This window comes from Novosphingobium sp. SG720, from assembly GCF_012275365.1.
Classification (GTDB): Bacteria; Pseudomonadota; Alphaproteobacteria; order Sphingomonadales; family Sphingomonadaceae; genus Novosphingobium; species Novosphingobium rhizosphaerae.
The window spans coordinates 223,559-335,962 of the sequence record NZ_JAAZQN010000001.1; the positions used below are offsets into that span (position 1 = coordinate 223,559).

Sequence of the window (112,404 nt, forward strand, 5' to 3'; positions counted from 1 at the left end):
CGCTGCTGTTCATGCGCGGCAGCAAGCACGATCTCAACTTGCGCGGCGCCTATCTGCATATGGCCGCCGATGCGGCGGTTTCGGCTGGCGTGGTGCTGGCGGGCCTGGCGATCGCCTTGACCGGCTGGGCCTGGATCGACCCGGCCACCAGCCTGGTCATCGTGGCGGTCATTGCCGTGGGCACCTGGGGGCTCGCGCGCGATTCGCTGAAACTGGGGCTGCAAGCCGTGCCTGAGGGGATCGACCCGGCGCGGGTGAGCGCCGCGCTTGGCGCCTTGCCCGGCGTGGCGCGGGTGCACGATCTGCATATCTGGCCGATGAGCACCACCGAAACGGCGCTGACCGCGCATCTGATCATGCCGGGCGGCCATCCGGGCGACGCGTTCCTGGCCGGCCTGGCGCACGACCTGGAGCACGATTTCGGCATCGGCCACACCACCATCCAGGTGGAAACCGATGACTGCGGGGGCTGTTCGCTGGGCGCTTAAGGCGCGGCGGGGGCGCTTGCTTCGACCGGTACGGTCGCATCGACCAGCGGCGGCGGAGCCGGGCGGCTGTCGAGCATGGCCGCCGCTTCGTCCAGCGCGCGGGCTTCCCCGCGGGTTACGCCCCCGGGGCCGGGGTCGCTGTCTTGCTGGCAGGCGGCCAGCAAAAGCGGCAAGGCAAGGATCAGGATAGGACGCATGAATGGCAGGGCGCGAGGGGCGATCGTGCCCCCCGCGCCATGGGCCTTACATCTTGGGATTGCTGGTGGTTGCGCCGTTGGCGCCATCGGCCGATTCGGCCGCAGCAGCGGCGGCCTTGGCGGCATCGGCGGCGGCAGCGGCGTTGTCGGCAGCGCTGCGCGCTGCGTCTTCGGGTGTCTGCGCAGCGGCGCTGGTGTCGGCAGCCGGGGCATCGACCGGGGCCGGGGCCGCAGCCGAAACATCGGTGGCGGGCAGTTCGTCGGCCGGCATTTCCACGTTGTCGGGCGTCGCATCGCTCGAAGCGTCGTCCGAATGGCCGCAAGCGGCAAGCGAAAGCGTGGCGGCGCCCAGAACGGCGCCAAAAACGGCCTTCGAGAGGAGCTTCTTCATCGTGGGGGCTTCCTTGTTCATCCTGTCGGCCTTGGGGCCGATCCGTACGCCATGGGTATTATCGGCGCGTCTGCGTCAAGCCAATGGCAAACTTGGTGCGGCATGCCGCCGTGCGACAGGCCGATCGGCCGGTTCGTAAGGGTTGCTTACGGATATAAAGAACTCTTTATATGGATTGACCGATATAAAGGTTGCTTTATATGGCTCATCTCATGAACCTGCTCGAATCCTTTCGCGCCCTGGCAGACCCCACGCGGCTGCGCATCATGCGGCTTTTGGCCAGCATGGAGCTGGCCGTGGGCGAATTGGCGCAGGTTCTGGGGCAAAGCCAGCCACGCGTTTCGCGCCATGTGAAGATCCTGTGCGATGCCGGCCTGGCCCAGCGCCGCCGCGAAGGTGGCTGGGTGTTCCTGCGCGCGGCCATTGCCGAAGCCAGCGCACGCCGCAACGCGCCATCCGAACTGGGCAATGCCCTGGCCCGTGCCCTGGCCGCGGCCGAGGCCGAAGATGCCGAGTTTGCCGCCCAGGTGCGCGAAGACCGCCAGCATCTTGATGCCATCCGCGCCACGCGCGAAGCGAGCGCGGCTGAATACTTTGCCCGCCACGCGGCCGATTGGGACGATCTGCGCAGCCTGCACATCGCCGATGGCCCGGTGGAAGCAGCGCTGATCGCCCTGCTGGACGCGGCCGACGCCGGCACGCCGCTGGGCCACATGCTCGATGTGGGCACGGGCACCGGGCGCATGGCAGAACTGTTTGCCGCGCGCGCCACGCACGTGACGGCACTGGACAAGAGCCCGGAAATGCTGCGCCTGGCGCGCACGCGGTTGCAGGGGCTGCCGGCGGGCCAGGTCGATCTGGTGCAGGGCGATTTCCTGTCCTTGCCGTTTGCCGATGGCACGTTCGAAACCGTGCTGTTCCACCAGGTGCTGCACTATGCCCTGGCGCCCGAGGCGGTGCTGGCCGAAGCCGCGCGCGTCTGCGCGTCGGGCGGGCGCATCGCCGTGGTCGATTTCGCCGCACACGATCGCGAAGACCTGCGCCTGGCCCATGCCCACGCCCGCCTGGGTTTTTCCGATGCCCAGATGGCCAAGCTGTTGAGCGATGCCGGGTTCGAGCCTCTGGCCGAACGCGCGCTCGCCGGGCACGAACTCATCGTCAAGCTGTGGACCGCCCGCCGCCGCGATGCCGGCGCACTCGCCACTCCTGCTTCCGCCTTTACCAAGAGCTGAGACCCATGACTCGTTACGACCAGCTGCGCGAGGCGCGCACCGCGCTCGACACACCGCTTTTCGCCGGCTTGCCTGGCGATATCCGGGTGAGCTTTGAATTCTTTCCGCCCAAGACCGATGCCCTGATGGCGCAATTGTGGGACGTGGTGCAGACGCTGGCCCCGCTGGCGCCCGAATTCGTCTCGGTGACTTATGGCGCGGGCGGCTCCACCCGCGATCGCACGCATGACACCGTGGCGCGCATCATCCGCGAGGCGCGCCTGCCCGCTGCCGCGCACCTGACCTGCGTGGATGCCAGCAAGGCCGAAATCCGCGCTGTCGCCGAAGCATACTGGGACGCGGGCGTGCGCCATATCGTCGCCCTGCGCGGCGACATGGGCGCGCCGGGCGTGCCGTTCACCCCGCACCCCGATGGCTATGCCAACGCGGCCGAACTGGTGGCGGGGCTCAAGACCATTGCCCCGTTCGACATTTCGGTGGCCGCCTATCCCGAAAGCCACCCGGATTCGCCCAGCCAGGACGCCGATATCGACAACCTGAAGCGCAAGCTGGACGCGGGCGCGAGCCGCGCGATCAGCCAGTTCTTCTTCGAGCCGGAAACCTTCTTCCGCTTTCAGGACAAGCTGGCCGCCGCCGGGATCACCGCCCCGGTGCTGCCGGGCATCCTGCCGGTGTCGAACTTTGCCCAGACGCGCAAGTTTGCCCAGGCTTGCGGCGCAGCGCTGCCCGAATGGCTGGAAAGCCTGTTTGCCGGGCTCGATACCCATCCTGCCTCGCGCCAGCTGGTGGCGGCCACGGTTTCGGCCGAATTCTGCCGCCGCCTCTATGCCGGCGGGGTGCGCGATTTTCACTTCTATACGCTCAACCGGGCCGAGTTGAGCTATGCCATCTGCCACCTGCTGGGCCGCCGCCCGCAGGGCGGCGCGGCTTTGGAGACTGCCGCATGAGCAATCTGACCCCCAGCGCCGCGCGCGCCGCCCTGCTGGCGCAGGCCGCCCAGCGCATCCTGATCACCGACGGCGCTTTCGGCACCGAGATCCAAAACCGCAAGCTGACCGAGGCCGACTATGCCGGCAACCTGGGCCTTGGCCACGACCAGAAGGGCAACAACGACATCCTGGCCCTGACCCGGCCCGACGTGCCCGAGGCGATCCACCGCGCCTATTTCCAGGCCGGGGCCGACATTGCCGAAACCAACACGTTCTCGGCCAACCGCATCAGCCAGGCCGATTATGGCGCCGAGCACCTGGTGCGCGACATCAACGTGGAATCGGCCCGCCTGGCGCGCCGCGTGGCCGATGAATTCGCTGCCGCCGATGGCCGCCCCCGCTTTGTGGCCGGTGCCATCGGCCCCACCAACAAGACGCTGTCGCTTTCGCCCGACGTGAACGATCCGGGTTATCGCGAGATCGACTGGGATTTCCTGGTGGAAGTCTATCGCGAGCAGGCCGAGGCCCTGGTGGAGGGCGGCGCCGATTTCATCCTGGTGGAAACGGTGTTCGACACGCTGAACTGCAAGGCCGCGATCATGGCGGTGAAAAAGCTGGAGCAGCAATTGGGCCGCGAAGTGCCGATCATGCTGTCGATGACGCTGACCGACCTTTCGGGCCGCAACCTCTCGGGCCACACGGTGGAAGCGTTCTGGTATGCCGTGCGCCATGCCAGGCCGGTGACGGTGGGCCTCAATTGCTCGTTCGGCGCCACCCAGCTGCGCCCGCATGTCAAGGCGCTGGCCGAAATCGCCGATACCCTGATCATGATCTATCCCAACGCCGGCCTGCCCAACGAACTGGGCCAGTATGACGAGGAACCCGAAACCACGGCGGGCCTGGTTGGCGAATGGGCGGTGGCCGGCCAGGTCAACGTGCTGGGCGGCTGCTGCGGCTCCACCCCGGCGCACATCGCCGCCATGGCGCAAAAGGTCTCCGGCCTCTCGCCGCGCCGGGTCGCCAGCCCCGAACCGCTGACCCGCCTTGCCGGCCTCGAACCCTTTGTGATGATCAAGTGATGACTCAACAGACCAATTCCGGCTCGCGTTTCGTCAATGTGGGCGAGCGTACCAATGTCACCGGCTCGGCCGCGTTCAAGAAGCTGATCCTGGCGGGCGACTATGCCAAGGCCGTGGAAGTCGCGCGCCAGCAGGTGGAAAACGGCGCCCAGGTCATCGACGTCAACATGGACGAGGGCCTGCTCGACGCGGTCGAGGCGATGACCACCTACCTCAAGCTGATCGCGGCAGAGCCGGACATCGCCCGCGTGCCGGTGATGATCGACAGCTCCAAGTGGGAGGTGATCGAGGCGGGCCTGAAATGCGTTTCGGGCAAGCCGATCGTCAATTCGATCTCGATGAAGGAAGGCGAAGAGGCGTTCCTGCACCATGCCCGGCTGTGCATGGCCTATGGCGCTGCCGTGGTGGTCATGGCCTTTGACGAGAAGGGCCAGGCCGACACGCGCGAGCGCAAGGTGGAAATCTGCTGCCGCGCCTATGACCTCTTGATGGGCATCGGTTTTCCGCCCGAAGACGTGATTTTCGATCCCAACGTGTTTGCCGTGGCCACGGGGATCGAGGAGCACGATCGCTACGCGCTCGATTTCATTGAGGCGACGCAGGAGATCAAGGCGCGCTGCCCGCACGTGCATATCTCGGGCGGGCTTTCCAACCTCTCGTTCAGCTTCCGTGGCAACGAGACGGTGCGCCGCGCGATGCACTCGGTGTTCCTCTATCACGCCATTCCGGCGGGCATGGACATGGCCATCGTCAATGCCGGGCAGCTTGACATCTACGACCAGATCGACCCGGTCCTGCGCGAGGCGTGCGAAGACGTGCTGCTGATGCGGCATCCCGATGCCACCGAACGGCTGATCGCCCTGGCCGAAAGCTACAAGGGCAAGGACAAGGCGGCGGAAAAGGCCGCCGAGGAATGGCGCGGCTGGGACGTGGTGCGCCGCCTGGAACATGCCCTGGTCAAGGGGCTGGACCAGTTCATCGTGAAAGACACCGAGGAAGCCCGCGCAGCCATTGCCGCGCGCGGCGGGCGCCCGATCGAAGTGATCGAAGGCCCGCTGATGGAGGGCATGAACACGGTGGGCGACCTGTTCGGCTCAGGGAAAATGTTCCTGCCGCAGGTGGTGAAATCGGCCCGCGTGATGAAGAAGGCCGTGGCCCACCTCATCCCCTATATCGAGGCGGAAAAGCAGGCCGGCGCGCGCCCCAAGGGCCGTATCGTCATGGCCACCGTCAAGGGCGACGTGCACGATATCGGCAAGAACATCGTGGGCGTCGTGCTTCAGTGCAACGGCTATGAAGTGATCGACTTGGGCGTGATGGTGCCCTGGTCCAAGATCCTCGACACCGCGCGCGAGCACGATGCCGATATCATCGGCCTGTCCGGCCTGATCACCCCCTCGCTGGACGAGATGGTGACCGTGGCCGAAGAAATGCAGCGCGCCGGGATGACCATTCCGCTGCTGATCGGCGGGGCCACCACCAGCAAGGTGCACACCGCGCTGCGCATCGATCCGGCCTATGACGGCCCGGTGGTCCACGTGCTCGATGCCAGCCGCGCCGTGGGCGTGGCCAGCCAGTTGCTGTCTGACACGCAGGCCGAAGGTTTCATCAAGGCGACGGCGGACGAATACCAGCACGTGCGCGAGGCGCGGGCCGGCAAGGGCGGGTCCAAGCTGCTGCCCCTCGAAGATGTGCGGGCCAATGCCTTCGTCGCCGATTTCGCGCACAAGCCGGCGCCGCCCGCGCAGCCGGGGCTGCACGTGTTTCCCGAATGGGACCTGGCCGATCTGGTCGAATGCTTCGACTGGACGCCGTTCTTCCGCGCCTGGGAACTGGCCGGCACTTATCCCGCGATCCTGGAAGACGCGGTGGTGGGCGAAAGCGCGCGCAGCCTTCATGCCGATGCCTTGGCGATGCTCGACAAGATCGTCAGCGAAAAGTGGCTGACCGCCAAGGGTGTCTGCGGCTTCTGGCCCGCCGCGCGCCATGGCGACGATGTGGTGCTGCACCCGGACGATGACGAGCGCATGGTGCGCCTGCCGTTCCTGCGCCAGCAGTTCGGCAAGAGCCGGGGCCGCGCCAATTTCTGCCTCGCTGACTTCATCGATCCGGCGGGCGATTGGCTGGGCGGCTTTGCCGTGGGCATCCACGGCATCGAGCCGCACCTGGCGCGCTTCCAGGCCGGGCACGACGACTATTCCGACATCCTCCTCAAGGCCTTGGCCGACCGCTTTGCGGAAAGCTTTGCCGAGCGGTTGCATCAGTATGTGCGCACCACGCTGTGGGCCTATGCGCCGGGCGAGCAATTGACCAACCAGGCGCTGATCCGCGAGGAATATCGCGGCATCCGTCCTGCACCTGGCTATCCGGCTTGCCCCGATCACAGCCTCAAGCCAGTGCTGTTCGACTTGCTCGATGCGCCGGGCAATGCCGGGATCGTGTTGACCGAAAGCCAGGCCATGCTGCCTACGGCGGCGGTTTCGGGCTTTTACTTCGCCCATCCCGACAGCCAGTATTTCGGCGTGGCCACCATCGGGCGGGACCAGTTGACGGACTATGCCGCGCGGCGCGGGGTTGATGTGGCCGTGGCCGAACGCTGGCTGCGGCCCAATCTGGACTGAGGCCAGCAACCTTTTGCCACAACAGGCGTTTTCACAGGCAGATGGCAACCATGCGGATGCCGCCCTTCCTGTGGAGACGCCTGATGGACCCCCGTCCCTTCCGGCCGCGGCTGACGATCGGCGGCGTGCCGGTCCATGCCATGCTGGTGCCCTTTCCCATCGCCTGTTTTACCGGGGCGATGCTGTGCGACATTGTCTATAGCCTGAGCCCGCAGGTGCAGTGGGCCAATTTCGCGCAGTGGCTGCTGGTGTTCGGCATGCTGTTCGGCGTGCCGGCGGCGGTGTTCGGGCTGGTCGATTTCCTGGGCAATCGTGCGGTCACGCGGCCGGGCACGGGCTGGCTGCACCTGGGCGGCAATGCCGTGGTCCTGGTCCTGGCGCTGATCAACAATTTCATCCACGCGCGTGACGGGTGGACCGGGGTTGTCCCCACTGGGATCACCCTTTCGGTGCTGACCGTGGTTGTGATGGTTGGCACCGGCTTCCTGGGGCACCGGCTGGCCTATGTCCACCAGCGGGGGGTGCGGCCATGACTGTCCGTCACACACTGCCCCGCGCCCTTGGCGCGCTCGCTCTGGCTTTGGCCGCAACGGCTTGCTCCAAGCCTGAGTTTCCCGCGCAGGAACAGTTCGGCAATACGCCGCGCCTGCCCGGGCCCAAGCAGTTCCTGTTTCCGCCCATGGGCCTGGCCACGCCGATCGGCTGGAAGGCCAGCGAGGCGCCCAGCGTGCCGCAGGGCTTTGCCATCCAGGCTTTTGCCCGCGACCTGGCCAATCCCCGTTCGGTACTGGGCCTGCCCAATGGCGATGTGATCGTGGTGGAAAGCGGCGATCCCGGCCTTGCTCCCACGCTGCGGCCCAAGGACATCGTCTTTGCGCTGACCATCGGCGCGGTCCACGGCAAGACCAAGCCGGGCAACCGCGTGCTCCTGCTGCGTGACAGCAACGGCGATGGCGTGGCGGACCAGCGCTATGTGCTGGCGGACAAGCTGTTTTCCCCGTTCGGCGTGGCCGTGGTGGACAACACGCTCTACGTTGCGGCCACCGATGCGATCCTTGCCTATCCGTTCACGCCGGGCCAGACCCGCGTGAGCGGCCCCGCCCGCGTGCTGGCAGAATTGCCCGGCGGCCCGATCGACCACCATTGGACCAAGAGCCTGGTCGCCAGCCCCGATGGCACCAAGCTCTACGTGGGCGTGGGATCGAACAGCAATATCGTGGAAAACGGGCTGGAAGCCGAAAAGGACCGCGCCCGCATTTTCGAGGTGGACCGCGCGACCGGCGCGATGCGCCCGTTCGCCACCGGCCTGCGCAATCCCAACGGCCTGACGTTCCGCCCCGGCACCAACGACTTGTGGGCCGTGGTCAACGAGCGCGACGAAATCGGCAACAACCTGGTGCCCGATTACATGACGCACGTGAAACCGGGCGCTTTCTATGGCTGGCCGTGGAGCTGGTATGGCCAGCATGTGGACATCCGCGTGCAGCCGCAGCGCCCCGATATGGTGGCCCGCGCCACGCCGCCTGATTATGCCCTGGGGCCGCATGTCGCGGCACTCGGCCTGGCTTTTGCCGACGGCCCGGGATTCCCGGCGCCATGGCGCGGCGGCGCGTTCGTGGGCGAACATGGCAGCTGGGACCGGACGCAGCTCAATGGCTATCAGGTGGCCTTCGTGCGCTTTGCCGATGGCAAGCCGGTGGGCCGGCCCGAGCCGTTCGTCACCGGCTTCCTCACCCCCGACCAGAAAAGCACCCATGGGCGCCCGGTGGGCTTGGGCTTTGATGCCAAGGGCGCGCTGCTGGTGGCCGATGACGTGGGCAACGCGGTGTGGCGCATCCGGCCGCGCTGACGGGGTGCGCGCCTCCCCCGCGTGGGGGAGGCGCGCGCCATTTTACGGATGCTTGGGCGTCTCGTCGGCGTAGATTGCCACTTCGGGCGCCTGCGTGCTGCTGATCGAGCCGCGGAACATGCCGGCGGTGTTGAGGGCAAAGCCCACGTGGCCGTCGCGGTCCATCGCGATCAGGCCGCCGTCGCCGCCGATCTCGGCAATCTCGTCGATCGTGTCCTGCGCGGCTTCGCCCACCTTTTCACCGCGCCAGGCAATGCGGTCGCAAACCTGGCGGCCGGCCGATTGGCGGATGAAGTATTCGCCAGTGCCGGTGGCGGAAACGGCGCAAGTGCCGTCGCTTGCATACGTGCCCGCGCCGATCAGCGGGGTATCGCCGATGCGGCCCCAGCGCTTGCCGGTGAGCCCGCCGGTGGACGTGGCGGCGGCCAGGTGCCCGTGCACGTCGCGCGCGACGGCGCCCACCGTGCCATAGCGATGTTCGGGCCGGGGCGTGGCATAGAGCACGCGGGGCGAGAGCGCGCTGATCTTTTCCTTCTTCCACTCGAGATATTCGTCCCAGCGCTTCTGCGTGAAGAAGTACTTGGGATCGACCTGCTCGATGCCCTGTTCGCGGGCGAACTGGTCTGCGCCGGCCCCGGCCAGAAGCACGTGGCGCGAATGCTCCATCACCGCGCGCGCGGCCATGATCGGGTTTCTGGTGGTGGTCAGCTGCGCCACGGCGCCGGCTTCCCCGGTGCTGCCGTCCATGATTGCGGCATCAAGCTGGTTCTTGCCCTCGGCATCGAACACCGCGCCGCGCCCGGCGTTGAACTGCGGATCGTCTTCCAGCACGCGCACCGCGGCTTCTACTGCATCGAGGCTGGATCCACCGGCCTTGAGCACCGCCGATCCCGCGGCCAGCGCGGCTTGCAACCCGGCGCGATAGGCGGCGTCTTGCGCCGGGGTGGTTTCTCCGCGCGGCGCCGCGCCTGCCCCGCCGTGAATGGCGAGCGACCAGCCGGCATCGGCGGGATAAGGCACGTTGGCCAGCTTGCCGGCCTTGACGCTGGCAGTGCCGGCAAAGGCAGGCGCCGCCACCTTGAACGTGTTGAGGTCCAGCGTGCTGGCCGGGCCAATCCCGGTCACCTGCACCGCGGGCCAGTCAAGCGGCTGGCCGGGCTTGGCGGCGGGCGCATCGGTGGGTTGCACCAGCCAGGCATAGGTGCCCGCCGGGCCCTTGAGCCGCGCGATCCCCGCGCCATCGACGATCAGCGAAGCGCCTTCGTCCACGCCCAGGCCCACGGCGGCCTTGTCCGCCGTTGTCGCGCGCGTCTTGGCAACGAAGGCGATCAGCCGGCCCAGCCGATCGCGGCGGGTGAAATGGGTGTCGGTCACCACGTGGGCCATGCGCGGCAGGTGGAGGAAATCTTCCACCATGGTCACACCCGGCCCCAGCGGATCGCGCAGCGATGGCCCTGACGTGGCACTGCCGCCATCCATTGCGCCATAGACATGGCCGCCCAGCATGGCGAGGCCGGCGCTGGTGCCACCGATCGGCCGGCCATTGGCGACCAGCTTGTCGAGCGCGGTGGCCAGCGGCGTGCCCTGCCAATAGCGCACGTAGCGCGCCTGGTCGCCCCCGGCGATATAGACGCCATCGGCCTTTGCCACGGCGGCAAGCACGGCCGGATCGCTGGCGGCCTTGCGATCATCGAACACGAAGGTTTCCACCGAGGTGACGCCGCCGATGCTGTGCATGAACTCTTCGCCGGCGTCTCCGGCGCCAGAGGCGCGCAGCACCACGATGTGCCCGTGCCCGGCCTGAGCCACGAACCAGCGGAAGGCATCTGTATCCCATTCGCCACCGCCAGCCAGCAGTAGGCCGGGCGAAACCTTGGCGGGGGTGGGGGCGGCAAGATCGCCGATGACATAGCGGGTATAGCCCGCTTCCGACGCGTGCGCCGCGCCACTGGCCAAGGCCAGCACCCCGGCCACTGTGATCACCCCCTTGCGCCAGAACTGCATTCCCGATGCCCTCATCTTGCCATGTGCCGCTGTGGTTAGCGTGTAACAGTTGCGATTGATACTGAATAAATTGGCGATTTGACGTTGCACCTGTGTGTCACTTGCAACCATAAGCAACATATAGAGGCGCGATCACAGGGGGCTGTCAATCATGCGCAAATCAAAAGCTGTGTTGGTTCTGGGCGGCGCGTGGAGCGCCTTGGCATTGGCGGGTGCGGGCTATGCCCAGGAAGCGCCTGCGGGCACGCCGGCGATCACCCAGTTGCCACCCACGGCCCGCGCGGACGATGTGCCCGCGCCCGAAAGTGCCATCGTGGTGCTCGGCAGCCGCATTCCGCGCGTGGAGCTGGAAGGGCCGGCGCCGGTCACCGCGGTGACGTCGCAGGACATCCTGCGCAACGGCTATCAATCGGTGCCCGACCTGTTGCGCGCCTTGACGCAGAACGGCGGCGAAACGCAAAGCCAGCAATCGGGCAACGGCGCGGCCTTCACCCCCGGCGCCCAGCAGGTGGACTTGCGCGGCCTTGGCCCCAACCATACGCTGGTGCTGGTCAACGGCCGGCGGATTGCCGACTTTCCCCTGCCGTTCAACGGGCAGAGCAATTTCACCGACATTTCCAACATCCCGGTCGGCCTGATCGAGCGGGTGGAAGTGCTCAGCGGCAGCGCTTCGGCCATCTATGGCTCAGACGCGATTTCCGGCGTGGTCAATTTCCAGCTCAAGAAAAGCGTCGATGGTACGCGGATCGACTATCGCTATGGCGATACGCAGCATGGCGGCGGCGCCTCGCATCGCCTGACGCTGACCACCGGGTGGGAGGCAGGCGCGTTCCACGGCGTTATCGGGGTGGAAGGGCTCTATCAAAAGCCGTTGTGGCAATACCAGCGCGCGCGGCAGGATTCCGTGCTCGACGATCCCACCGGCGGCCTGGCGCGGCGCACGTTCCTGCGCACCGATGAATACACCGACTATCTCGATCCCGGCGCGGCCACTTGCGCGGGCCTGTCCAACCTCAACGGCGGCAGCACGATCTATACCAGCCGCCCGCGCTATGGCGCCGATGGCGGGCCGGGGTATTACTGCGGATCGAACAGCTCGATCGCCTATGGCACGATGATTTCCGAGCGGAAATCGGTGAACGCGTTCGGCGCGATCGGGCTCGACCTGCCCAATGGCATGGAACTGTTCACCGATTTCCAGGCCAGCTACAGCAAAGTGGCGCTGCTGCCCGATGTGCTGACGTGGTACTACGAAACCGCCGACGGCAACCAGGAGGGCACGTTCTACAACACGCAGATGCCCACCAGCCTCAATTCGACCAAGCTAGACAACTGGTATCGCCAGTTCACGCCCGAGGAAATGGGCGGGCTGCAGAACGGGATGACGCGCAACCGCTCGATCAGCTTTACCGTCACCCCCGGCTTGCGCGGCAAGTTCGGCAAGAACCAGGCCTGGGCCTATGAACTCTCGCTCAACCACTCGGAATACCGCAGCAAGGTTTCCTTCCCGCAAGTGGTGATCTCCAAGGCCAATGCCTTTTTCCTGGGCGCCCAGCAGGGCGTGGACGAAGACAGCGGCTATGCGATCTTTTCGGCCGATCCCACGCGGCTGTACACCCCGCTGACCACGGCCGAATACAATTCGATCACTGCCAACGCGATCTACAAGCCCCGTTCATACACGGACAACCTGGCGTTCAGCCTGACCAACGGCGAAGTGCTGCGCCTGCCGGCCGGGCCGGTGGGCGTGGCCCTGGTGGGCGAATATGGCGGGCAGGGCTATGACCTGCGCCCCGATCCCAAGGCGCTGGAGCACTATTACGTTGGCCTGACCGACAGCGACGGCAAGGGCAGCCGCCGCCACTGGGCGCTGGGCGGCGAACTGCGCGTGCCGGTCACCAGCTTCCTCCAGCTGTCGGGCGCGGCGCGCTATGACCATTTCCACGTGGTCGACAACAGCTTTGGCAAGGCCACCTGGAACCTGGGCGCCGAACTGCGCCCCACCAGCCAGCTCTTGCTGCGTGGCGCAATGGGCACCGGCTTCCGCGCGCCAGACCTGCACTATGTGTTTTCCGGCAATGGCGACACCCATCCCGATGGCACCGATTACCTGACCTGCCGCCGCGAAAACGCTGGCGCGAACTACAGCGATTGCGACGATTACGAAGTGGGCATCACCAGCCACCGCAGCGGCAATCGCAAGTTGAAGCCGGAAACCAGCAAGTCGATCAACGCCGGGGTGTTCTGGCAGCCGGATCGCGCGATCGACCTGTCGGTGGATTACTTCAAGGTCACTCTGTCGAACCAGGTGCTGGACCTGAGCAAGGATGAACTGCTGCGCCGCGAATCCGATTGCGTGCTGGGGGAAACCACTTCGGGCGCGGCGGTGAATGCCAATTCGCCCACATGCCTCGATGCCATCGCGCGGGTGCAGCGCTATGCCTCGGGCGCCTTTGCCGGGCAGCTCCAGGGGGTTTACGTCAACCCGATCAACGTGGCGCGCGAGCAGACCGACGGGATCGACGTGGCGCTGCACTGGCGCGCGTCAGAGATCAAGGGGCTCGGTTTCCTGACCTTCGGCCTGGGCTATACTTATGTGTTCAACCACACGTTCCGCCAGTATGAAGGCGACGCGCTGATCAACAAGCTGGCCTACGACAGCGGCTATGACATCCCGCGCGACAAGGGCACGGCCAGCCTGACGCTGGTGAGCGGCAAGCTTACCACCACGCTGCAGGGCCAGCGCCTGGGCCGACTGCCGAACTATGACGAGACCGCCTATATCGACGCGACGACCACGTTCAACCTGTCGGCCCAGTACAAGATCACCGACTATGTGCAGCTTTCCGGCACGGTGACCAACCTGTTCGACACCAGCCCGAACGTTGATCCCACTTATGGCAGCTATCCCTATTACGACATCTCGTGGTTCGATGGCGTGGGCCGCAGCTTCTATGTGCAGCTGACCTGGAAGCTGGGCGGCAAGGGGCTGTAACACCGCCAGTCCATCATGTGGCAGGGTGCGGCGCGCGCACCCTGCCATGGGCCTTAGCGGCAGATCCGCACGCGTTCGTGATGGCGCCACACGATACGGCAATTACGATGGTAATTGCGGCGTTCCCAGCGGCGATGCTCCCAAGCGCGGCGTTGCCAGCCGTGGCGGTCGCCCCGGTCCCAGCCGCGATGGTCGCGGTTGTCCCAGCGCTGCGCATGTTGCCACCTGTCCGGGTGGGCCTGCGCGGCAGCGGGGGTGAGCAGCGCGGCGGCCAGGGCCACGCCTGCGATCTTGGTCAGTTTGGCAAACATTGCTCTTCCTCCGTTAGGTCCTCAACGTTGGAAGAAATGTCTGCGCCTTTCGGAATGTTCCCTGTCTGAACAGGTTTGTGAGCCAACGTTCATCGTCGTGGGCGTGCGCGTCTGGCCCGGTTTACCCGCACTGTCCGCGATGCAGCAGCTTCTGGTCGGCCAGGACCAGCGCCATCATCGCTTCCACCACCGGCACGCCGCGAATGCCCACGCAAGGGTCGTGGCGGCCCTTGGTGAACAGTTCGGTCGCCTCGCCCTCGCGCGTGATCGTGGGCATGGGGGTGAGGATCGAGGACGTGGGCTTGAACGCCACGCGCACGGTCACCGGCTGGCCGGTGGAAATGCCCCCGGCAATGCCGCCGGCATGGTTGGCCAGGAATTGCGGGCCGTGGTTGCCGCCATCGTCGCGCGGGCGCATCGGATCGGCATTGCCTTCACCGGTGTTGGCCGCCGCGGCAAAGCCATCGCCGATTTCCACGCCCTTGACCGCGTTGATGCCCATCATCGCATGGGCGAGTTCGGCATCGAGCTTGGCATAGAGCGGCGCCCCCCAGCCGGCGGGCACGCCCGTGGCCACGCATTCCACCACGGCACCGAGCGAAGACCCGGCCTTGCGCGCCTTGTCGACCAGCACTTCCCAGCGCACGGCAGCTGCCGCATCGGGGCAGAAGAACGGGTTCTGGCCGATCTGTGCGGCATCGAAATTGGCCATGTCGATGGCGTCGCCGCCGATCGCGCTGACCCAGGCCAGGATCGTCACTTCGGGGATCACCAGTCGCGCCACGCCGCCCGCCGCCACCCGCGCGGCGGTTTCGCGCGCGGAGGAACGCCCGCCGCCGCGATAGTCGCGAAAGCCGTACTTGGCGTCATAGGCATAGTCGGCATGGCCGGGGCGATAGGCCTTGGCCACTTCGGAATAGTCTTTCGAGCGCTGGTCGGTGTTCTCGATCATCAGGCTGATCGGGGTGCCGGTGGTGCGCCCTTCGAACACGCCCGACAGGATCCTGACCTGATCGGGTTCCTGCCGCTGCGTGGTAAAGCGCGATTGGCCCGGGCGGCGCGCATCCAGATAGGGCTGGATCATGCCTTCATCGATCGCCAGTCCCGGCGGGCAGCCATCGACCACCGCGCCCAGCGCGGGCCCATGGCTTTCCCCCCAGGTGGTGAAGCGGAACAGGTGTCCGAAGGAATTGATGCTCATGGCGCCCGGCTCTGTCCCAAGCCGCGCGAAAAGTCCACCGCTTCAGAATTCGTCCCAGTTTTCCCCACCCACGGCCTTTGCCACGGTCGGGGGCGGCGGCGCTGGCGGCGCTGGCGGCGGGGGCAGGGCTGGCGTGGCGGCCACCGGCGTTGCCGCCTCGGCACTGGAAACGCGCACCAGGCGGGGGCCTCCCACGGGGCGCGCGGTGCCCTGGATGACCACGCCGCTCAACGAATCGCGGCGGTCTTCGGGCCGCCCCTGGGCGCGGGTTTCCACGTTGCGGGTGCGGAAACTGCCGACGAGTTCGGACAGCTTGCCCGCCTCGGCTGCCAGGGCGCGGGTGGCGGCGCTGGTTTCTTCCACCATCGCTGCGTTCTGCTGGGTGGCGCGATCCATTTCGCCCACGGCATCGTTGACCTGGCCGATGATGTGGGCCTGGCCATCGACGGTGCCCGAAATGTCGGCCACCACGCGGTTGATGTCGCCCACCCGCTCCAGGATCTGGCCCAGGATCTCGCCGGTTTCGCGCACCAGCGCCACGCCATCGGCCACATGTGCGCCCGACTTGGCGATCAGTTCCTTGATGTCCTTGGCAGCATCGGCGCTGCGCTGGGCCAGCGCGCGCACTTCGGTGGCGACCACGGCAAAGCCCTTGCCCGCGTCGCCGGCGCGCGCGGCTTCCACCCCGGCGTTCAGCGCCAGCAGGTTGGTCTGGAACGCGATACCATCGATCACGCCGATGATCTGGCTGATTTCCTGCGATGATCCTTCGATCGCGGCCATCGCACCCACGGCGCGCGTCACCACTTCGCCGCCTTCGCTGGCCTGCTTGTGGGCTTGCTCCACCTGGCGGCTGACGTCGCCAGCGCGGGCGGCGGTGTCGCGCACCCCGGTGGTCACCTGCTGCACGGCGGCGGCGGTTTCTTCCAGGGTTGCGGCCTGGCGCACGTTGCGCTGGGCCAGATCCTCGGCGGCGCCGCTGATCTCGCGCACGGTCCGGGCAAGCGAGGATGCCCCCACGCGCACCGATCCCAGTGCCCCGGCCAGCGTGGCCTGGGTCTGGTTGAACGTGGCACGCAAGGGTTCGAAATCGGGCGCAAAGGGTTCGCTGATGCGGTATTCCAGGTCCCGCGCGGCCATGCGGTCCAACCCCTTGGCCAGGGCACCGACCACCTGCTCCTGCGCTGCATCGGTGGCGCGCTTGGACAGGGCGGTCTGGCGGAATACGGCTGCGGCAGCCTCGATCTGCGCCACTTCGCTGCCCATGGGATCGCCGGCGATGTCTTGCGAATAATCGCCGCTGGCCATGGCGCGCAGCATGGTGGTCACCCCGGAAAGCGGCTGCACCACATCGTGGCGCACGTGGCGGACAACCCACACCACGGTGGCGCCCAGCAGCACCACCAGCAGCCCGGTCAGCGCCAGGCCCACTTCCATCAGCCATTGCGATGCCTCGCCATCGGCGGCGATATCAACCTGCATCTGCGCACCCAGCTTGTCCTGCACCGCCTGGAACGCGTCGAACGCGTCGGTAAAGGTCTGTTGCGCGGTGCGCAGGTCGGTGTTGGCGCTGTCGATCTGCTCGACCAGCGCGCGCGCCGCGGCGGCATAGGCCTTTTGCCGGGTCTCGGTTTCGGTGAACAGCGCCTGTTCGTCCCGGCCATGCGCGGCCGCGAACACTTGCGCATAGGACTTTTCCAGCGCGGCGATATCGTTGGCGAAATTGGCCAGTTCGACCTTGTGCGCGGCAGGGTCGTTGCGGGCGACCGCGTCCTTGATGCGGAACACGTCGCTCTCGCTCGCATCGTGCTTCATGTCGCCATACATCTGCATGCGCAGCACCCAGGCCGAGGTGGCCAGGTGTCGGGCATGGGCCTGCATCAGCACTTGCAGCGTGGTGGAAGCGATGATCTGCACCAGGCAGATCCCCACCAGTGCCGTCACGCACATCATCACACTTTGCCGGATCGAGGCTGGCTTGGCAAAAGACATGCAGATTTCTCCCGAGACACAGGACACGCGAGGACAAGACACGGAGCGCGACACGGGTTTTGGTATTTGGCTTGTTGGCAGCGTGAACTAGCCGGAGTTGGCGAATTTCAGGCAAATGCCCGATCAGGATTTCATGCTATCATGCCAAGGTGATGTGTCCGATCCGGCGGTATCGTTACGGCTGGATATGGCGGCCCAATCTGGCTATGCGCGCAACCCATGTACCTGGTCGTCTTTCGCAACCGCAAGCAGGCGGGCATCGATGCTGCCGCCTATTCCGCCGATGCCCAGGCGATGGAGGACCTGGCCCGCGTCCAGCCCGGCTTCCGCAGCTTCAAGTCCTACGTGGCCGATGATGGCGAAGTGATCGCCCTGTCGGAATGGGACAGCGAGGATGCCGCCCTGGCCTGGCGCAAGCAGGCTGATCACGCCCGGGTCCAGAGCCGCGGCCGCGCCGATTACTATCAAAGCTATACCCTGTTTGCCGGCACCCCCAGCCGCATCCACCATTTCGAGCGGAGCGAAGCATGAGCATGACCCTCTACGGCATTCCCAATTGCGACACCGTGAAAAAGGCGCGCACCTGGCTTGACGGGCAGGGGCTGGCCTACGCGTTTCACGACTACAAGAAGCAGGGCGCCGATGCGGCCCAGGTTGCCGGCTGGGTGGACCAGGCCGGGCTCGACAAAGTGCTGAACAAGGCCGGGACCACGTTTCGCAAGCTGCCCGATGCCGACAAGACGGACCTGACCACCGACAAGGCCGTGGCCCTGATGGTGGCGCAGCCTTCGCTGATCAAGCGGCCGATCGTGGAGCATGACGGCGGCCTGCTCGTGGGGTTCAAGCAGGCCGAATGGGAAGCCGCGCTCAGCCGCGCGTGACCGTCACGATATAGTTCAGCGCCAGGTCGTCAGACAGGTGCAGGCCCTTGGCCGGGCCCCAGGCAATGCCTTGCGGGTTGCCCATCTTGAGGCCGGCCGCGTCCAGCAGGTCGTGCAGTTCGATCGGTGTGATGAAATCGTCCCAATGGTGGGTGCCGCGCGGCACCATGCCGAGCCGCTCGGCCGCTTCCACCATCAGCAGGCGCGAGGCCGGCGTGCGGTTGGGGGTGGATAGCACCATCAGCCCGCCCTGGCCCAGCGTCGCCTCCAGCGCGGCAACGAACGCGGCCTTGTCGGCCACGTGCTCGATCACTTCCATCGACGTGACGAGGTCAAAGCCGGCGAGGCCAAGCTCTGACAGTTCCCCGTGGCGATAGTCGATCGCCAGGCCCGCGCCATCGGCATGCGCGCGCGCCGCCGCGATGTTTTCCGCCGCCGCATCCACCGCCGTCACGGCTGCCCCCATGCGGCACAACGGCTCTGCCAGCAGCCCCGCGCCACAGCCCACGTCCAGCGCGCGCTTGCCGATGAGCGGCCGCAGCCCGCGCGGATCGGCGCCGAAATGGGCATCGATCGCGGCGCGGATGAAAGCGAGGCGCACCGGATTGAGCCGGTGGAGCATGGCCGATTGGCCCTTCGGGTCCCACCAGCCGGCCGCCAACTTGCCGAAATGGGCGGCTTCCTCGGGCCGGATGGTCTGCGCGTTCAAGGATGTTGCATTGCTCATGCCACCTCCCTAAAGCGCCGCTTTCGCATGGTCCATGGGCCATGCGTGCAAGATTCTTTCTTTTGGCAGGTGGACAGGAGCACAAGCGTTGGCCCGGATCGTGATGAAATTCGGCGGCACCTCGATGGCCGGAACCGAGCGAATCCGCCGCGTCGCGCGGATCGTGCAGCGCCAGCAGGCCGCTGGCCATGAAGTGGCGGTGGTGGTTTCGGCCATGGCCGGGGAAACCGACCGCCTCGTGAACTTCTGCCGCGAAGCCAGCGCGCTCTATGATCCGGCGGAATACGATGTGGTGGTGGCCAGCGGCGAGCAGGTGACGTCGGGCCTCCTGGCCATGCATCTCCAGGCGCTGGGCTGCAAGGCGCGCTCTTGGCTGGGCTGGCAATTGCCGGTGCGCACCGACGACGCGTTTTCCAAGGCGCGCATCGAAGGTATCGATTCGCCCGAACTGCTGACCAGCATGGCGGCCGGCGAAATCGCCGTGATCCCGGGCTTCCAGGGCCTCACCGCCGAAAACCGCATCACCACGCTGGGGCGTGGCGGATCGGATACCTCGGCGGTGGCCGTGGCCGCCGCGATCGGCGCCGACCGGTGCGACATCTATACCGACGTGGACGGCGTCTATACCACCGATCCGCGCATCGTGGCCAAGGCGCGCAAGCTCAAGGCCGTGACTTACGAAGAAATGCTGGAACTGGCCTCGGTCGGTTCCAAGGTCCTGCAAACCCGTTCGGTCTCGCTTGCGATGAAGGAGAACGTGCGGGTGCAGGTGTTGTCATCCTTCATCGACGACGATGCCCCGGCGGCGGACACGATCCCCGGCACGATGATCGTTGCGGACGAGGAACTGGAAGGGTACGAAATGGAACGCCAGCTGATCACCGGCATCGCTGCCGACAAGAACGAGGCCAAGGTCACTCTCACGCGGATCGCCGATCGCCCCGGCGCGGTTGCCTCGATCTTTGCGCCGCTGGCCGAAGCCAATATCAACGTGGACATGATCATCCAGAACATCGCCAAGGACAAGGGCGAGACGGATGTGACCTTCACCTGCCCCCAGTCCGACCTGGCGCGCACGCAGGCCCTGCTCGAAGAGCGCAAGGACCAGATCGGCTGGTATCGCCTGATCGCCGACAGCAAGGTGGCCAAGGTTTCGGTAGTGGGCGTGGGCATGCGCAGCCACGCTGGCGTTGCCAGCACGATGTTCAAGGCGCTGGCCGATCGCGGCATCAATATCCAGGCGATCTCCACCAGCGAAATCAAGGTTTCGGTGCTGATCGATGCCGATGAAGTGGAACTCGCCGTGCGCGTGCTCCACACCGCCTACGGCCTCGACGCCCAGTAAAAACGGCAAAAAATAACCCCCTCCTCTCCAGAGGAGAGGGTTGGTGTCAGGCAAGGCGCGCCGGGCGCCGGCCTTATGCCTTCACTTTGGCCGCAAAGCTCTTGCGCAGCTTCATCAGCTTGGGCGGGATCACTGCCAGGCAATAGGGATTGCGCTGGCCTTCGCCTTCCCAATATTCCTGATGGTAATCCTCGGCCGGATACCAGGTTGCCACGGGTTCGATGCTCGTCACGATCGGCGCATCGCGTTCGGCCTGCGCGCGCGCAATCGCCGCCTTGGCTTCCGCGTCCTGCGCTTCATCCAGCGGGAACAGCGCAGAGCGATACTGCGTGCCCACGTCGTTGCCTTGGCGGTTGAGCTGCGTCGGATCGTGCGTGGCGAAAAAGATGTCGAGCAACTGGCCATAGTCGATTACGGCGGGATCGAACGTCACCCGGATCGCTTCGGCATGGCCAGTCGCGCCGCTGCACACCTGCTTGTACGTGGGGTTCTCGGTGGTGCCGCCGATATAGCCGCTTTCCACGTTCGACACGCCGATCACGTCGCGGAACACCGCTTCGGTGCACCAGAAGCAGCCACCGGCAAGGATGGCCTGATTGGCGGAAGTTGGCGCCATGGTTGGGGGATCCCTTTCTCAAAGATTTGCTCCCCAGATAGGAACGGGCAGGGCGCCTGTCATCCTCCCCAGGGGGAATCGCCTGCTGTCGATGACCGCTGTCGTTGAATTGACACGCCCGACGGCATAGATGCTGCGCCATGACCCAGCTTTCCGTGGCCGCGCTCCAGCTTGCGCTCAATTCGTCCGATGCGGCAGACAACATCGCCGCCGTCTCCGCCCTCGTGGAGCAAGCCGCCGCGCAAGGCGCGCAAGTGGTGCTGCCGCCCGAACTCTTTGCCGGCCCCTATTTCTGCGTGACCGAGGACGAAGTGCGCTTTGCCCTGGCCCACACGCTGGACAGCGATCCTTCGGTCAAGGCCATGCAGAAGCTGGCCAAGGGACTGGGCATCGCCATCCCGACCAGCTTTTTCGAGCGCGAAGGCCCGCATTACTACAACACCCTGGCGATGATCGACGCGCAGGGAGAGATCTTGGGCACCTATCGCAAGAGCCACATTCCCGATGGCCCGGGGTACGAGGAAAAGTATTATTTCCGCCCCGGCAACACCGGGTTCAAGGTGTGGGACGTGTTCGGCACGCGCATCGGCGTGGGCGTGTGCTGGGATCAGTGGTATCCCGAATGCGCGCGCGCCATGGCGCTGATGGGCGCGCAAGTGCTGTTCTATCCCACCGCCATCGGCAGCGAACCCTATGACGCGGATCTCGATACCAGCCGGGTGTGGCGCCGCGCCATGCTGGGCCACGCCGCGTCCAACTGCATGCCGGTGATCGCCGCCAACCGCATCGGGGTGGAGGAAAACGACCAGGCATTCTACGGGCACAGCTTCATCGCCAACGAATGGGGCGATTTCCTGGCCGAATATGGCGCGCAGGAAACCGGCGTGCTGGTCGCCACGCTCGATCTCGATGCCGCCGCGCGGCATCGCGCCGGGATGGGCTTCTTCCGCGATCGCCGCCCGCAGCTTTACACCCGCCTGGCGCAGGACATCTGAACCGGCCATGCCCGCCGCCACCGCTGCGCCGCACCGATACCTGATCGCGCTGGGCTCCAACGTGCGCCACGCGCGCCACGGGGCCCCGGCGCAGGTGCTGCGCGCGGCGGCGCGCGCGCTCGACGATGCCGGCCTCGTGCTCCAGGCGCTGTCTCCGATCATCGCCAGCGCGCCGGTGGGCCCTTCGCGCCGGCGCTATGCCAATGCCTGCGCGGTGATCACCACACCGCTGGAACCGGCGCAGGTGCTGGCCCGGCTCCAGGCGCTCGAACACAGCTTCGGCCGCGTGCGACGCGGCGCCCCCTGGCGCGCCCGCACGCTCGATCTCGATATCGTGCTGTGGTCAGGAGGCGCATTGGCCGATATCCATGCCAACCTGGTGATTCCCCACCCGGCCTGCCGCCAGCGGCCCTTCGTGATGGGCCCGGCCGTGCACGTCGCCGCCGATTGGCGCGATCCACTCACAGGTTTGGCGACAAAACACCTGGCTTCCCGCTTGACCCGCCGCCGCCCCGCCCCTAGGTGAGCGCACCAACCGCGCGCCACACGGCGCCCCGGGGGCCCTTAGCTCAGTCGGTAGAGCAACTGACTTTTAATCAGTAGGTCGCTGGTTCGAATCCAGCAGGGCTCACCACCACCAACATCGCAATTCGTTGAAAAATAAGTCATTTTATTGGCTTTCTTTGCCGGTTTTGGCGAACTTTTCGTGCACGTTCGCCATCGCTTTGGTCGCCAACGCGCGTTTGTTGGCGCTTTCGGCGTAGCGGGCGAACTCGCGATCGCTCTTGTGGCCGGTCACTGCGCGGCCCTCGAGAATGGTGGCGCCGGCTTCCGCCAGGCGGCGGCTCGTGGCCTTGCGCAGGCCGTGGGGTGAGCAGTGCGGGATGCCCGCTTTCACGCAGGCGCGCTTGAACCAGTTATAGAAACCGGTCGACGTGAAGGTCTTGCCGAACTGCGTTTCGAGGTAGGCTGCTTGGCCGCCTGGAAAGGTGCGCAACGCCTCCAGCAGATCGGGGCCCATGGGCACCACGGTGTCACTTTCGTTCTTGCTGTGGTGCAAGACCAGTTCATCGCCCACGCGGTTGGCCGGGCCGACCGTCAGGATGTCGGACTTGCGCTGTGCGGTGGCGAGCAGCAGTTCCTTGGCCAGGCGCTCGCGCGTGCCGAACGGCCACCGCGCGTCGAAGGCGTCGATTTCCGTCTCGCTCCAGGGGTGGAAGCCTTTGCCCAGGCGGAAACTGTCGGTGGCCTCCACCGGGTTGTCCTGGCGCCAGCCCAGCTTGATCGCATGGCGATGCAGACGCGACAGCACCTTGCGCAGGTTGTTGGCCGCTGCCGGGGTGGCGCGCATGGTCGAAAGTTTTCGTTCGATATTCGCGGTGGTCACCCGGCGTACGTCCTTGGTGCCATTCTTGGTGCGGAACCGCTCAATGATGTTGCGGAACGTGCGCTGCGTGCTGGGCTTGCATTCCAGCCAGCGCGGGCTTTGGTAGTAGCTCACGATCAGCGCGTCATACGTGTAGGGCGGAAACCGCTCTTCGGGCGGCGGCTTGGTGGCGGTCAGCGCGGCCTGGTATTCCGCCATGAATTCGGGCGTGCCGGGCGCCGCGCGCAGGTGGCACGAAGGCAGGCCCTTCTTGCGAAAGCGGTAACGGCGCTTGCCGTGCCGGTCCTTGTAGGACGTGACATAATCGGGAAGCCAGCGGCGGGCCATCAGTCGAGTTCCTCTCCCAGCGTGTCGTCCAGAGCGTTGCGCCGCACGGTAACCTCGAGGCTCCCGTCGAGCCGGATTGCCACGCGCACTTCTTCAAAGCCCATGCCCGCCACCGCGCCGATCGCGCGGCGGATGTCGGACTGGCGGAACTTGATGGGGGCAGGGGCTTGCAGCATCAGTCGATCCCCAGGGCGTTCTTGTAGACGTCCAGAATGGCTTCCATCTCGCGCCGGTCGTCGGGCTTCATCTTGCGCAGGCGGATGATCTGGCGGGCGCACTTGGCGTCGTATCCGGCGGCTTTCATCTCGCCGAAGACGTCGCGGATGTCGTCGCTGATGCCCTTCTTTTCCTCTTCCAGGCGCTCGACGCGCTCGATCAGCAGCTTGAGCCGCTCATCGGCCGCGCGGTGTTCGTCGGGCAGCGGCACCGGTATGGAGAGTTGGTCTTTCATGTCGCGCCCTCAGAACAGGTTGGGGAACAGCGTGGGGCCGCAGCGCGCGGCCATCCACAGCAGGGCGACCACGCCGATCACCACGCCCGCCACGCCCCAGGCATCGGATGCCTGCAGCAGGTCGTCCTGGTGCTGGTCCAGGCGCCGCGTGGCGTGCTGGTGGCGGATCGCGGCGCGTGCCTTGCGCTCTTGGGCCCGCTTGGTGCCACGCGCCGTCATGCCGCGTCCTCGCGGATGAAGTAGAGCCAGCCATAGAACACCAGGTCGAGCAGGGCGACCGGCGCCAGCAGGGCCTGGATATCGGCGCTCAGCGTGGCGCGCGGGGCGTTGGACGTGGCGCACCAATAGACGACCAGGCCCAAGGCAAAGGTGTTGAGCGCGGCCACGAACAGTTCGGCGTGAAAAGTGCGGGGGCGGATCATGCTGGTGTCTCCGGGCCATAGAGGGCGTCGAAATGGGGCTTCATGTCGATGCGCCACTGGCGCGCGGCGGCGAGGCGGGTGGCGCGGCTTTCGCGGCGGCGACGCGGGGCGGGCACTGGCTCGGGCGCGCTATCGGGGCCGTAGAGCGCATCGAAGCGAGCCTTGTTGGCCAGGTGCCAGGCGCGGGGATCGCGGGTGTCGTTCAGGGCAAGCGAGCCGTGATCGTAGGGGAAGTGGGCTGGGGCGGCGCGCGCGGTCATCAGGCGGCCCTCCGGCGGGCTGCACGGCTGCCGCCGTGGAGCAAATGGCGCACGGGCACGCCGGCCTTGGTGCAATCGGGGCACCAGGCCTGGCCGTGGCGCGTGGTCCAGCCTGCCGGGGCGATGCCATCGGCAGAGTGGTGTGCGACGTTGCATGAGCACTGAAAAACGGCAGGTGGGCGAAGGCGCATCGGGCGTTCCTTTCGGGCAATGATCGGTCGTCGCCGGAAACGAGGCCCGGCGGCGGGGAAGCGGGAATGTGGCGGCAGTCAGGAAATGGGGCGGCTCAGCCGGGAAGCTCCGGCGGGCTGGCGCTGTCGAACAGTTCGGGCTGCGCCTCGTCGCGCGGGCGCATGATCTCGATGGCCTGCTGCCGGGTGACGGGCCGCATGGGCAGCGTCACGCGCGGGTTGGGGATGGCGCTGGGCGCGATGCCATAGTCATAGGTCTCGCTGGCCTTCCAACTGTGCCCGCAAAACAGGTTGGCGCACTGGTAATAGATGTCGCGGTGCGTGGGCGTGATCTCGCGGCTCGTGCGGCGCTGGCCCACGGTGTTGCAGTGGGGGCAGCGCAGCCGGTCGGAGCGGGCCGGGGCGGGGCCATTGTGGCCGGGATCGGGCAGGGGCTGGGCGGCCATGCTCAGTGCACCTCCCGTTCCTGGCGATCAAGCGCGGCCAGGCCATCGGTGATCGCGGCTAGCGCCTCTTCCCCTTCCTTGCGCGCGCGGCGGAGGGCCCCTGGGTCTTGCGGGTGGAGCGCGGCATCGAGCAGCGCCGCCACCGCCTCGCCGCTTTCCTTGGCGGCAGCCGCGGCGGCGCGCGTCATGTCTGTGGCGCCCTCGCTGGCGGCAATGTCCAACTGAAAGCTGTAGACCCGCAGGATCGGCGCATGATCGCCCCCGGCCTCGATAAACGCGCGGTCGAGCCGCATGGCGTCGAGAATCGAAATCTCGCTATCGGCATCGGGATCGGACCACATACGCACCAGGCGTCCGCTGCGGCCCACCAGCATGCCGCACTTGTCCCACCCGATGCGCGCGGCGATCACGGTGAGGGCCTGGTGTACAGTGAGAGGATCGCGCCGCTTGGTCATGCCGCACGCCCCTGCAAACTGTTGTTCCGATTGAAAGAGACGCGCGGCGTGCACTGGTCTACGCCCTTCCAGGCAGGCGAAGGGCCAAGATCGGCCGGGTAGATATCGGGGCGCAGCAGATGACGCGGAATGCCGGTCGCGGCTTCGACGGTCAGGACATACTCGGCGGGCAGGCGCTTGGCGGTTTGAAGCCATTTCCACACCGCCGCCTGGGAGACGTGGCAAAGAGCGGCAAAAGCCGTCTGCGAGCCAGTTCGCTCAATCGCTTGCACCAGCGCATCGCGGGGAGTGATGTCTAAACTCATATCTGTCGATTACAGCCAAGGTTGTAACTACGTCAACAGAAAAACGTTTAGTGCGCATTACAGCGAAAGTTGTAGGATCGGGCGCGTGTTTCGTGGTGACCGCCTAGCCGAGCTGCTGAAAGCTCAGGGAATCTCTCAAAGCCACCTCGCGCGGCTTGTCGGGGTCTCGCAAGCGACCATATGGAAGCTGCTCAAGGAGCCTGCACAGGGTTCAAAGCACACCCATCGAATTGCAAGGGAGCTCGGCACTAGCCCTGCTTACCTTATGGGCGAAACCGATGACCCAGCTTCTAGCGGGGAAGTCACTCTCGTCGCTCCTGCTGCCCCTGACATGCTGCCACCCGACACTGTCGAGATCGCAGAGTTCAACGTTGCCTATGGTTTGGGTGGCGCGTTCATCCATGACGAGCCGGCCCGCCAAACGATGCGGACATTCTCACTCGCCTGGGTGCGCCAATTCACCACCGCACCGATCGACAAGCTGTTCTGGGCCACGAGCTCCGGCACTTCGATGATGCCCGCGATTCTCGACAGCGACATTCTGCTGATCGACACCACACAGCAATCGCCCCGAATGTGGGACCAATTCTGGGCCATCGAAATGCACGGCCTCGGCATGATCAAATCCCTGCGCCCGGCCAAGGACGGCGGTATGCGCTTGGTCTCGGTCAACCCCGATTTCCGCGACGAATTGGCCTATGACGGCGAAATGAACGTGATCGGCCGCGTCGTCGCTATCGTGCGCAAGGTGTAGGGGGCTGCCGGTGGCTATTGGTGGCGCGATAGCGCTAGCTGTGCTGGTGTGCCTCGTGATTGGCGTCGGGGGTTTGATTAAACCAGCTGCATTTGGTCTTCGCTCGAGATGGTATGCCGGTTTGGTGTTGGCTGGAGCGATCGGGTTGGTCGGCTTTGGGCAAATTGCCTCACCTGACCCCGAAATCGCAGATCCTGCGGTTATTCGACGCAGGGGTTACTTCACATTCGCTATATGGTTGATCTCGAGCGCTTTCCTGTATTGGAAGGCAAAGACTTCAGCGTCGGCCATTACGCGGCCCACCAAACCCGAACTCAACACGGAGCAATCGCTCCGCCTCCCGCGGGAATGGGCGCAGGCCAGAAAGTCTGGCGGTTCGCCGTTGCCCGAGCAACCCATTCCTGACCGCAGCGCCGACGAGGTTGACGCGCGGACGCGTGCAGCGCGTAGAGCAAAGATCGCTGCCGGCGCAGAGCATGCCGCCCCTCCCAATCTGGTCAGGGCCAAGGTAGGAAGTGAGCAAGCCCTCGAGCGCGTGGCGAAGGCGGTTGCCGGCAAGTCCGTTCCTGTGCCGATGCCGGAATGGTGCAAGCCAAAGTCAGCAGAGATCGAGGAACTGATCGAACTGCGCGGCCGGGGCAAAAGCTCAGGCTGGGCCGGTTTCATGCACTATACCGATGCCAACGGCGACACCAGTTCCCGCCGGATCGTGTGCCGCTCGATATCCGGCAATGGGCGGCCTGAAACAGTGACGGCCTATTGCTGCGAACGCAAAGCGCATCGCACCTTCCGCATCGACAGGATCGATGAATTGATCTGCGTCGAAACCGGCGAAGTGTTGGACCCGGCCACCCACTTCGCGGAGTTGTGGAGCAAGGGTGCACTGAAAGTGGCCGACAAGACGCTGACCGATTTTGCCCGCGTTCTGGTGTTCATGGCGCGCTGCGATGGCGAATTCCATCCATTGGAATTGCAAGAAGTGGAAGCGGCACTTTGGCGGTACGGCGCGGAATTTGGGTTAGACGACAAGACGATCAAGACTGCGGTGCGCGGCGTGGGCAGGATTGCGCCCGACAGCGAAGACTTCGTGGATAGCCTCAAGCGGATCAGCCATCACTGCGAAGCGCGGCTGCTGTCCCTCATGCTGCTGGATAGCGTTGACCAGGTGGCGGCGGCGGATGGTAGAATTGATGAGCAAGAGGTCGAGTGGGCCTCGGTGGTCAGCGACACGCTGAAGGTGATGGCTACAGCCTGAAAGAGATCGGCTATGCGAGAATATCTAGGCCCCGTTTCGCCACACGAAAAGCTCGAGCGGAACAAACAAATCTTCGCCGAACGGCAGGCGGGGGTCTCTGTTAAGGAGATCGCTGAAAAGCATCAGATCGGCGTAGTGCGTGTGCGGCAGATTTATCACCGCCAGCGGGCATTAGCCGCCGTAGCCGCAGCAAAGGCGCGTAAGGAAACGGCATGCTGAAGATCATTGTCGCGAATGAAGATTCTCAGGTGCGAGTGGGCGAGTTCGATTTGCCGATCGCACCAACCATCGGCGTGAGCATCGCCATTCCATCTCCGGACGATGAAGTTGGAATGGCTTTCTACAATATATCTGACGTGGTTATAGTATCGGTCGGTTCTTTCTGCCTTCTCTATGGAGATGACAGAGTGGAAGGGCCTGCAATCATCGCATTTGGTGCGAAGGTATAAGTGAGGCCACGCTGGTGGCAGGGCCTTGGCTAAGGCACAATACCTATATGCCAACGCTCTCCACCTTTGTCGCCATGACGGCGCTTATCACTTGCCCCAAGCCGATCGTGCACGATGGCGATACCATCCGCTGCGGGATCGAGCGGGTGCGCTTGGTCAACATCGACGCGCCCGAGCTCGCAGGGAGCGAACGATGCAGCGCCACTTCGCGCCGGCGCCTGGCGGGGAGCCGCAATCCGGCCTGGTGCGATACCGCGCTGGGCGAGCGATCGAGGGATGCGCTTGCCGCGCTGGTCGCACGCGGGCAAACCTCGATCGCGCCGGTTGGCCGGGATCGCTATGGTCGTTTGCTGGCGCGTGTTATGGTCAATGGACAAGATGCCGGGGCGTTTCTGATAAGCAGAGGCTTGGCGCGACAATGGCGCTGACGTTGCGATCTCTAAGCGCAGTGGCAGCGTGGGACTGCTTCATTAAGAACGGTAACAGGTGCATATGCAGGCAACGGTTCGGGAAATCATGGAATCTCAAGGGTTCCCAGACCCAGCAGACACCCTGGCCCAAATCTATGGGCAGGATCTCCAAGCTGCGCACGAAGCCGAACTTTCCGGCGCTCATGCCGATGCGCTGAAATTGCGAAAAGCAGCCGCCAAGATCAAAAAGACCTTGGCGGCTTATGGTCGGCGGGTTTGATCTGCGCTATTTGCGGAGCGCGTTTGTGTATGGTGTCCGGCTCTGCTTTGCGAACAGGGCCGGACTGCAATCGGTTACTCGTCCACGAGGATCGGGAACGCGCGCAAGCCATACTGGCTGGCGAACACGCGCTTCCCATTCTTCGTGATCCAAGGACGCCAGATCACACGCTTGCCATCCGGCACACGCGAACGTGACATACATCACCTCAAATCGAGGCGGCCCGATGATCTTTGCGTCCAACTTGCGCCCGTGCTATGCAACGGGTTCTCACCGCTCGTCTGGATCGCGCACCTGCACAGGGGCCGCGGTTCTGCAGCAGGTTCAAGGGGAGTTGTTCATCAGAACAGCTCCCCTTGAATTCCTTCGATCATCACTTCCTGCCAGCGGCGTTGCGCCAGCTCATCCGTGACATTGTATTTGGCGGCCACGTGCCGCGCGCTGCGGCACTTCCTCACTCCCTCGGTTGGCACAAGCCACACATCCGCAAAACGATCTGCTTGCCATTCTGGATCCACGCGATTGTCGTTCCGCGTCCGCTTGGCCAACATGGGTGTTTGTTGCGAGTGCAAAACAAGATGGCCAAATTCGTGTGCGGCGACGTAACGCGCCTCACGATCATTGTTGCAGAGCGCGATGTATGTGGATTCTGACAGGATGATCATTTCTTCGCCGCTGGTTCCGGTGATGCCGGCAAGGCCGGGCATATCTTCATCCGGCAGGACAAAAAAATCATAATCGGCCAAACCTTCCGGCAGGATACGTTCGACAAGGTTAACCATCTGAACGTTCTTTGTACCCATGCCAAAGAATTCACGGATATCCCACGCAATGCGCTCAATTTCGGCGCTTGTCATCGGCTCTACTGCCTGGAAGGTTCCACCCATCTGCCTTAAACCTCTTCGAGAAGCTTAAGAATTTTTGCCTTTTTCTTCGTCGTCATTTTCGCAAAGCCGGTCTGCAGGGCGAGTGCGACTTTACGATCGAATTGATTTGCGGTGGGGCCGAGATGGATCTTGTAATCCTTGGCCGACAACCGCGCGGCCTCATGAAGTTCGGCCGTCTTTTTGGGTCCGAGGTCGAAACCCGCCGCGATTGCGGGGATGATGCGCTCGGGAATCGGCTTCTTGCCGGTCTCCATAAGGCTGAGAAAACCAGGGGAAACCCCGGCCTTCTGCGCCATGTCAATCAAAAGGACACCCTTTTCGCGCCGAATTGCGCGCAATTTCTCACCGAACGGCGTCCACTTGCTTGGACTTCCATGCTGCGGTGAAGTGTCAGCCTTGTCGTTTGCCACGGTCATTCTCCTCGGCTTGATCCCAGGCTTCGTTTTGCCTGAAGAGGAAAAAGACCGCAAGAATTTGTTTACCTTGTCCGGTAAAACTTTGGCAACCCTCTCCAAGGCGAAAAACGGGGGAATTGCGTCGGCCGGTCAATTCGACAGTCTATGCGATCTCCAGCGTCAGCTTCGTGCTGAAACCGTTGGCGCCGTGGTCATGATCGGCGCTGGTCACTTTCCAGCTTTCCTTGTCGATGTGGGGGCGAAAGTCTGACAGCGTCACCCGCGTGCCCGGCACGATGCGCGCATCGCCATAGGGCAGGGTGATATGGACCGTGGCCGAGGCGCGGCCCAGGCGCCCGGTCTCCGCCTGCACGGCGGCCTTGGCGGCGGCCTCGTTGGGATAGACGCGCTTGAGCCGGCGCCGATTGCTGCCGCCGGCCGTCACCGTCTTGCGGGTGCCGGCATCCTGGTCATGCCACTTGGCTTCGGCACCATCGTGGCCCTTGTCGCGCGCGGCACGGCGCCAGGTCACGCTGCTGCATTGCTGGCGCGTGATCGTCATGGTGGACAGTTCCTTGCCGCTGGGCGTGGTGGCGGCGCCGCGCGGGGCGAAAATCAGGGTGCTAGACTTGACGGTGGCGACGGCATCGAAATGGCGTCCGAGATCGCGGACGAACTGCATGTCGCTCTTGTTGTGCTGCTCTGTGGCCGGAATGGCCTGGCTGGCCAGATCGGGGTGGCAGGCGGGGGTGAGGGCGTTGTCGGCGGCGATCCTCGCGATGATCGCGCCCAGGGTCTGGCCCACCCAGCTGCGCGTCTTGCGGGTGCGGTAGATGCCTTTGAAGTCTGCGCTATGGGCGACGATCGTCACGCGGTCGGGCGGGCCGCTCCAGGTGAGCTCGTCCACCACGAAGCTGCCCTTGTCGACCAGGCCGAGCGGCACGCCGGTGCCGCGCGACCAGCCTAGCGCCACGGTGAGGCGCGCGCCCTGGCGCGGCGGGACGAAAGCGCCATCGGTATCGTGCACCACGATTTCCAGGCTGTCGGCCTCTTCGCCCAGCTTTTCGGAGAGGCGCAGGGAGATCAGGCGCGGGGCGAGGGTGGCGGTCAGGTCTTCCCCGTCGAGCGTGACGCGCCAGGCGGCGCGGGGCTGGCTGTAGGGCGATTGCGCCCCGGTGGCGGCGAGGTTTGGGGTGCTGGCCATCACGCCACCCGCGTCAGTTCGATGGTGAAGTCGATCTTGCGGGCCTGGCCGGTGTCGATCAGGTTCGATCCGCCGTTGGCCAAGCGATCGATGGTATAAGTGCCCAGGATAGTGCCGGTGCCGTCCATCAGTGGCCAGGCCTCGCCCTCGCTGGCCATTTCCGCCAGGGTTTCGATGGCCGAAGCACTGCCGGCGAGCTCGGGCACCAGGGTGCCGGTAAGCGTCACCTTGTCATCGCCCACGCCCACGAACTGGCTGGCGGCGGCGGCAAGAAAGCGATCGTCGCGCGCGTGGCGGAAGGCGCGGTCGCGCTCGATGCGGTCGGGCAGCATGGTCTGGCTGTCGAACACGAAGAGGCCAAGGGCAAAGAGCATGCAGGTCTCGCTTAGAAGTCGTCGCCGAAGCTGCCACCGTGGCCGCCACCGCCGCTGCGCCGCTCGATCTCGCGGATCAGGCGATCCACCAGCATGTCCGTGTTTTCGCCGGGCTGTTGATGGATGACGATCTGGTCGATCTTTACCCCGCCGCCCAGGGTTTGCGCGGAACGCGGGGCAAAGCCTGGCCCTGCAGATGGTGCAGCGAGACTAGGCCCGGCGAGGGACAATGCGCCTGCGCTGGCCACGCCCGCAGCCATCTTGCCCATGGCGCGCAAGGGGTGGCGTGCACCGCCATCGATGCCGTGCCCGAGCCCTGCGGTCAGGTGTCCGCCCATTTGCATCATCAGGCGAGAGGGGCTCTTGATCCCGAAGAAATCCTTGAACGCCTTGATGCCGTTACGGGCCACTTCGAGCAGACGGTTGCGCAGGCCGAATGGGTCGATCATCGCCAGGAGGCCCTGCATCATCATGCCGCCGATGTTCTTGAGCCATTCGCCAGCGCCGGACATGGTGTCTTTAACCCACTGCCAGCCCGCCGAAAACGCGGCCTTGATCTTGTCCCAGTTGGTATAGACCAGGTACGCCACGACACCGATGGCCACGCCAATCGCGACGATCAGCAAGATCATCGGATTGGCGAGCATCATGGCGCCCGCGCGCATGAAGCCTTGGCCCAGGAATATCGCGGCGTTGCGCAGCATGCCGAATGCGCTGGCAACCCTGGGGAATGCCGCAGCGATCGAACCGGCCTCTTTGAACTTGGAGTAGATTTCCCACCCTTTGGCCAAGGGGCCCAGCACGGTGCCGGCGGCATATTGGACGACGCCGAAGCCCACGCGCATCGCAGTGAGGCCCACAGCGGCTTTGATCATGAACGACACCAGCTCGGGGTGTGCCGCAGCGAAATCGCGCAGCGAGTTGGCCATTCCCACCAGGCTGCCCGATCCTTCGGTCAGAGCAGGCAGGAGATGCTTGCCCATTTCGATATTCAGGGCCTTCAGCGCGTTCGCCGCGAGCCCGGTCGCGCCTTCAGTGGTGGCGATGCGCGCCAGATATTCCTTGTTCATGGAACCGGCATATTGCGCGCTATCGCCAACCAGGTTGAGATTGGCCTTCAGTTTTTCGAGGTTGGTCAGCATTGGTGCGATGGCGCCGACCGATTCCGAACCGAACAGGCTGGTGAGGATACCGGCCTGGGCCGCCTTGGGCATCTTGGCCACGCGGGCCAGGACATCGTTGATGGCGCCGGCAGAATCGGTCTGCATACGCTGCGAGACTTTCGACGCATCGAGGCCGAGCGAGGCGAAGGCTGACTTCTGGCTTTTGGTTGCCGACGCGCCGGCCGACATGGCGAGCATCATGTTCTTGATGCCGGTGGCGGCGATTTCCTCTTCCACGCCCACGCTGTTGAGCAACTGGCCCATAGCGGCCAGTTGGCTGGTAGAGACACCAGCCACCTTGCCCAGTGAACCGATGCGCGTGACGATGTTCGACACTGCGCCGGCATTGCCGCCATAGGCGTTGGTTAGGGCATTGATCTGGTTGGACAGCGCGACAACACCCGACTGTGAGAGGTTGAACGCCGTCCGCCACTTGGCCATCATGGCGCCGGCATCGTCGCCGGTCATGTCGAACGCCACGCCCATCTTTGCCGCATCTTCGGCAAAACGGAGCAATTCCTGGCGCGGGATGTTGGCGCGTCCGGCGGCGGCAACGATGGCGGCAATGCCTTCCGATGCCATCGGGATACGGGTGCTGAGGTTGAGGACATCGCGCCCCATCCGATCGAACGCTTGCGGCGTAGGAAAATCGACCACCTTGCGGACATCGGCCATGGCCGATTCAAAATCCATCGCCTGTTTCGTCGCGACGACGAGCGGCGCGGCCATGGCCACGCCGCCGATGATGCTGGACACGCCTGCGCCTTTGTAGGCTTCTCCCTGGGCACGCATGGCGTTTGCCTGCGCGCCCGCAGCATTCAAGCGCCGCTGGCGCTCGATCTGGCCATTCACCCGTTCGAGTTCGTCGCTCAATTCCCGCTGGCGATTGATGAGCGGAGTGACGTTGCCGGACGCATTCGCGATTTCGCGCTCTACGTCCTTCATCGCGCCGCGCAGGCGGCCCGCTTCGCGTGTCATGCCTTTCAGGGCCTGGTCGCCGCTCTTGCCCAGGCCGATCAGGTTCTTGAGGGCGCCGGACAGCTTGTCCTGGCCCATGAAGGACACGATCAGCGACAGGCGGTTGTTGGCCACGGGGTTACTCCGGTTTGTTCATGCGGTTCCACACCGCCACGGCGCGTGTGCGCCACGCGAGCAGGTCGGCAAGGTCCATTTGGGAAAGCTCCGAGAGCGGCCAGTGAAACACCGCCGCGATATCCGCCATCAGCGTCTCGACCGTCAGTGCCCCATCATTTCCTGGATCAACGCCTTTTGCGCTGAGCTCATAAAAAAACCGACCACCACGCCGACCACTTCGGCAAGATCGTCCGCTTCCAGAGAGAAGTATTCGTGCGCGGCAATCGCGGGCGTGGTGATGCGCGGGATCACGATCGCGACTGCGGTGACATCGCCATTGACGATTTCCGTCAGCTTGGTGCCGCGCATGTCACCGCCCTTGGGCTTGCGGATGGTAAGGCTGGTGATCGGGCCGCCTTCGCGCATGAGGGGCTGGGCGAGGGTGACGACAACAGACGTGCTGGCGGGTGCCGGGGCAGGCGTGGTGGTGGTATCGGTCATAGCGGGCGATCCTTGGGGATGTGCGGTCTGGTGGTGTCCCCTGCCGGCAGGACCGCCTTACTGCCGGCAGGGGGACCGGGCGCGAGAGGGCCGCCCGGATCTGGAGAGGAGATCAGCGGCCGAGCGCGGCGCGGATCTCGGCGTAGCGATCGACGCCCATGACGATGAAAATCATGTTGATCAGGTCGATCTCGATCCAGTCGACGCCATCGACGATCAGGCGGTAATAGCTGCACGCCACCTTGTACTTGTGGGTGCTGTTGTCGCCGGGCTTGGCATTGCCGAAGTCGATTTCGGTATAGCGGCCCAGGCACACCACTTCGGCGGTCTTGACCGCGCCGGTCAGATCATCCTGATAGGCACCGACGAAGCGCACCAGGCTGGCGGCGAGCGAGGTGGCGCCGAACTGGGCCAGCGCTGCCTGGATCAGGCCGCCCATGGAAAACTCGAACTCGAGCTTGTCGAGGCCCATGTCGATCGGCACCGGGCCGATCATGCCGCCGCCGCGCCAGTCCTCGGTCTTGATCACCAGCTTGGGAATGGTGACTTCCTCGGTTTCGGCGAGGTGACCCACGCCATCGAGCAGCATGTCCATCTGCTTCAGCTTGAAGGGGAAACCCATGGTAATGCTCCTTTAGGCGGCCAGCTGGCTGGCGAAGTCGGCGTAATACTGGTCGGTCACGCGCTGGTTGAGGCTGAGGCCCTCGAGCGGGGCGACGCCGGTGAAGTCGTAATCGATCACCGCCTGGCCATTGGCGAGGTTGGCCGCTTCGTTGAGGGCGGGATCGTACCAGGCCTTGCCGCCGATCAGTCGTCCGGCGGTGACGTAGCTGCGCAGCCTGGCGTTGATCGTGTCGATCGTGTCCTTGACCAGCATGACGGTCATCGGCTTATCGGCCGCCCAGGCGAGGCCCTGCTCGATCTCGTCGGCGATCACCTGCGAGGTGCGCACCACGCTTTCGAAGGCGTAGAGCGGCTCGTCCGAACAAGTGCGGTTGCCCCAGTAGCAATAGCCGCCGCCGAAGCGCACCAGCGTGGTAATGCCCGCCGCATTGAGCAGGGCGGCATCGGTTTCCGTGCTGTTGAGGGCAAAGCTGACATCCTGCGATATCCCGGTCACCCCGGTGACGGTGACGTTGGAGATGGTCTTGTGCCAGCCCGTGTCGGCATCGATCTGCGCGCGCAGGCCCATGGCGCGGGCCACGGCATCGCCGGCAAAGGCGCTCGACCAGTTGGGCCAGATCATCATCATCTCGCGCTCGCCGAAGTTGGCGCGATAGGTCAGCGCCTCGGCCACCGTCTCGCCTTCGCCTGCGAAATAGAGGAAGCCGCGCAGCTTCCTGGCCACGCCTGCAAAGTGGGCGGTGACTGCCTCGCTATCGAGCGCCGGGGCGCCGAGGATGCGCGGGCGCACCTGCAGTTCGGCCTCGGCCGTGATCAGCCGATCGATGCCGGCCATGGTCAGCGCGTCTTGCGCCTGGGCATCGACGCCCACGCCGACGCGCACCAGGACGATCACCGGGCTGGAGACGTCGGCGATGGCAGAAAGCGCCTGGGGCAGGGTGCCGGTGGCGCCGATCGTCGCCAGGGCCTTGCGCACATCGGTGATCAGCACCCGGCCATCGAGCGGGAAGGTATCGGCGGGCGCGTCGGGCGCGGTGCCGACAATGCCGATCACGGCGGTGGACTGGGAAGCAATCGCGCGACTGCCCTGGGTGAGAAAATTGGTCTTGATGCCGTGCATGGCTGGCTCCTGATCAGGCGACGAGACGGGTGAGGGGGATGGTCAGGCGGGTGAGGCTGTTGGCCACGGCGCCGGCCTTGGTGCCGGTGATTTCGGCCACGGCCTGGCCGGTGGCGAGCTCGCCCGAGATCGTCACCTGGCGCACGACGATGCGCGGCTCCCACTTGGCCAGGGCCAGGGCGATACCCATCGAGGCGAGCAGCGTGGTGGCGCGGTTGATCGGCCGGTCGACCAGATCGGCCAGGATGCAGCCATAGTCGCGGCGCATCGTGCGGGTGCCGAGCGGGGTGGACACGATATCCTCGCACGACTGCGCCAGGTGATCGTCGCCCGCGAGCGGCGCGCCTGTTGCGCGGTTCATGCCGGTGAGGCTGGTCATAGCGGTTCCCCGCTCTGTGCGGCGCCGGCTTGCACCTGGCCATGCTTGTGGGACTTGAGGCTGATGCCGGCGGCTTTCACATCGTCGCTGGCGGTGATTGTGCCGGTCACTTCGAAATCACCGGCCAGCATCAGTTTGCCGCCATCGGGCAGGCTGAACGCCAAGGTGTGGCTGTCGGGATCGTAGGACAGCACGGCGCCATCCTTGAAGCGGATCAGGTCGGCCATGCCGTTGGCCGGCACGGGGAAAGCGTTGCAGGTGATCCCGCCGATCGCGACGGCCGCGCCGATCTCGCCGGCCGGGCACAGCACCAGGACTTGCTCGCCCACGGTGGGCGGGCACCACACACGGGTGTCGCCCATGCGCGGCGCGGCCCAGCGGATCGGGCCGGTGCGCAAATCTTCGTCGATCTCCACCACGCATTTGCCAGCGGCTTGATCGACCGAGACCACGCGGCCGAAGCGGATCAGTTCGTCGGGATCGGTCAGGGTGCTTTCGGGCGTTCGCATGGATTGCATCAGCCACGCCGCGCGGCCGGGAGCCATGGGGGCCGATTGTAAGGCCCGGTTTCACAACGCGCGCGGGTGGCAGGAAGGCCGGGCCGGCGCCAAGCCCAGGGACATGGCCGACAGCACCACCGCAATCGATCTATCGCAATTGCCCGCGCCCACCGTGGTCGAGCAGATGTCCTACGAGGACATCCGTGCCGCTGCCGTGGCGAAGCTGGTCGAGGATTTGCCTATCTTCGACGCGACCGTGTTGAGCGATCCTGCGGTCAAAGTGCTCGAGGTGTTCAGCTATCGCGAGATGCTGATCCGGCAGACGTTCAACGAACGCGCGCGCCAGGTGATGCTGGCCTATGCCACCGGCAGCAATCTCGACCAGCTGGGCGCGCTGCTCAATGTCGAGCGCCTGACCGGCGAGCAGGACGATGCCTACAAGGCGCGTATCCAGCTGGCGCCCGAGGCGTTCAGCGTGGCCGGGCCGGCCAGTGCCTATCGCTATTATGCGCTCTCCGCCGCCGGCACTGTGGCCGATGCCAGCGTGACCAGCCCCAAGCCCGACGACATCCGTGCGCTGGTGCTGGGGGTGCTGGCCGACCATGGCGCCGATGCCGGGCTGGTGGCGGCAATGACCGCCGCGCTCGATGGCGCGACCTGGCCGGGCACGGTGGTTGTCGCGCTGCTCTCTGCCCAAGGCGACGGATCGGCCAGCGACGACGAGATCGAGGCAGTGGAACTGGCCATTGCCGAAGACGAGGACGTGCGGCCCGTCACCGATCTACCCCAGGTGCGCTCGGCCGAGATTGTCGAATACGAGATCGATATCGATCTGACGCTGTTCAGCGGCCCGGACGAGACGGTGGTGCTCGCCGCCGCGCAGGCCGGGGTGGAAGCCTACAAGGCCGCCTCGCGCAAGCTGGGCCGCTCGATCACGCGCGCCGGGCTCTATGCTGCTGCGGTGGTGGCGGGGGTGCAGAATGCCCTGGTCAACAAGCCGGCGGCCGATGTGGCGGTGGGCAAGCTGCAATGCGCCAATTGCGTGGGCACTGCCGTGAGGATCGCCGGCCGTGTCGAGTGACAGCCTGCTCCCGCCCAATTCCACGCCGCTGGAGGTGGCCCTGGCGCGCCTGGGCTTGCGCATCGACGACATCGACCTGCCGATCGAGCAACTGTGGGATCCGGCGACGTGCCCCATCGCCGTGTTGCCGTGGCTGGCCTGGTCGCTGTCGGTCGACAAGTGGGATGCCGAATGGTCTGAGGCCGAAAAGCGTGCGGTTACCGCCCGCGCCATTGCCGACCAGCGCCGCAAGGGCAGCGTTACCGCGGTGAAGGCCGCGCTAGGCGAGATCGACAGCCTGTTGACGTTGGTGGAATGGCACCAGACTGCCCCGCGCGGCGTGCCGCACACCTTTACCGTGCACTTGCCCGCGATCGGCGCCGATGGCGTGGCCGGCGGCGCGCGGGTTTCAGCCGCCACCACGGCGCAGATCATTGCCGATGTTGTGCGCGTTTCGCCCGCGCGCAGCCACTTCGACGTGGTGATCGATCTGGCCCTGGCCGGCGCCACCGCCGCCACCGGGGCCGCCCACGCTGCGCTCTATCGCCGCGTGGCCGCCGGGCCAGACACCAGCGGCACCGACTGGGCCGCGCTGATCACCGACGAGATCGGCGAGCCGCTGACCGACGACACCGGACAATTTCTCGATGGGAGTGCCGCAGAATGACCGCGCTTGTCCTGCAAATCACCGACGCGGGCCGCGCGGCCATGGTCGATCCGGCGGGCGGCACGCGCACCGTGCGCATCGCGGCGGCCGGGCTGACCGCCGCCACCTTCATCGCCGCGCCCACGCTCGAAGCGTTGCCGGGCGAGCTCAAGCGTATCGCCACCGTCTCGGGCCTGGCCGTGGCGCCCGATACCGTGCACCTGACGCTGCGCGACAGCGGCACCGATGCCTATGCGGTGCGCGGCTTTGGCCTCTACCTCGAGGACGATACCCTGTTTGCGGTATACGGCCAGGCCGATCCGATCCTGGAGAAAGCGGCGGCGGCCACGTTCTATCTGGCCATCGACTGGACGCTTGCCGCTGCCGACGTGGCCGCGATCACGTTCGGCGACACCACGTTCTTGAACCCACCCGCCACCGAAGAGGTTGCGGGCGTCGCCCAGCTGGCGACCATTGCCGAAGCGCTGGGCGGCCTGGTGGCCGACAAGATGATCACGCCCGCCACGATGGCCCAGGTGCTGGCCGGCTATGTCAACGCCGCGCAGCTGGGCGTGGCCGGCGGGGTGGCGACGCTGGGCGAAGATGGCAAGCTGGCGGTGGAGCAGCGCCCCGCCATCGACCTGATCGACGTGTGGCCGGTGGCCGACCAGGCCGCGATGCTGGCCAAGGCCGATGCGACGGTGGGCGACTTTGCGGTGCGGGCGGACGGCCTGGTCTATGTGCTGCAGGCCCTGCCGCCCAGCACGCTGGCCAACTGGCTGGAGATCACCACGCCATCCCCGGTCGGCTCGGTCAATGGCAAGGTCGGCGCCGTGGTGCTCAATCCGGGCGACGTCGGCGCGGTGCCTACGGGGCGCAAGGTCCAGACCAGTGGAGGCCTGCTGACCGGTGGCGGCACGCTGGCGGGCGATCTCACCCTGGCACTGGCGGCGGCAAGTGCGGCCGAGGCGGCCGATGGCGCAATCGGCAACAAGGTGCTCACCCCGGCCAGCTTGGCCACGATCCTCGCTACCCTGGCGGCCAAGGCCAATGGCGCGGCCACCGTCTCGGCGGGCGGGTTGCTCACCGGCGGCGGCGCGCTCTCGGGCAATCCCACCATCGCCCTGGCAGCGGCCAGCGCGGCCGAGATCCTGGCCGGCACCGAAGCGGGCAAGGCCGTGACCCCGGCGGGCCTGGCCGGTCTGCCCAAGAGCCTCACGCCCAACGGCCTGTGGACCTTCCCCGGCGGCCTCAAGCTGATGTGGGTGCAGGTGCGTCAGCTGATCAACACCGAGCGGGTTATCACCGTCGCCTATCCCGACAGCTTCACCACGTTCGTGGCGCCGATCGCGCTCGCCGGGTGGAACACCGCCTTCTCGATCTCGCGCGATCTCTGGCTCCAGTTCGTGGGCGATCCTGGCCTCTCGTCCTGCACGATCCAGACCCAGTCCGACGACGGCCAGGACATGCGCCTCGACGGCTTCAACGCGTTTTTCCTGGGGGTGTGACGATGTCCCACATCTACTACAGCGCCGCACGTGGCGGCTTCTTCCACGCCGCCAACCACCAGCAGTTGCCCGACGATGCCGTGCGCGTCTCCCGCCTGCGCCACCGGCACCTGATGGAGGCACAGGCCCAGGGCCGCCAGATCGTGGCGAACGACAAGGGCCGCCCGGTACTCGCACCCGTGGTGCCGCCCAGCCTTGAGCAGCTGCGCACCCAGGCAAGCGCCGCCGTCAACCTCGAAGCCGCGCGCCGCATCAAGGCCGTGGCCACGATCGAGCGCCAGACCAACGACAACGCCCTGATTGCCCAGGCCGCGCTTGCCGCCGCCACCGGCGCCGCGCCTCCCGCCGGCCTGGCCGAAGCGCTCGCCCGCCGCGCGGCGATCGACGCCATCCGCGCCGCGTCCAACCGCATCGCCGCGCTGATCGCGCAGATGCCGGCGGTCAACCTCACCGACTTTGACGCCACGGCCGAGCGCTTGTGGGTGGAGGGCTGATCCATGGCCAAGATTTCCGACCTGCCTTTGGTCGCGGAGCCCAGCGGCACAGAAACCGCCGTCATCCTCAAGGACGGCGCAGCCAAGCGCGCGCCGCTCGATCAAGTGGTGATGGCCGCTTCCGCGCCCGCGCTGGCGGCGATGCAATTGCTGCGCAGCCAGGCGGCCGACCAGGCTGCGGCGGCAGCGGCAAGCGCGGCGGTGGCCAGCGCAGCGGTCGATGCCCGGCTCGGTCTGCTCAATCCCGTCGAGTTCGAGGCTTGTGGCTGGCTCGATGTGCTGGTCGATGCCGACTTCCGCATCATCGCGGGCGTCGATGATACCGGCGCGATCTACATCGAGGGCGTGCGCGTCGCCGCGCCCACGCAATACAACTACGGCGGCCAGGTCGTGGTCTATCTCGACGCGGTCGAATATGAGGCTTGCGGCTATCTCGATGTCGAAGTCGATGCCGATTTTCGCATTCTGTCCGCCACCGAATTGCCGGGCACAGCCACACCGCCGCCGGTCGATCCCGCCACGCTTTACGACCTGATCGACCTGTCCGACGGGGTGAACACCGCCACCTATTCGCTTGCCCGCACCGATGGCGCGCTGGTCAAGCTGGCGCCGGCCGGATCGGATCACACGGCGCTGGCGATCCGCCCCGATGGCTTTGCCGTCTACCGCTCCACCCGCGCCAATGGACCGCCTGGCGGGCTTTTCGCGCGCGATCTGGCGGGGCTCGGCCCGGAAAGACCGCTGGTGCCCTATCGCCGCATCGTTGCCGTGGGCGACAGCCTCACCTACGTCGCGGGCATTGCGGCCAATTCCTATTGGTACAAGCTGGGCCAACGCCTGGGGTGGCCCGCCGTCGGCTTCGGCGTCAACGGCCAGACCGCGCGCCAAGCCGCCGCACGCTATGGCGCCAGGCCGGTTTATGTGTCGCTTACCGGCGACCAGATTCCCGCAACCGGCAGCGTCGCGCTGACCGCGATCAGCGAAAGCCCGATCACCGCCGGCCTGCCGAACCTGGTTATTGCCGGAACTTTGGCCAACGTCGCGGGCAAGCTGTCGTGGGACCAGAACACGGGTATCTTCACCTTCACCCGCAGCACGGCCGGCGCCGCAGTGGCCGTTGCACCTGGCACTCGCTTCTATCCCACCGGTGCGGGCATCGGTTCCGGCACCATCGTCCCCTATCAGTGGGACGGGCTGTTGATCGCCTGGGCGGCGCGCAATTCGTACTACGAGGCCGAGAGCATCATCGAGAACCTCGAGTTGATCGTCGCCGCGCAGATGCCGCTGTCGAAGCGCTTCTTCGTGCCGCTGTGCCTCTATTCCAACGAGGACGGCATCGGCACCAGCAACCGCCAGGTGGTCGACCGCACCAATGCCATGATCAAGTCGCGCTGGCCCAAGAACTGGATCGACTTCAACGGCCCCCTGCAGAATGCCGGCAACGGCAGTGCGCAGGATCTCGCCGATATCGCCGCCGGCTACACCCCCACGTCCCTGCGCATCAAGGACAGCGACGGCACCACCGTCGATTTCCTGCACACCAATGCCGCCGGGAACACCGTCCAGTCGGACACCCTCTACAACGCAACCGTCGCGAAAGGCTGGAACCTGTGAACACCGCCGTCAACGCCCGGCAATATGCCGACCTCCACACCAACAACCCTGCCTACAAGATCCTGCAGCGCGACAAGATCATCGACGAAGGCACGATCGGCCTGTTCGATTTCGGGTACAAGTGGGGCTACGCTGCAAGGGTTTCGCCCGTGGTTGGCGGAACCAGCTTTGCCAACTTCGTGAAGGGCGGTGCGGCTGCAGTGAACGGCTCGCTCGCCAAGGCATGGGCTGGCAACCAGATCGCTTTTCCCATGGGCCACGCCAGCGCGAATGTCGCGCTTCCCGCCGCGTGGAAAATGCCGGCCGGCGCCAGCCATTTTGCCATCGGCTTTCTGGGCAAGGTGGCAACCTCTGGCTATCCCACCGGGGCGGCGGGCACGCAGAACGCATTGATCCTGGGCTGTCGCTCGGGCGGGAACTCGCAGTATCAGTTCTATTTTCAGTACGACAAGACGACCGGGACGATGACCAGGGCGTTTCTCGGATTCAACCTGCAGCTGTTCGACATCACGGCGTTCATGCCCACCGATGGCCTGGAGCATCACTTCGCCATCGAGTTCGAAGTGATCACCGCAAACACCTGGCAAGCGCGGTTCTGGGTCGACAATGCGATCAAGTATACCAGCCCCCCGCAGGCTTGGTCGGGAGCGCTCAACCAGGCCGGCGCCGCCGTCCCGGCAATCGGCGCCTATTACCAGGCCAGCACCTATGAAACCGCCGCGTTCTCGATCGGGCGCATCTGGTTGCAGGATCCTACGATTGCCGGCGCCAAGAGCATCGCGGCCATGAACGCGGCCGATTTCGCCAAGAACTTCGCGCGGTTCGGATGATCGTCCTGGGTTTGTAGGCAGCGACGGCACAACGCGCCGCCGATTCAATCGCGCGCGCGCAGTGGCATGGCGGGCACTCTCCTTTCCGCGAGGTGCCTGCCATGATCGACGTTCGCAAAACCCAGGCCGCGCTGGCCCAGGCCGACTATGCCCCTGGTCCGCTTGATGGCGCCTGGGGGCCATCGACCTGCACCGCGCTGCTGGCGCATCAGGCGCAGCGCCAGCCCGACGCCATGCTGCGCGCGCTGGGGCGTGCCGCTGCGGCCGAACTCCCGCGCTATGGCATCGTCAACAGCCCCGCGCGCCTGGCCGAATGGCTGGCGCAGACCGGCAACGAGACCGGGGGCTTCACGCGGTTCGAGGAGAACCTGCGCTATTCCGCGCGGCGGCTGCTCGAGATCTGGCCGTCGCGTTTCAAGACCCTGGCCCAGGCGCTGCCCTATGCCTGGGATGCTTCCGATCCCGATCGGGAAGACGTGGCCCTGGCCAACAAGGTCTATTACGACCGCATGGGCAACCGGGCCGGCACCAACGATGGCTGGGATACGCGCGGCGGTGGTCTGATCCAGCACACCGGCAAGGCGGAATACGATGCCCTGTTCGTGCGCCTGGGCGTGACCGCTGCGCAGATCCACGGCGGCGATCCTGTGGCCATGGTGCGGGCATGCTGCGATTACTGGGATCGCGTCGGCGCCAATGCCTATTGCGACCGGGGTGACTTCCGGGGGTTGCGCAAGCGCGTCAATGGCGGGCTGATCGGCGTGGACGAAGTCGCCGCCCGCCGCGCGCGCAGCCTGGCCGTGCTGGCAGGTGCCGCATGAGCGGCCTGCGCGCAATCCTGGCCCGCTGGGCGGCGGCGCTGGCTGTGGTCGGTGCGCTGGCCTTGGCCGCGATGACGGCGGCGGCCGTCCACTATCGCGGTGCGGCGCGCACCGAAGCCGCCGGGCGGGCCGCCGATCGCGCCGGCTATGTTGCCGCCCAGGCCGAAGCGACCCGCTTCGCGGCCGAGGCAATCCACCACCAGGAAGCGGTCTATCGCATGAAAGCCGCGCAACAGGACCAGACCCATGAAACCGAACTTGCCCAAGCTCGCGCTGCTGGCGCTGCCTATGCTGCCGCTCACCGCGTGCAGCCCAAAGCCGCTCAAGGTGGAGGCGGCACGGCCCTTGCCGCCGCCCCGGGTGACGGTACCGGCCTTCGCACGCCAGTGCCCGCCGCTGGTGTCGTGGTATCCGAACAGGACCTGCAAGCCTGCAGCGAAGTGACCGCCTATGCGATGAGCCTGCGGGACTGGGCGCTCGGAATGGAGGCGCAATAGCTTTAAAATGGCCGTTTGCCCATAGTAGAACCGGCGTTCTACTGCTGTGGTAGTTTGAAATATTCCTGAAATCATCGAAATATTATTAAAAAAATCTGTCAGAACAAAATTGGCTCAGCACTTTTTTATGTTAAAAAAGAAGTAAGCGTTATTATCTTCCGTATTGTATATGACAAAACTGCCTTGATATTCAGGCATTTTGTATCTAATCTTTCCTCGGGCCGGCACTGTTCCAATGTCAAAATTTCCGGCATCAGACTCATATTCACCAATCGTGAGAGGGATATCCGAACCGGTCGAGTTTTCTAGCGAGGAAATCGATCCAGGGCAATATTCTGAAATGGCAGGAGCCTCAGCTAAAGAATCTACATCATTTTTCGATTCACTCAAAGTCCGGGTAATGATCAAGCTTTGATCTGGGAGTTTCTCTTGAGGCAATATATTCAAGTCACGCCCAATGTTTATGTCATGACCGGCCACAACAGATGGCGCCTGATTATTCCCAGAAAATGCGCTAGGACTGTTAAAATTGCTAACTGTGCTTGGATAGGGCTTAGGATCATCTTTGGAGTGCAGGGTGATTCCCGCAATGGTGACGCCTATAGTTGTTACGCCTAGTGCAAGAATCGCTGTGCGCGTCGAACGCGGGCGACCACTGGAATCTGTCATCTCCACCCCTGGGTAAGTCGTTTCAGTCGATTCGACTCTGAACTTTAATAGATTTTTACCTACGCCGGAATAGCTCGATATTCTTTGTTGTGCGGGTTCTCTCGATAAGAAATTCCATGCAGCTGCCGTTGACAGCTGTTCCAAATGTTCTGACATTTGAGGGCAGCTTAACAGGACGTGCGCTCGGGTTTCCTCGGAAAATTCGATAGGCTTTCTAGCGATCTAATAATTCCAAGGTTTCGTCTTCAATCGCGCTCATATCTTCCTCGCTTAAGCCCAGCAGCCGTCGCGCGGCGTAACGCACGCGAATGGAATTGCGGATGCGGGGATCGACCGGGGCTTCCTCGCCGAAGTGGTGCACTTCGGCTGTGCGCTGGATCAGGGGACGGAAGCTGACCACCACTTCATCGGTGCGGGCGACACCGCGCAGGTTGCGCGCCAGCGCGGCCTTGGGGAACATGCGGGCCTTGCGCTTTCGCAGGCGGCCGCGCCTGTCGCGCTGGCTCTTGCGCGGCTCCATCGGCGTGCCGTCGGGCTGCATATTGTCGCGGATGCGCTTGGCGTTGCGGTCGCGCAGGGCCTTGGCGAGCTTGCGCGTGAGCTTGCGGCGCTCGGCCGGCTTGAGGCGCTGGAGGTAGCCCTCGAGCCAGGGCGCCAGGTGATCTAGGCCGGCATCCGCCATTGTTGTCAATCCAGAGGGCGGGGCGCGACCTGCTGGCCATCGGCCCAGATCGAGGTGAGGCCGGGGCCGATCTGGCTGATATCGGGGATCATCGGCATCGCTTCGGCAACGGTCGCCAAGTTCCAGCGGCCTGCCTCACCTGCTGTGGCGGTGACCGCTTCCGTGAGTGACAGCGTGATCTGCACATCGACCGTGCCGACATCGAGTATGTCGACTTCGAACGGGATGCCCTCGGCGCCGCTGGTGAGCAGGTTAGGCTGCTGCTGGCCAAGCGCCTGGTCGAGCGGATCAACGCCACCCCGCATACCGTCTATGCAGAGCCATTTGTGGGCATGGGCGGCGTGTTCTTCCGCCGCGACCAGCGCCCCAAGTGCGAAGTGATCAACGACTGGAGCGAGGACGTTGCCACCTTCTTCCGCGTGATCCAGCGCCACTACGTCGCCTTCATGGACATGCTGCGCTGGCAGATCACGAGTCGGTCTGGCTTCGAACGCCTGCGTCGCCAGGATCCGACCACGCTGACCGACCTGGAACGCGCGGCGCGGTTTCTTTACCTACAGCGCCTGGCGTTCGGCGGGAAAGTGGCTGGCCGCAACTTCGGCGTGAAACTTGATGGCGGAGCACGGTTCGACGTCGCCAAAGTCGGCCCCCTGATCGAAGCCGCGCACGAACGGCTTTCGGGCGTGGTGATCGAGCGCCTGCCCTGGTCCGACTTCCTTACCCGCTATGATCGGCCGGGCACGCTGTTCTACCTCGACCCGCCTTACTATGGCTGCGAAACGGACTATGGTCGCGACCTGTTCGACCGCGACCAGTTCACCGCCATGGCCGACCAACTGCGCGGCCTCAAAGGCGGCTTCCTCCTCTCCCTCAACGACCACCCCGACGTGCGCCGCATCTTCGCCGGCTTCACGATCGAGGCCGTGCCGGTGAGATACACCGTGGGGCGGCATGGCGCAGAGCAAGGTGGTGGGCGAGGTGATTATCAGGGGGTGAATTTGACCATCAGTGCCGGGCGATAGAACCGGCACTGATGGTCACTAGGTCGCTTCGGATGCGGCACGGAAAAGCTGTTGAGATCTGTAAAGGACAGTGGCAGATCGCGACCAACTCACGTCGTTCCGGTGCAGCCGCTTGAACATCCGGTGACACGGAAACCGGACCTTCGCGTGTTGAACGGCTGCCGGTCGGCGGCACGCCCAATGTCGCCGCCCAAACAAATGTTTCGTACCCTCAGAGGCGGACATTTTTACTCTTTGACCGCATCCGAAGGCGGATTGGATTCATCTGTCTTGACTTCCGCCACTTCAGCGGTGGGCATAAAGGCGCTGCCTTTCTGCGCGCGCCCGCGCGCGACCTCGACGATGCGGTCGGCGATTCGGTCAGCGTCACGCCACTTCATCACGAGCTTGCCCGGATCCATACCGTAGTCTGCGACCACATCGCGCAGTTGCTCAATGTCGAGCTTCGCAAGCGCTTCGCGCAGCGCGGGCTCGCCGTCGCGGGCGAGCTGCACCGGATCGAGAACAGCAGGGGTCCGTCTGTTGCTCGGCCGCTTGTGCTCGGTCGGCTTTGAATGCCGCTTTCGCTCGATGGGAGCTTTAAGCAACTTTTCGTCAAGGCCGAGCACCTGCGCCAAGCGTTCTTGGAAAGCTGGATTGGCCTCCGCCTCTGCGATCACTTCGCGCAAGAGCGCGGTCAGTTTCTTCTTGATCGTCACAGCCCATCCTCCAAGTCGGACCAGATTTCCTGCGCCAAGCTGTAGAAGTCATCGCCGAGGTCACCCGGATATTTCTGCTTGATCGTGCGGGAATGCGCCTGAAACTCCGCTGCGGCGGCCACGGCGTTGCCCTGTCGAATCACGGTATTCATCACCACCGGCAGGTTCTTGTCGTTCTTGAGTTGCTTGAGGACGTTGTTGTGCACCGTGGAATTCGCCTGGAACTTTGTCGCGACGATGCCGAGCGGCTCAATCTCCTCTCCAATCGCTTCCGAGAAGCCGGCGACGCGGCCGACGATCTGGGGGATGCCGTAGGTCGACAGATGGTCTGGGATCGTCGGGATGATGTAGTGGTCGGAAATCCGTAGGCCGTTAAGCGTGATGATTCCGAGGTTCGGCGGACAGTCGATGATCACTAGGTCGTACTCGTCGATGCGCGATTTCACCGCGCGATTGAGGAGTTCGATCGGGTTTGCCGAGAAAAACTTGCCAGCTGGGGCGGAAGCCAACTTATCCTGCACGTCGATCAGGTCGAGGCTAGAAGGCAGCAGGTCGATGGTTGTAGCAGCCCGGACATCCGACACGCCCTTCTGCAGCGTGGCGTTGATGTCGAACTTCCGGTTGTCGGGGTCCATCGCGTCCTGAAACAGGCGGGCTAGGGTGTGTCCCTTTGTGTTGAGGTCAAACCAGCGTTCTTCCCCGATGAGCATCAGCGTCGCGTTGGTCTGCGGGTCGAGGTCAATAACGAGGACGCGCTTACCCATCAAGGCGGAGAACGTCTCGGCGAGAGCGACCGTGGTGGTCGTCTTGCCCACGCCGCCCTTCAGATTGATAGTCGAGATTACGTGGGTCATCGGCATTCCACTTCGTTTGTTTCGGCGCAGCCAGGCGCGGATGTTGGCTTGAAGGAAGATCGGACCAGAGGCCAATTCAGCAACGGCTCTAGGAAAATCTGACGCACGCACCCGCCAGTTGGAGACGGCCTGCCTGGACACGCCCGCCATTTGCGCAATCTCGTTGATCCCTACCAGTTCTTCGCCGCTGTCCTTAGTCACACTTCCCCCGTGAACGTTGGTCACAGATTCTGTGTACAATGCTCACAATCGCGTTTCAAGGGGCGCTTTTATCCAAAAGCGCGATTTTCTCAGCCTACACGATCGTAATCTATGCATAGCTGTTGGCACGTGTAGGCCACGCTCGCGCGGAAATGCTAAGTTACCTCGAGAGCCGTATCAATAAAGGGGAGCTAATCCGCTCCCGCCGGCGAGCTCGCGCGCAGCGTCCCCGCGCAGGGTGGGGAAGAGGCCGTAATGCCGACGCGCGCCCGGCATGGGGCCTCGAGGATCGCGTCCGTCATAATGTCGAGGTCGATTCCTTCCATGGCAATGATGGGAACATATGTGCAAAGCCAGTCCGCGATTTGACTCTGCGTGGCGGGCGGCAGACACTTCGGCGATGAGCAATCTCTACCGCCTGCGCAGCAACCAGTCCGAAGCCGTTCAAATCTTCGCGGCCGAAGGGAGAGTTGCGGTCGAAGCGATTTCTGTGCGAAATAATAGGACGACCAATCATGCGGCTTGGCAGCGGGGGATAGATGCCGATCGAAATAAGAGTGGAAGACGCTGACTTGGTTGGGTTCAGTGACCCAGCCAAACAAAGCGTCAAAAAAGCCGGTGAAGAATTCATCAAGCGTGTCATCGACGAAGCCAATCGGCTCGAATCAGCGCATAATACGAATGGTGGGCTGGCCGAAGTCACTGCGCCAATGGTTCAGAATGCGGCAGTGATCCAGCGGCACGCTATAGGAACGAAAAAGTTACCTTGGTATGTCAAGGTCCTTCGTGTCACGTCGGGCGTTGTCTCGATGGTGGTTGGCTTCATGTATGATGATGTGAAGTTACAGAACGGCATCTACATGGCTGTTTTTGTCGGCTTGATGACGGTCGCTATTGGGACCATCATCGCTTCTGCGATTAAGGAATAGTCGATGGCTGACCCTTTGCTTGAAGAACGATCGCGAGAGATCGAGGTAATAATGAAGGAATCCGCCATCCGTAACAGAAGTGCACCGCAGGTTGAGCTTTTGCTTCATGCCTACATGGTGCTCGGGGGGATGATGACCATTGGCGCGATAGGTTATTTTGGCTTCAGCTTACTCAAAATCGATCTAACACTCGAACAGCGGATGTCTGTCATGACAGCCGGGGCGGGAGTTCTAGTGGCCGCAATGTCGTGGCTGCTTCTACTTAATCGCAGGAAGCTAGAGGCGCTTAGAGCAGAGACGCTGCGTGTTGCCGAGCGAGACTATGACCTCGTCAGAGAGTGGGCTAAGTTCGAGGCAGCAGGCCGCCGCGTGCTTCAAGAAAAGGGGGTGGAGTTCAACTCTCGCTCCCCCCGTTCGATCCTATCGGCGCTTGAACGCTGTGCGGTCATCCCGTCCGAACTCGCGCGCGAAATAAGTATGGCTTTGGATGTACGGAATAAAGTGGTCCATGATGTTGATCCCGTACCCCCTATTATGGTCCAAGCGGCAGGCCGAATTCTGGCCGATTCTAATAAAAAGTTAAATTCTGTGCTTCAGCCTTCCTCCGAGACTCAGGGATATGGAGCGACAGGCTCAAGCGTCATCCTAAGTGCTACCGGCACTCAGAAGTTTTACGGTGGTGGTGAAGCTATTCCCGCTGACAGTCCTGCCGCAGAAACTTCGAGAAAAGGTACGCGCAAGATCAATCTGGATGATGAATGACAGTGAGGCTGACGGCTTATGCTGAAAGCCGTCAGCCAAGCGAATAGCCGGCAACGGCGGTTGTGTCCCAACACACCGCATTTGGCGATTGGCCTGACCTAGCCGTCAGCGCTTATTCGACTCAGCCTAGAGCCATTCGGCGGTGTTCGGCGCGATGGCAATTGGCGCAGAGGCAAAGCAGTTCCTCAATCCGCGTCTCGTGGTCTTCGCCCATGTCTTTGAGTGGTACGGTGTGGTGGATGTCAAAGATCGCTTCGGCGATGCCGTGGGGGTAAACGGCATACCAGTCGGTGGAGCAGTGTTCGCAGACGAGGTGGCCCTCGTTAGCAGCGCGGATTGCGGCGCGCTTTGAGATCGCTGCTTTCGGGCTGCGGGTGCGCTCGATTCGCAGGTGGGTGGCCATTCGCGGGTTGCCTTCGATCCATCGGCGTTCCTCTGGTTCGACTGGAACCGATGCAACTGCCTTGTCAGTCTCGGCCTCTGAACGGGCTACCCGACGCTTGCGCCGTTGGGCCTCGGCAGCGGAAGCGCTCTTGGTGATGATTGTGTAGCCCGCTTCCTCGAGCATAGGGAAGCATGGCTGCGACCAACCGGCGCTAAAATGGACCGGCCGTGCTTTGGCAACAATACCGGCGATCTCTAGCGCGCGGCCAAACACATGCTTGGGAGCGAGCAGGTCGCCCTGCTCAGTGAGAAGATCGTAGTCGGTCGACGGGCCGAAGTTCGACATGACGTGGCCAGCGAGAATGTCGGCGACGGCGGCCTTAATGTCGGCCGGTCTCACCCGGCGCTGTAGAACGCTGGGAAGGCGCTCCTCACCGGGGCTGGTTGAGGCACCGTTAAATGAGTCGGCTAAAATGGCCCGTAATTCGCTCTCAGATTTTGAATCTGCGATTAACCTAACTTTGCTCCAAGCGCCGTTGCTGGCTCTTCCAGCGTTCATAGCACGAATAAGCTGAGAGAACTGTTCAGATACGGTTCCCGTCAACTGGGCTCCTTGCAAGATGCGGCGCTGCAAAAGAGGAAGATGTTCGACTCGATTGCTATCAAGATAGATATCCGGCTTTACTCCGTTGTCAGCTAGCCGGGCCAGTATCATTTCGAGCGTAGGACGGTAGTCGCGATTGCGCGACGTGCCACTGCGGCTGTGCAGTATGACAGCATTACCCTCGATTTCGACACGGGCGTCGAACGCTTTTCCATCGTTGTTGCGGATCGTAACCATCGATCAGGACTTCAATGAAAAGCGATGATAGTGTCAACGGGTTATCGCTGCGTGGCGGGTGAAATGCGCAGTGCTTTGTCAATCGCTCGCATGCATGTCGATGCGCATCCTACACCGGTCAGCAAACTTGCAATTTAGCCCAGGGCTGACTGTCGGATTTCGGGCGAAGGGGCCGTTCGTCCAGTTTTCCCGAACGTTGGGTATGTCCCGAAAATGGATGCCATGTGGAACGACGATGAATGCCTACCCCTTTGAGCCCGTGTCCGCGGCTGGTGCGAGAGTCCTGTTGAGCACCTGGGCCAGGCGCCAGCCAGCCTTGGCCAACTGCTTCGCCGCAACGCGGCGCGCCTGGGCGTCATAGCCGGCCGGTAGCGCGATCGGCGCGCGCGTGTCGTCGCAACCGGGCTGGGACTGAACCGTGTAGACACCCTGCTTGGCGAGGCCGAACGACTCGCGCGCCCAATCTTCCGGTGTGCCGGCCGACCAGGCCGCCTTCTCCTGCCGCGTGATCCGCTTGCCCAGCTGCTTGGCCAGGACTTTCGCGTCGGGATCGATCTCGCGGACGATCACGGTGTCCCAATAGCCATGAAGGTTGACCGTGCGCGGGCCGCCCAGGGCCAGGGCCACGCAATTGCCGCCCCGGTCGTGGTTGTCCGATGCATGCAGGGGCTGGTGCAGATCGCCCACGAAATGCAGCACGAACTTGAGCGCCAGCAGGCGCTCCTGCGGGCTGGTGGCCGGCGCGGCCAGTTCGCGGGTGAACTGCTCGAGCTTGGTCACGATGCACTCGGTGGCCCGGCCGGCGCTGGCCGGCGCGTCGCTGGGCGGGCTTTCGGGGCACGCCTTGGCAAGGTCGCCGTCGTCCAGCTCGATGTCGGCGAAGTGCCAGTTCTCGGTGTCCTTGTGCTCGCGGCGCCAGGCATCGGCCCAGGTGGCGCGCGCGGCCATGTCCGAGGCGGTCAGCGTGTCCTGGTCGGTGGCGAGGATCGCATCGACGCGGCGCCGCGCCTCGGGCTTGAGGTACTGGCGGGCGATTAGGGCCACGACCTGGTGCCCCTCGCTGCCCCAGGCAAGCGCCGGGGCGGGGGACAGGGCGAGGGCGGCAAGGCACGAGGCGAGCAGGGGGATGCGCATGGCGCCGCCCTGCCACAGCCCCGGCCGGGCCGCCTAGGGCCTTGCGGCAAGTTGCGCGTCAGACCCCGCGCGCCGCACTTGCCCCCACGCCCCGCCTCCACGCTTCTGGTGTGGTTTTGACGCATTCGGCTGAGATCGCGTGCAACGCGGGAAGGGCCGCAAACCGGGCATTTTCCGGCCTGTCGGCCGATCACATTGCGATGTGCGCGCAAACGCACTTCGACGCACCTGCCGCGACCTGTCAGAAAGCGCTTCGTCAGCAGTCTGGCGCGGCTTTTGCTCCTGGCGCCCCTGCCGAGCCCCGGAGCGGCGCAAGCCGCTCCGTTCGACGGTGCCACAAGGCACGCCGGTGCGTTCGATCGCTGTCGATTGGGCCTGTCCGCGCCATCAAACTGCGTATCGCGAAGCGATTCCTTTTCCCTTTAGATACCTGAGGCGGGGTACTCCCCAGCCGCTGAACTCGCACTTGGGGCACAGGAAGGCTTGGCGTCGAAGTGCGCCCCCAAGGCGTCGAGGACGCGGGCGAGCTTGGGATCGTCTGGGTGCAGAGCGCTGCCCAGGCCTGAGAGCGGCTTGGCAAGCAGCGCCTGGCGCTCGGCCGCCTCGGCCTTCTTGCGCGCCTGGATCGCCTCGGCGCGCTTCCGGCCGCCGACCAGTTGGGCAAAGCGCTGCTGCACCGTCGCAGCCAACTTGGTGGCAAACGCATATGCGTTCGTTATTTGTTCTCTCTGCGGTCCCTCGCAAGCCGAACGGCCTGTGCGCCGCGTGCGCCGGACCTTGTCGATGAAGCCGTGCGCCTTGAGCGCCTCGATCGCTCTCACCACCGTTGCGCGGGCCAGGCGGGCCTTCGCGCAGATCGTGTCGATCGCCGGATCGCAGCGGCCGGTGGTGAAATCGACAAAGCCGAGCAGCACCTCGAGCACCCAAAGCCCATTGCTGCCCAGCGGCCCCTCGCGCTCGCCCTTCTTCTTGTGGAGCGTGTTGTATTCGCGCGCCACCTGCAGGAGCTTGTCGCGCCATCGCAGCGCCTCGGCCGTGCGACCGCCGCAGACCGGGCGAAAGATCTGCGCGCGCGGATCATGCTCGTCGTAGCTGTGCTTGCGCGGGGTGCGTTCGAATCGCTTGCCCTCTTGCAGGGCCTTCACCCGCCAGCCGACGAGATCGCCGATGGAGGCCGTCGTCATGCCGCAAACCGGTTAGACATTGGGCCCGCAAACCCGCAGAAATCCGTGGGTCCGAAATTTTGGTTAGACGCGCCAAGGCATTGACAGAAATGCAAAAAATGCTGGCAGCAGGGCTCACCACGGTTGCATTCAATCGCGTGGCGGTTTTTCCATCCATAGGCCCTGCATATGGGCCCCGACGAATACCTGCGGCACCGACGGCGTGACTTGGTCGCCAGCTTCGCGCCTGGCGATGGCTTTACGGGCCGCCTCGAAGCTTTGCTGCAGCGAGGCACCTTGCGCGAAGGGGCCGTTGAGGAAAGCCTCGCCAAAATAGGTAAGATCGTTGCCGGGCCCGCAGCCGAACGACGTGCGGTCGTGTCGGGCCGCGGCGATGACGATCGTGTCGGGATTGGCGAGCGCCTTGATCCAGCTGCCGGCGTAGCAGGCCGAAATCACGATCACGCGGCGGCGGATGCCGGCCTGGCTCAGGGCTTGGTTGACTGCGTTCGCATCGATCGGAGTGAGATCGTCATATTCGCTCGTCTGGGTCAGCAACGCGGCGTCGCGCCCGCCATGCGAGACGAGGTACACGAACGTCCAATCGCGCGCCGGGTCGCTGTGTGCTGCCACGGCCTGCACTGAGGCGACGAAGTTGGCGCGGGTGGCCAGTGGCTGACTCTCCAGCATCTGGGCGTTGTTGGATAGCAGAATGGCGCCGCCGAGCGCCTTGCCATAGCGCTGGCCCATCACGCCAAGTGCGCGGTTCGCCTCGTTCAGGAATTGATCCTGGGTCCCATCGGCGGCGATCGCCACGGCCCTTACGCGCGGCGCGGCGCCTTGTGGCGAAGGCTGCAGCCCTGCAATGGCCTTGGTCAGCAGAGCGGGCTGCATGCCCCACATAACATCGGCCAAGGGCGTTGGCGTGGCATGGTCATCGCCCTCATCCGGCGCGCCGCCGGTCAGATAGGGTTGCAGCGCGCGAGACAGGTAATAGGTGCTCGACTGCGCTTGTGGCATCAAGGCGACGCAGGCCAGCGTGCCCAGGCCCACCGCGATGGCGGCAAGACGCCGCCAGGCTGGCCGACCCACGTGATCGCCCCATATCCACAGTGCCAGCCCGGTAACGATCATGCCAACCAGCCACAATCCCGGGTTCTCGGTGTTGCCCTGCAATGCCGCCACTATCGTGCCGATTTCCGCGACGATGGCCGCGCCGAGGAAGGCGAGCGCCAACCGCAAGGTATCGGTGCGCCGCCCCAGCAACAGGCCGCCCAGCATCGCGGCAAGCACCGGGGCACCGGTGGCAGCGATGGCGTAAAACAGGCCGCCGGGCGACGGAAATATCACGCATCGCGCAGACACGACCACGGCCAGAGCCAGCCACATCAGCGGGACCAGTGTCTCGCGTCGACGCCAGGAATGCGGCTGCCATGGTGCCGCCTGGGCCAGCCGCGTTGCAGTGCTGCTGCCGTCGCGCGGAATGCCAGCCGCATGCAGGGTGGCAATCAGATCTTCGCGCTGGCCTTGGGCAAAGGCGCGTGCCGGCAGCAACGCGGTGTCCACGTTGGTGGCGATGAGCACGATCCCATGGCGGGTATCGCGCCACCCGGCATAGTGGGACCAGGGCGATTGCGCGTGGACCATGTCGGTGCGCACGCTGATGCCCTGGTCGGTCCAGTTGATGTCCTGTGGACCCTGCCAGGGTCGCCGCTCTGTAAAGACGCGCCGGATCTGGTTGCGCGAAATCGCAAAGCACAAGGGCAGCACTGTCAATATGACAACGACCATGCCGATCGCGGCCAGCGACGCAGCCCGCGCCGCAGGGCCCAGGCCGTCATCGCGGCACGTGAAGAACGTGATAAGCCAGATAAGGCCCAACACCACCGTGTCCGTCAGCAGCGCACGGCGTGACAGCACCTGGCGAAAGAACCGGATGCGCTGCAAGGCCAGCGAATCGCGCAACTGCGGTGTGAATGTGATTGTGCCGGCCATGTGCCCCCCTGATGTGCAGGGGTGCGCTATCCGTGCTTACCAAATCATGGATTCAGATGGAAAAATCTGGTCCGATGCGGGCGCTTTCAAGCGTGCCGAGCAATTCGGACTGCTTCTGCGCTTCGTTGGCGGCCTTGGCCGCGGCGGTCTTGCCGGCGCGATCGGCCAGGACCTGCCACGCGGCCTGCGAGCGCAAGTGTTTGTCGCGCTGGTTGGCCAGATCGGATTCGTCGGCCGCCTTGGCGCTAAGGGCAACCTGCCGGAGGTAGAAGTCCTGAGCTTCGGACATGGTCGTCTCCTTCGGGCAAGGTTGCCGGCCAAAATGGCCTGATTGCGATCAGCCCACCATCTGGGCGACGATCTCGCGCAGTTCCTGCCGGCTCAGCCCGCACGGGGCAGCAGCGGCGCGCATGGCGCGACGCGGGGCGGGCAGGGGATAGGTGGTATGCAGCTTGGATGTAGTGAACGTGTATTGCATAATCATGTAGGTTGTATTCTTGTCTTTTTATGGTCTTGGGCGGGTCTAGCGCCGTTTGCGCAGGGCAGCCGGGCCGCCCCCGATTTTTTCGCGATAGACGATACGCCCCTTGGTGAGGTCGTAAGGGGTCATCTCGACCCGGACCCGGTCGCCCACGATCGAGCGGATGCGAAACTTGCGCATCTTGCCCGCGGTGTAGGCGATGATCCGGTGATCGTTTTCCAGAAGGACGCCGAAGCGCCCATCTGGAAGGATCTCGTCGATTTGGCCTTCAAGGGTCAGCAGATCCTCTTTGGCCATGGAATCAAACCGACTGGAGGTTGACGGCAGCTTCCTTGCCGCGACGGTCGGTTTCCAGTTCGAAGCGCACGCGCTGGTCCTTGGTCAGCGTGGCCATGCCCGAACGCTCGACCGCGCTGATGTGCACGAAGCTGTCTGCGCCGCCATTGTCGGGCGCGATAAAGCCATAGCCCTTGTCGGAATTGAAGAATTTCACGGTGCCGGTAATCATGGGTGTTTCCTTTTCACGAAACAGGGGAACCCACCGGCAACAGCGCCGGCGGAGCTTGTAGCGAGAGAAGGGAAGTATCGGCGCGCAGACGTGGAAAAGCGCATGGGCTTTTCCTGGTCATAGGCTTCAAAATCCGTCGCAGGCGACGTTAGCAGAGCCTGATATGGACCATGGCGGTGAATTTGTCAATGTTATCCACCGACCATCCCGGCCAGGCGCTGGGCGATGATCGTCTCGGCATCGGCCACGATGCGGCCCACCAGTTGCGCCACGGTGGGGACGTCGTGGATCAGGCCCTGCACCATGCCGGCCGTCCAGATGCCGTGTTCAGGATCGCCCGAAAGCAGGCCTTCGCGGCCGCGCGCGCCTTTTACAAGATGGGCGATGGCTTCGAACGGCTGGCCTTCCCGCTCGATTCGCACCGCTTCCTCTGCCACGCTGTTGCGCGCCACGCGGGCGGTGTTGCGGTAGCTGCGAAACAGCAGCGCGGTGGCGCGTTCGTCGTTCGCCACGATCGCCTGCTTGATGCCGTCGTGGATGGGCGCTTCCTGGGTGGCGCAAAAGCGCGTGCCCATGTTGATGCCTTCGGCGCCCAGCGCCAGCGCGGCAACCAGCCCGCGTCCATCGCCGAACCCGCCCGAGGCAATGATCGGGATCGTCACCTTGTCGGCCGTGGCGGGAATCAGCACCAGGCCCGGGATGTCATCCTCACCCGGGTGGCCGGCGCATTCGAACCCGTCGATCGAAATGGCGTCCACCCCCATGCGTTGGGCGGAAAGCGCGTGGCGCACGGCGGTGCATTTGTGGATCACTTTCACCCCGGCGGCCTTGAACGCGGCCACGTGCTCGTCCGGGCGATAGCCGGCGGTTTCCACCGCGGTGATGCCGCTTTCGATGATTGCCTGGCGATATTCGGCGTAGGGCGGCGGGGTGATCGCGGGCAGGATCGTCAGGTTCACGCCAAACGGCTTGTCGGTCATGCTGCGGCAACGTGCGATCTCGCGCACCAGCGCTTCGGGCGTGGGCTGGGTCAGTGCCGTCAGGAAACCCAGCGCCCCGGCATTGGCCACGGCTGCCACCAGATCGGCCGTGCCCACCCATTGCATGCCGCCCTGGGCAATCGGGTGTTCCACGCCAAACAATTGCGTGAAGCGGGTCGTGATCATGGCGGTGGGCAATCCTTTTTTCGGGTGTTTGCGCTTGCACGCAGCCTGCCAGCGCGGGCCGGCGCTTGTCAATTAACCAATCAACTAAACCGCACGACCGATCCGGCCAATAGTCCAATATCGGCGCGGCCGGCGCCGTGGCAGTGGCGTGACGAAACAGACACGTGGAGTGGAGAAGTTATGTCGAAACGCCTGATTGCACCGGTTCTGGCCATGACGTTCGCGATGGCGGGCATGCCGCAGGCCGCTCATGCTGCGCCGCCGCCCGCGCCATCCACCTGGGCGCGCTGTGCCGTCTGCCACGACAACACCAAGGGCGGCCCCAACAAGATCGGCCCCAATCTTTATGGCGTGGTGGGCAAGAAGGCCGGCACGCACGCGCCCACGTTCAAGTATTCCGACGGCCTCAAGAAATCGGGCCTCACCTGGAATGCCGCCACGCTCGACAAGTGGATCGAAAACCCGCGCGCGCTGGTGCCCGGCACGATGATGGCGTTCCCCGGCCTGAAAGATCCGGCCAAGCGGGCCGAACTGGTCGGTTATCTCACCAGCCTGAAGTAAGCGTTCTTTTCGGGTCGCGATACCGGACGGGGCCGGGTGGCACGATGCCGCCCGGCCCTTTTTTGTGTTCGGCCATGGCCGTGCTTCAGGTGTACTGAATTGCCTTGTAGCGGCGCAGCCCGCGGCGACGAAATGGGCAACTGCGATGGATGTCAGTGACGTGATCGATGCGGCCGGGTTCCTTGTTCGGCCGTTCGGCTGGTTGGCCTTGCGCGGCGCCGAACTGTTCGCCCGTCTCAGACGCAGGCCTTACCGCCGGGAAACGCGGGCCGATCGATTGCCCAGCCTGCGCCGTGGCAAGCCGGACTGACAAAAAAGGCCGGACAACCCGGGGAATTGGGTTGTCCGGCCAATGCCCGGCGCCTGGAGAGCCATGCGCCGGGGCGTGGATGATCGGTGCCGGGTAAAGGTCCGATCAGAAGAAGAGGATGCCGCCCAGCGCCAGCGTATCGGACTTGGCGCTGTTGCCGTTGTGGGCCTGCGCCTTGGCCGAGACATATTCGCCGATCAGCGTGACCCAACTGGTCAGGCCATAGCGCACCTGGCCGACATAGCTGCTGTTCTTGGCCACCAGCGTGGGCGTGGTGGCGGCATCGAGGGCGTTGGCAAAGTTCAGGCGGCTTTCGCCATAGCTGCCGCCCACCGAGATCTTGCCGAAAGTGGCCATGGCCTGCGCATAGAAGCCATGGCTGTCCCGCGCATGGCCCAGGCCATCGCTGTCGAACAGGTTGAGCACCGTGGTGCCCAGGCCCGAGGCGGTGTAGTAATAGCCCACGGCCGTGACCGGGCCGGCGGTCAGCTTGGCGCCCACGTCCAGCCCCTTGCCGGTATAGGCCAGCGCGCGGTTGAGCGTATCGTGCTTTTGCGTGATGCCCGAGGCCCACAGGTGCGCCGTCACGGGGCCCAGCTTGCCATCATAGGAAAGCTTGGCCTGGAAGCCGGGGCTGCCGTTCTGCTCGGCCGGGCCGGTCAGCGAACTCAGGGGCTGGAACACCCCGAACGCGGCCTTGAAGCCCGAAAGCGATGGCGTGGTATAGGTGATCTGCGGCTGGAAATCGGTGTAGATATAGCCCGATCCGATGCGGCCCAGCGTGGTGTTGGCCGGCGCCACATTGCCGCCCGGCGCGCCGGAAGACAGCAGCGTGATATCGTTCAGGATGGCGTCGGAGCCGAACAGGCCGATGTCGCGCCCGATCTTCACTTCGCCAAAACCGGCGCGGCCGAACGTCAGGTAGGTCTGGCGGAAATCGATGCCGGCGGTGGCAAGGGCGGTGGGCTGCCCGCCGTTGTTGGCGCCCAGCGCGCCCCAGGCCGCGCTGTTGATGCCCGGATACATGCCGAAGTGCGCGCCCACGTCCCAGCCACCCTGGTGCGTGGTCGCTTCCACTTTCAGGAAGCCGGGCAGCAAGCCGTTGCGCACCGAGGACGTGCTGTTGCCACCCACATTGGCAATGCCGCCCGTCACCGCCGTGCGCGCCGATGCGGCTTGCGGATTGTCATGCACATAGAACCCGTTGACCGAGCCCGAGAACGTCAGCGCCACATCGCCGATTTCCACCCCCACGCCGCTGGCCGTGCGGCGCACCAGGCGGTCGCTGTCCGCCACCGGCGCTGCGGCAGGCGTGGCGGCCGGTGCCGGCGCCGCGCTCTCGGCTTCGTCCTCGCGCAGCAATTGCTGGTATTCGTCGTCGGACAGGATGCCCTTTTCATGCAGCCGCTTGAGCAGCGCGGCCGAAGTCCCGGCCATGGCGGGCGTGGCGCCCAGCGTGATTCCCAGTGCAATCGTCGTGGCGAGCATCGTGCCCGCCAGCCCCTTGTGAGCCTTCATTGGTCCATCCCCTGCCATCGTTTTCTTGCCCCAAAGGGCAGGGCAGAACGATGCGCTCGGGCGGTCACGAGCGAAATTGGACTATGGTTCTCGTTCCAAGGAACTAAGTAAGTTCGCAGCATAGGATCCTCCCCCACATCGTGGGGGAGGTGGCAGCCCGCAGGGCTGTCGGAGGGGGCATGTCGGCTTCCTGCGCCGAGCAATCACTCACGCAAAAGCGCAAGGATTGGTCGTCAATCCCTCAGCGCCTCCGCGTGCCAAATGATTCACGCGGAGGCGCGGAGTCGCGGAGAAGGTTCAGCTATGCCACTTGCGTGGGAACGCTGCGGCGCAAAAATTAGAAAAATAGTACCCCGCGCAGAGGCGCATAGGCGCAGAGATTCTATGTTCTCTGCGCCTATGCGCGAAATCAATCATGCTGTCCCGACCACCGCAACGGGATTTTCTATCTAAGGCCCAAACCGCCGGGAAAGGCAGGAAACAGGCCTTCTGTATGATCAAATCTGACGACGTTGTTGTTCAAACCAAGTCTCGGCGACTTCCGTCACAAAAAGCTCCAGTTCGTCCAGGCATCTTTCATATGTGCTGTTTGTCTTCGCATTGAAGCGGTGATGGTAGCAATATCCTGTCGATCTTCTGATCAATCCAGACTCATGATGACTTAGGTCAGTTCTTTGCTCATCTCTCAACCGAATGGAAGTCAACGACAGTTGCAGCGAAATGCTGGGCGAATGAGGAGCGCCATATGTTGCTCCACTTCGAGAAATCCAGATAATCTCTTCAAAAGGTTCACTCTCTCGAACCCATTTTCGGCCTTTTTGAGGCTTGAATCCGTAAGGCATCACAATTTGGCTAAAGGCAGCGCAGACACGCCTCATGCCTGTGGCCACAACGTTAGAAAAGCTCTCCATCCGGTGATGATTAGTCTGCCTCTCTATGTCTGCAATGAAAACGTGGTTGGAATCATCGAATGAAATTCCTCCAACCCAGCTCAAGCCACCTCAATCCCCCACCACAGCCCCCCAGGGCGCCACACCCGCCGGCACCGTGGCGATCGTCTGCCCCGCCACCAGGTCCACTACCGAAACATCGTTCGACAGTCCGTTGGCGGTGTAGGCCCGCGTGCCATCGGCGTTGAGCGCAAGATGCCACACCCGCTTGCCCACCGGGATCGTCGCTTTCACCGTGCGGCTGGCCACGTCGATCACGGCGATCCGGTCGGCGCGGCCCAGCGCGACAACGGCGGCCTTGCCATCGGGGGTGAAGCGGATGCCGCAGGGCATGATCTTGTAATCGGCCACGCCGGGAATCGCGAAATGGATCGTGGCCGTGATCGCGCGGGTCTTGGGATCGGCAATCTGCACCACGCCGCCCACTTCGGCCGCGATCCACAGTTCCTTGCCATCGGCGGTGAATTCCACGTGGCGCGGGCGCTTTTCGGTTTCCGTGGTGGAAACCACCGCCTGCGTGGCCAGGTCGATCCAGCTCACCGCATCGTCTTCTTCCGAAGTGACGACCAGCCATTGGCCGTCCGGGCTTTGCGCGATGCCTTCCGGTTCCTTGCCCACGGAAACCTGGAACGCCACGCGCCCGCTGGCGAGGTCGATCGCGCTCACCGCCGCGTCGTTTTCGTTCGCCACGAACACTGTCTTGCCATCCTGGCTCAAAAAGAACTGCTCAGGGTCCTGCCCCGCGCCGATCTCGCGCAGGATCTTGCCGGTCTGGCGGTCGATCACTTTCACCGCGTTGTCGTTGCTCACGCAGACCAGCACAAAGCGGCCGTCCTTGCTCAAGGTGATCCCGCGCGGGCGCTCGCCCACCGGCCAGGTGGCAACGGGTTTGCCCGTAGCGCCGTCGATCACGCTGATCGAATTGCCGCGCTCGTTGCTGACATAGACGGTCTGTGCCTGCGCGGCGGCCAGGGGCACCATCGCGGCGAATGCGGCCAGGGCCGCGCATGCAATCAAGCGCATCGCTATCATCCTCTTCCTGGACAACACGTTATCCGCCCCGTGCCCGCATGGGCATTCGACCAAAGGTCAATTTCTCACAGGCCCTGCATGGTCCACACCATGGCCAGACTATAAACACGAGGGAAAGGGATTGACGCGATGAAGTTCACCGGACGACTGGCGCTGAGCGCGGCAGCCGGGGTTTTTGCCCTCGCCGGCGCAACGCATCTCCTGGCCCATGGCGATGTGACGCCGCAGCCGGTCGATACTTCCGCGCTGCCCGATATCCAGCCCGACAACGATACCTGGGCACAGCACAATCCCTATCGTGGCAATGCCAAGGCGATCGAGATCGGCGAGCATGCCTATGCCCAGAACTGCGCGCGCTGCCATGGGATCGAGGCCATTTCCGGCGGCATCGCGCCCGATCTGCGCTATCTTGAACTGGGCGATTCGGGCGACGAGTGGTTCGTCCAGCGCTATCATCACGGTTCGGTGCGCGATGGAAAGGTCTATATGCCGCCGATGGGCGAAATCCTGGGGCAGAAAGCCGGCTGGGCGATCCGCGCCTGGCTTGAAACCGTGCACGAGGAATAAGCCGTGGGGCTGACCCGCCGTGCCATGCTGGCAGGCCTTGCCACCGCGGCCACGCTGCCCCGCCTGGCCCGGGCCGCGCCGCTGGCCAAGGTCAAGGCCAACGGCGTGCTGCGCGTGGCGATCTACCAGGACAATGCGCCCTGGTCGTGGGAGGAAGGCGGCCAGATCAAGGGCATTGATGCCGATCTTGGCCGTGCCCTGGCTGCCGCGCTGGGCGTGAAGGTTGACCTGGCGATCTTTCCTGCCGACGAAAGCGTGGAGGACGACCTGCGCAACGCGGTGTGGCGTGGCGGGCTCCTGGGCTTCCAGGCGGCCGACGTGATGCTGCATGTGCCGTTCGATCCGGCCTTTGCCGCGGCGCAAGACCAGGTGGCGATCGTGGCGCCCTATGCGCGCGAGCGCTTTGGCCTGGCCTGCGCCACCGGAACGGGCCTGGAATGCGAAGGCATGCCGGTGGCTTTCAAGGGGCACAAGCTCGCCGTGGAAGTGGCCACTATCCCCGATTACTATCTGATGGGGCAGTTCGGCGGCGCTCTGGCCAAGGACGTGGCGCACTATCCCAACGGCGCATCGGCGGTTTCGGCGCTGGTCAAGGGCGAAGCGGACGCTGCCATGGCCACCAATGCGCAACTGGAATACGGCCTGAAGGATGCGGGGCACGGCTTTGCCCGCCGCAAGGGCCCCCTGCCGATGATGACCAGCCCCGGCTGGGACGTGGGCATGGCGGTGAAGGAAACCAGTCGCACGCTGGGCGATGCGCTGGAAGAGATCGTGGGCCAGATGCACAAGGATGGCCGCCTAGCCGCGCTGTGCCAACCCTATGGCGTGACGTGGCAGGCGCCGCTGGCGGGTTAGCAACCTTCCCCCCTTCCTCTTTAGAGGAGGGGGTTGGGGGGTGGTGGATGCGCCGCGCTAGGCTTCGCACCACCTCCAACCCCTCCTCTAAAGAGGAGGGGAGAAAGTCGCGCATCTTCCGTTCGCCCTGAGCCCGTCGAAGGGCCGCCAGCGCAATCTTATGCTGCGCTAGCCCATCCGCAGCAAACCTAGTGCCAAGGTCCAATTGCCCGGCCCGCGCGAAGGAATAGGGTCTCACTTGCAAGGTGGGCGGGGCAGGGGGCACCGGCCGCAGCAAACCCACCATCTGCCCCCAAGACCAGATCAACGTGACCGGCCCGCGCGAGAGGCCGCAACGATCAACCGGAGGTGTGATGATGAAGGGATTTTTCAAGGCGAGCGCAGCCTGTGCGCTGGCTCTTGCCATGGCGGCGCCGGCGCTGGCCGATGGTGCTCCAGCTGGTCCCGGCGATGCCGACCTGATGGCCGACGCCACCACCACGGGCGACGTGCTGACGTATGGCATGGGCCCGCAGGCGCACCGTTTCAGCCCGCTTGCCCAGATCAACACCGCCAACGTGGCCAAGATGGTCCCGGCCTTTGCCGCCTCGCTCGGCGGGGAAAAGCAGCGCGGGCAGGAATCGCAGCCGATCGTCTATGACGGCATGATCTATGTCACCGGATCTTACTCGCGCGTGTTCGCGTTCGACGCGCGCACCGGCGAAAAGCAGTGGGAATACGATGCCCGCCTGCCCGACGGCATCATGCCCTGCTGCGACGTGGTCAACCGCGGCGCGGCGATCTATGGCGACAAGATCATCTTCGGCACGCTCGACGCGCATGTCGTGGCGCTCAACCGCAAGACCGGCAAGGTCATCTGGAACAAGACCGTGGCCGATTACCAGGCCGGCTACAGCCAGACCGCCGCGCCCCTGATCGTCAAGGGCTTGGTCATCACCGGGGTATCGGGCGGCGAATTCGGCGCCGTGGGCGTGGTCGAGGCGCGTGACGTGAACACCGGTGAACTGGTGTGGTCCCGCCCGGTCATCGAAGGCCACATGGGCACGCTGCGCGGCCAGCCCAACGGCATGACCGGCAAGCTCAACGCCACTTGGCCCGGTGACTTGTGGAAGACCGGCGGCGGCGCCACCTGGCTTGGCGGCACCTATGATCCTGACACCAACCTGGTCTACTTCGGCACCGGCAACCCGGCGCCGTGGAACAGCCACCTGCGCCAGGGCGATAACCTCTACACCGCCTCCACGCTCGCCATCAATCCCGACAACGGCCAGATCGTCTGGCACTACCAGACCACGCCGCACGATGGCTGGGACTTCGACGGGGTGAACGAATTCATTCCCTTCGATGCCACGATCAACGGCAAGGCGATGAAGCTGGGCGCCAAGGCCGACCGCAACGGCTATTTCTTCGTGCTCGATCGCACCAACGGCAAGTTCGTCAGCGCCAGCAAGTTCGTCATGCAGACGACCTGGGCCAACGGCTTCAATCCCAAGACCGGCCGGCCCAACTACATCGACGAAAATCGTCCCGGCGCGCCCGACATCGCTGGCGGCAGCGAAGCCAAGGGCAAGACCGTGTTTGCCAGCCCCTCGTTCCTGGGTGGCAAGAACTGGATGCCGATGGCCTATTCCGACCAGACCGGGCTGTTCTATATCCCGTCCAACGACTGGGGGATGGACATCTGGAACACGCCGATCGCCTACAAGAAGGGCGCGGCCTATCTGGGCGCCAGCTTCACGATCAAGCCGATCGTCGAGGATCACATCGGCGCGCTGCGCGCCATGGACCCCAAGACCGGCAAGATCGTGTGGGAATACAAGAACAAGGCCCCACTGTGGGGCGGCGTGATGACCACCGCCGGCGGCCTCGTGTTCACCGGCACGCCCGAAGGCTATCTCAAGGCATTCGATGCCAAGACCGGCCAGGAACTGTGGAAGTTCAACACCGGTTCGGGCGTGGTCGGCTCGCCCGTCACCTGGGAACAGGATGGCGAGCAGTATGTCGCGGTCATGTCCGGCTGGGGTGGCGCGGTGCCGCTGTGGGGCGGTGAAGTGGCCAAGACCTTCAAGGAAATCAGCCAGGGCGGCGCGCTCTGGGTGTTCAAGCTGCCCAAGTCGTGATGGGCCGGGGCGGAAGCTGGGGGGCTTCCTGCCCCCTGCCCTTGGTCGGGGGGCTGGTACCAGCCTCTCGCCCGGTTGCGGGGCCTGCCGGGGAAGGCGGCGGGCCTCGTACGCCCCTGCCGGTGCGCAGCATGGCTGCGGCCCCTTGCTTTTCGCGCGGGGCGGCCGATAGTGCGGCCATGGCCAATGCCACGCCCGAACGCATCCTGGTTGTCGACGATCACCCGCTGGTGCGCGACGGGTTGCGCAGCCTTCTGGCCATAACGTTCGAATCCTGTGACATTCTCGAAGCCGCCGGGGTGGAAGAGGCTTGCGCCGTGCTGGCCAGCCACGGCGATTGCGATCTCGTCCTGCTCGACCTCAACATGCCCGATGCCACGCGGCTTTCAGGCCTGGTGCAGTTGCGCCAGGCATTTCCGATGGTGCCGGTGCTGATGGTTTCGGGCAGTTTCGACCGCGCCCTGGTGCAGGAAGCCCTATCGGCCGGGGCCGCCGGTTTCCTGCCCAAATCGATGAAGCGCGATGGCATCGTCGATGCGCTGCACATGGTCATGGCGGGCGAAATCTATATCCCCGATACCGGCCTGGAAGAAACCCCCGCCACGCGCGAGGAAGCGCAGATCCGCAGCCGGATCGACAGCCTCACGCCGCAGCAAAAGGTCGTGCTGCACCATCTGGTACACGGCCGGCTGAACAAGCAGATCGCTCACGATCTCGATGTTTCGCTCACCACGGTCAAGGCCCACGTTTCGGCCATCCTGCAAAAGCTGGGCGTGTTCAGCCGCACCCAGGCGGTGATCCTGGCCAACCGCGTGCATTTCGATTGAGTTTTGCGGCGGGTATGGTGCGAAGCCTGACACCACGGTCCCGCGCAATGGGCTTCGACAGGCTCAGCCCGAACGGGAATTCAGGCGAAAATCCACCCTTCCGCCGTTCGCCCTGAGCCTGTCGAAGGGCGCCAAGCGCTGCCCGATCAGTGCATCATGGTCTGCAACAAGGCCCGCAGTTGCGCCGGCTTTACCGGCTTGCCCAGCAAGGGCAATTTCTGCCCGGCCAGGCGCTCTTTCAATTCCTCGCTGCGATCGGCGGAAATGATGATCGCCGGCACGCTGCGGCCCAGATGGCTACGCACATCGTGCACCGCCTGGTCGCCGGTTTCCGCATGGTCGAGGTGAAAGTCGGCGATAATCACGTCGGGCGTTTCGGCGCCCAGCCGGTCGATCGCGGCCGGTCCGCTGCCCGCCACCAGGACCTGGCAGCCCCAGCCGGTGAGCAGCGTTTCCATGCCCAGCTGGATCTGCGTCTCGTTGTCGATCACCAGGATGCGCCGGCCCTGGATGGCGCGGTCGCGCACCGGCTTGGCCAGGGCGGGGGCGCTGTCCGCCTGGCTTTCGCCCAGCGGTACCGTGACGGCAAAACAGGCGCCCGCGCCCGCGTCCGACGTCAATTCCAGCGGATGCTGCAACATTGCCGTGGCGCGGCGCACGATCGCCAGGCCCAGCCCCTTGCCGGGAATGCGGTGGCTGTGGTCCAGCCGGCGGAACTCCTCGAAAATCCGCTCCTGCTGGTCCTTGGGAATGCCCGGGCCAGTGTCCGACACGCTGATCCGCACCTGGCCCGGCGTGGGGCAATCGGTGGAAACGCGCACTGTGCCGCTGCCGGTATAGCGGATCGCGTTGGACACCAGGTTCTGCAAAATGCGGCGCAGCAGGCGCGCATCGCTGCGCACCCACACGGGCGCTGCTTCCACCGTGAACGTCAGCCCGGCCGCGCGGGCGGTCGGGGCAAATTCGGTCTGCAAGGTGCCGAGCAACCCGGCCAGATTCACGTCGGTAAGGTTGGGCGTGATCGCGCCGGCATCCAGCCGCGAGATCTCGAACAGCGTTTCCAGCAGATCCTCGACCGAATTGAGCGAGGTGGAGGCCTGGTTGACCAGCGCCCGGGTGGGCAGCGCGAGGCGCCGTTCGGTGAGCGCGGCAATGAACAGGCGCGCGGCGTTGAGCGGCTGGAGCAGATCATGGCTGGCCGCCGCGAGGAAGCTGGTCTTGGATCGGTTGGCCATTTCGGCCGCCGTCTTGGCTTCCAGCAACTGCCCCTCGATCGCGCGGCGCTCGGCCACTTCGGATGCCAGGCGGCGGTTCAGCGCGGTCAGTTCGGTCGTGCGCTCGGCCACCCGGCGTTCGAGCGTTTCGGCGGTGTTCTGCAGGATCTGGCGGGCCGTGGTCGGCTCGGTCACGTCAAGGAAGCCCACCACCATGCCGCCCAGCGCCGTGGCCGTGGTGCGCACTTCCCAGATGCGATCGCCCACCTGGCACAGCCGGTTGCGCACGGTGCCTTCGGCTTCGGTGCGCCAGGCCAGCACGTCGGCCCCGTCCATCGCCAGGGTCTGCGTGCAGAAGCGCACCAGGTCTTCGTGCTGGTTGAGCGCGCCGCTGGCATCACCGGCCAGGCCGAGCAGGCGTTGCAAGGCGCCGTTCCAGGCGGTCAGACGGCGCTCGGCATCGAACATGCACACGCCTTCGACCAGGTTGTCGAGCAGCGCCTGAAGCGCCAGGTTCTGCTGGGCCAGATCACGCGCGCGGGCACGGGCATCCTCGGCCTTGGCCTCGGTGATATCGGTATAGATGCCAACGATGCCGCCCTCGCTGGTGCGCAGCTCGTTGATCTGGATCCACCGCCCGTCCGACAGCGCCTGCACATGCCCGCCCGATGCCACGGCGTGGCGCGCCAGTCGGTCGGACACCCAGCGATCGGGCGCGGACAGCGCGCCGGCCGGCCTGCGCTGCTGCGCCACCAGGTTGATGATCTGGTGGAACGTGGGGTTTTCCGGCAGCAGTTCCGACACTTCGGGCCAGAAGCCGGTATAGGCCTCGTTATACAGCACCAGGCGGTCTTCGGCGTCGAACAGGGCAAAGCCTTCGTTGATCGATTCGATCGCATCGCGCAGGCGGGTTTCGGCGGCTTCGGCCGTGGCGTGGGCCTGGGCCAGCTTGGCATTGACGGTGGCCAGTTCGCCCATCGCCTGTTCCAGCGCGCGGGTGCGGTCGCGGACCAGCTGTTCCAGGGTGATGGCCCGCTCGAACATCGAGAACGCCGAATGCGACAGGTCGCTCGATCGCTCCACCCGGTCGACCAATGCGGCGTTGATCTTGCGCAGCTTGCGCAGCTCGTTTTCCAGCCGCGCGATGGTGCCGGCCTCGTCCTGCCCGGTTTGCGCAGCGGGCGGATCAGGAAGGGGCGGCCCGGAAAGAGGGGATGGGGCTGCCGTCATCGCCCGATGGCCAGCCCGCTGAAGGTCTGGTTCACATGCAGCGCGTGAAACTGCTCGCCATAGGTATTGAAGCCCATCACCCCGTGGCGGCGATAGATTTCCGAAATCGGCCGGCCCAATTGGCGCCGTTCGGCATTGATGCGGTTGAGCACGCAATCGAACGCGATGATGTGGTCTATCTCGCCCACTGCCGCGCGGATTTCGGCCATCGTGGCGTTGAGGCTTTCCAGCTGGTCCACCGGTTCGCCCAGAGTCAGCACGATGCCTTCGTCGATCGCGCAATAGAACGTCAGGCTGCCATCGGCATTGGCGCTTTGCACCGCGCGCACGTGATAATCGCCCCCGGCGCGCACCATCGGCGGGCAGGCGGCAAACAGCGCCATGTCGAGGCGGGTCGGATCGATGCCGCCGTGGATCGAGCTGGCCAGGCGCAGATATTCGCGGGCAGCGGGCTCGGCGTTGATTTCGGTCACGCGGCGCGCGCCGGCATCGGCTTCTGTCACCACCATCTTGACCGCGCCGGGCTTGTAATGCTGCCGCCGGAACACATGCAGCGGCCGCGTGGTGGAAAGGATCGCCACCACCGCGCCGGCGGCGTGAAACGCGCCATCGGAATAGATCCCGGTTTCCTTGAACATCAGTCCGTCGCCCGAAGATCCACCCACCAGGGGGATCTCGCCCAGCGCGTCCTGCACGGTCATCGCCAGCAGTTCCTCGCTGTGCGACAGGCCATCGACCAGGAACAGCGCGGCGTGGTTGACCCTTTTGCCTGGGTCGGGGCTGCCCAGTGAAGCACTGCCCACTTCGGCCCGCGCCACCAGATCGCGCACCGCGGCGCGCGCGGCGCCGGCATCGAAATGGGCCAGGTCGTCAAAGCGGTGGCTGACCATGTGGAAACTGTCGGCCGGAAAGCCGATCAGGCTGATCGAATCCTCGTCATAGCCCGCCTCGGTCAGCTCGCCCGAACTGGTGCAGCCGATCATCGCAAAACGTTCCATCGCCCAGCCGCGCGCCGCCCGTGCCAGGGCTTCGCGGTCATAGCGGTGCGAGCAGAACATCACGGCGCCGGCCAGGTGATCGGGATCGATGCGCCGGGTGATCTGGGCAAAGGCCTCGACAGGATCGGATGCATGGGATGATGCCACGCCAACCTCGCAGGTGCGAATATCCACGGCCCCTCTCCAATCGCCAATATTGTCTTGTTCTTGTGCCCATGTGTCTATCAAGGCGCAGGTACAATGCAATGCTTGGGCCACCGGCTGATGGGGCAGTGATACAAAAAGATGAGCAGGTCCTCAGGATTGTCCGCAGGGCGGCTCTCCTGCGGCGGCAAGGGCGGCCGCCTCGGCATCGCTGAACAGCCGCGAATGGGCAAGGAAGCGCACGCCTTCGGGTGTTTCGAGCGACATGCCGGCGCCGCGCCCCGGTGCCACGTCGATGGTCACCTGGGTGTGGCGCCAGTATTCGAACTGTGCCGCCCCGATCCACACCGGCACGTCGCCGGCAATATGGCCCAGCAGCACGTCCTGCCCGCCCACCTTGAACTCGCCGCGCGGATAGCACATCGGCACCGACCCGTCGCAACACCCGCCCGATTGGTGAAACATCAGCGGGCCGTGCGTGGCACCAAGCCGGGCGATCCACGCATCGGCCTGCGGTGTGGAAAGCACACGGGGGGGAAGGTCGGGCATCGCTGCTCCTTCAAAGGCCAAGCGGGGCGAGTGCCGGATGACACCCGCCCCGGAAACGACGCCCCTGTTGTCCGCCGGGGGCGCCTTTCGCGTGCCAGCCGCTCAGAAGAAGCCGAGCGCCTTGGTGCTGTAGCTGACCAGCAGGTTCTTGGTCTGCTGATAGTGATCGAGCATCATCTTGTGGGTTTCGCGCCCGATGCCCGACTGCTTGTAGCCTCCGAACGCGGCGTGCGCGGGATAGAGGTGATAGCAGTTGGTCCACACGCGCCCGGCCTGGATTTCCCGGCCAAAGCGATAGGCGCGGTTGCCGTTGCGGGTCCACACGCCCGCGCCCAGCCCGAACTGGGTGTCGTTGGCGATGGCGAGCGCCTCGGCCTCGTCCTTGAAAGTGGTCACGGCCAGGACCGGGCCAAAGATTTCCTCCTGGAACACGCGCATCTTGTTGTGCCCTTCCAGGATCGTGGGCGTCACGTAATAGCCATCGGCCAGGTCGCCGCCCAGCGTGGCGCGGCTGCCGCCGGTCAGCACCTTGGCGCCTTCGTTGCGGCCGATGTCGATATACGAGAGGATCTTTTCGAGCTGTTCGTTCGAAGCCTGCGCGCCGATCATCGTGGTCGGATCGAGCGGGCTGCCCTGGCGGATCTTCTCCACGCGGGCCACGGCGCGTTCCATGAACTTTTCATAGATCGATTCCTGCACCAGCGCGCGCGACGGGCAGGTGCACACTTCGCCCTGGTTCAGGCCGAACATGGCAAAGCCTTCGAGCACCTTGTCGAAATAGTCGTCGTCGGCGTCCATCACGTCGGCAAAGAAGATGTTGGGGCTCTTGCCGCCCAGTTCCAGCGTGACCGGAATGAGGTTTTCGCTGGCATATTGCATGATCAGGCGGCCGGTGGAGGTTTCCCCGGTGAACGCGATCTTGGCGATGCGCTTGCTGGTGGCGAGCGGCTTGCCGGCTTCGATGCCAAAGCCGTTGACGATGTTGAGCGTGCCTTCGGGCAGGATGTCGGCGATCAGTTCGGCCAGCACCAGGATCGACATCGGCGTCTGTTCGGCGGGCTTGAGCACCACGCAGTTGCCGGCGGCAAGGGCCGGGGCCAGCTTCCATGCGGCCATCAGCAGCGGGAAATTCCACGGGATGATCTGGCCGACCACGCCCAGCGGCTCGTGATAGTGATAGGCCACGGTATCGTGGTCGATTTCGCCCAGGGTGCCTTCCTGGCTGCGCACGCAGGCGGCGAAATAGCGGAAGTGGTCGATCGCCAGCGGCACGTCGGCGGCGGTGGTTTCGCGGATCGGCTTGCCGTTGTCGATGGTTTCCACCATCGCCAGCAGGTCAAGGTTGTCTTCCATCCGCTGCGCCACCTTGAGCAGCACGTTGGCGCGGTCGGCGGGCGAGGTGCGGCCCCAGGCTTCGCGGGCCTTGTGCGCGGCGTCGAGTGCCAGCTCGATATCTTCGGCGGTGCCGCGCGCCACCTGGCATACCGGCTTGCCGGTTACGGGCGAGACATTGTCGAAATACTGGCCCCGAACCGGAGCAACCCACTTGCCCCCGATGAAGTTGTCAAACTTGGCCTTGATCGGGCTCTGGGCCGAAAACTTGGTCATGGCTTCCTGCAACATGGGGCCTCTCCTCGGTATGCTTTAAGGCGAAAACGACTGGACGAATGCATGCTGCGCGGTGCCGTGCCGGCCTGGCGGCATGCCCGCGTTCTGGCCAAGGATGCGCAAATGCACCCTGATCAAGCAATTGTACCTTGGGTCGAAGCGGCCGATTGCGCCGGCGTGCCTGTCCGATTTCGGCGTTTTTGTGCGGGTTTCGTCATTGACCGGCGCTACGCGGGCGCTAGGGGGCGGATATGGGCGGAAACCATTTGCAAAACGACCGCACGCTGCACGGCTTCCTGGCCGCGTCGGCGGCGCGCAGCCCGCAGGCTTGCGCGATCTTCGTGCCCGCCGGCAAGGGCCGCGACATCGATCAGGCGATCACCTATGCCGATCTTGCTGCGCAAAGCGATGCCCTGGCGCGCGCGATCCTGGCGCGTATTCCGGCCACCGCGGTGCGGGCCGGGGTGGGGGCGGCCGAGCCTGTCGTGGCGCTGCATCTGCCGCGCACGTCGCCGCTGCTCTATCTGGCGCAATTGGCCGCGCTCAAGGCCGGTGCCGCGTTCACCTGCCTCGATCCCGCCTTTCCCGATGGCCGCGTGGTCGATATTCTCGCCGATGCCCGGCCGGTGCTCGTCCTGGCCGAAGACGCGCAGCGCACGCGTCTTGGGCAGCTGGTGGATGGCGCCTGCCCGGTGGAAAATCCGGCCCAATTGCTGGCCGCCGCGCCTGCGCCCGAAACCCCGCTGCCCCATGTCGCACCCGAAGCGCTGGCCTATCTGATCTACACCTCGGGCACCACGGGCAAGCCCAAGGGCGTGATGATCGAGCATCGCCACATCGCCAACCTGGTCGCCTCGGACCTGGCCGAATTCGCGCTGGGGCCGGGCGATCGCGTGGTCCAGGGCTCGTCGGTTGCCTATGACAGCTCGATCGAGGAAATCTGGCTGGCGCTGGCCAGCGGCGCCACGCTGCTGGTGATGGACGATGCCGCGGCCCGCCTGGGGCCCGATATCGTGGCCTGGCTGGCCGATCATCGCGCCAGCGTGTTCTGCCCGCCGCCAACCCTGCTGCGCAGCAGCGGGTGCAGCAATCCGCATGAGGCGTTGCCCGATCTCAAGCTGCTCTATGTGGGTGGTGAGGCGCTGCCGGCCGATATTGCCGCGCTGTGGGCCAAGGGCCGGCGGCTGGTCAACGGCTATGGCCCCACCGAATGCGCGGTCACCTGCCTGCGCGGGGATATCGTGCCGGGCGGGCCAATCACCATCGGTCGCCCGGTGCCTGGCATATATGCCTTCGTGCTCGACGAGGCGCTGGATGATGTGCCCGAAGGCAGCCAGGGCGAATTGTGCATCGGTGGCGCCGGCGTGGCGCGCGGCTATCTCGGCCGGCCCGATCTGACCGCGGAAAAGTTCATTCACCACCCGCGCCATGGCCGTCTCTATCGCACCGGTGACCTGGTGCATCGCGACGAGACCGGCAACCTGTTCTACCACGGGCGCATCGATGCCCAGGTCAAGATCCGCGGATACCGCGTGGAACTGGGCGAGATCGAAGCGCAACTGGCCGCTCTTGCCGGCGTGCGCGCGGCCGGTGCCACGATCCAGGATCGCGGCGGCGTGCCCGAACTGGTGGCCTATGTCGTGCCCACCGATCCGGCTGCGCCCCCGCTGGGCGAAGCCTTGCGCCAGGCGCTGGCCGCCAGCCTGCCGGGTTATATGGTGCCGCGCCAGGTTGGCCTGATCGCGGCGCTGCCCACTACGGTGGGCGGCAAGCTCGATCGCAAGGCCTTGCCGCCGATGCACTTTGCCCCCCGGCGCGAGGACGAGGCGCTGGTTCCGCCCGAGGGCGAACTGGAAGCGCTGATCGCGCAAGCCATGGCCGACGTGCTCAAGCGGCCGGGCGGGGTTTCGGTCACGGCGGATTTCTTCGAAGGGTTGGGCGGCGATTCGCTGACCGCAGCGATGCTGGTTACCCTGCTGCGCGAAGATTGGCGCACCGACTGGGTGACGGTGAGCGACATCTATGACGCGCGCACCGTGCGCGCGCTGGCTGCCCGTGCGCCGGAACCGACGGAGACCACGGCTGACGCTGCCATGCCCCTGTTGCGCCAGGGCGTGGCGCGGCCGGCCCTGGCCAACCTGGTGCAGGTCACCTGGCTTGCCTTGAGCGTGCTGGTGGCCGGCTGGGGTTCCTGGCTCGTCGCGTTCCGCGTGGCGCCGCTGGCTTTTGCCCATCTGGGCCTCGCCACGCTGGTGCTGGTGGCGCCGCTGGTGGGCCTGGCCGGCTTTCTTTTGTACATGCCGCTGTCGGTGGCCTTTGCCGTGGCGGTGAAATGGCTGGCGATCGGCCGCTATCGCCCGCTGCGCGCACCGGTGTGGAGCCCTTATTACCTGCGCCACTGGATGGTGATGCAGGCGGTGCGGTTGATCCCCTGGCCGTTGCTGGCCGGGACGGAGCTGAACAATGCCGTGCTGCGCCTGCTGGGCGCGCGGATCGGGCGGCGGGTCCATATCCACCGCAATGTCGATCTGCGGCGCGGCGGGTGGGACTTGCTGGACCTGGGCGACGACGTTTCGCTGGGCCAGGGCGCGCACCTGGGGCTGGTGGAACTGGACCGCGGCGATATCGTCGTGGCGCCGATCACACTGGAAGCCGGCGCCGCGCTGATGGTGCGGGCTGGCTTGGAAGGCCCGGCGCGGATGGGGGCGGGCAGCGTGCTTACCGCGCTCTCGGTGCTCAATGCCGGGGGTGTGGTGCCGGCGGGGGAAATGTGGGACGGCGTGCCCGCGCAACGCGTGGGGCCAGCCCCTGCCGTGCCGGTGATCACCCGCGCGGCAACCCGCCATGGGCCGTGGCGCCATGCGCTGTTGATGCTGTTGGGCCAGGGGCTGTTCGCCGCGCTGGCCGCGCTGCCGGGTGAACTGCTGCTGCTCGGCCTGTGCCTGGCGGGCGAAGTGGATGCCCTTGCGATCTGGCGCTGGATGGCCGCGCCCAGCCTCGATCTGCGGGTGATTGCCGCTGTCCTGGCCACCACGGTGCTGGCCGTGCCGCTCAATGTGTTCTGGTCGGCCCTGCTGCTGCGCGCCCTGGGCCGGGTGCGGCCGGGCGTGATCGACCGCTGGAGCCTGGGCTACATCCGCGTGTGGATCAAGGCCGGCGCCGTGTTCGCCGCGGGCGAATGGCTTTCGGGCACCTTGATGTTCAAGCACTGGCTGCGCCTGGCCGGCATGAACGTGGGCGACAAGTGCGAGATCAGCACGATCTTTGACGTGACGCCCGAACTCGTCACGATCGGGGCGGAAACCTTCTTTGCAGACGGCATCTATCTGGGTGGGCCGGAACTGCGCCAGGGCACGGTGCGCGTGGCGCCGATCCGGCTGGGGCGCAACACGTTCCTGGGCAACCATGCGGTGATCCCGGCGGGCGAAACCCTGCCCGACGATATCCTCATCGGTATTTCGACCGTTGCCGATGCCACGCTGATCGCGCGGGGCCAATCGCGCTTCGGCCATCCCAGCTTCGATCTGCCGCGCCGCCAGGTGGTGGGGGCCGATCGCAGCCTGACGCACGATCCCGCGCTGATCCGGCAGGTCAACCGCTGGGTGTGGGAACTGGCGCGCTTTGCCCTGCCGGTGGTGCCGCTGGTGCTGGGCGCGCTGTGGTTTGCCGCCATCGGTGCTGCCGCGGCGCACGGGGCCGGGGTGGGGCTGATGGCCTGGGTGGTGGTGCCCGCTGCCACGCTGGGCACCATGGTGGCGCTGTGCCTTGTCGTCATGGCGCTCAAGTGGGGCCTGATCGGGCGGGTCAAGCCGGGGCAGCACGCGCTGTGGTCCTGCTGGTGCAGCCGCTGGGACTTCGTCTATGTCGCCTGGGCGCGCTATGCCAATTTCATCCTCCAGCAGTTGGAAGGCACGTTCCTGCTGCTGGCCTATCTGCGGCTCATGGGCCTCAGGATCGGGCGCCGCGCGGTGCTGGGGCCGCTGTTTGCCCAGGTCGTCGATCCCGACATGATCGAGATCGGCGATGGCGCCACAGTCCACGCCAATTTCCAGGCGCACACGTTCGAGGATCGCGTGCTCAAGGTGGACAAGGTGCGCATCGGCAGGGGGGCGACGGTCCATGCCGGCACCGTGCCGCTCTATGGCGCGGTGGTCGACGCGGGCACTCGCGTGCTGGGCGGCAGCGTGATCATGAAGCACGAACACCTGCGGCCCGGCCTGGCCTACCAAGGCGTGCCCGTGCGCGTGGTGGGATAGGCTGAATCGACGATAGCTATCAGACCGGACCAAAAATCATGCCCGAAACAGGCGATTCTCGGTCTGAAATTGCTTCCCGATCAGATCGATAGCGGCAAAATTTACCAATTGGAAATTGGCCACCCGTAACCTTCCTCAGGCGGAGGGTCAGAATGCACGGGGGTCTTACCGGTAATACCAGGGCGATTGCCTGCCGCGCCACGGCTGGCTTGCGCCACGCTGGCGCGCCGGCCCGGCCGCGCCGTGTATGGGTTGCCGCGATGCCGGCCGTGGGCCTGATGCTGGCCGGCGTCGGCGCACTCGCCTGGGCTTCGCTGCCGCCGGTGCGCGCGGGTGAACAACTCGTGGTCATCGCTGCCCCCGGAACCTCCCGGATCGAAACCGTGGCCATGGTTGCCGGTGCGCAAGGCGCGCTGGTGGCGCCGGGCCGCTTTGCCAATATCGCCATCGCCACGTCCCCCCGTGTGGATTTTCCTGCCGCACTGCGCCGAGAAGGGGTCTGGTTCGTCTTTGCTTCGCCACGTCTGGCGGGCTGCCTCGGCGCTGCCAAGGATGATCCCGCCTTATGACGACCTCCCTATCCAGCCGCGCCCCATCGCTGCCGGCGAGCGAGCTTGACGATGTCCGTCGGCGTTTCGGCCGCTTCCTGGTCTTTCTGTTGTGGGCGCACGTGCCGCTGCTGGCCCTGGTCGGCGGGTTGAACGGACGATCGCCGCTGGCCGCCGCCGGGGCAGGGGCGCTGCTGGCGCTGGCCTATCACCTGATGTGGTGGCGCAACGGCATCGCCCCGGCCACGCGCTATCTTTCCGCGGTCGCGCTGGTGGGCGAGCCCGCACTCCTCCTGTTCCTGCTGCAGGGCCATCCCTGGCAGATGGACATGCACATGTACTTCTTCGCCATGCTCGCACTCACCATCGCGTGGTGCGATCGCGGGGCGATCCTGATGGCGGCGGGTGCCACCGTGCTGCACCACCTCGTGCTGCTTTATGCCTTGCCCTATGCGGTGTTTCCCGGCGAGGGCAACCTGGTGCGCGTGTTGATCCACGCGGTCATCGTGGCGTTCCAGACGGCGGTACTGGTCTGGCTCAGCGCGCATCTGGTCGAAGCGGTGCAGCGCATCACGGCGATGGGCGAAGATATCCGCGCCAAGAATCTGGCACTTGAAGAACGCACCCGCGAGGCCGAGCACGCCACCCGCGCCAAAGCCATGTTCCTGGCCAACATGAGCCACGAAATCCGCACCCCGATGAATGCCATTCTCGGCTTTTGCCATTTGGCGCAGCGCACCGCGCTCGATGCGCGGCAACAGGTCTATGTCACGCGCATTGCCGATGCCGGCGCATCGCTGCTGCGGCTGATCAACGACATTCTCGATTATTCCAAGAACGAGGCGGGTAAGCTCACCTTGGAAGCGCGGCCGTTCGAAGTGCGCGCCTGCGTGGAAAACCAGGTGCAGATGCTCGCCGTCGATGCGCAGGCCAAGGGCGTCGCGCTGCGCGTCACCATCGCGCCGCGTGTGCCGCAGATGGTGGTGGGCGATGAACTGCGCTTTGGCCAGGTCCTGCTCAACCTGCTCAGCAATGCGGTCAAGTTCACCGAAAAGGGCGTGGTCATGGTCGCCATGGACCTTGTCGCCACGGGCGAGGGCACGGTCACGCTGGAATGCAGCGTGCGCGACACCGGCATCGGCATGACCGCGCAGCACCGCGAAGCGCTGTTTTCCTCGTTCACCCAGGTGGACAGTTCGATGACCCGCCGGTTCGGCGGCTCGGGCCTGGGCCTGGCGATCTCGCGCCAGATCGTGGAGCAGATGGGCGGTGGCATCACCGTGGAAAGCACCCCTGGCCTGGGCAGCGTGTTCACCTTCCGCGTGGTGCTGGGCGATGCCGGCAGCCTGGCCCGTGCCGGCCTGATCATGCCACGGGGCCTGGCGGGCCTGCGCATCCTGGCGGCGGACGACAACGCTGCCTCGCGTGACATCCTGCGCGCGTTGTTCAACAGTTGGGGCATGACGATCGACCTGGCCGCTTCGGGCGATGAAGCGCTGGCCGCGATCGAGGCTGCTGCCGTTGCCGGGCGTCCGTTCGACCTGGTCCTGCTCGATTGGAAAATGCCGCGTCTTTCGGGAATGGATACGATCAAGGCGATGCGCAACCGGGTGCCGCGCGAAAACCTGCCGGTCACGCTGCTGGTCACGGCCTATGGCAACGACGAGTTCCTGAGCGAAGTGGAACGCGCCGATGTCGATGCCTTTCTGACCAAGCCGGTGCAACCGCGCGCGCTGATCGAAACGATCTGCCATCTCTTCCCCGAACGGGTGGATCGCGCGCCCGATGCCGCCGCGCCAACCCCGCCTGCCTTGGCCGAAACCGTGCGCCTCGCCCCGCGGTTCCAGGGTGCGCGGGTGCTGCTGGTGGAAGACAATGCGATCAACCGCGAGATCGCCATGGAATTGCTCGATGATGCCGGGCTTGATGTGGACTGCGCGGAAAATGGCCGCATCGCCTGCGCCATGGTGGCGGCACAAAGCGGCGCTTACGCTGCTGTGCTGATGGACGTGCAGATGCCCGAGATGGACGGGATCGAGGCGACCACGCGGATCCGCCGCACCTGGGGCGCCGATGTCCTGCCGATCATTGCCATGACCGCGCACGCCTATGAGGATGAGCGTCAACGCTGCCTGGCCGCTGGCATGAACGACCACATCACCAAGCCGGTCGATCCCGCGCTGCTGGTCCGTACGCTGGAACAGTGGCTGCAGGTGCCTGGCGCCGATGGCGCGGCAAAGCCCTGGCACGCGCCCGTCGCCAATGGCGCAGCCGCGCCCGATGCCATCCCCTTGCCCGATCACCTGCCGCCGTTCGGCATTCCCGCCGCGCTGGCCCGCGTGAACGGCAAGCGCGCCCTGCTGGCCAAGCTGATCGGCGACTTTGCCGATATCTATGCCGCCACCCCCGGTGCTCTTGCCAACCTGGTTGACGAAGGGCGCCTGGCCGAGGCGCGGCGCCTGGCCCATTCGCTCAAGGGCGTGGCTGCGTCGCTGGAACTGCCGCAAGTAACGGCCGTGGCCGGCCGGATCGAGCGCCTGCTGGCGGCCGAGCAGACGTTCGGCCTCGATCGCGAGATCGCGTTGCTGGGCCGCGAACTGGAACCTGCCATCGAAGCCGCGCGCTCCCTCACGCCGCCAATCGCACCGGGCACGCTGCCGTCGCCCACGCCGGCCAACTCTGCGTTCGATCTTGCGGCGCAAGCCCAGGCGCGCGAAGGGCTGGTCGATCTGGTGCAGCGGCGCAGCCTCGCGGCACGGGCGGCCTTCGTCGTCTATGCCGAGGCACTTGGCCTGCCCGAAGCGGCACGCGAGGCGCATCCGGTGCGCCAGGCCTTGGCCCGGCTCGACTATGGCCGGGCTCTGGCCTTGCTCGAGGCCGAGCGTGGCCCGCACCACGCCGTGGCCGGCACCGGCGCGGCAACGCCTGGCGGGCAGGGTGCCGTGGCCTGAAGCTGCGCCGGGTCGCGGCGTTGCCGGCAGGGCCGGCACGCCGGCGGCCCATTGCCCGCATCGCGCCACATAAGGCCGATCGTCAGCGGCGCGTGCGGCGCGCCCATTCCCCCACTATTGCCCTTTGTCACGGATGATGACGGCAGGCGCTTGACAAAGTGAACGTTCACGCGCATTCGTTGCGCAAGTTGAGAACGTTCACAAACCGTGCGCCAAAGCGACGGGGTGAAAACGGGGAGAGGGATCTGATGAGCACAAGCTGCCATTCTTTGCGCGCGCGCCTGGTCTGGGGGGCTTCGGTCATGGCAATGGGCCTGGCCGCTGCGCCTGCCCTGGCGCAGGAAGCCGCGCCCAGCACGCCGGCCGCAGCACCGCAGGGCGCCACCACGCCCGAAGCGCCGGCCGAAAGCGCGATCGTCGTCACCGGCATCCGCGCCAGCCTTTCGGCCGCCGCCGATATCAAGCGCAGCGCGCAAGGCGTGGTCGATGCGATCTCGGCCGAAGACATGGGCAAGTTCCCCGATACGAACCTGGCCGAATCGCTTCAGCGCATCACCGGCGTGTCGATCGATCGTTCCAACGGCGAAGGCTCCACCGTCACGGTTCGCGGCTTCGGCCCGGAATTCAACCTGGTGCTGCTCAATGGCCGCCAGATGCCCACGTCCAGCCTGGGCGATGGCGCCAGCGCGCCGTCCACCCGCAGCTTCGACTTTGCCAACCTCGCGTCCGAAGGCGTCGCCGGGGTGGAAGTCTACAAGTCGGGCCGGGCCACGCTGCCGACCGGCGGTATCGGCTCGACCATCAATATCAAGACCCCGCGCCCGCTCGATCGGCCCGGCCTGCACGGCAGCCTGGCGATCAAGGGCATGATCGACACGTCGCGCAACCAGGGCAGCCCCATCACGCCCGAAGTGTCGGGGATTCTCAGCGACACCTTTGCCGACGGCAAGATCGGCGTGCTGGTCACCGGCGTGTGGCAAAAGCGCAAGGCGAGCAACAACCAGGCCAATGTCGGCTGGCGGGACGGCTATCTCGGCTCGGAAAACAACTGGGGTTCGCTGCCGCAGGAAGGCGATCCGCGCTATGCCAATATCGTCAACCGGCCCGGTCCCAACGATGTCTACCAGGTGCCGCAGAACGCCAGCTATGACATCACCGACATCGACCGTGAGCGCATCAATGGCCAGCTCGTGCTCCAGCTGCGCCCCACCGACACGCTGACCGCCACGTTCGATTACACCTATTCGCAGAACACCGTCCGCGCGCGCACCAACAGCGTGGGCATCTGGTTCAATTTCAACGACGTTTCCAGCCAGTGGACCGATGGTCCGGTTGCCGGCCCGGTGTTCTATGCCGAACACTTCGGCGCCAGCGAGGGCAAGGACTTGTCCTACAGCGCGGCGCTGACCGAAAACCGCACGGTCAACCGCTCGATCGGCGGCAATCTCAAGTGGGACGGCATCGATCGCCTCACGCTGGAGCTGGACGCCCACCATTCGACGGCCGAATCCAAGCCCAACAATCCTTATGGCACCAGCGTCTCGGTGGGGACGGCGGTGTTCGGCGTGGCCGACCAGAAGATCGATTTCACCCATGATCTGCCGGTCATTTCGGTCGGGATGAACTCTGGCATCGACGCGCTCGATCCGGCGAACATCACGCCCACGGGCAATGCCTTCCGCAACGCCTATTTCCGCGACGAGATCAACGAAGCGCGCCTTTCCGGCCACTTCCAGTTCGACAGCGGCGTGATCGACAGCCTCGATTTTGGCGCCAACTATACCGAGAACAAGGTGCGGTCGGCCTATGGCTATATCCAGCACGATACCTGGGGCGGCTCGCTGCCGGCCAGCCAGACGCCCGACGACCTGTTCAGCCGCGTTTCCGTGCCCGACAAGTTCAGCGGCGTTTCCGGTGCCAACGATCCCAACATCATCAAGCAGTTCTATACCTTCAATTTCGAAAAGATGGTGAGCCTGCTCGACAGCAAGAACCAGATCTGCGGCGGCACCGGCAATTGCCTGGCGCCCTACACGGTCGATCGCCGCATCAAGGAACGCACCATCGCGCCCTTTGTGCAGGTGAATACCAAGTTCGACCTGCTGGGCCGCGAGGCGCATTTCCGCGCCGGCCTGCGCTATGAAAACACCCGCGTGACCTCCTCGGCGCTGGTGCCGATCCCCACCGGCACGCAGTGGGTTTCTGCCAACGAATTCGGCCTGATCTATGGCGGCAGCAGCGATTTCACCACGTTTGCCGGCAGCTATGACAATTTCCTGCCCGCGTTCGATTTCGACATGCAGCCGGCGCGCAACGTCAAGTTCCGCGCGTCCTACAGCCAGACGATCACCCGTGCCGACTATGCCAGCCTCCAGGGTGGCCGCACGCTCGACCAGCTGTTCCGCATCGGTGGCGGCACCGGCAGCCAGGGCAATCCCGGCCTGCTGCCCTACAAGTCCAAGAACATCGACCTCAGCCTGGAGTGGTACTACGCGCCGACGAGCTATGTCTCGGTGGGCTTCTTCAACAAGAACGTGTCGAACTTCATTTCCTCGGCCCGCGTCGATACCGGCGCCTTCGGCCTGACCAACCCGGCCAGCGGCCCGCGCTACCAGGCGGCCATCGCCGCGCTCGGTGCCGATGCCAGCACGGCTGCGATCCGCAACTACATCTTCCAGCACTACCCGGAATCCTCGCAGATTACCGGCACCGACGCGAGCGGCAACCTCACCGGCAACATCTTCGGCACGCCCCAGGATGCGGCGGTCAATTTCCAGATCACCACGCCGGTCAACTCGTCGCAGACCGCGCGGCTCTATGGCTGGGAATTCGCCATCCAGCACACGTTCTGGAACACCGGCTTCGGCACGATCCTGAACTACACGATCGTGCGCGGCGATGCGACGTACGACAACACCAAGCCGTCCAGCGTCACCCAGTTCGCGCTCACCGGCCTGTCCGACAGCGCCAACGCGGTGCTGTTCTATGACAAGCACGGCTTGCAGGCCCGCGTTGCCTACAACTGGCGCGCGCAGTTCCTCTCGGGCACGGGGCCCAACCCCTATTACGTGGAGCCCTATGGCCAGGTCGATGCCAGCGCCAGCTGGGAATTCCGCAAGGGCTTCACGGTCTTTGCCGATGCCATCAACCTGACCAACCAGGGCCGGCGGGGCCACTTGCGGTCGGACAACAACGTGTTCTTCGCGTCGAGCGGCTATGCCCGCTATTCCGCCGGTTTCCGCGTCAACTTCTGACGCGGCCCTCCCCGCCCGGCCGGCTTGCGCTGCCCTGCAAGCCGGCCGGGTGGTCCCTCCTGCCATTGGCTTGATCCCGCCAGCCGCAGGTGGAACAAGGGCGCAAACAGCCGTTGAACGAGGATGCCAGCACCGTGACCAGCAGCAGCCATGCCCTGCTCGACAATGCCACCCATCGCGATCTGACCGTGGCCACCGGCGCGGGCGCGCAGTGGGGCGATGGCGTGATGGGGTGCCTGGTGGTGCCGGCCGAATTCCGCGCGGTGGCCGCGCATTATCCCATCGTGTTCCGCCGCGATCCCGAAACCGGCCGCTTTGCCCCGCTCGCCCTGTTCGGGTTCGAACAGGCTGAGAACCTGTTCCTGGCCGATGCGCGCTGGGACGCGGCCTATGTGCCGCTGGCCCACGCGGTCCAGCCCTTCCTGATCGGCCGCACCGCCCATGCCGACGATGTGCCCCAGGTGCATATCGACCTGGCCCATCCCCGTGTCGGCGCGCCGGCTGGCCAGCGCCTGTTCGATGAAACCGGCGCCCCCACGCCCTATCTCGCCGCCAAGGCCGAGCAGCTTGGTGCGCTCGACGCCGGCTGGCGCGCCACGCCCGCATTCCTCGCCGCGCTCGAGGCGCACGACCTGCTCGAACCCTTTTCACTCGAAGTGCCCCTGGCCGAAGGCTCCACGCGAAGCCTGGTGGGCTATCACATCATTGCCGAAGAGCGCCTGGCCGCGCTCGATGGCGCGGCCTTGGGCGACCTCAACGTGCAAGGGCATCTCCTGCCCATCTACATGGCGGTGGCCGCGCTTGGCCGCTTTGCCGATCTCCTGGCACGGCGCTCTAATGCCTGAACATCCGCCATCCGTGCGCGAAGTGGCGGTGGTCGATGCCGCCGCGCTCGATGCCCTGCTGGCACAGGAAGCCACACCGTTCGTGGTGCGCGGCCTGGCCGCGCACTGGCCGTTGGTCCTGGCCGGGCGGGAAAGCGCGGCCGCAGCCCGCGCCCATCTTGCCGCCCACGCCCGCCCGCGCGCGTTCACCGTTTCGCACGCCGGGCCGCAGGCCGCTGGCCGCCTGTTCTACGATTCCCTTATGAAGGTCAATTTCGCCACCGCCCAGGAACCGCTGGACGCCATCTGGGCGCGGTTTGACGCGGCCGAGGCGGCGGCCGATGGCCGGCTGGTCTACATGGGCTCGATCGATATTCCCGGCTGGTTCGAAGGGCTGGACGCAGCCAACCCGATGCCGCTGGGCGAGCGACAGGCGCTGGCCAGCGTGTGGATCGGCACCGCCACCCGCGTGGCCGCGCACAACGATTTCCCGCACAACCTTGCGGTTTGCGCCGTGGGCGGGCGGCGCTTCACGCTGTTTCCGCCAGACCAGTTCGCCAATCTCCACCTAGGCCCGCTGGACAACACCCCTGCCGGCCGCGCCGTCAGCATGGTCGATCCCGATGCGCCCGACTTGGCGCGCCACCCCGGCTATGCCACCGCGCTGGCCCATGCGCAGGTGGCCGATCTCATCGCCGGAGACGCGCTGTTCATCCCCAGCGGCTGGTATCACGCGGTCGATGCCACGGCGCCGTTCAACGTGCTGGTCAATTACTGGTGGCGCGATACCCCGCGCTGGCTGGGCCAGCCCCAGGATGCGCTGATCCACGCGATCCTCGCGATCCGCGACCTGCCCGAAGCCGAACGCGCGCAATGGCGCGCCCTGTTCGAACACCATGTCTTTTCCGGCGGCGCTTCCGCGCGCGCCCATCTGCCGGCCGAAGGGCAGGGCATCCTCGCCCCACTCGACGCGGCCGCCGCCAGCCGCATCCGCGCTTTCCTGCTCAGGAGCCTCAGCCGATGACATCATCAACACCCCTGCGGCCAACACCCCTGCGCATCGTGGTGGCCGGTGGCGGCACCGCCGGCTGGATGGCCGCTGCCGCGCTGGCGCGCACGCTCGGCCCGGTGGCCACGGTCACCCTGGTGGAAAGCGAGGCCATCGGCACCGTGGGCGTGGGCGAAAGCACGATTCCCCCGCTGGTCACCTACAACCGCCTGCTCAATATTGCCGAAGCCGATTTCATGCGCGCCACCCAGGCCACGTTCAAGCTGGGCATCGCGTTCGAAAACTGGAAAGCGCAAGGGGCGCGCTATTTCCACTCGTTCGGCGGCACCGGGCGCGATCACTGGAGCGCCGGGTTCCAGCATTTCTGGCTGCACGGCCTCTCGCGCGGGCACACCGCGCCCTATGACGATTATTGCCTGGAACTCATGGCCGCGCAGGCCGGCCGCTTTGCCCATTTGCCCGATGGGCGGATGAACTATGCCTATCAGCTCGATTCCGCGCGCTATGCCGCGTTCCTGCGCGGCCTGGCCGAAGCCGATGGCGTCACCCGCATCGAAGGCCGCATTGCGCAGGTGGAACTCGATGGCGACAGCGGCGCCATCGCCGCGCTGAGCCTGGATGGCGACCGGCGCGTTGCTGGCGACCTGTTCCTCGATTGCACCGGCTTTCGCGCCCTGCTGATCGAAGGCGCGCTGCACACCGGGTTCGACGATTGGAGCCACTGGCTGCCCTGCGACCGCGCCATTGCGGTGCAGACCGCCAGCGTGCGCCCGCCCGTGCCCTATACCCGCGCCATCGCCCACGATGCCGGCTGGCAGTGGCGCATTCCATTGCAGCATCGCCAGGGCAACGGCATCGTGTGGTGCAGCCGCTATCTTTCCGAAGACGCCGCCCTGGAACGCCTGCTCTCCAGCGTGGAAGGCCAGGTGCTGACCGAACCCAACCGCATCCGCTTCACCACCGGCGCGCGGCGCCGGCAATGGGTGAAGAACTGCGTGGCGGTGGGTCTTTCGGGCGGGTTCATGGAACCGCTCGAATCCACCTCGATCCACCTGATCCAGCGCGCCGTGCTGCGCATCCTGCGCCTGCTGCCGGTGGGCCAGCGCCCCGATCCGGCCGACATTGCCGAATTCAACGAACAGCAGTGGACCGACATGGTCCAGATCCGCGATTTCCTGATCCTGCACTACAAGGCCACCGAGCGGCGCGACAGCCCGTTCTGGCGCCACTGCGCCGGGATGGACGTGCCCGAAAGCCTGGCCCATCGCATGGACTTGTTCGCCCGCACCGGCCGCGTGTTCCGCAATAACGAGGAACTGTTTGCCGAAAACAGCTGGGTACAGGTGATGATGGGGCAGGGCATCATGCCTTCCGGCCATCACCCGGTCGCGGCCAAGCTGCGCGACGAGGAACTGGAGCGCCTGCTCGCCGGCCTGCGTCGCGAAGTGGCCGAAACCGTGCGCGGGCTGCCCGGCCATGCCGCCTACGTGGAAAGCTATTGCGGCGCGCAGGCGGGCGCTGCGGCATGAGCGTGGCATTGGCCCTGCTGGCATCCGCCGCCGCCGCTGCCGCGCCAGAGGCGCCGGGGCCCGGCTGGCACCTGGTCTGGGCCGATGAATTCGATGGCACGGCGATCGATCCCGCGCGCTGGACCCTGGCCGACGATTGCTGGGGCGGTGGCAACCAGGAACGCCAGTGCTACACCCCGCGCCGCGCCAACGCGCACCTCGCCGATGGCCATCTGGTTATCACCGCCCGCAAGGAGGCCTGGCGCGGCCCGGCCTATCCGCAAGACCTGCGCGAAACCCCCGATAGGAACGCCGCGCGCGCCGAAAAGCCGTTCACCTCGGCGCGGCTGAGCACCAAGGACAAGGCCGCCTGGCGCTATGGCCGGGTGGAAGTGCGCGCGCGCCTGCCCGGCGGGCAGGGCAGTTGGCCGGCGATCTGGATGCTGCCGGCGGAAAGCCGCTATGGCCGCTGGGCCGCTTCGGGCGAGATCGACATTCTCGAAACGGTGAACCTGGGCGTGCCCTGCGCCACGTGCGCCGGCGGGAAAGAGGATCGTGCGCTCGGCACGATCCATTTCGGCGGCGTGCCCCCCGCCAACCGCCATGTGGGTTCGGAAACGCCGATCCCCGCGCCGGTCGACGGGTTTCACACCTATGCCGTGGAATGGGCGCCGGGCACGATCACCTGGAGCATCGATGGCGTGGCCTATGAAACCCGGCGCGCGGGCGAATGGTCCACCACCGGCAGCGCCGATCCGCTGGCGCCGTTCGATCGGCCGTTCTATCTGGTGCTCAACCTGGCGATCGGCGGCGGCCTGCCGGAAAGCCGCAACGGCGGCGGGGTGGACGAGCGCGGATTTCCACGCACGATGATGGTGGATTGGGTCCATGTCTGGCAAAGCGATGCCGACGCGGCCACCCGGCCGACCGCGAAGTAAGAGGATAGCAGCAGGATGGCGCGCCGTCGTCAGACCGTGACGATCAAGCACGTGGCCGCCGATGCCGGCGTCTCGCTGCAAACCGTCAGCCGGGTGATCAACAACGAACCCAACGTGCGCCCCGAAATGCAGGAGCGCGTGCGCGAAGCCATTGCCCGGCTCGGCTATGTCCCCTCGATCGCGGCGCAGCGGATGAGCGGCTCGCGCTCGTACCTCATCCTGGCGCTTAACGACCGCGATCGCACGATTGCCGATTGGCGCGCGCGCCAGGGCAGTGACTGGGTGGACCAGATGCTGCTGGGCGGGATGCTGCAATGCGCCGAACACGGCTATCGCATGATCTTCGAACTGGTCGATACCCACAACGACCACGTGGAGCGCGAACTGCTCGCCGCCATCGCCGCGCTGCAGCCCGATGGCGTGGTGCTGACCCCGCCCCATTCCGACAATCCGCTGATCGTGGGCGTGCTCACTCGCCAGGGCATTCCCTTTGCCCGCATCGGCTCGCTGGGGCAGGGCGGGGGCATCCCGCTGATCATGGACGATGAAGGATCGGCGCGAAAGGCAACGCAGGCCTTGATCGACCTGGGCCACCGCCGCATCGGCTTCATCGCCGGCAACCCGGAATACAGCCTCAGCCAGTGGCGCGTAGATGGCTGGCGCGCCGCCATGGGCGAGGCTGGCCTGCCCACCCACGGCCTTTTGGCGCACAGCGATTTCAGCTTCGCCACGGGCACGCAGGCGGCGCGGCAGTTGCTGGACCAAGGCGACGCGCCCACCGCGATCATCGCCAGCAACGACCAGACCGCGCTGGCCAGCCTCGATGTGGCCCACGCCATGGGCCTGGCCGTGCCGCAAGACCTCTCGCTGATCAGTTTCGACAACACGCCCGTGGTGCGCTTTGCCCGCCCAGCGCTTTCGGCGGTGGACCAGCCGGTGGCGCAAACCGTGGCCCGCGCGGTGGACCTGATCATTGCGGCGCAGCGCGACGGCACCGTGCCGACAGCGCCCGTGGTGGTGCCCGCCGGGCTGGTCATGCGCGAATCCGTGGCCGGCCCCAAGGCGACGACGGGTGGCTGAAGCCTCTACCGTGGCCGGCGTGCCCGCGCGCCATGGTGATTGGCCGTTCCTCTTGTGCTATGCTCTTGCCTGGGCTGGTGCCACGGCGGGCTACGGCCCGCTGCTCACCCTGCTGTTGCCGCTGCGCGTGGCAGAGCTGGCCGGCCCGGCGGCCGTGCCCTGGCTCGCCACGCTGACCTTCCTGGGCGCGGTTTCGGCCAGTGTGGCCAACATCGCCTGGGGCTGGGCCAGCGATCGCGCCGGCAGCCGCCGCGCCTGGGTGGCCGGCGGTCTGATGCTGTCGAGCGCGCTTCTGCTGGCCATGCCGCTGGCGACCACGCTGCCGGCACTGATCGTGGTGCTGGTCGCCTGGCAGGGCGGGCTCAACATGGTGCTGGGGCCGCTGGCGGCCTGGGCCGCCGATTGCGTGCCCGATCGGCACAAGGGCCTGCTGGGTGGGTTGCTGGCCTTTGCTCCGGCCTGGTCGGGCGCGGTGGGCGCCCTGGTCACTTTGCCCGATCCGCATCATGGCACCGGCAGCGGCTTTGCCGCGCGCGTCGCGGTGCTGGCGCTGATCGTGGCCGCATCGATCCTGCCGCTGCTGCTGATGAACCCACGCGCCATGCCCGCTGCAACGGCGGCGCCTGTGTCGCTGGCCCCGGTGGTTCCGCCGCCGCCACGCCCGGTGCGCCGCATGTGGCTGGCGCGGCTGCTGGTGCAACTGGCTGAAGCGACGTTGTTCGCGTTCATCGCCTATTGGTTCCTGGCGCTCGATCCCACGATGCACGCGGCCACCATGGCGCGCATCTATGGCCTGCTGCTGGCGCTCTCGGTGCCGCTGGCGCTGCTGGTGGGCCATTGGGCCGATCGCCGCGCGCGGCCCTGGCGCCCCTTGGGCGCGCTCGCCGGCCTGATCGCGCTCGGCCTGCTGGTCATGGCGCTGGCGCCGGGCAAGGGCGTGGCGCTGGCCGGCTATGCGCTGTTCGCCCTGGCCATGGCGGTGTTTCTGGCGTTGCATAGCGGGCAGACCTTGCGCGTGCTGCCCCGGCCAGACCGGCGCGGGCGCGATCTTGGCCTGTTCAATCTCACCAACACCGTGCCTTCGCTGATTGTGCCCTGGCTCGCGGTGGTGCTGGTGCCCACCATGGGCTTTGGCGCCCTGTTCCTGGTGCTGGCCGCCTGCGCCGCGTTGGCCGGGCTGCTGCTACTGTCCATCCGAACCGGCTGACCCGCCCATCACACGGCAGTTGATCTGGCCGCCGGGCCATGTCACAAGCTGCAATTGAGAACGTTCACAATATCGCCCGAGCGAGAGGATGATACCCATGACCAAGCGCCCCGCGCTGCTTGCCGCCCCTGCTTTCCTGGCCCTGCTGGCGCCTTTCACCCCCGCCGCCGCCGCGCCGGTAGAGGAGGCTGTCGCCCATCCCGCGCAATGGCCCGCCGCGCATAGCCCGGCCGCCATCACCGATCCCGCCACCGAAGCGCGCATCACCGCGCTGATGAAGCGCATGACCCTGGCGCAAAAGATCGGCCAGATGATCCAGGGCGATATCAGCGCGGTCACTCCGGCCGATCTGGCGCGCTACCCGCTCGGCTCGATCCTCGCGGGCGGCAACAGCGGCCCTTATGGCAACGAGCGCGCCGGCGGGGCGGACTGGGCACGGCTGGTGGGCGAATATCGCGCGGCCTCGGTCAAGGCGGGGGCAGGGATCCCGATCATCTTCGGCGTCGACGCCGTCCACGGCCACAGCAACCTGCCCGGCGCCACCATCTTTCCGCACAATATCGGCCTTGGCGCGATGCACGATCCCGCGCTGGTGCAGCGCATCGGCGCGGCCACGGCGGCCGAGATCGCCGCCACCGGGATCGAATGGACCTTTGCCCCCACGCTCGCCGTGCCGCAGGACTTGCGCTGGGGCCGCAGCTATGAAGGCTATGCCGCCGATCCGGCGCTGGTTGCCGCCTATGGCCGGGCAATGGTCACGGGCCTGCAAGGGCCGCTGCGCGCCGGCAAGGCGGTGGATAGCGCGCATGTCGCGGCCACGGCCAAGCACTATCTGGCCGATGGCGGCACCCACGATGGCAAGGACCAGGGCGATGCCCGCGTGTCCGAAACCGAACTCGTCGCGCGCCACGCCCAGGGCTATCCCGCCGCGATCGATGCCGGCGCGCTGACCGTCATGGCCAGCTTTTCCAGCTGGAACGGGGTCAAGAACCACGGCAACCGCACCCTGCTCACCGATGTGCTCAAGGGCCGCATGGGCTTTGGCGGGTTCGTGGTGGGCGATTGGAACGGCCATGGCCAGGTCGATGGCTGCACGGTCACGTCGTGCGCGGCCAGCTTCAACGCCGGGCTGGACATGGCGATGGCGCCCGACAGCTGGAAGGGCCTGTTCGATGCCACCCTGGCCCAGGCGCAGCGGGGCACGATCCCCATGGCGCGGATCGACGATGCCGTGCGCCGGATCCTGCGCGTGAAGTTCAAGCTGGGCCTGATGGGCGCGGCGCCGATCCAACGCGGCGCGGCGGGCGAACTGGGCGCGCCGGCCCATCTTGCCGTGGCGCGCGAAGCGGTGGCCAAATCGCTGGTCCTGCTGAAGAACAACGGCGGCGTCCTGCCGTTGAAGCCCGGCGCCAAAGTCCTGATCGCCGGGCCGGGGGCCGATTCCATGGCGATGCAGGCGGGCGGCTGGACGATCACCTGGCAGGGCACCGACACCACCGCCGCCGATTTCCCGCGCGGCCAGACCATCGGCCGCGCCCTGGCCGATGCGCTGACCAAAGTGGGCGGCACGGCCACCCTCGCGCCCGATGGGCAGTTCGCGCAAAGGCCCGATGTGGCCGTGGTCGTCTATGGCGAGGCGCCCTACGCCGAATTCCAGGGCGACGTGGCCAACCTGGCGTTCCGCCCGCGCCATGGCGAAGACGCGCTGGTCGCCCGGCTCAAGGCCCAAGGCATTCCCGTGGTGTCGCTGTTCCTTTCGGGCCGCCCGCTGTTTGCCGGGCCACTGCTCAATGCCTCCGATGCCTTCGTCGCGGCCTGGCTGCCCGGCACGCAGGGGGCCGGGGTGGCCGATGTCCTGGTGGCCAGGGCCGATGGCCAGCCAGCGCGCGATTTTGCCGGCACCCTGCCGTTCCCCTGGCCCGCCGATGCGCGCTCTCCCGTCACCGCGCCGCTGTTCCCGGCAGGCTATGGCCTGACTTATGCCCATGCCCAGCCGGTGGGCGCGGTGAACGAGGATCCGCGCGTCGATCTTTCGGCGGCGGCCAGCGACAACCTGTGGTTCAACCGTGGCGTGGCGCCGTCGCCCTGGCACCTGGGGCTGGACAATGCCGTTACCGCGCGCTCGGTCGATCTGGCCGCGCAGGAAGATGCGCGGCGCTTCACCTGGGCCGCACCGGGCGCGCTTGCCATCGACGGGCCGCCGATCGATCTCACCCGTCAGGCCGACGAAGGCTTTGAAGTCAGGCTGGATTGGCGGATCGATGCCCTGCCGGCCGGGCCGATCAAGGTTTCGGTTGGCACGGGCAGCCTGGATGTGGCATCGCTCCTGCGTCTTGCGCCGCAGGGGGCCGTTACCCAGACACGCATTCCGTTGCGCTGTTTCGCCGATGCCGGTGCTGATCTGAAACAGGTCGGCACGCCGCTTCGGATCACGGCGCCGCAGGGGTTCGTCGTGACGCTCAGCAATGTGCGCGTAGAGGCAACTGGAAGCGTCGTTCCCTGCCCGCCAAAGGCGTGAGGGAGCGTTAGGAGAGAAATCATAATGGCCCTTGCCCCCGATCTTGCTGCGGGCGCCCATCCCGACGGCCCGGACGGAGCCGCCCATATCGACGCCCCGCAACTGCAGGTCTTCGTCATTGGGTTGTTCTTCATCTTCGGCGGGATCACGTCGCTCAACGACGTGATCATTCCCAAGCTCAAGGAGCTTTTCACGCTGAACTACACCCAGGCGATGCTGGTGCAGTTCTGCTTCTTCACCGCTTATGCCGTCATCGGCATCCCCGGCGCCCGCCTGGTCAAGCGCATCGGCTATATGCGCGGCGCCGTGGTCGGCCTGCTGACGATGATGGCCGGCTGCCTGCTGTTCATTCCTGCCTCGCAAAGCGCCACCTATGGCGTGTTCCTGCTGGCGCTGTTCGTGCTGGCCAGTGGCGTGGTGGTGGTCCAGGTCGTGGCCAACCCGCTGATCTCGCTGCTCGGCCCGGCACGCACCGCATCGAGCCGGTTGACCTTTGCCCAGGCGTTCAATTCGCTGGGCACCACGCTGTTTCCCTGGTTCGGCGCCGCGCTGATCCTGGGCAGCCTGGCCAAGGTTTCGGCCGCTGATCTCACCGGCCCCGCGCTCGATGCCTATCGCACGGCGGAAAGCGGCGCGATCGTCAAGGGTTACATCGGCCTGGCCATCGCGCTGGCGATCGTGGCGGCCGTGGTCTGGTCGTTCCGCAACCGCCTGCCCGTGGAAAAGCACACCGAAAGCGGCGGCCTTGCCGGGCTCGACCTGCTCAAGCGTCCGCGCTTCGGCTTTGGCGCGCTGTGCATCTTCCTCTATGTCGGCGCGGAAGTGTCGATCGGCTCGCTCATCGTCAACTATCTCCGCCAGGCGCATGTCATGGGCCTGGAAGAAGCGGCGGCGGGCAAGCTGATCAGCGTCTACTGGGGCGGGGCGATGGTCGGCCGCTTCATCGGTTCGGCCGTGCTGCGCCAGGTTTCGCCGGGCAAGGCGCTCGCATTCAACGCCATTTTCGCGATCGTGTTGATAGCGTTGTCTACCCACACCAACGGCGTGGTTTCGGGCTATAGCCTGCTCGCCATCGGCCTGATGAACTCGATCATGTTCCCCACGATCTTCAGCCTCGCCTGCGAAAAGCTGGGATCGCGCGCGGCCGATGGTTCGGGCATCATCAACGTGGCGATCTTCGGCGGTGCGGTCCTGCCGCTGCTGACCGGCGGCGTGGCCGACGTGACGCACAGCCTGGCGCTGGCGCTGGCCATTCCGGCCGCCTGCTATGCCGTGATTGCATCCTATGGTTGGTACGCGCGCCGCCCGGCCGCCTGACAAACCTGCCAGTTGCATGCACGGGAAGGGGGTACGACCATAGGGTCGTGCCCCCTTTTTTGCACAACCGATGCGACCAAAAAGGCATTTGTGCCCATACCCCCGCTGGGCCATGGTGCCGCCAAACAGAAACACCGCGTTTGATGCGGGAGCAGGAGCGCCCTTGATGTCTCAGGCATTTGCCCTGACCGAAGACCAGCTTGCCATTCAGGACATGGCGCGCCGGTTCACCGCCGACGCCATCACCCCCCATGCTGCCCGCTGGGACGAAGACCACACGTTCCCGCGTGACGTGATCCACGCCACGGGCGAACTGGGCCTGGGCGGCATCTATGTTTCCGAAGCAGGGGGTGGCGTGGGCCTGGGCCGGCTGGAAGCGGCCCTGGTGTTCGAGGCGATGTCCTATGGCTGCCCCACCACCGCCGCGTTCCTGTCGATCCACAACATGGTCGCCTGGATGCTCGACAGCTATGGTTCGGCCGAGCTCAAGGCCCAGCACCTGCCGGGCCTTGTGGCGATGGACAAGCTGGGCTCCTATTGCCTGACCGAGCCGGGTTCCGGATCGGACGCCGCCGCCCTTGCCACCACCGCGCGGCGTGACGGCGATGACTATGTGCTCAATGGAACGAAGCAGTTCATTTCCGGCGGCGGGGTGAACGATGTCTACCTGATCATGGTGCGCACGGGAGACGAGAGCCCGCGCGGCATTTCCTGCTTCTTGGTGGAAAAGGACACGCCGGGCCTGTCGTTCGGTGCGCCGGAACGCAAGCTGGGCTGGAACGCCTCGCCCACCGCGCAAGTGATCCTGGAAAACGTGCGGGTGCCGGTGGCCAATCGGCTGGGGGCAGAGGGCCAGGGGTTCCGCATCGCCATGGCTGGCCTGGATGGCGGGCGGCTCAATATCGGCGCGTGTTCGCTCGGCGGGGCGCAGCGCTGCCTGGATGAAGCCATCGCCTATGTGAAGGAACGCCGCCAGTTCGGCCGCGCTATCGCCGATTTCCAGAACACCCAGTTCGTGCTGGCCGACATGGCCACCGAACTGGAGGCCGCGCGCGCGCTGCTCTATCTGGCCGCCGCCAAGGTCACCGCCGGCGCGCCCGACAAGACGCGCTTTTCCGCCATGGCCAAGCGCTTCGCCACCGATACCGGGTCCTCCGTGGTCGATCGCGCGCTGCAACTGTTTGGCGGCTATGGCTATCTGCGCGACTATCCGATCGAGCGGTTCTGGCGCGACTTGCGCGTGCACCGCATCCTGGAAGGCACCAACGAAGTGATGCGCATGATCGTGGGCCGGGACTTGCTGCAATGACCCCGGACGTTATCGTTCGTCGCGAAGGCTGCGCCGGCATTCTCTCGCTCAACCGCCCGCGCGCGATCCACGCGCTGACCCTGCCAATGGTCAAGGCGATGACCGATGCGCTGCTCGCCTGGCAAGACGATCCGGCGATCACCGCCGTGATCATCGACCACGCGCCCGCGCCCGATGGTGATCCCAAGCTCTCGCGCGGGTTTTGCGCCGGGGGCGACATCGCCCTGCTGCGCGGCTCTGCCCTGGAAGACGGCGGCGCCCGAGCGCGCGAATTCTTCTTCCACGAATATCGCCTCAACCACCTGCTGTTCACCTATGTAAAGCCGGTGGTGGCCTTCATGGACGGCATCACCATGGGCGGGGGCGTGGGCATTTCCCAGCCAGCGCGCTGGCGCGTGGCCACGGCCAAGACGCGCCTGGCCATGCCCGAAACCGGGATCGGCCTGTTTCCCGATGTCGGCGGCGGCTGGTATCTTTCCCGCCTGAAAGGCCGGCTGGGGCAATATCTGGCGCTGACCGGCGCAAGGCTGGACGGCGCGGAATGCCTGTGGGCCGGCCTTGCCACCCACTATCTGGAAGACAGCGCGCTGGCCCAGGCCAAGGCGCGCATTGCCGCCGGGGAAAACGTGGGCGAAGCGCTCGATGCGCTGGCCGGCACGCCTGGCCCGGCGCCGATCGCCGCGCAGGCCACTGCCATCGCACGCCATTTCCTGGCCAACAGCCTGCCCGAGATCCTGGCGTCCTTGGCGCGCGATCCAGCGCCGTTCGCCCAGGAAACCCTGGCCACGCTCGCCACGCGATCGCCCTTTTCCTGCGCAGTTTCGCTGCGGCAACTGGCGCAAAGCCTGGCGCTGCCCGATTTTGCCGCCAACATGGCGATGGAATACCGCGTGGGTGGGCGCATGATCATGCGGCCCGATTTTGCCGAAGGCGTGCGCGCGGTGATCGTTGACAAGGACAATGCCCCGCGCTGGAACCCTGCCAGCCCCGAAGGCGTGGCGGCGCCCGCGCTCGATGCGATCTTTGCGCCCCTGCCGCAGCAAGAGGAATGGACACCGCTATGAGCTATGAAACGATCCTGGTCGAAACCCAGGGGCCCGTCACGCTGATCACGCTCAACCGGCCCCAGGCGCTCAACGCGCTGAGCAGCCAGGTCCTGGCCGACCTGATCGCCGCCTTTGCCGCGTTCGAGGCCGATCCGGCGCAGCGCTGCGCGGTGCTGACCGGCAGCGGCGACAAGGCCTTTGCCGCCGGCGCCGACATCAAGGAAATGGCGGACAAGCCCGCTGCGCAATTCTTTGCCGAAGACTTTTTCGAAGGCTGGACCAGCAAGCTGGTCAAGGCCACGCGCAAGCCGTGGATTGCGGCAGTCAACGGCTTTGCCCTGGGCGGCGGTTGCGAATTGGCGATGATGGCCGATTTCATCATCGCCAGCGAGAATGCCAAGTTCGGCCAGCCGGAAATCAAGCTGGGCGTGGCGCCGGGCATGGGCGGTTCGCAGCGCCTGGCCCGCGCCGTGGGCAAGTCCAAGGCGATGGACATGTGCCTGACCGGCCGGATGATGGACGCCGCCGAGGCGGAGCGGGGCGGGCTGGTCAGCCGCGTGGTGCCGCATGGCGATCTGCTGGCCGAAGCGCTCAAAGCGGCACAGACCATTGCCGCCATGCCGCCGCTGGCCGCGCTGATGAACAAGGAAATGGTCAACCTGGCGTTCGAAACCACGCTGGACCAGGGCCTGCTGGCCGAACGCCGCATGTTCCAGGTGCTCACCGCCACGCAGGACAAGGCCGAAGGCATGAAGGCCTTCGTCGAGAAGCGTCCCGGCGTGTGGCAGGGGCGCTGAACCACAAAAAGACATAACGGGAGAGGCTGCCATGGCGGCAATTGCATTCATTGGCCTGGGCAACATGGGCGGCGGCATGGCCGCCAACCTGGCCCGAGCGGGGCACGTGGTCCGGGCTTTCGATCTTTCCGAAGCGGCCCTGGCTGCCGCGCAGGAGGCCGGTTGCACGGCCTGCACCACGGTGGCCGAGGCGGTCGCCGGGGCCGAAGTGGTGGTTACCATGCTGCCCAACGGCGCCATCGTGGGCCAGGTGATCGAGAACGAGGTGATCGGCAAGGCTCCGGCCGGCGCCTTGCTGATCGATTGCTCGACCATCGATGTCGCCACCGCCCGGCACCTGGCCGATGTGGCGGGTGCTGCTGCCCATCCCATCGTCGATGCGCCGGTTTCGGGCGGCATTGCCGCCGCGCGCGGCGGCACGCTCACGTTCATGGTCGGCGGCAGCGACGAAGCCTTTGCCGCCGCGCAGCCGATCCTGGCGGCGATGGGCAAGGCGGTGATCCATGCCGGCGGCGCCGGCGCCGGCCAGGCGGCCAAGATCTGCAACAACATGCTGCTCGGCGCCACGATGGTGGCCACCTGCGAAAGCTTCCGCCTGGCCGAGCGGCTGGGGCTGGACCTGCAGACCTATTACGACATCGCGTCCAAGGCCTCGGGCCAATCGTGGTCGATGACCAGCTATTGCCCGGTCCCCGGCGTGGGGCCGCAAACCCCGGCAGACAACGATTACCAGGGCGGCTTTGCCACGGCCCTGATGCTCAAGGATTTGCGCCTGGCCATGGGCGCCGCGCTGGACGCCGGCGCGCCCGTGCCGATGGGGCATTTGGCGGAAAAGCTCTATGCCGCCTTTGCCGCCGATGGCCATGCCGACAAGGATTTTTCAGCCATCATCAAGACGCTCTAGCGCACGCCGCGCCGCCTCAACCCGCCAGCGCGCGGCGGCGCTGCTTTTCGCGATACATTTCGGCATCGGCCAGGCGCAATGCATCATCGGGCGTGGCGGCGCGCGGGTCCACGCTGATCATCCCCAGGCTGGCACCGGGATAGTCGAGGACGCTGCCCGCAAGGTCGAACCGCCCGCACAGCAGCGGCGCCAGGCGCCCCCGCCAGGCCTGGATCGCGCCCGTGGCGTCGCTATCGAGCGGCGCGCCTAGGCCGATCACCACGAATTCATCGCCGCCCAGCCGGCCGACATGATCGGTGCTGCGCAGCCCGGCTTTCAACCGCTCGCCGATCGCGATCAGGAAGCGGTCCCCGGCATCGTGGCCATAGCTGTCGTTGATCAGCTTGAACCCGTCGAGATCGATGAACGCCACCAGCACCCCGCGCCCAACCCGCGCCGCCATGGCAAACAGGCCATCCATTTCCTTGAGAATGGCGCGGCGGTTTGGCAGCCCGGTGAGGGGATCGGTGTGGGATTGCCGCTCCAGTTGGCGATTGGCGGCGTGCAATTGCACAAGCAGGTCTTCGCGCTGGATCTGGCGCAGGATCAGTGCGCCGAACAAGGCCAGGATCTGCCGTCCTTCCTCGGTCACGGGCGTGGGCGTGCTGCTGGCGGCGCACAGCGTGCCGATCAGCGTGCCATCCTCTTGCCGCAACGGGGTGGTGACATACGTGCAGATGCCCAAGGCGCGCGCCGCCTCGCTTTCGGGCCAGCAGGCGGCGGCATCGGTGCAGACCAGGTGCCCCTGGTCCAGCGCGCGCTTGCACAGCGTATCTTCCCAAGGGACCGACAGGTTTTCGGGAATTTTCATCGCCTTGGCATTGCTGGCATAGAGAACGGTCTGCACGCCCGCCACCTCGTCCCCCCGCGTGAGATAGGTGCTTTCCAGCCCCGTCACCTTGTGCAGCAGGTCCAGCAACGGCCGAGTCAGTTCCTCAGTGGTGGCGGCACCCGCAACGGTTTCGGAAAGGCGGCTGAAAAGGCTGTCCATCGCGTAGGCCTCAATTCATCGGCAGGGTGACCCGCGCCTGGGGCGCATCGCGCAGGCGCAGGTGCAGCGCGCCGTCGGCCGGGCGCGGCACTTTAAGGCTCGATCCGGTAAAGCCGGGCTGCACGGTCACCGCGCGGGCGAAATCGCCATCGGCACCCACTGCGTCGAGCAGGAACAGGTTGCGCCCGGTCAGCGTGCAGGGCAGCGATCCGCCGCTGTCGCAGGCAAGGCTCGTGATGCGGGGCAGGCGGGCGAGCGTGGCCAGCGGTTGCCAACTGCCCAACTGGCCATCGCCCTTGACCAGGCGAAAGCGCAACGGACCAAAGCTGGCCGGGGGCAGATCGGCCGCGCGCATCGTGGCGACGAACACGGTGGGATCGCTGGCCATGAGGCCCTTGGCCGTGGTCAGGCGCAGGCCGGTCTGGCTGCTGGCCGGGGCCACCTCGATCGCGTCGTCGTTGGCAAGCTTGGTGTTGGCCCCGGCGCGCACGGAAAAGACCAGTTCGGCGTCTTCGGGCAGCAGGTCGTCGGCGGCAAAGCGCAACGAACGGATGCCCGCCGGCACCGGCGCGGCATTGACCGTGCGGCCGATCAGGTCGATGCGCGGCCGGGCCGGGCCGATCTTGATCGAAACGGCCTGCACGCGGCCATCGTCCAGCTTGATCTGCGCCTTGGCGGCCGTGCCGGCGTCGCCCGTGCGCGCGCCGTTGGCCGTGCTCAGGTGCAGGCGGTCGATCCGTCCGTCGCGGGTCAAGCCATCGGGCCGGAATTCCACGTCGCCCAGGCTCAGCGCGACCACCTGTTCCAGCCGCTGCCCGGTGATCATCGCCTCGCTGTCGCCGGCGCGGATATCGACTGCGTCGATCCGGCTGGTTTCCGCCCGCGCGCGCAAGGTGACGCTGGCCGGCATGCCCATGCCCTGCTGGCGCACATCAAGGTGCAATTCGCCGGTCTCGCCCTCTGCCAGCGGCACGGTGACGACCAGGTGCGTGGCATCGACGGCGCGGAACGTGACGCTGCGCGCCACTGCACTGTTGCCCACGCGCAGGCTGACATCTTCGACGCAGCCAGGGGCCGCGCCTTCCAGTGTTACGTCATTGTCGCGCCCGGCCACCAGCGGGCCGCTTGCCCCGGTCGCGGTCTTCCAAGGGCCGCCATCGGGGCGTTGCACCACATAGTCGGGCCCATCGAACGGATCGAATCCCCAGCGGCCGTGCATATGCATGCCCAGCGTCGCGCCTGGCGGCAGGGCGTCGGCCACCACGGCATAACCGCCCAGGTCGGCGCGCGAGCGCAGTGGAAATTCGCGTGTGGAGCCATCGGGCGCGGTCACTTTCACCGCCATGTCGTGGGCATAGCCGGTGGCAAAGACCAGCGGGGCCCCTTCCACCGGCAGCACCAGGTTGTTGTCGCGCGCGCAGATCGGCCCCTTGGTGGGATTGCGCAGTTGCGGCGGGCTGTCTGCGCCGATTGCCGGCATCGCCATGACCATGACCGACTTGGGCTTGTTGAACGAAGGCGCGGTATTGAGCTTGAGCGAGGCGGTCGGTCCGTGCAGTTCCGACAGGGTGGGTAGATAGTTGAACTGCGGATTGCTGAACGCGCCGAACACCTTGGCCAGATCGCGCACCACGCCGATATAGGGGCTGTAGACCCCCGCGCCGCCCTGCGTGGTGGTGCTGAGCGACAGCGCCAGCGTGGTGGGCGCGCCGGTCAGCGTGTCGGTCAGCGAATTGGTGTGGATGTCGCTGAGCACCAGGGTGTCGCGGTCGTCCACCAGGCACGAGGCCTGCTGGTCCACCACTTTCGACAGGCAATCCTCGTTGAGCTTGATCGACAGGCTGCGCGCCAGCGTGGGGGCCATGCGCTTGAGGTCTTCGGGATGGGTGGCATTGTCGCCATTGACCGCGCCGACGAACGCCATGAGGCGCGCATGGTCGAGCGAGGCCTGGTTGAGATCCTGGCTGGCGCGCACGAATTCGCCCGGCTTGCCACGCACCGCATCCACCAGCGTGCCTTGCGCGCCATTGGTTTCGGGCACGATCAGCACCACCATCTGCCGCGCGCCCTTGGGCACGGTCAGGTTCAGCGAATGCTCGGTCGCCTTGTCCTTCCATGTCCGCGCAACGCCGATCCATTCGCGCGGTGGCGGATTGGTGGCCCCGCGCAGAAACGCCGAAACCACCATCAGGCGCGCGCCCTGGTCGCCCGGCAGCGCGGCCGAAATCGTGAGGGAGTCGCCCTCGGCCAGGCTGGGCACGCTGCCCAGCGGCAGGTCCTGGCCGTTGCGGGTGACGATGACTTTCATATCCGGCCCGATCAGCTCGAACCGGGAATCGGCCGCCTGGGCACCGCCCGACGGCCATGCGGCAGCCAGCCCGGCCAAAGCCAGTGCCGAAGCGGTCGGTTGAAAACGCGTGAGGCCAGCGGCACGGCAACGGGAGGCAAGGAATCTGGCAAGCATCATCTGCGATTGTGTCCGCTATCGGGGGAAGGTCAAGGCTTTATGGTCCGGTCCACTGCCCGTCACAGCGCAAGGCGCGTGTTTTGCGCAAGAGCCAGGTTTCGGCCACCTGCTGCCCGCGCCCGCCGCCGCCCGCCCCGGCCCGCGCCACGAACGCCAGCGCAAGCCGGCCCCGGCCGGTCAGGCCTGCGGGAATGGGCACTTCGATATAGGCCGGGTTGGCGGCGCGGTTTTGCGGCGGCAGAATTTCCTGCCCGTTGGCCCGGACTGCCATCGATCGCCAGTAATCCTCGCCCGCCCAGGTAAAGCGCAGGCACCAGGCGCCCCCGCGCGGCAGGCGATAGGAGAGGCGCAGCGGATTTTCGTAAAGCGTTTCGGCATAGGTCAGCGTGGCGAGCGGCCAGCCATCGGCGGGCAGGTGATCGGCCACGCCGATGATGCTGCTGGCCCGGCCTTGCGGATCGGCCCGTTCGCCTGCGCCGCGCAGCAGGTGGGGCTGCGCGCCGGGCATGCCCAGATCGTCATAGAGCGCGCCGTGGCGCCGGTCGGCGCGGTCTGCCAGTGCGGCCAGCGCCGCCGCTCGCGCTGGCTCGCCGGGCAGGGCCAGCGCCGCGGCCATGCGCGGGGCGAGCGCCACGCGGTCGGTCAGGTCGGCCATGGCGCGGTCGAGATTGGCGCCGCGTTCCCAGTTGGACGCGCCATAGCGCGGGACGCTGAGCTGCATCCGCGCCTTGTCCCACAGCCGCGCGGCCAGCGTTTCCAGTCGGTGGTACAGCGCCACGGTGGCGGGCGCTTCGGGCCGGGCAAAGGCGCGGCGGGCTGCGGCAACCGCCCGCGTGCTGCCTGTGCGTGGGGCTTGGGCCAGCGCCGCGCGCGCCAGTGCATCAGCCGCTTGGGCCGCGGCCCAGCGGCGCGCCACCAGGGCATCGTAGACCGCGCGATAGCGGTAGAGGTCGATCCGCCAATCGGCCCAGCGCGCGGGGCGCAGCGCGGTGGTGGCGGCCAGAGTCCGGCCGATTGCGCGATTGCGCGCCGGATCGCCGCGCCAGCCCTGCTCCAGCGCCAGGGGCAGGGCGGCAAAGCGATCGTCCCCGATGAAGCGGCGCGCGTGGGCAAGGGCGATGGCGCGGGGCAGGGCGCGCTGGTTCCACGCCAGGGCCAACCATTGCGCCAGGTTCCAATCGTCGTTCACCCCTTCGGAATAGGCGACGAAGCCACGCGTGCCGGGCGCCTGGTCGGCAAAGGCGGCGGCCATGGCGCGCGGGCGCGGGTTCACCGGCTCGCGCCCTTGCGTCAGCGCAAAGGCCGGGTGCCAGCGTTGCAACGGCAGTTGCGCGTGCATGGCGTGGGCGGTGTCGGGATAGAGCTCCAGGGGCACGACCCCGGCAAACAGGGCGCGATGCTGCGCGATGGAAGCGCGCGTTTGCGGACCGACGAACACCGCCGAAAGCCAGGGCGGGCGGGCGCGGACTTGCGCCACGAAGGCAGCGAAGCCGGCGGCATCGAAGCCTTGCGAAGACACCAGCATTTCCGCCCCAGGAAACCGCGCATGGAGCGGCGTGGCGAGCTGCCCCAGCAGCGCGAACAGCGGCGCGGGCGCCGTGTGCCCCGGATCGCCACCGGGAAAATAGACCGCATCGAGCGCGGGAAAATCTGCGATCAGCGCGGCGAAATCGGCCCGTTCGGCGGCCACGTCCGCCGGCTTGGCGTAATCGCGCAACAGGGGATAATAGAGCGCCACCTGCAAGCCCAGGGCCTGGGCCGCGCGGGCCGTGGCCAGGATCGCGTCGCGCGCGGGCAGCGGGGCTAGCGGGCTGGCGGCGGCATCGTCGGAAACGGGGGCAACCAGTTGCACGCGGTTGGCGCCCATCAGCGCCAGGTCTTCCACCTGCCGGGCCAGCATCGCCGGGGTCCAGGCATCGAAGCTGTTGTTCTTGGCGCGGATGCCGATCTGGTCGCCGCGCACAGCCATGGCCGGGGCGCTGTGCACCGGGCCGGAGAGCGCCAGCTGCGTTCCCTGCATGTGGCCCAGGATCCACCCGGCGGCATAGGCGGCGCTGCGGGTCTGGCCCACCTGCACCATGATCGTGCGCCCGTGGCGGCCTATCGCAAAGCCTTCGCCCAGCGCGGGCATGGTTTCGAACCGCAGCGTGACCGGGCAGGTGGGCGCGGGATGGATCCCGCGCTCGTGCAGCCGCCGGGCGAGCAGGTCTGCCCCCGCCCGCGCCGGCCCGTCTGCCACCACGCAGGCGCCGGCGAGACTGGGCGCCGCCGCCAGCGCAAGCAGGGTGAGCGCCGCGCTCACGAGGCGGCTTGCGGCCTGCCTGCCGGCGCGCTGGCAAAGCGCTTGTCCGGCTCTGCCTGCATGTGGAACACAAGGGTGCCGCCCGCGATCAGTTCGGCATGGCGCAGCCAGCACCGGTCAAGCGGCTGGCCGTTCCATTCCACTTTGCCGTAATAGGGCTTGTCCGGCCCTTGGCCGCGCGCCTCGATCACCAGTTCCTTGCCCGCGCCCACGGAAACCCGCGCCTGGTCGAACAGCGGGCTGCCCAGCACATAGACCGCGCTGACCGGATCGACCGGATAGAAGCCCAGCGCCGAAAGAATGAACCATGCGCTCATCTGCCCGCAATCGTCGTTGCCGATGATCCCGTCGGGCTTGTCGGTGTACATCGTGGTGAGCAGGCGGCGCACCATCGCCTGCGTCTTCCAGTGCGCGCCGCACCAGGCATAGAGATAGGCAACGTGGTGCGAAGGCTCGTTGCCATGAGCATATTGCCCGAGCATGCCCGAAATATCCGGCGGGGCGCCCTTGGGCAGGGTGGAAGGCGCGGCAAACAGCGCGTCGAGCTTGGCCTCGAACCCGGCCTCGCCGCCCAGCGCCGCCATCAGGCCAGGCACGTCGTGCTGGTTGAGGAACGTCGCCTGCCAGCCGTTGCTTTCGGTATAGTCGCGCCATTTGGACGAGTGGCCCAGTTGCACCGGGTCATAAGGGCTGGTCCAGCTGCCATCGGACAGGCGCGGGCGGGCAAAGCCCACGCTGGCGTCAAACACATTGCGCCAGTTGCCGCTGCGCTTTTCCAGGTGCGCGGCATCCTGCGCCGCGCCGGCCGCCCGCGCGATTTTGGCGGCGGCATAATCGTCATAGCTGTATTCGAGCGTGCGGCTGACGCTTTCAAACAGCAGGTCTGCCGGCACATAGCCCAACTGGTCATAGAGCGGGATGCCCAGCGAATTGTCCTGCGTGGGCGTGGTGAAATCCAGCGCGCGGCGGCGGATGCCGGGCCAGGCGGCGGCGTAATCGGCGGGGATGCCCTTGGCCATGCCTTCGGCCAGCACGGGCACGGCATGCCAGCCGATCATGCAGCCGGTTTCCACCCCCTGCAGTGGCCAGACCGGCGGGCCATAGGGGCTTTGCTGGGTCTGGCGGATCAGGTCGGCCATCATCGTGGCGGCGTGGGCCGGGCGGATCAGCGTCTGCAACGGATGGAACGCGCGATAGGTGTCCCACAGCGAATAGGCGCTATAGGCCGCTTCGCCCTGGGCCAGGGTGTGGACCTGGCGGTCGAGGCCGATCGTGCGCCCATCCACATCGCTCAGCAGTGTGGGGCCGAGCGCGGCGTGGTATTGCGCGGTCGCCATGATGGTCTGTTGGGCCGCGGTGCCGCCCTTCACGGTGATCCGCGCCAGTTCGCCGTCCCAGGCCGCTTGGGCCGCCTTGGCATAGGCATCGAAATCGAAGTGCGCGGCTTCGGCGGCCAGGTTGGCGCGGGCGCCGGCCACGTCCACGGCGGAAATGCCGGTCCGCACCACGATCGGGGCGCTGCCCGCGTCGGGAAACCAGGCCACGGCTTTCAGGCGCTTGCCGGTAATGGCGCGCGTGCCGGGCGGGCAGGGGGCGTTGTCGTCGGCAAAGAAATCGATGCGGGCGGGCGCGCGCGAGAATTGCATGGCGAAATAGATCTGCCGCCCCTTGGCCCAGCGCCACACGCGGCGCGTGCCCACCAGCGTGCCATCGTCCAGCCATTCCAGCGCGGCGGCGTCGATCAGCGGGGGAAAGTCCGAACTGTCCTGCACCAGGTGCGACAGGTCGATCAGCAGGTGCCCTTCGCCAGCGGGATAGGCGTGACGCTGGATGCCGGTGCGCAAGGTGGCGGTGAGTTCGCTGGTCACCCCGTTTTCCAGCGCGACGCGGTAATAGCCGGGCCGCGCGTCTTCGCGGGCATAGCGCAGGCGATAGCCCTGTTCCGGCTTGTCGAGCGGGCCGGGATCGAGCCGCAGCGCCCCGCGCGCGGGCACCACCAGCACGTCGAGCATGTCGCCAATGCCGGTGCCCGAAAGATGCGTGTGGGAAAAGCCCAGCAAGGACGCATCGCCGTGGTGATAGCCAGAGCACGTGTCCCACCGCGCGGTGTCGGTATCCGGGCTCACCTGCACCATGCCGAACGGCAGGCTGGCGCCGGGGAAGGTGTGCCCATCGCCGCCCGTGCCGATGAACAGATCGGGCATGCCGGGCGCGGTGCGGCGGCCGCCGTGCCGGCGCGGCGCGGCCAGCGCGGGGGCGCCGGTGCCGGCCAGCAGGGCCAGGTGGCACGAAGCGCGAAGCAGACTGCGGCGGGCCACGGGGAGCTTTGCTGGGGGGATCATGGCGTATTCCATGGCTGGATGATCATGACACGACAATGCCTGCCGGTGCATTGCATCCGGCAGGCATTGCGAGGGGGCGCATGGCAAGGGAGCAAGCATGCCATGCGCCGGCGGGGTCTGGGGTTACGGCTCAGTAAGCGAACTGCAAGGTGGCGGCGAACACGCGGCCGTTCTTGTAGAACGCGGTCGGCGCCGACTTGGTGCCGCTGTACGAGAAGTAGGTGGAGTCGAGCAGGTTCTGGGCATTGGCCTGCACGGTCAGGTTCTCGTTGATCTTGTACCCGATCGAGGCGTCGAGCTGGTGATAGCCGGCGGTCTTGTCCACCGAGTTGAGGCGGCCCACCCCGGTGAAGTAGTCGCTGCGCCAGTTCCAGCTGACACGCGCCTGGAACCCGTCCTTTTCGAAGTAGGGGATCACGTTGACCGTGTGCTTCGACAGGTAGGGCAGGTTGACCACGTTGCCATCGGCATCCACGCCGCTCTTGGCATCGGCGAAGGTGTAGTTGGTGAGAATGCCAAAGCCACCCCAGATCGGCGTCTGGAAGCCCACCGACACGCCGTTGACCTTGGCGTTGCTGGCGTTGACCGGCTTGGTCACCTGGTATTCCTGCGCCGTGGTGCTGCCCAGCGGGGTGAGCATTTCCGACACGGTCTTGGTCACGATGTACGAGCTGATCTCGCGGCGGAAATATTCCACCGACAGCAGCGAACCGGGGCGGAAATACCATTCGGCCGACAGTTCATAGTTGGTCGACTGATAGGGATCGAGATCCGGGTTACCGGTGCTCGCCGTAAGGTTCGTGTCGCTGCGGCTGAACGCGCCGGCCAGCTGGGCATAGCGCGGACGGGCGATCACCTGGGCCACGGCGCCGCGCAGCTTGAAGGTGTCGCTGATGTCCCACGACAGGTTCAGGCTGGGCAGGAACTTGAGGTAGTCCTTGTTCGACACCGTGGGGGTATAGGTGTTGCCGCCGTCGGTGGTGGCGTAATAGTTCGACCGGTCGCTGGTATAGACCATGCGATAGCCGCCCGAACCGTGGATCGGGCCCGTGCCGAAGTCGAGCTGGACATAGGCGTTGGCGACCTTTTCGCGCACCTTGTAGGTGGAGCTCTTGTCGATGCCGGTGTCGACATAGATGCCGGCGTTCAGCGCGTCGATCACGCCCTGCTCGGTCAGCGTGGCGAACTGGTTGGAGTTGCCGTTGTCATTGAGGCCGCTGAACAGGCCCGAGGGCGTCAGGTGGGTGGTGAAATCGCTGAGCGAGACCTGGTCGGTGTAGAACACCTTCGAGCCCGTGACGGTCAGCGCGTTTTCGTGGCTGGAGGCCTTGATGCCCATGCGCACGTCCTTGAAGAACGCGTCGCTCACGTCCCACTTGCCGTCGAGCTGGCCATAGAATTCCTCGTCCTTCTGGCGCGAGGTGGCGATGCCGCCGATCTGGTAGCCGGTGATCGTGCTGCCATCGGGCAGGGTCTGGGTGGAGGTGGAGAAGCGGCCCCAGCTGCTCGTGTTCGTCGGCGCGGTATTGTAGTTCACGCTGGTGGACGAGCCGGTGTAGTCGAACGTGTAGCCGCCGTTGGAATAGAGCGACATCAGGTATTCGGGGTTGGTGCCGCCGGTCGCCTTGCTCCAGCCGCCGTTGCCCGAAAGCGTGAAGCTGTCGCTCAGGCGCCAGGTGCCCGCCAGGTTATAGCTGTCGTTGGTCACCTTGGTCTTGCGATAGTTCATGTCCAGCTCGGCCTGCGTGCTGGTGCCATCGGCCATCGTCGCCTTGGAAATCAGGCCGTTGGACAGCGTGACCGACGAGATGTTGCTGGGGTTGTAGTTCGGATAGATGAATTCCGACTGCGAGAAGTTGTTGTAGGTGCCCTGGATGTGCATGCCCGTGGCGATCAGCTCGAAATCGCTGCTGGGGGCATACTGGATCGCGAACTGGCCGCCGATGCGCTGGCGCGTCTGCTTGAAGTAGGCGTGGTTGATCCCGGCCGGATAGCGCGAGTTGGCCAGGTCGGAAAGGCTGCCGCCATTGACCTGGAGCGCCGAATTCTTGGGGATGTAGTTGCCGCTGGCGTCGGTCAGCAGGTTGCCGTCGGCGTCCTTCTGCAGGAAGTCCTTGCCGGTGGAATAGCCGAAGTATTCGATCCCGGCGCGGGCCAGCGAGTCCTTGTCATAAGTGCCGGCAACCAGGATGCCGAACGTCTCGTCCTTGTTCTTCCAGCTGTACATCAGCGAGCCGCGCGGATTGGCGATCTTGGAGCGGTCGTTGTAGTTGACGCCGATCGAGCCGGTCAGCGAGTTCGCCTTCATGTCCAGCGGCTTGCGCGTGCGCACGATCACCGTGCCGCCCAGCGCGCCTTCGTCGATCCACGGTTCGGGCGACTTGTAGACTTCGACGCGCGAGATCACTTCGGGCGCGAGCAGCGAATAGTTGAACGTGCGGCCGGTCACGTCGCCGGGGCTGCCGCCCCAGTCGGCCGAGGCGATCGAGTGCCCGTCGATGAAAATGCGGTTGAGCGCCGGATCGGTGCCCTGGATCGACACGCGCTCGCCAATGCCGAACTGGTGGTCCACCGCCACGCCGGGAATGTGCGAAAGCGATTCGGCCACGTTGCGATCGGGGAACTTGCCCACGCCTTCGGCGGTGATCACGTCCATGACGGCAATCGCGCTGCGCTTGACGTCGATCGCGTTCTTGAGCGAGGCACGGATGCCGGTCACGGTGATGGCATCGGCGGGCGTCGCGTCTGCACTGGTGGAAGCGGCGTCGGCGCTGGCCGGTGCGGCGGCCTGGGTGTCCTGTGCCATGGCCGGCGACGAAACGATCGACGCTGCGGTGGTGGCAAGCAGTGCTGCGCGGAAGAATGACATCTTAGAACCCCCAATCCCACCCGGTCGTCCGGGTACGATGCTGTTGAACCCTGAAACGGTGTTTGCTCACCTTGCTGCGGCTGTTCACCTCATTTTGGTTTGTAACCAATCTAAGTCCAACCGCCGTGCAATATGTCACTTAAATGAAACCGCATGTCCACCAAAACTTCACGATCGGCGGCGCGGCACAGCGTTCCGAAATACCTTGAAAAAATGTGGGAAAATTAAGGGGTTCTGCGCAATCTGTGCGATGGGTGGTGCGGCATATCGGCCGCGCCGCGAAAATTTTTTCGGTTTGCCGTGGTCATGACCAAAACAAAGCCACATCAGGCAAGGTGTGATTCGCGGTGCCGGCAGGCATGGCGCAACCGATATGGCGGCAGGGAGGCACGATGCTGGAAGTCTGTGTAGAAGATGCAGCGGGGCTGGCTGCGGCGCTGGCGGGCGGTGCGGCGCGGGTGGAACTGTGTGCCGCGCTCGATCTGGGTGGATTGACGCCGCCCGCCTCGCTGGTGGCCCTGGCGGCACGCCAGCCTTTGCCGGTCCATGCCCTGGCTCGGCCGCGTCCCGGCGATTTCCGCTATGACGCGCAAGACCGCGCGCTGGTGCGCGCCGATCTGACCAGCTTTGCCCAGGCCGGGCTGGCCGGTGCGGTGATCGGTGGTGGTGGGCCCGAAGGCCTTGATTGCGCGGCATTGTCGGGCTGGGTGGCACATGCGCACGATCTCGGTGCCGCCCGTGGCTTTCCCCTTTCGCTTACCCTGCATCGCGTGTTCGACCTGCTGGACGATCCCTTGGCCGGGCTGGAAACGGCGGTGGAACTGGGGTTCGATCGCATTCTCACGTCCGCCGGCGCTGTCCGCGCGGGCGACGCCGTCGATCGCTTTGCCGCCCTGGTACGGGCCGCGCGCGGCCGCATTGCGATCATGGCTGGCGGCGGGCTGGATCCGGCCGTCGTGGCCGCGTTGCGCGCTGTGGGCGTGACGGAATTCCACGCTTCGTGCCGCGTGGCGGTATCGTGGCCGGGCCCGGATGCAGACCTTGCCCGCCTCGTCGCGCTGGGCTTTGCCGCCGACCAGCCCGCGCGGCAGACCGATCCTGCCCGCGTGGCCGCATTTCGTGCTGCAACAGATTGAAGTGGTATTATAAAGGCATCGTTTTGAAGCCGTCGTCGATCGCTTGTCTTACGGGGCAAGATCCACGCTGCCGGTCAGGCCGGCAGGGCGGCCGGTCTCTGCCTGGATCAACACCACGAGTTCGCGCGGTGTGTTGCCCGGCGGCACCGTCACGGCCAGCGCCGCGGGCGCGGGATCGGTCTTGCGCGCCAGCAGCGTGCCATCCAGCCAGATTTCCGCTGCCCCGGCCAGCCCGGCAAAGCGCAATTGCCCGCCATGCGCCGCCACTGCGCGCCATGGCGTGATCGTGGCGCGATAGCTGCGCCAGCCCGCCGGGCCGCTTTCCATGGCTGGCGTGCCCACGGTGTCCCATGAATTGTTGTCGCCCGCCGCCGGGGCCAGGGTGGCATCGGGCCGCGCGGGCAGCCGGGGCGAACGCAGCCAGCGTTCCACGCGCTGGCGCGGTGCCTCTGCCGCCACGGCGGGCGGCGCGGTGCGCGCCTCGCGCGGCAAAGTGAGCCGGGCGGGGGTGAGGCCGGGCGTGTGCGCTTCCAACACCAATGGCACCAGGCCGGCATCGCCCTGCACGATCGCCTGGGCCAGGCCGTTGAACAGGCTGCGCTGGGTGCCTTTCTCGCTTTCGTGGCTGTTGGGATCGCCATTGCCCAACCCGATGATCGCGCCGCCGCGTATGGACAGGCCGATGCCATGTTGCGCCACCGGCACATGGCGGCCACCGGCATCGATCGCATCGATGGTGATCGCCATGGCATCCGCCCCATCGCGCGCCAATGCCGTGCGCGCCGGGGTCAGCCGCAGGGCCACGGCGCGGCCCGTGGTTTCGTGCGCCATGCGCGCCACCACGCGGCCGCCATCAAGGGCCAGCGCTTCGATCCGGCCGGGCTGATAGGGGATGTGGAACGTGTGGCCCATGATCCGGTCCGCCTTGTCCACCCGCGCCACGGTCTTGCCGTTGAGGCGCAATTCCAGTGCGGGCGCGTTGGTCACGGCGAAGACTTCGATCGGTTGCCCTTCGCGGCCGGGCCAGGTCCAGTGCGGATCGATCCACACCATTGGCGCTGTATCCAGCCACTGCGCCTGGCGGATGCCGAACGCGGTCTTGGGAAACCCGCACAAGTCCATGATGCCAAAGAAGCTGCCCACGCTGGGCCAGGCATAGGGCGTGGGTTCGCCATGGTAGTCAAGGCCCGTCCAGACGAACCCGCCCGCCACGAACGGGCGGCTGGCGATGGCCTGCCACGACTGGCGATGCGTGGCGCCCCAGCCTGCCGCTTCCTTGTCCAGCGACGTGATCACGTGGGCGTCGGGCGCGCTGGTGAACGCCCCACGCGTGCCATAGGCGCTGGTGTCTTCGCTGCTCAGCATGGGCTGATCGGGATGCAGCGCGTGATAGCGATCGTAATCGCCCTGGTAATAGTTGAAGCCCATGAGATCGACCGCCTGGCCGACGTTCTCGGGATTGAAGAACCCGCCGCTCATCGCCGCGGTCACCGGGCGGGCCGGATCGAGCCGGCGCACGGCCGCGCGCAGGCGCCGCACCATTTCCTTGCCGGCATGGGTGCCCTGCATCGGTTCTTCGTTGAACACCGACCAGGCAAACACGCATGGGTGGTTGCGATCGCGGCGCACCAGCCATTCCAGCTGCGCCAAATAGTCGGGCGCGGGGTTGAACAGGCGGTTTTCGGCCATGACCAGGAAGCCCAGCCGATCGCACCAGTCCATCACTTCGGCAGAGCAGGCGCCATGCGTCATGCGGATGGCGTTGCAGCCCAGTTGCTTCAAGCGCTGCAACCGCCATAGCACCACGGAATCGGGCACAGCAACGCCCACCCCGGCGTGGTCCTGATGCAGGCACACGCCCTTGATCTTGGTGGCCACGCCATT

At 65.8% G+C, this 112,404-nt stretch carries 108 protein-coding genes and 1 tRNA gene (2 of these 109 only partly in view); 54 read left to right on the plus strand and 55 right to left on the minus strand.

Annotated features, from left to right (window positions below):
- On the plus strand, positions 1–488 hold the 3' portion of the coding sequence (locus tag FHW94_RS01070; RefSeq protein ID WP_168553954.1) for a cation diffusion facilitator family transporter. 454 nt of this gene lie to the left of the window's left edge; only the last 488 of its 942 coding nucleotides appear in the window; its start codon lies beyond the left edge, outside the window; its stop codon occupies positions 486–488.
- Here FHW94_RS01070 and FHW94_RS01075 read toward each other — a convergent pair.
- Positions 485–685, minus strand: coding sequence for a hypothetical protein (locus tag FHW94_RS01075; RefSeq protein ID WP_168553955.1), 201 nt, complete (start codon positions 683–685; stop codon positions 485–487). The two genes, FHW94_RS01070 and FHW94_RS01075, sit on opposite strands and share 4 nt — an antisense overlap.
- A gap of 46 nt (positions 686–731) precedes the next feature.
- The gene (locus FHW94_RS01080; RefSeq protein WP_168555378.1) at positions 732–1,076 is read right to left on the minus strand and encodes a hypothetical protein; all 345 of its coding nucleotides are present in this window, start codon (positions 1,074–1,076) and stop codon (positions 732–734) included.
- Positions 1,077–1,276: 200 nt separating this feature from the next.
- Here FHW94_RS01080 and FHW94_RS01085 point away from each other — a divergent pair, with 200 nt between their 5' ends.
- The 6 genes from FHW94_RS01085 (at position 1,277) to FHW94_RS01110 (ending at position 8,786) form a co-directional block, all read left to right on the plus strand.
- Positions 1,277–2,308: a metalloregulator ArsR/SmtB family transcription factor gene (locus FHW94_RS01085; protein WP_168553956.1), complete on the plus strand. Its 1,032-nt coding sequence runs from the start codon at positions 1,277–1,279 to the stop codon at positions 2,306–2,308.
- Between the two features lie 5 nt (positions 2,309–2,313).
- Positions 2,314–3,255: a methylenetetrahydrofolate reductase [NAD(P)H] gene (gene metF, locus FHW94_RS01090; protein WP_168553957.1), complete on the plus strand. Its 942-nt coding sequence runs from the start codon at positions 2,314–2,316 to the stop codon at positions 3,253–3,255.
- A complete protein-coding gene (locus FHW94_RS01095; RefSeq protein ID WP_168553958.1) occupies positions 3,252–4,316 on the plus strand; it encodes a homocysteine S-methyltransferase family protein in 1,065 nt (354 codons plus the stop codon). The genes metF and FHW94_RS01095 overlap by 4 nt, the downstream gene beginning before the upstream one ends.
- On the plus strand, positions 4,316–6,937 hold the full coding sequence (gene metH / locus FHW94_RS01100; protein ID WP_168553959.1) for a methionine synthase: 2,622 nt from the start codon (positions 4,316–4,318) through the stop codon (positions 6,935–6,937). The genes FHW94_RS01095 and metH overlap by 1 nt, the downstream gene beginning before the upstream one ends.
- Before the next feature lie 83 nt (positions 6,938–7,020).
- Positions 7,021–7,470: a DUF2231 domain-containing protein gene (locus FHW94_RS01105; protein ID WP_168553960.1), complete on the plus strand. Its 450-nt coding sequence runs from the start codon at positions 7,021–7,023 to the stop codon at positions 7,468–7,470.
- Positions 7,467–8,786, plus strand: coding sequence for a sorbosone dehydrogenase family protein (locus tag FHW94_RS01110; protein WP_168553961.1), 1,320 nt, complete (start codon positions 7,467–7,469; stop codon positions 8,784–8,786). The genes FHW94_RS01105 and FHW94_RS01110 overlap by 4 nt, the downstream gene beginning before the upstream one ends.
- 42 nt (positions 8,787–8,828) lie before the next feature.
- Here the strand turns inward: FHW94_RS01110 and FHW94_RS01115 are convergent, their stop codons facing one another.
- Positions 8,829–10,790, minus strand: coding sequence for an isoaspartyl peptidase/L-asparaginase (locus FHW94_RS01115; protein WP_210425431.1), 1,962 nt, complete (start codon positions 10,788–10,790; stop codon positions 8,829–8,831).
- Between the two features lie 151 nt (positions 10,791–10,941).
- Between FHW94_RS01115 and FHW94_RS01120 the strand changes: the two genes are divergently transcribed.
- Positions 10,942–13,785: a TonB-dependent receptor gene (locus FHW94_RS01120; protein ID WP_168553963.1), complete on the plus strand. Its 2,844-nt coding sequence runs from the start codon at positions 10,942–10,944 to the stop codon at positions 13,783–13,785.
- 53 nt (positions 13,786–13,838) lie between these two features.
- On the opposite strand, the gene FHW94_RS01125 is transcribed toward FHW94_RS01120, so the two are convergent.
- From FHW94_RS01125 to FHW94_RS01135, 3 genes are all read right to left on the minus strand, one after another.
- Positions 13,839–14,096, minus strand: coding sequence for a hypothetical protein (locus FHW94_RS01125; protein ID WP_168553964.1), 258 nt, complete (start codon positions 14,094–14,096; stop codon positions 13,839–13,841).
- Between the two features lie 121 nt (positions 14,097–14,217).
- Positions 14,218–15,297 (minus strand): chorismate synthase, encoded by a 1,080-nt coding sequence (gene aroC / locus FHW94_RS01130; RefSeq protein WP_168553965.1) that lies wholly within the window; start codon positions 15,295–15,297, stop codon positions 14,218–14,220.
- Between the two features lie 42 nt (positions 15,298–15,339).
- On the minus strand, positions 15,340–17,289 hold the full coding sequence (locus FHW94_RS01135) for a methyl-accepting chemotaxis protein (RefSeq protein ID WP_168553966.1): 1,950 nt from the start codon (positions 17,287–17,289) through the stop codon (positions 15,340–15,342).
- 219 nt (positions 17,290–17,508) lie between these two features.
- Here FHW94_RS01135 and FHW94_RS01140 point away from each other — a divergent pair, with 219 nt between their 5' ends.
- The gene (locus FHW94_RS01140; protein ID WP_168553967.1) at positions 17,509–17,820 is read left to right on the plus strand and encodes an antibiotic biosynthesis monooxygenase; all 312 of its coding nucleotides are present in this window, start codon (positions 17,509–17,511) and stop codon (positions 17,818–17,820) included.
- Positions 17,817–18,170 carry an arsenate reductase gene (locus FHW94_RS01145; protein WP_168553968.1) on the plus strand — a complete coding sequence of 118 codons (354 nt, stop codon included), beginning with the start codon at positions 17,817–17,819 and terminating at the stop codon, positions 18,168–18,170. Before FHW94_RS01140 ends, FHW94_RS01145 begins: the two co-directional genes overlap by 4 nt.
- Here FHW94_RS01145 and ubiG read toward each other — a convergent pair.
- Positions 18,157–18,897: a bifunctional 2-polyprenyl-6-hydroxyphenol methylase/3-demethylubiquinol 3-O-methyltransferase UbiG gene (gene ubiG / locus FHW94_RS01150; protein ID WP_168553969.1), complete on the minus strand. Its 741-nt coding sequence runs from the start codon at positions 18,895–18,897 to the stop codon at positions 18,157–18,159. The genes FHW94_RS01145 and ubiG overlap by 14 nt on opposite strands.
- Positions 18,898–19,000: 103 nt before the next feature.
- Here ubiG and FHW94_RS01155 point away from each other — a divergent pair, with 103 nt between their 5' ends.
- Positions 19,001–20,242, plus strand: a complete 1,242-nt coding sequence (locus FHW94_RS01155) for an aspartate kinase (RefSeq protein WP_210425511.1) — start codon at positions 19,001–19,003, stop codon at positions 20,240–20,242.
- A gap of 73 nt (positions 20,243–20,315) precedes the next feature.
- Here FHW94_RS01155 and msrA read toward each other — a convergent pair whose 3' ends face one another.
- A complete protein-coding gene (gene msrA / locus FHW94_RS01160; RefSeq protein ID WP_168553971.1) occupies positions 20,316–20,858 on the minus strand; it encodes a peptide-methionine (S)-S-oxide reductase MsrA in 543 nt (180 codons plus the stop codon).
- Positions 20,859–20,998: 140 nt separating this feature from the next.
- Here msrA and aguB point away from each other — a divergent pair, with 140 nt between their 5' ends.
- The 3 genes from aguB to FHW94_RS01175 all read left to right on the plus strand — a co-directional run bounded on the left by aguB (position 20,999) and on the right by FHW94_RS01175 (position 22,487).
- Positions 20,999–21,853 (plus strand): N-carbamoylputrescine amidase, encoded by an 855-nt coding sequence (gene aguB, locus FHW94_RS01165; RefSeq protein ID WP_168553972.1) that lies wholly within the window; start codon positions 20,999–21,001, stop codon positions 21,851–21,853.
- A gap of 7 nt (positions 21,854–21,860) precedes the next feature.
- Positions 21,861–22,379: a 2-amino-4-hydroxy-6-hydroxymethyldihydropteridine diphosphokinase gene (gene folK / locus FHW94_RS01170; RefSeq protein ID WP_168553973.1), complete on the plus strand. Its 519-nt coding sequence runs from the start codon at positions 21,861–21,863 to the stop codon at positions 22,377–22,379.
- A gap of 32 nt (positions 22,380–22,411) precedes the next feature.
- Positions 22,412–22,487, plus strand: a tRNA-Lys gene (locus FHW94_RS01175).
- 36 nt (positions 22,488–22,523) lie between these two features.
- On the opposite strand, the gene FHW94_RS01180 is transcribed toward FHW94_RS01175, so the two are convergent.
- The 9 genes from FHW94_RS01180 to FHW94_RS01220 form a co-directional block, all read right to left on the minus strand.
- The gene (locus FHW94_RS01180) at positions 22,524–23,567 is read right to left on the minus strand and encodes a tyrosine-type recombinase/integrase (protein ID WP_168553974.1); all 1,044 of its coding nucleotides are present in this window, start codon (positions 23,565–23,567) and stop codon (positions 22,524–22,526) included.
- A complete protein-coding gene (locus FHW94_RS01185) occupies positions 23,567–23,743 on the minus strand; it encodes a hypothetical protein (RefSeq protein ID WP_168553975.1) in 177 nt (58 codons plus the stop codon). Before FHW94_RS01185 ends, FHW94_RS01180 begins: the two co-directional genes overlap by 1 nt.
- Positions 23,743–24,018: a DUF2312 domain-containing protein gene (locus tag FHW94_RS01190; protein WP_168553976.1), complete on the minus strand. Its 276-nt coding sequence runs from the start codon at positions 24,016–24,018 to the stop codon at positions 23,743–23,745. The genes FHW94_RS01185 and FHW94_RS01190 overlap by 1 nt, the downstream gene beginning before the upstream one ends.
- 9 nt (positions 24,019–24,027) lie before the next feature.
- A complete protein-coding gene (locus FHW94_RS01195; RefSeq protein WP_168553977.1) occupies positions 24,028–24,237 on the minus strand; it encodes a hypothetical protein in 210 nt (69 codons plus the stop codon).
- Positions 24,234–24,440, minus strand: a complete 207-nt coding sequence (locus FHW94_RS01200) for a hypothetical protein (protein WP_168553978.1) — start codon at positions 24,438–24,440, stop codon at positions 24,234–24,236. The genes FHW94_RS01195 and FHW94_RS01200 overlap by 4 nt, the downstream gene beginning before the upstream one ends.
- The gene (locus FHW94_RS01205) at positions 24,437–24,700 is read right to left on the minus strand and encodes a hypothetical protein (protein ID WP_168553979.1); all 264 of its coding nucleotides are present in this window, start codon (positions 24,698–24,700) and stop codon (positions 24,437–24,439) included. Before FHW94_RS01205 ends, FHW94_RS01200 begins: the two co-directional genes overlap by 4 nt.
- A gap of 286 nt (positions 24,701–24,986) precedes the next feature.
- Positions 24,987–25,337, minus strand: coding sequence for an ogr/Delta-like zinc finger family protein (locus tag FHW94_RS01210; RefSeq protein WP_168553980.1), 351 nt, complete (start codon positions 25,335–25,337; stop codon positions 24,987–24,989).
- Positions 25,338–25,339: 2 nt separating this feature from the next.
- Positions 25,340–25,792 carry a hypothetical protein gene (locus tag FHW94_RS01215; protein WP_168553981.1) on the minus strand — a complete coding sequence of 151 codons (453 nt, stop codon included), beginning with the start codon at positions 25,790–25,792 and terminating at the stop codon, positions 25,340–25,342.
- Complete coding sequence (locus FHW94_RS01220; protein WP_168553982.1) at positions 25,789–26,097, minus strand: YdaS family helix-turn-helix protein; 309 nt, start codon at positions 26,095–26,097, stop codon at positions 25,789–25,791. The genes FHW94_RS01215 and FHW94_RS01220 overlap by 4 nt, the downstream gene beginning before the upstream one ends.
- An 85-nt stretch (positions 26,098–26,182) precedes the next feature.
- Between FHW94_RS01220 and FHW94_RS23675 the strand changes: the two genes are divergently transcribed.
- The 6 genes from FHW94_RS23675 to FHW94_RS01250 all read left to right on the plus strand — a co-directional run bounded on the left by FHW94_RS23675 (position 26,183) and on the right by FHW94_RS01250 (position 29,245).
- Positions 26,183–26,851, plus strand: coding sequence for a S24 family peptidase (locus tag FHW94_RS23675; RefSeq protein WP_168553983.1), 669 nt, complete (start codon positions 26,183–26,185; stop codon positions 26,849–26,851).
- A gap of 10 nt (positions 26,852–26,861) precedes the next feature.
- A complete protein-coding gene (locus tag FHW94_RS23680; RefSeq protein ID WP_168553984.1) occupies positions 26,862–28,106 on the plus strand; it encodes a TerB family tellurite resistance protein in 1,245 nt (414 codons plus the stop codon).
- Positions 28,107–28,118: 12 nt separating this feature from the next.
- On the plus strand, positions 28,119–28,325 hold the full coding sequence (locus tag FHW94_RS01235) for a hypothetical protein (protein WP_168553985.1): 207 nt from the start codon (positions 28,119–28,121) through the stop codon (positions 28,323–28,325).
- Entirely contained in the window at positions 28,319–28,555 is a 237-nt protein-coding gene (locus tag FHW94_RS01240; RefSeq protein ID WP_168553986.1) for a hypothetical protein, read from the plus strand. Before FHW94_RS01235 ends, FHW94_RS01240 begins: the two co-directional genes overlap by 7 nt.
- A 47-nt stretch (positions 28,556–28,602) precedes the next feature.
- The gene (locus tag FHW94_RS01245; RefSeq protein ID WP_168553987.1) at positions 28,603–28,983 is read left to right on the plus strand and encodes a thermonuclease family protein; all 381 of its coding nucleotides are present in this window, start codon (positions 28,603–28,605) and stop codon (positions 28,981–28,983) included.
- Positions 28,984–29,047: 64 nt separating this feature from the next.
- Entirely contained in the window at positions 29,048–29,245 is a 198-nt protein-coding gene (locus tag FHW94_RS01250) for a hypothetical protein (RefSeq protein WP_168553988.1), read from the plus strand.
- A 341-nt stretch (positions 29,246–29,586) separates the two neighbouring features.
- Here the strand turns inward: FHW94_RS01250 and FHW94_RS01255 are convergent, their stop codons facing one another.
- From FHW94_RS01255 to FHW94_RS01305, 11 genes are all read right to left on the minus strand, one after another.
- Positions 29,587–30,102 carry an ImmA/IrrE family metallo-endopeptidase gene (locus FHW94_RS01255; protein ID WP_168553989.1) on the minus strand — a complete coding sequence of 172 codons (516 nt, stop codon included), beginning with the start codon at positions 30,100–30,102 and terminating at the stop codon, positions 29,587–29,589.
- A gap of 35 nt (positions 30,103–30,137) precedes the next feature.
- A complete protein-coding gene (locus tag FHW94_RS01260) occupies positions 30,138–30,542 on the minus strand; it encodes a helix-turn-helix transcriptional regulator (RefSeq protein WP_168553990.1) in 405 nt (134 codons plus the stop codon).
- Between the two features lie 148 nt (positions 30,543–30,690).
- Positions 30,691–31,731: a contractile injection system protein, VgrG/Pvc8 family gene (locus FHW94_RS01265; RefSeq protein WP_168553991.1), complete on the minus strand. Its 1,041-nt coding sequence runs from the start codon at positions 31,729–31,731 to the stop codon at positions 30,691–30,693.
- On the minus strand, positions 31,731–32,105 hold the full coding sequence (locus tag FHW94_RS01270) for a phage tail protein (RefSeq protein WP_168553992.1): 375 nt from the start codon (positions 32,103–32,105) through the stop codon (positions 31,731–31,733). Before FHW94_RS01270 ends, FHW94_RS01265 begins: the two co-directional genes overlap by 1 nt.
- A gap of 11 nt (positions 32,106–32,116) precedes the next feature.
- Positions 32,117–34,360: a phage tail tape measure protein gene (locus FHW94_RS01275; protein ID WP_168553993.1), complete on the minus strand. Its 2,244-nt coding sequence runs from the start codon at positions 34,358–34,360 to the stop codon at positions 32,117–32,119.
- 4 nt (positions 34,361–34,364) lie between these two features.
- Positions 34,365–34,490 carry a GpE family phage tail protein gene (locus FHW94_RS01280; protein ID WP_168553994.1) on the minus strand — a complete coding sequence of 42 codons (126 nt, stop codon included), beginning with the start codon at positions 34,488–34,490 and terminating at the stop codon, positions 34,365–34,367.
- A 14-nt stretch (positions 34,491–34,504) separates the two neighbouring features.
- Positions 34,505–34,843 (minus strand): phage tail assembly protein, encoded by a 339-nt coding sequence (locus FHW94_RS01285; RefSeq protein ID WP_168553995.1) that lies wholly within the window; start codon positions 34,841–34,843, stop codon positions 34,505–34,507.
- Positions 34,844–34,955: 112 nt separating this feature from the next.
- Complete coding sequence (locus FHW94_RS01290) at positions 34,956–35,465, minus strand: phage major tail tube protein (protein WP_168553996.1); 510 nt, start codon at positions 35,463–35,465, stop codon at positions 34,956–34,958.
- 12 nt (positions 35,466–35,477) lie between these two features.
- Entirely contained in the window at positions 35,478–36,587 is a 1,110-nt protein-coding gene (locus FHW94_RS01295; RefSeq protein WP_168553997.1) for a phage tail sheath subtilisin-like domain-containing protein, read from the minus strand.
- A 13-nt stretch (positions 36,588–36,600) separates the two neighbouring features.
- On the minus strand, positions 36,601–36,966 hold the full coding sequence (locus tag FHW94_RS01300; RefSeq protein ID WP_168553998.1) for a GPW/gp25 family protein: 366 nt from the start codon (positions 36,964–36,966) through the stop codon (positions 36,601–36,603).
- Entirely contained in the window at positions 36,963–37,475 is a 513-nt protein-coding gene (locus FHW94_RS01305) for a phage baseplate assembly protein V (RefSeq protein ID WP_168553999.1), read from the minus strand. Before FHW94_RS01305 ends, FHW94_RS01300 begins: the two co-directional genes overlap by 4 nt.
- Here FHW94_RS01305 and FHW94_RS01310 point away from each other — a divergent pair.
- The 8 genes from FHW94_RS01310 (at position 37,474) to FHW94_RS01345 (ending at position 44,936) form a co-directional block, all read left to right on the plus strand.
- Positions 37,474–38,547, plus strand: coding sequence for a baseplate J/gp47 family protein (locus FHW94_RS01310; protein ID WP_246865839.1), 1,074 nt, complete (start codon positions 37,474–37,476; stop codon positions 38,545–38,547). The genes FHW94_RS01305 and FHW94_RS01310 overlap by 2 nt on opposite strands.
- The gene (locus FHW94_RS01315) at positions 38,537–39,193 is read left to right on the plus strand and encodes a phage tail protein I (protein WP_168554000.1); all 657 of its coding nucleotides are present in this window, start codon (positions 38,537–38,539) and stop codon (positions 39,191–39,193) included. The genes FHW94_RS01310 and FHW94_RS01315 overlap by 11 nt, the downstream gene beginning before the upstream one ends.
- Positions 39,190–40,680: a hypothetical protein gene (locus tag FHW94_RS01320; protein ID WP_168554001.1), complete on the plus strand. Its 1,491-nt coding sequence runs from the start codon at positions 39,190–39,192 to the stop codon at positions 40,678–40,680. The genes FHW94_RS01315 and FHW94_RS01320 overlap by 4 nt, the downstream gene beginning before the upstream one ends.
- Before the next feature lie 2 nt (positions 40,681–40,682).
- Positions 40,683–41,174, plus strand: coding sequence for a hypothetical protein (locus FHW94_RS01325; protein ID WP_168554002.1), 492 nt, complete (start codon positions 40,683–40,685; stop codon positions 41,172–41,174).
- Positions 41,175–41,177: 3 nt separating this feature from the next.
- Positions 41,178–42,788 carry a hypothetical protein gene (locus FHW94_RS01330; protein WP_168554003.1) on the plus strand — a complete coding sequence of 537 codons (1,611 nt, stop codon included), beginning with the start codon at positions 41,178–41,180 and terminating at the stop codon, positions 42,786–42,788.
- A complete protein-coding gene (locus FHW94_RS01335; RefSeq protein ID WP_168554004.1) occupies positions 42,785–43,618 on the plus strand; it encodes a hypothetical protein in 834 nt (277 codons plus the stop codon). The genes FHW94_RS01330 and FHW94_RS01335 overlap by 4 nt, the downstream gene beginning before the upstream one ends.
- A gap of 101 nt (positions 43,619–43,719) precedes the next feature.
- Positions 43,720–44,439, plus strand: a complete 720-nt coding sequence (locus FHW94_RS01340) for a hypothetical protein (RefSeq protein ID WP_168554005.1) — start codon at positions 43,720–43,722, stop codon at positions 44,437–44,439.
- Positions 44,436–44,936: a hypothetical protein gene (locus FHW94_RS01345; protein ID WP_168554006.1), complete on the plus strand. Its 501-nt coding sequence runs from the start codon at positions 44,436–44,438 to the stop codon at positions 44,934–44,936. The genes FHW94_RS01340 and FHW94_RS01345 overlap by 4 nt, the downstream gene beginning before the upstream one ends.
- 114 nt (positions 44,937–45,050) lie before the next feature.
- Here FHW94_RS01345 and FHW94_RS01350 read toward each other — a convergent pair whose 3' ends face one another.
- The 3 genes from FHW94_RS01350 to FHW94_RS01360 are packed head-to-tail and all read right to left on the minus strand — an operon-like array spanning position 45,051 to position 46,592.
- The gene (locus FHW94_RS01350) at positions 45,051–45,761 is read right to left on the minus strand and encodes a hypothetical protein (RefSeq protein WP_168554007.1); all 711 of its coding nucleotides are present in this window, start codon (positions 45,759–45,761) and stop codon (positions 45,051–45,053) included.
- 58 nt (positions 45,762–45,819) lie between these two features.
- Positions 45,820–46,287 (minus strand): phage virion morphogenesis protein, encoded by a 468-nt coding sequence (locus FHW94_RS01355; RefSeq protein ID WP_168554008.1) that lies wholly within the window; start codon positions 46,285–46,287, stop codon positions 45,820–45,822.
- A 5-nt stretch (positions 46,288–46,292) separates the two neighbouring features.
- The gene (locus FHW94_RS01360; RefSeq protein WP_168554009.1) at positions 46,293–46,592 is read right to left on the minus strand and encodes a phage tail protein; all 300 of its coding nucleotides are present in this window, start codon (positions 46,590–46,592) and stop codon (positions 46,293–46,295) included.
- Here FHW94_RS01360 and FHW94_RS01365 point away from each other — a divergent pair.
- Positions 46,548–47,309 (plus strand): DNA adenine methylase, encoded by a 762-nt coding sequence (locus FHW94_RS01365; RefSeq protein ID WP_246865956.1) that lies wholly within the window; start codon positions 46,548–46,550, stop codon positions 47,307–47,309. The genes FHW94_RS01360 and FHW94_RS01365 overlap by 45 nt on opposite strands.
- Before the next feature lie 227 nt (positions 47,310–47,536).
- Here FHW94_RS01365 and FHW94_RS01370 read toward each other — a convergent pair whose 3' ends face one another.
- Positions 47,537–48,007: a hypothetical protein gene (locus FHW94_RS01370; RefSeq protein ID WP_210425432.1), complete on the minus strand. Its 471-nt coding sequence runs from the start codon at positions 48,005–48,007 to the stop codon at positions 47,537–47,539.
- Positions 48,004–49,062, minus strand: a complete 1,059-nt coding sequence (locus FHW94_RS01375) for a ParA family protein (protein ID WP_210425433.1) — start codon at positions 49,060–49,062, stop codon at positions 48,004–48,006. Before FHW94_RS01375 ends, FHW94_RS01370 begins: the two co-directional genes overlap by 4 nt.
- Before the next feature lie 557 nt (positions 49,063–49,619).
- On the opposite strand from FHW94_RS01375, the gene FHW94_RS01380 reads away from it, so the two are divergent.
- On the plus strand, positions 49,620–49,991 hold the full coding sequence (locus FHW94_RS01380) for a hypothetical protein (RefSeq protein WP_168554010.1): 372 nt from the start codon (positions 49,620–49,622) through the stop codon (positions 49,989–49,991).
- A gap of 3 nt (positions 49,992–49,994) precedes the next feature.
- Positions 49,995–50,753, plus strand: a complete 759-nt coding sequence (locus FHW94_RS01385; RefSeq protein WP_168554011.1) for a hypothetical protein — start codon at positions 49,995–49,997, stop codon at positions 50,751–50,753.
- Between the two features lie 121 nt (positions 50,754–50,874).
- On the opposite strand, the gene FHW94_RS01390 is transcribed toward FHW94_RS01385, so the two are convergent.
- The 9 genes from FHW94_RS01390 to FHW94_RS01430 form a co-directional block, all read right to left on the minus strand.
- Positions 50,875–51,978, minus strand: a complete 1,104-nt coding sequence (locus FHW94_RS01390; protein WP_168554012.1) for an HNH endonuclease — start codon at positions 51,976–51,978, stop codon at positions 50,875–50,877.
- 243 nt (positions 51,979–52,221) lie between these two features.
- Complete coding sequence (locus FHW94_RS01395) at positions 52,222–53,112, minus strand: S1/P1 nuclease (protein ID WP_168554013.1); 891 nt, start codon at positions 53,110–53,112, stop codon at positions 52,222–52,224.
- Positions 53,113–53,534: 422 nt separating this feature from the next.
- On the minus strand, positions 53,535–54,296 hold the full coding sequence (locus FHW94_RS01400) for a hypothetical protein (protein ID WP_168554014.1): 762 nt from the start codon (positions 54,294–54,296) through the stop codon (positions 53,535–53,537).
- 129 nt (positions 54,297–54,425) lie between these two features.
- Positions 54,426–56,270: a C13 family peptidase gene (locus FHW94_RS01405; protein ID WP_168554015.1), complete on the minus strand. Its 1,845-nt coding sequence runs from the start codon at positions 56,268–56,270 to the stop codon at positions 54,426–54,428.
- 52 nt (positions 56,271–56,322) lie between these two features.
- Positions 56,323–56,559, minus strand: coding sequence for a hypothetical protein (locus FHW94_RS01410; RefSeq protein ID WP_168554016.1), 237 nt, complete (start codon positions 56,557–56,559; stop codon positions 56,323–56,325).
- Between the two features lie 48 nt (positions 56,560–56,607).
- Positions 56,608–56,754, minus strand: a complete 147-nt coding sequence (locus FHW94_RS01415; RefSeq protein ID WP_168554017.1) for a hypothetical protein — start codon at positions 56,752–56,754, stop codon at positions 56,608–56,610.
- Between the two features lie 39 nt (positions 56,755–56,793).
- Positions 56,794–57,048, minus strand: a complete 255-nt coding sequence (gene infA, locus FHW94_RS01420; RefSeq protein ID WP_168554018.1) for a translation initiation factor IF-1 — start codon at positions 57,046–57,048, stop codon at positions 56,794–56,796.
- Positions 57,049–57,052: 4 nt separating this feature from the next.
- Complete coding sequence (locus FHW94_RS01425) at positions 57,053–57,259, minus strand: cold-shock protein (RefSeq protein ID WP_168554019.1); 207 nt, start codon at positions 57,257–57,259, stop codon at positions 57,053–57,055.
- Positions 57,260–57,450: 191 nt separating this feature from the next.
- Positions 57,451–58,425 (minus strand): nitronate monooxygenase, encoded by a 975-nt coding sequence (locus FHW94_RS01430; protein WP_168554020.1) that lies wholly within the window; start codon positions 58,423–58,425, stop codon positions 57,451–57,453.
- Positions 58,426–58,605: 180 nt separating this feature from the next.
- Here FHW94_RS01430 and FHW94_RS01435 point away from each other — a divergent pair, with 180 nt between their 5' ends.
- Both FHW94_RS01435 and FHW94_RS01440 read left to right on the plus strand, forming a co-directional pair.
- Positions 58,606–58,986, plus strand: a complete 381-nt coding sequence (locus tag FHW94_RS01435; protein ID WP_246865840.1) for a c-type cytochrome — start codon at positions 58,606–58,608, stop codon at positions 58,984–58,986.
- Positions 58,987–59,146: 160 nt separating this feature from the next.
- Positions 59,147–59,296: a hypothetical protein gene (locus tag FHW94_RS01440; protein WP_168554021.1), complete on the plus strand. Its 150-nt coding sequence runs from the start codon at positions 59,147–59,149 to the stop codon at positions 59,294–59,296.
- Between the two features lie 105 nt (positions 59,297–59,401).
- Here FHW94_RS01440 and FHW94_RS01445 read toward each other — a convergent pair whose 3' ends face one another.
- The 3 genes from FHW94_RS01445 to FHW94_RS01455 form a co-directional block, all read right to left on the minus strand.
- Positions 59,402–60,784: a porin gene (locus FHW94_RS01445; protein WP_168555383.1), complete on the minus strand. Its 1,383-nt coding sequence runs from the start codon at positions 60,782–60,784 to the stop codon at positions 59,402–59,404.
- A 527-nt stretch (positions 60,785–61,311) separates the two neighbouring features.
- Entirely contained in the window at positions 61,312–61,809 is a 498-nt protein-coding gene (locus tag FHW94_RS01450; protein WP_168554022.1) for a hypothetical protein, read from the minus strand.
- A gap of 6 nt (positions 61,810–61,815) precedes the next feature.
- Entirely contained in the window at positions 61,816–62,787 is a 972-nt protein-coding gene (locus FHW94_RS01455) for a PQQ-dependent catabolism-associated beta-propeller protein (RefSeq protein ID WP_168554023.1), read from the minus strand.
- 138 nt (positions 62,788–62,925) lie between these two features.
- Between FHW94_RS01455 and pedF the strand changes: the two genes are divergently transcribed.
- From pedF to FHW94_RS01475, 4 genes are all read left to right on the plus strand, one after another.
- Entirely contained in the window at positions 62,926–63,363 is a 438-nt protein-coding gene (pedF, locus tag FHW94_RS01460) for a cytochrome c-550 PedF (RefSeq protein ID WP_168554024.1), read from the plus strand.
- Between the two features lie 24 nt (positions 63,364–63,387).
- Positions 63,388–64,218: a transporter substrate-binding domain-containing protein gene (locus FHW94_RS01465; RefSeq protein ID WP_168555384.1), complete on the plus strand. Its 831-nt coding sequence runs from the start codon at positions 63,388–63,390 to the stop codon at positions 64,216–64,218.
- Positions 64,219–64,574: 356 nt separating this feature from the next.
- Positions 64,575–66,338, plus strand: coding sequence for a methanol/ethanol family PQQ-dependent dehydrogenase (locus FHW94_RS01470; RefSeq protein WP_168555385.1), 1,764 nt, complete (start codon positions 64,575–64,577; stop codon positions 66,336–66,338).
- A 179-nt stretch (positions 66,339–66,517) separates the two neighbouring features.
- Positions 66,518–67,165, plus strand: a complete 648-nt coding sequence (locus FHW94_RS01475) for a response regulator transcription factor (protein ID WP_246865957.1) — start codon at positions 66,518–66,520, stop codon at positions 67,163–67,165.
- 146 nt (positions 67,166–67,311) lie between these two features.
- Here FHW94_RS01475 and FHW94_RS01480 read toward each other — a convergent pair whose 3' ends face one another.
- The 4 genes from FHW94_RS01480 to adh all read right to left on the minus strand — a co-directional run bounded on the left by FHW94_RS01480 (position 67,312) and on the right by adh (position 72,923).
- Positions 67,312–69,609 carry a NahK/ErcS family hybrid sensor histidine kinase/response regulator gene (locus FHW94_RS01480; protein ID WP_168554026.1) on the minus strand — a complete coding sequence of 766 codons (2,298 nt, stop codon included), beginning with the start codon at positions 69,607–69,609 and terminating at the stop codon, positions 67,312–67,314.
- Positions 69,606–70,775 (minus strand): FIST N-terminal domain-containing protein, encoded by a 1,170-nt coding sequence (locus FHW94_RS01485; RefSeq protein WP_349237477.1) that lies wholly within the window; start codon positions 70,773–70,775, stop codon positions 69,606–69,608. The genes FHW94_RS01480 and FHW94_RS01485 overlap by 4 nt, the downstream gene beginning before the upstream one ends.
- Positions 70,776–70,904: 129 nt before the next feature.
- Complete coding sequence (locus FHW94_RS01490) at positions 70,905–71,300, minus strand: DUF779 domain-containing protein (RefSeq protein WP_168554027.1); 396 nt, start codon at positions 71,298–71,300, stop codon at positions 70,905–70,907.
- Positions 71,301–71,402: 102 nt separating this feature from the next.
- Complete coding sequence (adh, locus tag FHW94_RS01495; RefSeq protein WP_168554028.1) at positions 71,403–72,923, minus strand: aldehyde dehydrogenase; 1,521 nt, start codon at positions 72,921–72,923, stop codon at positions 71,403–71,405.
- A gap of 236 nt (positions 72,924–73,159) precedes the next feature.
- Here adh and FHW94_RS01500 point away from each other — a divergent pair, with 236 nt between their 5' ends.
- From FHW94_RS01500 to mmsB, 16 genes are all read left to right on the plus strand, one after another.
- Positions 73,160–77,164 (plus strand): non-ribosomal peptide synthetase, encoded by a 4,005-nt coding sequence (locus FHW94_RS01500; protein ID WP_168554029.1) that lies wholly within the window; start codon positions 73,160–73,162, stop codon positions 77,162–77,164.
- Positions 77,165–77,316: 152 nt separating this feature from the next.
- Positions 77,317–77,733, plus strand: coding sequence for a hypothetical protein (locus FHW94_RS01505; RefSeq protein WP_168554030.1), 417 nt, complete (start codon positions 77,317–77,319; stop codon positions 77,731–77,733).
- A complete protein-coding gene (locus tag FHW94_RS01510; protein ID WP_168554031.1) occupies positions 77,730–80,663 on the plus strand; it encodes a hybrid sensor histidine kinase/response regulator in 2,934 nt (977 codons plus the stop codon). The genes FHW94_RS01505 and FHW94_RS01510 overlap by 4 nt, the downstream gene beginning before the upstream one ends.
- Before the next feature lie 248 nt (positions 80,664–80,911).
- Complete coding sequence (locus FHW94_RS01515; protein ID WP_168554032.1) at positions 80,912–83,917, plus strand: TonB-dependent receptor; 3,006 nt, start codon at positions 80,912–80,914, stop codon at positions 83,915–83,917.
- A 134-nt stretch (positions 83,918–84,051) separates the two neighbouring features.
- Positions 84,052–84,762, plus strand: a complete 711-nt coding sequence (locus FHW94_RS01520) for a SapC family protein (RefSeq protein WP_168554033.1) — start codon at positions 84,052–84,054, stop codon at positions 84,760–84,762.
- Complete coding sequence (locus FHW94_RS01525; protein WP_168554034.1) at positions 84,755–85,765, plus strand: cupin-like domain-containing protein; 1,011 nt, start codon at positions 84,755–84,757, stop codon at positions 85,763–85,765. The genes FHW94_RS01520 and FHW94_RS01525 overlap by 8 nt, the downstream gene beginning before the upstream one ends.
- Positions 85,762–87,279, plus strand: a complete 1,518-nt coding sequence (locus FHW94_RS01530; protein ID WP_210425435.1) for a tryptophan halogenase family protein — start codon at positions 85,762–85,764, stop codon at positions 87,277–87,279. The genes FHW94_RS01525 and FHW94_RS01530 overlap by 4 nt, the downstream gene beginning before the upstream one ends.
- Positions 87,276–88,196 carry a glycoside hydrolase family 16 protein gene (locus FHW94_RS01535; RefSeq protein WP_168554035.1) on the plus strand — a complete coding sequence of 307 codons (921 nt, stop codon included), beginning with the start codon at positions 87,276–87,278 and terminating at the stop codon, positions 88,194–88,196. The genes FHW94_RS01530 and FHW94_RS01535 overlap by 4 nt, the downstream gene beginning before the upstream one ends.
- 15 nt (positions 88,197–88,211) lie before the next feature.
- Positions 88,212–89,276 carry a LacI family DNA-binding transcriptional regulator gene (locus FHW94_RS01540; protein WP_168554036.1) on the plus strand — a complete coding sequence of 355 codons (1,065 nt, stop codon included), beginning with the start codon at positions 88,212–88,214 and terminating at the stop codon, positions 89,274–89,276.
- Positions 89,269–90,483 (plus strand): MFS transporter, encoded by a 1,215-nt coding sequence (locus FHW94_RS01545; RefSeq protein ID WP_349237416.1) that lies wholly within the window; start codon positions 89,269–89,271, stop codon positions 90,481–90,483. Before FHW94_RS01540 ends, FHW94_RS01545 begins: the two co-directional genes overlap by 8 nt.
- 97 nt (positions 90,484–90,580) lie before the next feature.
- On the plus strand, positions 90,581–93,001 hold the full coding sequence (locus FHW94_RS01550; protein WP_168554037.1) for a glycoside hydrolase family 3 protein: 2,421 nt from the start codon (positions 90,581–90,583) through the stop codon (positions 92,999–93,001).
- 24 nt (positions 93,002–93,025) lie between these two features.
- Entirely contained in the window at positions 93,026–94,318 is a 1,293-nt protein-coding gene (locus FHW94_RS01555; RefSeq protein WP_168554038.1) for a sugar MFS transporter, read from the plus strand.
- A gap of 166 nt (positions 94,319–94,484) precedes the next feature.
- On the plus strand, positions 94,485–95,627 hold the full coding sequence (locus FHW94_RS01560) for an acyl-CoA dehydrogenase family protein (protein WP_168554039.1): 1,143 nt from the start codon (positions 94,485–94,487) through the stop codon (positions 95,625–95,627).
- Positions 95,624–96,691: an enoyl-CoA hydratase/isomerase family protein gene (locus FHW94_RS01565; protein ID WP_168554040.1), complete on the plus strand. Its 1,068-nt coding sequence runs from the start codon at positions 95,624–95,626 to the stop codon at positions 96,689–96,691. Before FHW94_RS01560 ends, FHW94_RS01565 begins: the two co-directional genes overlap by 4 nt.
- Positions 96,688–97,470 (plus strand): enoyl-CoA hydratase-related protein, encoded by a 783-nt coding sequence (locus FHW94_RS01570; protein WP_168554041.1) that lies wholly within the window; start codon positions 96,688–96,690, stop codon positions 97,468–97,470. The genes FHW94_RS01565 and FHW94_RS01570 overlap by 4 nt, the downstream gene beginning before the upstream one ends.
- A 13-nt stretch (positions 97,471–97,483) precedes the next feature.
- Positions 97,484–98,374 carry a 3-hydroxyisobutyrate dehydrogenase gene (gene mmsB, locus FHW94_RS01575; protein ID WP_348981776.1) on the plus strand — a complete coding sequence of 297 codons (891 nt, stop codon included), beginning with the start codon at positions 97,484–97,486 and terminating at the stop codon, positions 98,372–98,374.
- Positions 98,375–98,390: 16 nt separating this feature from the next.
- On the opposite strand, the gene FHW94_RS01580 is transcribed toward mmsB, so the two are convergent.
- The 5 genes from FHW94_RS01580 to FHW94_RS01600 form a co-directional block, all read right to left on the minus strand.
- On the minus strand, positions 98,391–99,404 hold the full coding sequence (locus FHW94_RS01580; RefSeq protein ID WP_168554043.1) for a sensor domain-containing diguanylate cyclase: 1,014 nt from the start codon (positions 99,402–99,404) through the stop codon (positions 98,391–98,393).
- Positions 99,405–99,414: 10 nt separating this feature from the next.
- Positions 99,415–101,871 carry a hypothetical protein gene (locus FHW94_RS01585; protein ID WP_168554044.1) on the minus strand — a complete coding sequence of 819 codons (2,457 nt, stop codon included), beginning with the start codon at positions 101,869–101,871 and terminating at the stop codon, positions 99,415–99,417.
- 37 nt (positions 101,872–101,908) lie between these two features.
- The gene (locus FHW94_RS01590; RefSeq protein WP_168554045.1) at positions 101,909–104,173 is read right to left on the minus strand and encodes a hypothetical protein; all 2,265 of its coding nucleotides are present in this window, start codon (positions 104,171–104,173) and stop codon (positions 101,909–101,911) included.
- Entirely contained in the window at positions 104,170–106,515 is a 2,346-nt protein-coding gene (locus FHW94_RS01595) for a GH92 family glycosyl hydrolase (RefSeq protein ID WP_210425436.1), read from the minus strand. Before FHW94_RS01595 ends, FHW94_RS01590 begins: the two co-directional genes overlap by 4 nt.
- A gap of 130 nt (positions 106,516–106,645) precedes the next feature.
- Positions 106,646–109,384 (minus strand): TonB-dependent receptor, encoded by a 2,739-nt coding sequence (locus FHW94_RS01600; RefSeq protein WP_210425437.1) that lies wholly within the window; start codon positions 109,382–109,384, stop codon positions 106,646–106,648.
- Positions 109,385–109,776: 392 nt separating this feature from the next.
- Between FHW94_RS01600 and FHW94_RS01605 the strand changes: the two genes are divergently transcribed.
- Positions 109,777–110,520, plus strand: coding sequence for a copper homeostasis protein CutC (locus FHW94_RS01605; protein WP_168554047.1), 744 nt, complete (start codon positions 109,777–109,779; stop codon positions 110,518–110,520).
- Positions 110,521–110,568: 48 nt separating this feature from the next.
- Here the strand turns inward: FHW94_RS01605 and galA are convergent, their stop codons facing one another.
- Positions 110,569–112,404: the 3' portion of a beta-galactosidase GalA gene (gene galA, locus FHW94_RS01610; RefSeq protein WP_246865841.1), read on the minus strand. Its footprint extends 1,143 nt past the window's final position; 1,836 of the gene's 2,979 nt are visible here — the last part of the coding sequence; the start codon falls outside the window, past its right edge; the stop codon is at positions 110,569–110,571.

Excerpts from the sequence above, each read along its gene's own strand:
- FHW94_RS01075 (WP_168553955.1), bottom strand. The coding sequence starts at position 685 with ATGCGTCCTATCCTGATCCTTGCCTTGCCGCTTTTGCTGGCCGCCTGC.
- FHW94_RS01080 (WP_168555378.1), bottom strand. The coding sequence starts at position 1,076 with ATGAAGAAGCTCCTCTCGAAGGCCGTTTTTGGCGCCGTTCTGGGCGCC.
- FHW94_RS01085 (WP_168553956.1), top strand. The coding sequence starts at position 1,277 with ATGGCTCATCTCATGAACCTGCTCGAATCCTTTCGCGCCCTGGCAGAC.
- metF (WP_168553957.1), top strand. The coding sequence starts at position 2,314 with ATGACTCGTTACGACCAGCTGCGCGAGGCGCGCACCGCGCTCGACACA.
- FHW94_RS01095 (WP_168553958.1), top strand. The coding sequence starts at position 3,252 with ATGAGCAATCTGACCCCCAGCGCCGCGCGCGCCGCCCTGCTGGCGCAG.
- metH (WP_168553959.1), top strand. The coding sequence starts at position 4,316 with ATGACTCAACAGACCAATTCCGGCTCGCGTTTCGTCAATGTGGGCGAG.
- FHW94_RS01105 (WP_168553960.1), top strand. The coding sequence starts at position 7,021 with ATGGACCCCCGTCCCTTCCGGCCGCGGCTGACGATCGGCGGCGTGCCG.
- FHW94_RS01110 (WP_168553961.1), top strand. The coding sequence starts at position 7,467 with ATGACTGTCCGTCACACACTGCCCCGCGCCCTTGGCGCGCTCGCTCTG.
- FHW94_RS01115 (WP_210425431.1), bottom strand. The coding sequence starts at position 10,790 with ATGCAGTTCTGGCGCAAGGGGGTGATCACAGTGGCCGGGGTGCTGGCC.
- FHW94_RS01120 (WP_168553963.1), top strand. The coding sequence starts at position 10,942 with ATGCGCAAATCAAAAGCTGTGTTGGTTCTGGGCGGCGCGTGGAGCGCC.
- FHW94_RS01125 (WP_168553964.1), bottom strand. The coding sequence starts at position 14,096 with ATGTTTGCCAAACTGACCAAGATCGCAGGCGTGGCCCTGGCCGCCGCG.
- aroC (WP_168553965.1), bottom strand. The coding sequence starts at position 15,297 with ATGAGCATCAATTCCTTCGGACACCTGTTCCGCTTCACCACCTGGGGG.
- FHW94_RS01135 (WP_168553966.1), bottom strand. The coding sequence starts at position 17,289 with ATGTCTTTTGCCAAGCCAGCCTCGATCCGGCAAAGTGTGATGATGTGC.
- FHW94_RS01140 (WP_168553967.1), top strand. The coding sequence starts at position 17,509 with ATGTACCTGGTCGTCTTTCGCAACCGCAAGCAGGCGGGCATCGATGCT.
- FHW94_RS01145 (WP_168553968.1), top strand. The coding sequence starts at position 17,817 with ATGAGCATGACCCTCTACGGCATTCCCAATTGCGACACCGTGAAAAAG.
- ubiG (WP_168553969.1), bottom strand. The coding sequence starts at position 18,897 with ATGAGCAATGCAACATCCTTGAACGCGCAGACCATCCGGCCCGAGGAA.
- FHW94_RS01155 (WP_210425511.1), top strand. The coding sequence starts at position 19,001 with ATGAAATTCGGCGGCACCTCGATGGCCGGAACCGAGCGAATCCGCCGC.
- msrA (WP_168553971.1), bottom strand. The coding sequence starts at position 20,858 with ATGGCGCCAACTTCCGCCAATCAGGCCATCCTTGCCGGTGGCTGCTTC.
- aguB (WP_168553972.1), top strand. The coding sequence starts at position 20,999 with ATGACCCAGCTTTCCGTGGCCGCGCTCCAGCTTGCGCTCAATTCGTCC.
- folK (WP_168553973.1), top strand. The coding sequence starts at position 21,861 with ATGCCCGCCGCCACCGCTGCGCCGCACCGATACCTGATCGCGCTGGGC.
- FHW94_RS01180 (WP_168553974.1), bottom strand. The coding sequence starts at position 23,567 with ATGGCCCGCCGCTGGCTTCCCGATTATGTCACGTCCTACAAGGACCGG.
- FHW94_RS01185 (WP_168553975.1), bottom strand. The coding sequence starts at position 23,743 with ATGCTGCAAGCCCCTGCCCCCATCAAGTTCCGCCAGTCCGACATCCGC.
- FHW94_RS01190 (WP_168553976.1), bottom strand. The coding sequence starts at position 24,018 with ATGAAAGACCAACTCTCCATACCGGTGCCGCTGCCCGACGAACACCGC.
- FHW94_RS01195 (WP_168553977.1), bottom strand. The coding sequence starts at position 24,237 with ATGACGGCGCGTGGCACCAAGCGGGCCCAAGAGCGCAAGGCACGCGCC.
- FHW94_RS01200 (WP_168553978.1), bottom strand. The coding sequence starts at position 24,440 with ATGATCCGCCCCCGCACTTTTCACGCCGAACTGTTCGTGGCCGCGCTC.
- FHW94_RS01205 (WP_168553979.1), bottom strand. The coding sequence starts at position 24,700 with ATGACCGCGCGCGCCGCCCCAGCCCACTTCCCCTACGATCACGGCTCG.
- FHW94_RS01210 (WP_168553980.1), bottom strand. The coding sequence starts at position 25,337 with ATGGCCGCCCAGCCCCTGCCCGATCCCGGCCACAATGGCCCCGCCCCG.
- FHW94_RS01215 (WP_168553981.1), bottom strand. The coding sequence starts at position 25,792 with ATGACCAAGCGGCGCGATCCTCTCACTGTACACCAGGCCCTCACCGTG.
- FHW94_RS01220 (WP_168553982.1), bottom strand. The coding sequence starts at position 26,097 with ATGAGTTTAGACATCACTCCCCGCGATGCGCTGGTGCAAGCGATTGAG.
- FHW94_RS01235 (WP_168553985.1), top strand. The coding sequence starts at position 28,119 with ATGCGAGAATATCTAGGCCCCGTTTCGCCACACGAAAAGCTCGAGCGG.
- FHW94_RS01240 (WP_168553986.1), top strand. The coding sequence starts at position 28,319 with ATGCTGAAGATCATTGTCGCGAATGAAGATTCTCAGGTGCGAGTGGGC.
- FHW94_RS01245 (WP_168553987.1), top strand. The coding sequence starts at position 28,603 with ATGCCAACGCTCTCCACCTTTGTCGCCATGACGGCGCTTATCACTTGC.
- FHW94_RS01250 (WP_168553988.1), top strand. The coding sequence starts at position 29,048 with ATGCAGGCAACGGTTCGGGAAATCATGGAATCTCAAGGGTTCCCAGAC.
- FHW94_RS01255 (WP_168553989.1), bottom strand. The coding sequence starts at position 30,102 with ATGACAAGCGCCGAAATTGAGCGCATTGCGTGGGATATCCGTGAATTC.
- FHW94_RS01265 (WP_168553991.1), bottom strand. The coding sequence starts at position 31,731 with ATGGCCAGCACCCCAAACCTCGCCGCCACCGGGGCGCAATCGCCCTAC.
- FHW94_RS01270 (WP_168553992.1), bottom strand. The coding sequence starts at position 32,105 with ATGCTCTTTGCCCTTGGCCTCTTCGTGTTCGACAGCCAGACCATGCTG.
- FHW94_RS01280 (WP_168553994.1), bottom strand. The coding sequence starts at position 34,490 with ATGGCGGATATCGCGGCGGTGTTTCACTGGCCGCTCTCGGAGCTTTCC.
- FHW94_RS01285 (WP_168553995.1), bottom strand. The coding sequence starts at position 34,843 with ATGACCGATACCACCACCACGCCTGCCCCGGCACCCGCCAGCACGTCT.
- FHW94_RS01290 (WP_168553996.1), bottom strand. The coding sequence starts at position 35,465 with ATGGGTTTCCCCTTCAAGCTGAAGCAGATGGACATGCTGCTCGATGGC.
- FHW94_RS01295 (WP_168553997.1), bottom strand. The coding sequence starts at position 36,587 with ATGCACGGCATCAAGACCAATTTTCTCACCCAGGGCAGTCGCGCGATT.
- FHW94_RS01300 (WP_168553998.1), bottom strand. The coding sequence starts at position 36,966 with ATGACCAGCCTCACCGGCATGAACCGCGCAACAGGCGCGCCGCTCGCG.
- FHW94_RS01310 (WP_246865839.1), top strand. The coding sequence starts at position 37,474 with ATGGATTGCATCAGCCACGCCGCGCGGCCGGGAGCCATGGGGGCCGAT.
- FHW94_RS01305 (WP_168553999.1), bottom strand. The coding sequence starts at position 37,475 with ATGCGAACGCCCGAAAGCACCCTGACCGATCCCGACGAACTGATCCGC.
- FHW94_RS01320 (WP_168554001.1), top strand. The coding sequence starts at position 39,190 with ATGACCGCGCTTGTCCTGCAAATCACCGACGCGGGCCGCGCGGCCATG.
- FHW94_RS01325 (WP_168554002.1), top strand. The coding sequence starts at position 40,683 with ATGTCCCACATCTACTACAGCGCCGCACGTGGCGGCTTCTTCCACGCC.
- FHW94_RS01330 (WP_168554003.1), top strand. The coding sequence starts at position 41,178 with ATGGCCAAGATTTCCGACCTGCCTTTGGTCGCGGAGCCCAGCGGCACA.
- FHW94_RS01340 (WP_168554005.1), top strand. The coding sequence starts at position 43,720 with ATGATCGACGTTCGCAAAACCCAGGCCGCGCTGGCCCAGGCCGACTAT.
- FHW94_RS01345 (WP_168554006.1), top strand. The coding sequence starts at position 44,436 with ATGAGCGGCCTGCGCGCAATCCTGGCCCGCTGGGCGGCGGCGCTGGCT.
- FHW94_RS01350 (WP_168554007.1), bottom strand. The coding sequence starts at position 45,761 with ATGTCAGAACATTTGGAACAGCTGTCAACGGCAGCTGCATGGAATTTC.
- FHW94_RS01355 (WP_168554008.1), bottom strand. The coding sequence starts at position 46,287 with ATGGCGGATGCCGGCCTAGATCACCTGGCGCCCTGGCTCGAGGGCTAC.
- FHW94_RS01360 (WP_168554009.1), bottom strand. The coding sequence starts at position 46,592 with ATGCGGGGTGGCGTTGATCCGCTCGACCAGGCGCTTGGCCAGCAGCAG.
- FHW94_RS01385 (WP_168554011.1), top strand. The coding sequence starts at position 49,995 with ATGGCTGACCCTTTGCTTGAAGAACGATCGCGAGAGATCGAGGTAATA.
- FHW94_RS01390 (WP_168554012.1), bottom strand. The coding sequence starts at position 51,978 with ATGGTTACGATCCGCAACAACGATGGAAAAGCGTTCGACGCCCGTGTC.
- FHW94_RS01395 (WP_168554013.1), bottom strand. The coding sequence starts at position 53,112 with ATGCGCATCCCCCTGCTCGCCTCGTGCCTTGCCGCCCTCGCCCTGTCC.
- FHW94_RS01400 (WP_168554014.1), bottom strand. The coding sequence starts at position 54,296 with ATGACGACGGCCTCCATCGGCGATCTCGTCGGCTGGCGGGTGAAGGCC.
- FHW94_RS01405 (WP_168554015.1), bottom strand. The coding sequence starts at position 56,270 with ATGGCCGGCACAATCACATTCACACCGCAGTTGCGCGATTCGCTGGCC.
- FHW94_RS01410 (WP_168554016.1), bottom strand. The coding sequence starts at position 56,559 with ATGTCCGAAGCTCAGGACTTCTACCTCCGGCAGGTTGCCCTTAGCGCC.
- FHW94_RS01415 (WP_168554017.1), bottom strand. The coding sequence starts at position 56,754 with ATGATTATGCAATACACGTTCACTACATCCAAGCTGCATACCACCTAT.
- infA (WP_168554018.1), bottom strand. The coding sequence starts at position 57,048 with ATGGCCAAAGAGGATCTGCTGACCCTTGAAGGCCAAATCGACGAGATC.
- FHW94_RS01425 (WP_168554019.1), bottom strand. The coding sequence starts at position 57,259 with ATGATTACCGGCACCGTGAAATTCTTCAATTCCGACAAGGGCTATGGC.
- FHW94_RS01430 (WP_168554020.1), bottom strand. The coding sequence starts at position 58,425 with ATGATCACGACCCGCTTCACGCAATTGTTTGGCGTGGAACACCCGATT.
- FHW94_RS01435 (WP_246865840.1), top strand. The coding sequence starts at position 58,606 with ATGTCGAAACGCCTGATTGCACCGGTTCTGGCCATGACGTTCGCGATG.
- FHW94_RS01445 (WP_168555383.1), bottom strand. The coding sequence starts at position 60,784 with ATGCTCGCCACGACGATTGCACTGGGAATCACGCTGGGCGCCACGCCC.
- FHW94_RS01455 (WP_168554023.1), bottom strand. The coding sequence starts at position 62,787 with ATGCGCTTGATTGCATGCGCGGCCCTGGCCGCATTCGCCGCGATGGTG.
- pedF (WP_168554024.1), top strand. The coding sequence starts at position 62,926 with ATGAAGTTCACCGGACGACTGGCGCTGAGCGCGGCAGCCGGGGTTTTT.
- FHW94_RS01465 (WP_168555384.1), top strand. The coding sequence starts at position 63,388 with ATGCTGGCAGGCCTTGCCACCGCGGCCACGCTGCCCCGCCTGGCCCGG.
- FHW94_RS01470 (WP_168555385.1), top strand. The coding sequence starts at position 64,575 with ATGAAGGGATTTTTCAAGGCGAGCGCAGCCTGTGCGCTGGCTCTTGCC.
- FHW94_RS01475 (WP_246865957.1), top strand. The coding sequence starts at position 66,518 with ATGGCCAATGCCACGCCCGAACGCATCCTGGTTGTCGACGATCACCCG.
- FHW94_RS01480 (WP_168554026.1), bottom strand. The coding sequence starts at position 69,609 with ATGACGGCAGCCCCATCCCCTCTTTCCGGGCCGCCCCTTCCTGATCCG.
- FHW94_RS01490 (WP_168554027.1), bottom strand. The coding sequence starts at position 71,300 with ATGCCCGACCTTCCCCCCCGTGTGCTTTCCACACCGCAGGCCGATGCG.
- adh (WP_168554028.1), bottom strand. The coding sequence starts at position 72,923 with ATGTTGCAGGAAGCCATGACCAAGTTTTCGGCCCAGAGCCCGATCAAG.
- FHW94_RS01500 (WP_168554029.1), top strand. The coding sequence starts at position 73,160 with ATGGGCGGAAACCATTTGCAAAACGACCGCACGCTGCACGGCTTCCTG.
- FHW94_RS01505 (WP_168554030.1), top strand. The coding sequence starts at position 77,317 with ATGCACGGGGGTCTTACCGGTAATACCAGGGCGATTGCCTGCCGCGCC.
- FHW94_RS01510 (WP_168554031.1), top strand. The coding sequence starts at position 77,730 with ATGACGACCTCCCTATCCAGCCGCGCCCCATCGCTGCCGGCGAGCGAG.
- FHW94_RS01515 (WP_168554032.1), top strand. The coding sequence starts at position 80,912 with ATGAGCACAAGCTGCCATTCTTTGCGCGCGCGCCTGGTCTGGGGGGCT.
- FHW94_RS01525 (WP_168554034.1), top strand. The coding sequence starts at position 84,755 with ATGCCTGAACATCCGCCATCCGTGCGCGAAGTGGCGGTGGTCGATGCC.
- FHW94_RS01530 (WP_210425435.1), top strand. The coding sequence starts at position 85,762 with ATGACATCATCAACACCCCTGCGGCCAACACCCCTGCGCATCGTGGTG.
- FHW94_RS01535 (WP_168554035.1), top strand. The coding sequence starts at position 87,276 with ATGAGCGTGGCATTGGCCCTGCTGGCATCCGCCGCCGCCGCTGCCGCG.
- FHW94_RS01540 (WP_168554036.1), top strand. The coding sequence starts at position 88,212 with ATGGCGCGCCGTCGTCAGACCGTGACGATCAAGCACGTGGCCGCCGAT.
- FHW94_RS01550 (WP_168554037.1), top strand. The coding sequence starts at position 90,581 with ATGACCAAGCGCCCCGCGCTGCTTGCCGCCCCTGCTTTCCTGGCCCTG.
- FHW94_RS01555 (WP_168554038.1), top strand. The coding sequence starts at position 93,026 with ATGGCCCTTGCCCCCGATCTTGCTGCGGGCGCCCATCCCGACGGCCCG.
- FHW94_RS01560 (WP_168554039.1), top strand. The coding sequence starts at position 94,485 with ATGTCTCAGGCATTTGCCCTGACCGAAGACCAGCTTGCCATTCAGGAC.
- FHW94_RS01565 (WP_168554040.1), top strand. The coding sequence starts at position 95,624 with ATGACCCCGGACGTTATCGTTCGTCGCGAAGGCTGCGCCGGCATTCTC.
- FHW94_RS01570 (WP_168554041.1), top strand. The coding sequence starts at position 96,688 with ATGAGCTATGAAACGATCCTGGTCGAAACCCAGGGGCCCGTCACGCTG.
- FHW94_RS01580 (WP_168554043.1), bottom strand. The coding sequence starts at position 99,404 with ATGGACAGCCTTTTCAGCCGCCTTTCCGAAACCGTTGCGGGTGCCGCC.
- FHW94_RS01585 (WP_168554044.1), bottom strand. The coding sequence starts at position 101,871 with ATGATGCTTGCCAGATTCCTTGCCTCCCGTTGCCGTGCCGCTGGCCTC.
- FHW94_RS01595 (WP_210425436.1), bottom strand. The coding sequence starts at position 106,515 with ATGATCCCCCCAGCAAAGCTCCCCGTGGCCCGCCGCAGTCTGCTTCGC.
- FHW94_RS01600 (WP_210425437.1), bottom strand. The coding sequence starts at position 109,384 with ATGTCATTCTTCCGCGCAGCACTGCTTGCCACCACCGCAGCGTCGATC.
- FHW94_RS01605 (WP_168554047.1), top strand. The coding sequence starts at position 109,777 with ATGCTGGAAGTCTGTGTAGAAGATGCAGCGGGGCTGGCTGCGGCGCTG.